The sequence below is a fragment of the Nostoc sp. genome, from assembly GCF_036917935.1.
Taxonomy (GTDB): domain Bacteria; phylum Cyanobacteriota; class Cyanobacteriia; order Cyanobacteriales; family Nostocaceae; genus Nostoc.
Window position 1 is genome coordinate 461,372 of the sequence record NZ_JBALEL010000002.1, and the last position, 115,343, is coordinate 576,714.

Annotated in this window: 103 protein-coding genes and 1 pseudogene (1 of these 104 cut by a window edge); 50 read left to right on the forward strand and 54 right to left on the reverse strand. The window is 42.5% G+C overall.

The genetic code is table 11. The features are described 5' to 3' along the window. The first annotated feature begins 66 nt into the window (after window positions 1-66). A complete protein-coding gene (locus V7K62_RS02275; protein ID WP_334861240.1) occupies window positions 67-1,767 on the forward strand; it encodes a putative bifunctional diguanylate cyclase/phosphodiesterase in 1,701 nt (566 codons plus the stop codon). 270 nt (window positions 1,768-2,037) lie between these two features. Further along, window positions 2,038-3,162, forward strand: a complete 1,125-nt coding sequence (locus tag V7K62_RS02280) for a site-2 protease family protein (protein WP_334861476.1) — start codon at window positions 2,038-2,040, stop codon at window positions 3,160-3,162. A 147-nt stretch (window positions 3,163-3,309) separates the two neighbouring features. Here V7K62_RS02280 and V7K62_RS02285 read toward each other — a convergent pair whose 3' ends face one another. The 6 genes and pseudogenes from V7K62_RS02285 to V7K62_RS02310 form a co-directional block, all read right to left on the reverse strand. After that, a complete protein-coding gene (locus V7K62_RS02285) occupies window positions 3,310-4,026 on the reverse strand; it encodes a choice-of-anchor K domain-containing protein (RefSeq protein ID WP_334861242.1) in 717 nt (238 codons plus the stop codon). Window positions 4,027-4,355: 329 nt separating this feature from the next. Next, a complete protein-coding gene (locus V7K62_RS02290) occupies window positions 4,356-6,572 on the reverse strand; it encodes a tetratricopeptide repeat protein (RefSeq protein WP_334861244.1) in 2,217 nt (738 codons plus the stop codon). A 266-nt stretch (window positions 6,573-6,838) separates the two neighbouring features. Then, a complete protein-coding gene (gene psb34 / locus V7K62_RS02295; RefSeq protein WP_334861246.1) occupies window positions 6,839-7,018 on the reverse strand; it encodes a photosystem II assembly protein Psb34 in 180 nt (59 codons plus the stop codon). Between the two features lie 153 nt (window positions 7,019-7,171). Next, complete coding sequence (gene thiO, locus V7K62_RS02300; protein WP_334861248.1) at window positions 7,172-9,160, reverse strand: glycine oxidase ThiO; 1,989 nt, start codon at window positions 9,158-9,160, stop codon at window positions 7,172-7,174. Between the two features lie 113 nt (window positions 9,161-9,273). Next, a complete protein-coding gene (locus V7K62_RS02305; protein ID WP_334861250.1) occupies window positions 9,274-9,678 on the reverse strand; it encodes a hypothetical protein in 405 nt (134 codons plus the stop codon). Between the two features lie 17 nt (window positions 9,679-9,695). Continuing rightward, a pseudogene (locus V7K62_RS02310) lies at window positions 9,696-10,035 on the reverse strand (2Fe-2S iron-sulfur cluster-binding protein). A 75-nt stretch (window positions 10,036-10,110) separates the two neighbouring features. Between V7K62_RS02310 and cimA the strand changes: the two are divergent. Continuing rightward, window positions 10,111-11,760 (forward strand): citramalate synthase, encoded by a 1,650-nt coding sequence (gene cimA / locus V7K62_RS02315; protein ID WP_334861252.1) that lies wholly within the window; start codon window positions 10,111-10,113, stop codon window positions 11,758-11,760. Between the two features lie 426 nt (window positions 11,761-12,186). On the opposite strand, the gene V7K62_RS02320 is transcribed toward cimA, so the two are convergent. Continuing rightward, complete coding sequence (locus tag V7K62_RS02320; protein ID WP_334861254.1) at window positions 12,187-13,065, reverse strand: M48 family metallopeptidase; 879 nt, start codon at window positions 13,063-13,065, stop codon at window positions 12,187-12,189. A 496-nt stretch (window positions 13,066-13,561) separates the two neighbouring features. Between V7K62_RS02320 and V7K62_RS02325 the strand changes: the two genes are divergently transcribed. Continuing rightward, on the forward strand, window positions 13,562-14,056 hold the full coding sequence (locus V7K62_RS02325) for a hypothetical protein (RefSeq protein ID WP_334861256.1): 495 nt from the start codon (window positions 13,562-13,564) through the stop codon (window positions 14,054-14,056). Here the strand turns inward: V7K62_RS02325 and V7K62_RS02330 are convergent. Continuing rightward, the gene (locus V7K62_RS02330; protein WP_334861258.1) at window positions 14,053-14,442 is read right to left on the reverse strand and encodes a hypothetical protein; all 390 of its coding nucleotides are present in this window, start codon (window positions 14,440-14,442) and stop codon (window positions 14,053-14,055) included. The genes V7K62_RS02325 and V7K62_RS02330 overlap by 4 nt on opposite strands. 53 nt (window positions 14,443-14,495) lie before the next feature. Here V7K62_RS02330 and V7K62_RS02335 point away from each other — a divergent pair, with 53 nt between their 5' ends. After that, the gene (locus V7K62_RS02335) at window positions 14,496-15,725 is read left to right on the forward strand and encodes an acetate kinase (RefSeq protein WP_334861260.1); all 1,230 of its coding nucleotides are present in this window, start codon (window positions 14,496-14,498) and stop codon (window positions 15,723-15,725) included. Between the two features lie 146 nt (window positions 15,726-15,871). Here V7K62_RS02335 and V7K62_RS02340 read toward each other — a convergent pair whose 3' ends face one another. The 3 genes from V7K62_RS02340 to V7K62_RS02350 form a co-directional block, all read right to left on the reverse strand. Continuing rightward, complete coding sequence (locus V7K62_RS02340) at window positions 15,872-16,831, reverse strand: hypothetical protein (RefSeq protein ID WP_334861262.1); 960 nt, start codon at window positions 16,829-16,831, stop codon at window positions 15,872-15,874. Then, complete coding sequence (locus tag V7K62_RS02345) at window positions 16,818-17,654, reverse strand: hypothetical protein (protein WP_334861264.1); 837 nt, start codon at window positions 17,652-17,654, stop codon at window positions 16,818-16,820. The genes V7K62_RS02340 and V7K62_RS02345 overlap by 14 nt, the downstream gene beginning before the upstream one ends. 106 nt (window positions 17,655-17,760) lie before the next feature. Continuing rightward, window positions 17,761-18,267 (reverse strand): hypothetical protein, encoded by a 507-nt coding sequence (locus tag V7K62_RS02350; protein ID WP_334861266.1) that lies wholly within the window; start codon window positions 18,265-18,267, stop codon window positions 17,761-17,763. A 318-nt stretch (window positions 18,268-18,585) separates the two neighbouring features. Here V7K62_RS02350 and V7K62_RS02355 point away from each other — a divergent pair, with 318 nt between their 5' ends. The 4 genes from V7K62_RS02355 to ftsH3 all read left to right on the forward strand — a co-directional run bounded on the left by V7K62_RS02355 (window position 18,586) and on the right by ftsH3 (window position 22,760). Next, on the forward strand, window positions 18,586-19,371 hold the full coding sequence (locus V7K62_RS02355; RefSeq protein ID WP_334861268.1) for a hypothetical protein: 786 nt from the start codon (window positions 18,586-18,588) through the stop codon (window positions 19,369-19,371). A gap of 203 nt (window positions 19,372-19,574) precedes the next feature. Next, window positions 19,575-19,994 (forward strand): GNAT family N-acetyltransferase, encoded by a 420-nt coding sequence (locus V7K62_RS02360; protein ID WP_334861270.1) that lies wholly within the window; start codon window positions 19,575-19,577, stop codon window positions 19,992-19,994. Window positions 19,995-20,011: 17 nt separating this feature from the next. Next, complete coding sequence (locus V7K62_RS02365; RefSeq protein ID WP_334861272.1) at window positions 20,012-20,806, forward strand: aminotransferase class IV; 795 nt, start codon at window positions 20,012-20,014, stop codon at window positions 20,804-20,806. A 112-nt stretch (window positions 20,807-20,918) separates the two neighbouring features. Then, window positions 20,919-22,760 carry an ATP-dependent zinc metalloprotease FtsH3 gene (gene ftsH3 / locus V7K62_RS02370; RefSeq protein WP_334861274.1) on the forward strand — a complete coding sequence of 614 codons (1,842 nt, stop codon included), beginning with the start codon at window positions 20,919-20,921 and terminating at the stop codon, window positions 22,758-22,760. Window positions 22,761-23,380: 620 nt separating this feature from the next. On the opposite strand, the gene V7K62_RS02375 is transcribed toward ftsH3, so the two are convergent. Then, on the reverse strand, window positions 23,381-23,599 hold the full coding sequence (locus V7K62_RS02375) for a hypothetical protein (protein WP_190729975.1): 219 nt from the start codon (window positions 23,597-23,599) through the stop codon (window positions 23,381-23,383). A gap of 921 nt (window positions 23,600-24,520) precedes the next feature. Beyond that, the gene (locus V7K62_RS02380; protein WP_334861276.1) at window positions 24,521-25,297 is read right to left on the reverse strand and encodes an ABC transporter permease; all 777 of its coding nucleotides are present in this window, start codon (window positions 25,295-25,297) and stop codon (window positions 24,521-24,523) included. A 327-nt stretch (window positions 25,298-25,624) separates the two neighbouring features. Between V7K62_RS02380 and V7K62_RS02385 the strand changes: the two genes are divergently transcribed. After that, window positions 25,625-26,773: a DegT/DnrJ/EryC1/StrS family aminotransferase gene (locus V7K62_RS02385; protein WP_334861278.1), complete on the forward strand. Its 1,149-nt coding sequence runs from the start codon at window positions 25,625-25,627 to the stop codon at window positions 26,771-26,773. 56 nt (window positions 26,774-26,829) lie between these two features. Here the strand turns inward: V7K62_RS02385 and V7K62_RS02390 are convergent, their stop codons facing one another. The 3 genes from V7K62_RS02390 to V7K62_RS02400 all read right to left on the reverse strand — a co-directional run bounded on the left by V7K62_RS02390 (window position 26,830) and on the right by V7K62_RS02400 (window position 28,319). Then, window positions 26,830-27,576, reverse strand: coding sequence for a DUF561 domain-containing protein (locus V7K62_RS02390; RefSeq protein ID WP_334861280.1), 747 nt, complete (start codon window positions 27,574-27,576; stop codon window positions 26,830-26,832). Window positions 27,577-27,645: 69 nt separating this feature from the next. Further along, entirely contained in the window at window positions 27,646-27,744 is a 99-nt protein-coding gene (locus V7K62_RS02395; RefSeq protein ID WP_334861282.1) for a WD40 repeat domain-containing protein, read from the reverse strand. Between the two features lie 32 nt (window positions 27,745-27,776). Further along, entirely contained in the window at window positions 27,777-28,319 is a 543-nt protein-coding gene (locus V7K62_RS02400) for a Uma2 family endonuclease (RefSeq protein ID WP_334861284.1), read from the reverse strand. A 181-nt stretch (window positions 28,320-28,500) separates the two neighbouring features. Here V7K62_RS02400 and V7K62_RS02405 point away from each other — a divergent pair, with 181 nt between their 5' ends. After that, window positions 28,501-28,971 (forward strand): GAF domain-containing protein, encoded by a 471-nt coding sequence (locus V7K62_RS02405; protein ID WP_334861286.1) that lies wholly within the window; start codon window positions 28,501-28,503, stop codon window positions 28,969-28,971. Window positions 28,972-29,101: 130 nt separating this feature from the next. Here the strand turns inward: V7K62_RS02405 and V7K62_RS02410 are convergent, their stop codons facing one another. Next, the gene (locus V7K62_RS02410) at window positions 29,102-31,480 is read right to left on the reverse strand and encodes an AAA family ATPase (RefSeq protein WP_334861288.1); all 2,379 of its coding nucleotides are present in this window, start codon (window positions 31,478-31,480) and stop codon (window positions 29,102-29,104) included. Between the two features lie 744 nt (window positions 31,481-32,224). Here V7K62_RS02410 and V7K62_RS02415 point away from each other — a divergent pair. Further along, window positions 32,225-32,452, forward strand: a complete 228-nt coding sequence (locus V7K62_RS02415; protein WP_322696896.1) for a hypothetical protein — start codon at window positions 32,225-32,227, stop codon at window positions 32,450-32,452. 53 nt (window positions 32,453-32,505) lie between these two features. On the opposite strand, the gene V7K62_RS02420 is transcribed toward V7K62_RS02415, so the two are convergent. Then, complete coding sequence (locus V7K62_RS02420; protein ID WP_334861293.1) at window positions 32,506-33,441, reverse strand: putative 2-dehydropantoate 2-reductase; 936 nt, start codon at window positions 33,439-33,441, stop codon at window positions 32,506-32,508. A 168-nt stretch (window positions 33,442-33,609) separates the two neighbouring features. Between V7K62_RS02420 and V7K62_RS02425 the strand changes: the two genes are divergently transcribed. Next, on the forward strand, window positions 33,610-34,011 hold the full coding sequence (locus V7K62_RS02425) for a fasciclin domain-containing protein (protein WP_069073559.1): 402 nt from the start codon (window positions 33,610-33,612) through the stop codon (window positions 34,009-34,011). Between the two features lie 201 nt (window positions 34,012-34,212). Continuing rightward, window positions 34,213-34,542, forward strand: a complete 330-nt coding sequence (locus V7K62_RS02430; protein WP_334861296.1) for a hypothetical protein — start codon at window positions 34,213-34,215, stop codon at window positions 34,540-34,542. Between the two features lie 160 nt (window positions 34,543-34,702). Here V7K62_RS02430 and V7K62_RS02435 read toward each other — a convergent pair whose 3' ends face one another. From V7K62_RS02435 to V7K62_RS02460, 6 genes are all read right to left on the reverse strand, one after another. Further along, entirely contained in the window at window positions 34,703-35,134 is a 432-nt protein-coding gene (locus V7K62_RS02435; RefSeq protein ID WP_334861298.1) for a GNAT family N-acetyltransferase, read from the reverse strand. Next, window positions 35,131-36,486, reverse strand: coding sequence for a UDP-N-acetylmuramoyl-tripeptide--D-alanyl-D-alanine ligase (locus V7K62_RS02440; RefSeq protein WP_334861300.1), 1,356 nt, complete (start codon window positions 36,484-36,486; stop codon window positions 35,131-35,133). Before V7K62_RS02440 ends, V7K62_RS02435 begins: the two co-directional genes overlap by 4 nt. Window positions 36,487-36,804: 318 nt before the next feature. Beyond that, window positions 36,805-37,251, reverse strand: coding sequence for a tellurite resistance TerB family protein (locus V7K62_RS02445; RefSeq protein ID WP_334861301.1), 447 nt, complete (start codon window positions 37,249-37,251; stop codon window positions 36,805-36,807). A 176-nt stretch (window positions 37,252-37,427) separates the two neighbouring features. Then, a complete protein-coding gene (locus V7K62_RS02450; RefSeq protein ID WP_334861303.1) occupies window positions 37,428-37,565 on the reverse strand; it encodes a hypothetical protein in 138 nt (45 codons plus the stop codon). Between the two features lie 272 nt (window positions 37,566-37,837). Further along, complete coding sequence (locus tag V7K62_RS02455; protein WP_334861305.1) at window positions 37,838-38,758, reverse strand: histone deacetylase family protein; 921 nt, start codon at window positions 38,756-38,758, stop codon at window positions 37,838-37,840. A gap of 112 nt (window positions 38,759-38,870) precedes the next feature. Then, window positions 38,871-41,507 (reverse strand): EAL domain-containing protein, encoded by a 2,637-nt coding sequence (locus tag V7K62_RS02460; protein ID WP_334861307.1) that lies wholly within the window; start codon window positions 41,505-41,507, stop codon window positions 38,871-38,873. Window positions 41,508-42,455: 948 nt separating this feature from the next. Between V7K62_RS02460 and V7K62_RS02465 the strand changes: the two genes are divergently transcribed. Next, complete coding sequence (locus V7K62_RS02465; RefSeq protein ID WP_334861309.1) at window positions 42,456-43,853, forward strand: GTP-binding protein; 1,398 nt, start codon at window positions 42,456-42,458, stop codon at window positions 43,851-43,853. 47 nt (window positions 43,854-43,900) lie between these two features. On the opposite strand, the gene V7K62_RS02470 is transcribed toward V7K62_RS02465, so the two are convergent. Then, window positions 43,901-44,032: a hypothetical protein gene (locus tag V7K62_RS02470; RefSeq protein ID WP_334861311.1), complete on the reverse strand. Its 132-nt coding sequence runs from the start codon at window positions 44,030-44,032 to the stop codon at window positions 43,901-43,903. A gap of 124 nt (window positions 44,033-44,156) precedes the next feature. Here V7K62_RS02470 and V7K62_RS02475 point away from each other — a divergent pair, with 124 nt between their 5' ends. After that, window positions 44,157-44,417: a Calvin cycle protein CP12 gene (locus V7K62_RS02475; protein WP_334861313.1), complete on the forward strand. Its 261-nt coding sequence runs from the start codon at window positions 44,157-44,159 to the stop codon at window positions 44,415-44,417. On the opposite strand, the gene V7K62_RS02480 is transcribed toward V7K62_RS02475, so the two are convergent. The 3 genes from V7K62_RS02480 to apcB all read right to left on the reverse strand — a co-directional run bounded on the left by V7K62_RS02480 (window position 44,414) and on the right by apcB (window position 46,333). Further along, complete coding sequence (locus V7K62_RS02480) at window positions 44,414-45,232, reverse strand: TlyA family RNA methyltransferase (protein ID WP_334861315.1); 819 nt, start codon at window positions 45,230-45,232, stop codon at window positions 44,414-44,416. The two genes, V7K62_RS02475 and V7K62_RS02480, sit on opposite strands and share 4 nt — an antisense overlap. Continuing rightward, on the reverse strand, window positions 45,233-45,667 hold the full coding sequence (locus V7K62_RS02485) for a DUF29 family protein (protein WP_334861317.1): 435 nt from the start codon (window positions 45,665-45,667) through the stop codon (window positions 45,233-45,235). It lies immediately after the preceding gene. Between the two features lie 156 nt (window positions 45,668-45,823). Further along, window positions 45,824-46,333 (reverse strand): allophycocyanin subunit beta, encoded by a 510-nt coding sequence (gene apcB, locus V7K62_RS02490; protein ID WP_292764195.1) that lies wholly within the window; start codon window positions 46,331-46,333, stop codon window positions 45,824-45,826. A gap of 358 nt (window positions 46,334-46,691) precedes the next feature. Between apcB and glnA the strand changes: the two genes are divergently transcribed. Beyond that, entirely contained in the window at window positions 46,692-48,113 is a 1,422-nt protein-coding gene (gene glnA, locus V7K62_RS02495; RefSeq protein WP_334861319.1) for a type I glutamate--ammonia ligase, read from the forward strand. A gap of 113 nt (window positions 48,114-48,226) precedes the next feature. Here the strand turns inward: glnA and V7K62_RS02500 are convergent, their stop codons facing one another. Further along, entirely contained in the window at window positions 48,227-48,427 is a 201-nt protein-coding gene (locus V7K62_RS02500) for a hypothetical protein (protein ID WP_094327996.1), read from the reverse strand. Between the two features lie 377 nt (window positions 48,428-48,804). On the opposite strand from V7K62_RS02500, the gene V7K62_RS02505 reads away from it, so the two are divergent. Beyond that, on the forward strand, window positions 48,805-49,704 hold the full coding sequence (locus tag V7K62_RS02505; RefSeq protein ID WP_334861321.1) for a ferritin-like domain-containing protein: 900 nt from the start codon (window positions 48,805-48,807) through the stop codon (window positions 49,702-49,704). A gap of 844 nt (window positions 49,705-50,548) precedes the next feature. Here V7K62_RS02505 and patX read toward each other — a convergent pair. Continuing rightward, window positions 50,549-50,779, reverse strand: coding sequence for a heterocyst-inhibiting protein PatX (gene patX / locus V7K62_RS02510; RefSeq protein ID WP_334861323.1), 231 nt, complete (start codon window positions 50,777-50,779; stop codon window positions 50,549-50,551). A gap of 107 nt (window positions 50,780-50,886) precedes the next feature. Further along, a complete protein-coding gene (locus V7K62_RS02515; RefSeq protein ID WP_334861325.1) occupies window positions 50,887-52,680 on the reverse strand; it encodes an FAD-dependent oxidoreductase in 1,794 nt (597 codons plus the stop codon). A gap of 202 nt (window positions 52,681-52,882) precedes the next feature. Here V7K62_RS02515 and V7K62_RS02520 point away from each other — a divergent pair, with 202 nt between their 5' ends. The 6 genes from V7K62_RS02520 to V7K62_RS02545 all read left to right on the forward strand — a co-directional run bounded on the left by V7K62_RS02520 (window position 52,883) and on the right by V7K62_RS02545 (window position 59,780). Beyond that, complete coding sequence (locus V7K62_RS02520) at window positions 52,883-53,311, forward strand: helix-turn-helix domain-containing protein (protein ID WP_334861327.1); 429 nt, start codon at window positions 52,883-52,885, stop codon at window positions 53,309-53,311. Between the two features lie 19 nt (window positions 53,312-53,330). Further along, complete coding sequence (locus V7K62_RS02525) at window positions 53,331-53,882, forward strand: PIN domain-containing protein (protein ID WP_334861328.1); 552 nt, start codon at window positions 53,331-53,333, stop codon at window positions 53,880-53,882. Window positions 53,883-53,915: 33 nt separating this feature from the next. Further along, complete coding sequence (locus V7K62_RS02530; RefSeq protein WP_334861330.1) at window positions 53,916-54,161, forward strand: hypothetical protein; 246 nt, start codon at window positions 53,916-53,918, stop codon at window positions 54,159-54,161. A 58-nt stretch (window positions 54,162-54,219) separates the two neighbouring features. After that, entirely contained in the window at window positions 54,220-55,266 is a 1,047-nt protein-coding gene (locus V7K62_RS02535; protein ID WP_334861478.1) for a zinc-dependent dehydrogenase, read from the forward strand. 200 nt (window positions 55,267-55,466) lie between these two features. Next, window positions 55,467-56,783 carry an inorganic phosphate transporter gene (locus tag V7K62_RS02540; protein WP_334861332.1) on the forward strand — a complete coding sequence of 439 codons (1,317 nt, stop codon included), beginning with the start codon at window positions 55,467-55,469 and terminating at the stop codon, window positions 56,781-56,783. A gap of 663 nt (window positions 56,784-57,446) precedes the next feature. Next, window positions 57,447-59,780 carry an EamA family transporter gene (locus tag V7K62_RS02545; RefSeq protein ID WP_334861334.1) on the forward strand — a complete coding sequence of 778 codons (2,334 nt, stop codon included), beginning with the start codon at window positions 57,447-57,449 and terminating at the stop codon, window positions 59,778-59,780. Here V7K62_RS02545 and V7K62_RS02550 read toward each other — a convergent pair. Together V7K62_RS02550 and V7K62_RS02555 are read right to left on the reverse strand one after the other, a co-directional pair. Then, window positions 59,777-59,899 carry a hypothetical protein gene (locus V7K62_RS02550; RefSeq protein ID WP_334861336.1) on the reverse strand — a complete coding sequence of 41 codons (123 nt, stop codon included), beginning with the start codon at window positions 59,897-59,899 and terminating at the stop codon, window positions 59,777-59,779. The two genes, V7K62_RS02545 and V7K62_RS02550, sit on opposite strands and share 4 nt — an antisense overlap. A gap of 1,300 nt (window positions 59,900-61,199) precedes the next feature. Next, window positions 61,200-61,409 (reverse strand): hypothetical protein, encoded by a 210-nt coding sequence (locus V7K62_RS02555; protein WP_334861338.1) that lies wholly within the window; start codon window positions 61,407-61,409, stop codon window positions 61,200-61,202. 180 nt (window positions 61,410-61,589) lie between these two features. Between V7K62_RS02555 and hetR the strand changes: the two genes are divergently transcribed. Continuing rightward, the gene (gene hetR / locus V7K62_RS02560) at window positions 61,590-62,489 is read left to right on the forward strand and encodes a heterocyst differentiation master regulator HetR (protein WP_334861340.1); all 900 of its coding nucleotides are present in this window, start codon (window positions 61,590-61,592) and stop codon (window positions 62,487-62,489) included. 766 nt (window positions 62,490-63,255) lie between these two features. Here the strand turns inward: hetR and V7K62_RS02565 are convergent. Then, on the reverse strand, window positions 63,256-63,909 hold the full coding sequence (locus tag V7K62_RS02565) for a hypothetical protein (RefSeq protein ID WP_442937211.1): 654 nt from the start codon (window positions 63,907-63,909) through the stop codon (window positions 63,256-63,258). A gap of 462 nt (window positions 63,910-64,371) precedes the next feature. On the opposite strand from V7K62_RS02565, the gene rpsD reads away from it, so the two are divergent. Further along, on the forward strand, window positions 64,372-64,980 hold the full coding sequence (gene rpsD, locus V7K62_RS02570; RefSeq protein ID WP_152589456.1) for a 30S ribosomal protein S4: 609 nt from the start codon (window positions 64,372-64,374) through the stop codon (window positions 64,978-64,980). Between the two features lie 66 nt (window positions 64,981-65,046). Here rpsD and moaA read toward each other — a convergent pair whose 3' ends face one another. Continuing rightward, window positions 65,047-66,033: a GTP 3',8-cyclase MoaA gene (gene moaA / locus V7K62_RS02575; RefSeq protein WP_334861345.1), complete on the reverse strand. Its 987-nt coding sequence runs from the start codon at window positions 66,031-66,033 to the stop codon at window positions 65,047-65,049. A gap of 180 nt (window positions 66,034-66,213) precedes the next feature. Here moaA and V7K62_RS02580 point away from each other — a divergent pair, with 180 nt between their 5' ends. Further along, window positions 66,214-67,227 carry a hypothetical protein gene (locus V7K62_RS02580; RefSeq protein WP_442937212.1) on the forward strand — a complete coding sequence of 338 codons (1,014 nt, stop codon included), beginning with the start codon at window positions 66,214-66,216 and terminating at the stop codon, window positions 67,225-67,227. Here the strand turns inward: V7K62_RS02580 and V7K62_RS02585 are convergent. The 6 genes from V7K62_RS02585 to V7K62_RS02610 all read right to left on the reverse strand — a co-directional run bounded on the left by V7K62_RS02585 (window position 67,196) and on the right by V7K62_RS02610 (window position 76,348). Further along, window positions 67,196-67,375, reverse strand: coding sequence for a hypothetical protein (locus V7K62_RS02585; RefSeq protein ID WP_334861349.1), 180 nt, complete (start codon window positions 67,373-67,375; stop codon window positions 67,196-67,198). The two genes, V7K62_RS02580 and V7K62_RS02585, sit on opposite strands and share 32 nt — an antisense overlap. Before the next feature lie 230 nt (window positions 67,376-67,605). Then, window positions 67,606-69,930: a filamentous hemagglutinin N-terminal domain-containing protein gene (locus tag V7K62_RS02590; protein ID WP_334861351.1), complete on the reverse strand. Its 2,325-nt coding sequence runs from the start codon at window positions 69,928-69,930 to the stop codon at window positions 67,606-67,608. 1,019 nt (window positions 69,931-70,949) lie between these two features. After that, window positions 70,950-73,400: a two-partner secretion domain-containing protein gene (locus V7K62_RS02595; protein WP_334861353.1), complete on the reverse strand. Its 2,451-nt coding sequence runs from the start codon at window positions 73,398-73,400 to the stop codon at window positions 70,950-70,952. 168 nt (window positions 73,401-73,568) lie between these two features. After that, window positions 73,569-73,895, reverse strand: a complete 327-nt coding sequence (locus V7K62_RS02600) for a hypothetical protein (protein ID WP_334861355.1) — start codon at window positions 73,893-73,895, stop codon at window positions 73,569-73,571. A gap of 196 nt (window positions 73,896-74,091) precedes the next feature. Beyond that, a complete protein-coding gene (locus V7K62_RS02605; protein WP_334861357.1) occupies window positions 74,092-75,282 on the reverse strand; it encodes an RNA-guided endonuclease InsQ/TnpB family protein in 1,191 nt (396 codons plus the stop codon). Between the two features lie 238 nt (window positions 75,283-75,520). Continuing rightward, complete coding sequence (locus V7K62_RS02610) at window positions 75,521-76,348, reverse strand: carbohydrate ABC transporter permease (protein WP_334861359.1); 828 nt, start codon at window positions 76,346-76,348, stop codon at window positions 75,521-75,523. 180 nt (window positions 76,349-76,528) lie between these two features. Here V7K62_RS02610 and V7K62_RS02615 point away from each other — a divergent pair, with 180 nt between their 5' ends. From V7K62_RS02615 to folE, 5 genes are all read left to right on the forward strand, one after another. Further along, on the forward strand, window positions 76,529-77,227 hold the full coding sequence (locus V7K62_RS02615; RefSeq protein ID WP_334861361.1) for an aldehyde oxygenase (deformylating): 699 nt from the start codon (window positions 76,529-76,531) through the stop codon (window positions 77,225-77,227). A gap of 141 nt (window positions 77,228-77,368) precedes the next feature. Further along, window positions 77,369-78,388 carry a long-chain acyl-[acyl-carrier-protein] reductase gene (locus V7K62_RS02620; protein ID WP_334861364.1) on the forward strand — a complete coding sequence of 340 codons (1,020 nt, stop codon included), beginning with the start codon at window positions 77,369-77,371 and terminating at the stop codon, window positions 78,386-78,388. Between the two features lie 106 nt (window positions 78,389-78,494). Continuing rightward, window positions 78,495-79,475, forward strand: a complete 981-nt coding sequence (locus V7K62_RS02625) for an acetyl-CoA carboxylase carboxyltransferase subunit alpha (protein ID WP_322727248.1) — start codon at window positions 78,495-78,497, stop codon at window positions 79,473-79,475. Window positions 79,476-79,830: 355 nt separating this feature from the next. Then, window positions 79,831-80,556 carry an SDR family oxidoreductase gene (locus tag V7K62_RS02630; protein WP_334861367.1) on the forward strand — a complete coding sequence of 242 codons (726 nt, stop codon included), beginning with the start codon at window positions 79,831-79,833 and terminating at the stop codon, window positions 80,554-80,556. 77 nt (window positions 80,557-80,633) lie between these two features. Beyond that, window positions 80,634-81,341: a GTP cyclohydrolase I FolE gene (folE, locus tag V7K62_RS02635; protein ID WP_334861369.1), complete on the forward strand. Its 708-nt coding sequence runs from the start codon at window positions 80,634-80,636 to the stop codon at window positions 81,339-81,341. Between the two features lie 40 nt (window positions 81,342-81,381). On the opposite strand, the gene V7K62_RS02640 is transcribed toward folE, so the two are convergent. Continuing rightward, a complete protein-coding gene (locus tag V7K62_RS02640) occupies window positions 81,382-82,038 on the reverse strand; it encodes a phosphoribosylanthranilate isomerase (protein WP_334861371.1) in 657 nt (218 codons plus the stop codon). A 121-nt stretch (window positions 82,039-82,159) separates the two neighbouring features. Between V7K62_RS02640 and psaK the strand changes: the two genes are divergently transcribed. The 6 genes from psaK (at window position 82,160) to V7K62_RS02670 (ending at window position 88,775) form a co-directional block, all read left to right on the forward strand. Further along, on the forward strand, window positions 82,160-82,414 hold the full coding sequence (psaK, locus tag V7K62_RS02645) for a photosystem I reaction center subunit PsaK (RefSeq protein ID WP_334861373.1): 255 nt from the start codon (window positions 82,160-82,162) through the stop codon (window positions 82,412-82,414). A 275-nt stretch (window positions 82,415-82,689) separates the two neighbouring features. Further along, window positions 82,690-83,886, forward strand: coding sequence for a site-2 protease family protein (locus V7K62_RS02650; protein WP_334861375.1), 1,197 nt, complete (start codon window positions 82,690-82,692; stop codon window positions 83,884-83,886). A 348-nt stretch (window positions 83,887-84,234) separates the two neighbouring features. Then, a complete protein-coding gene (der, locus tag V7K62_RS02655; RefSeq protein WP_334861377.1) occupies window positions 84,235-85,605 on the forward strand; it encodes a ribosome biogenesis GTPase Der in 1,371 nt (456 codons plus the stop codon). 144 nt (window positions 85,606-85,749) lie between these two features. Then, window positions 85,750-86,670 (forward strand): energy-coupling factor transporter transmembrane component T family protein, encoded by a 921-nt coding sequence (locus V7K62_RS02660; protein WP_334861379.1) that lies wholly within the window; start codon window positions 85,750-85,752, stop codon window positions 86,668-86,670. Window positions 86,671-87,831: 1,161 nt separating this feature from the next. Next, window positions 87,832-88,110 (forward strand): transcriptional coactivator PipX, encoded by a 279-nt coding sequence (pipX, locus tag V7K62_RS02665; protein WP_334861381.1) that lies wholly within the window; start codon window positions 87,832-87,834, stop codon window positions 88,108-88,110. Then, a complete protein-coding gene (locus V7K62_RS02670) occupies window positions 88,107-88,775 on the forward strand; it encodes a YggS family pyridoxal phosphate-dependent enzyme (RefSeq protein ID WP_334861383.1) in 669 nt (222 codons plus the stop codon). The genes pipX and V7K62_RS02670 overlap by 4 nt, the downstream gene beginning before the upstream one ends. Window positions 88,776-88,786: 11 nt before the next feature. On the opposite strand, the gene V7K62_RS02675 is transcribed toward V7K62_RS02670, so the two are convergent. Next, complete coding sequence (locus V7K62_RS02675) at window positions 88,787-89,092, reverse strand: hypothetical protein (RefSeq protein ID WP_334861385.1); 306 nt, start codon at window positions 89,090-89,092, stop codon at window positions 88,787-88,789. Window positions 89,093-89,160: 68 nt separating this feature from the next. Between V7K62_RS02675 and V7K62_RS02680 the strand changes: the two genes are divergently transcribed. Further along, a complete protein-coding gene (locus V7K62_RS02680; RefSeq protein ID WP_334861387.1) occupies window positions 89,161-89,760 on the forward strand; it encodes a cell division protein SepF in 600 nt (199 codons plus the stop codon). Between the two features lie 92 nt (window positions 89,761-89,852). Beyond that, window positions 89,853-90,671, forward strand: a complete 819-nt coding sequence (gene proC, locus V7K62_RS02685) for a pyrroline-5-carboxylate reductase (protein ID WP_334861389.1) — start codon at window positions 89,853-89,855, stop codon at window positions 90,669-90,671. A gap of 210 nt (window positions 90,672-90,881) precedes the next feature. Here the strand turns inward: proC and V7K62_RS02690 are convergent, their stop codons facing one another. Next, a complete protein-coding gene (locus V7K62_RS02690) occupies window positions 90,882-91,217 on the reverse strand; it encodes a hypothetical protein (RefSeq protein ID WP_334861391.1) in 336 nt (111 codons plus the stop codon). Between the two features lie 761 nt (window positions 91,218-91,978). On the opposite strand from V7K62_RS02690, the gene V7K62_RS02695 reads away from it, so the two are divergent. Then, window positions 91,979-94,654 (forward strand): DEAD/DEAH box helicase, encoded by a 2,676-nt coding sequence (locus tag V7K62_RS02695; RefSeq protein WP_334861393.1) that lies wholly within the window; start codon window positions 91,979-91,981, stop codon window positions 94,652-94,654. 256 nt (window positions 94,655-94,910) lie between these two features. Here the strand turns inward: V7K62_RS02695 and V7K62_RS02700 are convergent, their stop codons facing one another. Next, entirely contained in the window at window positions 94,911-95,291 is a 381-nt protein-coding gene (locus tag V7K62_RS02700; protein WP_334861395.1) for a hypothetical protein, read from the reverse strand. Between the two features lie 573 nt (window positions 95,292-95,864). On the opposite strand from V7K62_RS02700, the gene V7K62_RS02705 reads away from it, so the two are divergent. Further along, window positions 95,865-97,859 carry a heavy metal translocating P-type ATPase gene (locus V7K62_RS02705; RefSeq protein WP_334861397.1) on the forward strand — a complete coding sequence of 665 codons (1,995 nt, stop codon included), beginning with the start codon at window positions 95,865-95,867 and terminating at the stop codon, window positions 97,857-97,859. A gap of 94 nt (window positions 97,860-97,953) precedes the next feature. Beyond that, window positions 97,954-98,631, forward strand: a complete 678-nt coding sequence (locus V7K62_RS02710) for a hypothetical protein (protein ID WP_334861399.1) — start codon at window positions 97,954-97,956, stop codon at window positions 98,629-98,631. A gap of 970 nt (window positions 98,632-99,601) precedes the next feature. Here the strand turns inward: V7K62_RS02710 and V7K62_RS02715 are convergent. Next, window positions 99,602-100,690: an aromatic ring-hydroxylating dioxygenase subunit alpha gene (locus tag V7K62_RS02715; RefSeq protein WP_334861401.1), complete on the reverse strand. Its 1,089-nt coding sequence runs from the start codon at window positions 100,688-100,690 to the stop codon at window positions 99,602-99,604. A 348-nt stretch (window positions 100,691-101,038) separates the two neighbouring features. Between V7K62_RS02715 and V7K62_RS02720 the strand changes: the two genes are divergently transcribed. Beyond that, window positions 101,039-101,476 (forward strand): heavy metal-responsive transcriptional regulator, encoded by a 438-nt coding sequence (locus V7K62_RS02720; protein ID WP_334861403.1) that lies wholly within the window; start codon window positions 101,039-101,041, stop codon window positions 101,474-101,476. On the opposite strand, the gene V7K62_RS02725 is transcribed toward V7K62_RS02720, so the two are convergent. Genes V7K62_RS02725 through V7K62_RS02735 form a run of 3 tightly spaced genes read right to left on the reverse strand, consistent with a single transcriptional unit; the run spans window position 101,455 to window position 104,237 of the window. After that, window positions 101,455-101,682, reverse strand: a complete 228-nt coding sequence (locus tag V7K62_RS02725) for a hypothetical protein (protein ID WP_334861405.1) — start codon at window positions 101,680-101,682, stop codon at window positions 101,455-101,457. The two genes, V7K62_RS02720 and V7K62_RS02725, sit on opposite strands and share 22 nt — an antisense overlap. Before the next feature lie 19 nt (window positions 101,683-101,701). Next, the gene (locus tag V7K62_RS02730; RefSeq protein ID WP_334861407.1) at window positions 101,702-103,999 is read right to left on the reverse strand and encodes a heavy metal translocating P-type ATPase; all 2,298 of its coding nucleotides are present in this window, start codon (window positions 103,997-103,999) and stop codon (window positions 101,702-101,704) included. A 43-nt stretch (window positions 104,000-104,042) separates the two neighbouring features. After that, entirely contained in the window at window positions 104,043-104,237 is a 195-nt protein-coding gene (locus V7K62_RS02735) for a heavy-metal-associated domain-containing protein (RefSeq protein ID WP_334861482.1), read from the reverse strand. A gap of 420 nt (window positions 104,238-104,657) precedes the next feature. Between V7K62_RS02735 and V7K62_RS02740 the strand changes: the two genes are divergently transcribed. Together V7K62_RS02740 and V7K62_RS02745 are read left to right on the forward strand one after the other, a co-directional pair. After that, window positions 104,658-106,097 (forward strand): RtcB family protein, encoded by a 1,440-nt coding sequence (locus V7K62_RS02740; RefSeq protein WP_334861409.1) that lies wholly within the window; start codon window positions 104,658-104,660, stop codon window positions 106,095-106,097. A gap of 996 nt (window positions 106,098-107,093) precedes the next feature. Next, window positions 107,094-107,453 carry a DUF1016 N-terminal domain-containing protein gene (locus V7K62_RS02745; RefSeq protein WP_334861411.1) on the forward strand — a complete coding sequence of 120 codons (360 nt, stop codon included), beginning with the start codon at window positions 107,094-107,096 and terminating at the stop codon, window positions 107,451-107,453. Between the two features lie 514 nt (window positions 107,454-107,967). Here the strand turns inward: V7K62_RS02745 and V7K62_RS02750 are convergent. After that, complete coding sequence (locus V7K62_RS02750; protein ID WP_334861413.1) at window positions 107,968-108,300, reverse strand: hypothetical protein; 333 nt, start codon at window positions 108,298-108,300, stop codon at window positions 107,968-107,970. Window positions 108,301-108,854: 554 nt separating this feature from the next. Here V7K62_RS02750 and V7K62_RS02755 point away from each other — a divergent pair. From V7K62_RS02755 to V7K62_RS02770, 4 genes are all read left to right on the forward strand, one after another. Next, window positions 108,855-109,424, forward strand: coding sequence for a Rieske 2Fe-2S domain-containing protein (locus V7K62_RS02755; protein ID WP_334861415.1), 570 nt, complete (start codon window positions 108,855-108,857; stop codon window positions 109,422-109,424). Window positions 109,425-109,561: 137 nt separating this feature from the next. Next, complete coding sequence (locus tag V7K62_RS02760; protein ID WP_334861417.1) at window positions 109,562-110,347, forward strand: HAD family hydrolase; 786 nt, start codon at window positions 109,562-109,564, stop codon at window positions 110,345-110,347. A 530-nt stretch (window positions 110,348-110,877) separates the two neighbouring features. Next, a complete protein-coding gene (locus V7K62_RS02765; protein ID WP_334861419.1) occupies window positions 110,878-112,053 on the forward strand; it encodes a DNA double-strand break repair nuclease NurA in 1,176 nt (391 codons plus the stop codon). 85 nt (window positions 112,054-112,138) lie between these two features. Further along, window positions 112,139-112,711 carry a Uma2 family endonuclease gene (locus V7K62_RS02770; RefSeq protein ID WP_334861421.1) on the forward strand — a complete coding sequence of 191 codons (573 nt, stop codon included), beginning with the start codon at window positions 112,139-112,141 and terminating at the stop codon, window positions 112,709-112,711. A 154-nt stretch (window positions 112,712-112,865) separates the two neighbouring features. Here V7K62_RS02770 and V7K62_RS02775 read toward each other — a convergent pair whose 3' ends face one another. From V7K62_RS02775 to V7K62_RS02790, 4 genes are all read right to left on the reverse strand, one after another. Continuing rightward, window positions 112,866-112,979, reverse strand: a complete 114-nt coding sequence (locus V7K62_RS02775; protein WP_334861423.1) for a TerD family protein — start codon at window positions 112,977-112,979, stop codon at window positions 112,866-112,868. Between the two features lie 105 nt (window positions 112,980-113,084). Continuing rightward, window positions 113,085-113,657: a TerD family protein gene (locus tag V7K62_RS02780; RefSeq protein ID WP_334861424.1), complete on the reverse strand. Its 573-nt coding sequence runs from the start codon at window positions 113,655-113,657 to the stop codon at window positions 113,085-113,087. 70 nt (window positions 113,658-113,727) lie between these two features. Beyond that, window positions 113,728-114,330 carry a TerD family protein gene (locus V7K62_RS02785; protein ID WP_334861425.1) on the reverse strand — a complete coding sequence of 201 codons (603 nt, stop codon included), beginning with the start codon at window positions 114,328-114,330 and terminating at the stop codon, window positions 113,728-113,730. Window positions 114,331-114,516: 186 nt separating this feature from the next. Next, window positions 114,517-115,343: the final stretch of a DEAD/DEAH box helicase gene (locus V7K62_RS02790; RefSeq protein ID WP_334861427.1), read on the reverse strand. Its footprint extends 1,348 nt past the window's final position; 827 of the gene's 2,175 nt are visible here — the last part of the coding sequence; its start codon lies beyond the right edge, outside the window; its stop codon occupies window positions 114,517-114,519.

Genomic DNA, 115,343 nt, shown 5'->3' on the forward strand with positions numbered 1-115,343 from the left:
GTAAATCAGAAATACCCTTTTGCCAGAATAGCTCGGAACTAATTTACCAACTATCGAACAGAATTTATGAAGCTCAGTCTATACTCGTTCCTAGCTAGTTTTCCATTACTCAAAAAAAGTTACACCGCTAAAATCATGTTGGTGGCATTTTTGGGTACTCACATACCACTTCTAAGCTTACTCTTGAGTTTCGTTATCTCAAACTCCTATTCCTTAGAGATGACGATCCGAGTTATGCTTATTGCTCTGTTGGCTACTTTAGCGGGTACAGGCGTCACCCTCTACGCAATACACCACCTCCTCAAACCGGTTATTTTGACATCTGCGGCATTGCAAAATTATCTAAACACCAAAACCTTGCCTGAATTGCCCACAGAATTTACTGATGAAGTCGGTACATTGATGGCAGATACCTCACAAACTCTTCACAAATTAGATGAGTTAATTCACTACATCAGTAATTATGACGATCTAACTGGATTGCCCAATCGTGATTTATTCCGCGATCGCCTTTATCAGAATCTATCTCAACCTGAAAACAACCAGCGCCTTGTAGCTGTTTTTTTACTGGCTATTGATGATTTCACTGGTATGAGTCATGGATTTGAGCATCAGACTACAAATTTGTTGTTAAGAGCAGTTGCTCAGAGGTTATCAAGCTGCATATCGCAAACAGATATTCTTGCCCATTTGAGCGGAGATGAATTTGCTCTTGTACGCATAGAGATTGTTTCTTTTGAAAGTATGATTAAGCTATCTCAGTTGTTATTAAATACTCTGAGCAAACCCTTTTGTCTAGAGGGTAAATTGGTTCATATCACCGCCAGCATTGGCATCACAATTAATGATCTAAATGATAGTAATAGCGTAGATCAACTCTTGCAACAGGCTCATATAGCGCTTTACCAAGCGAAACAGCGAGGGCGTAGTCAATATCAATTCTATTCACCGGAAATTAATGCTCAGTTACAGGAACGACTGACATTAGAAAATGAATTACATGGGGCGCTTGACCGCAACGAACTGCTGGTTTATTATCAACCTCTGATTGATTTATACAGCGGACAAGTTATAGCTATGGAAGCGTTGCTTCGCTGGCAGCATCCTACTTTAGGTATGATTTCTCCAGTAAAGTTTATTCCCATTGCAGAGGCCAATGGTGCAATCATACCAATTGGCGAATGGGTCTTGCGAACTGCTTGCGCCCAAAACCGCGCTTGGCAGCTTGCTGGATTTACCCCAATTCGGATATCTGTGAATCTGTCAGCTCGACAGTTTGAACAACCATATCTGGTTGAGGTGATCAACCAAATTCTTGAGGAGACTGGACTCAAAGCATCTGATCTGGAACTGGAAGTAACGGAAAGCTTCTTGATGGCTGATATGGAGCGATCGGTTAAAATCTTAAAAAAATTACGAGAAGTGGGTATATGGTTGGCTCTAGACGACTTCGGCACCGGTTATTCCTCCCTGAATTACTTGAAGCGCTTTCCTGTAAATATACTGAAGATTGATCAGTCATTTGTGCAGGATGTCACATCGAATCCTGATAGCGCCGCCGTCACTAATGCCATTATTGCCCTTGCAAAGAGCCTCCGGTTGAGTATCACGGCAGAGGGTGTGGAAACCCAAGAACAGCTTGACTACCTGAAAATGCAGGGATGTGATGAAGGTCAAGGTTACTACTTCAGTTGTCCTGTCCCCGCTGATATAATTGCCCCGATGTTACAGAAAAGTTCTCAGCAGATGGAGAAAATTGCAGCATAAGTGGATGCCTAAGCCAGAAAATCCCCCCTGATAGCGTTTCACTTTAATTTTTATAAATGGTTATCAGGGGGAAATGAGGAGAGAAATTCGGGATTATTGAAAGGTAGTGAGAATTACTTGAGATGCCCTCAAATAATACCAATAACCACACCTTTAGAGGCGGACACCACTACTGCGATCAAGATTAAAATCTCTTAACCTTTCGTTACACTAAAGACATCGAGAAGGATGAAAGCAAACCTCTCGAAGCTGAAATCAAAGGTGAACGACATGAATGGCACAATTCGCGTTGGTAATCTCTTCGGAATTCCCTTCTATATCCATCCGTCATGGTTTTTAGTTCTGGGCTTGGTAACTTGGAGCTATAGCAGTGGACTGGCGGCGCAATTTCCCCAATTGTCTGCGGGATTAGCTTTGTTACTAGGACTGATGACTGCGCTGATGTTATTTGCCTCTGTCGTCGCCCATGAATTAGGCCACAGTTTTGTTGCGATTGGTCAGGGAATTGATGTCAAATCGATCACACTGTTTATATTTGGCGGTTTGGCTAGCTTAGAAAAAGAGTCGAAAACCCCAGGTGAAGCTTTCTGGGTTGCGATCGCCGGGCCAATAGTAAGCTTACTACTATGCGGTATCGTTACAGCTATTGGTGTTACTACTGCTGCATCAGGGCCGTTAGCTGCAATTCTTGGTGTTCTAGCTTCTGTTAACTTGGCATTAGCCCTGTTTAACCTGATTCCTGGCTTGCCCTTAGATGGCGGAAATATACTGAAAGCCATCGTTTGGAAAATTACAGGTAATCCTTATAAAGGTGTCACCTTTGCTAGTCGAGTTGGACAAATCTTTGGTTGGGTAGCAATTGTTTCAGGTGTACTTCCCCTACTATTATTTGGCGACTTCGGTAACTTCTGGAACTTATTAGTTGGCTTCTTCTTATTGCAAAATGCTGGGAATGCGGCTCAATTTGCCAGAGTACAAGAAAAACTCACAGGTTTGACAGCCCAGGATGCTGTAACTCATGATAGCCCGATTGTATCTGCTAATCTTAGCTTAAGAGAATTTGCTGATGAGCGAGTCATAAGTGGGCAAAACTGGCATCGGTTTTTAGTGACTGATGATGATGGACAATTAGTAGGTGCCATCGCAGTTGAGAATTTGCGAACCATCCCCACAGTAATGTGGTCAAATACTCAAGTCAAAGAAATCATGCGACCAATTACCGAATCTACCACAGTCCAATCAGATCAACCTCTGCTGGAAGTCATGCAGTTACTCGAACAACAAAAGCTGTCTGTGCTTCCCGTGATTCGTGAGAATGGCGTCCTAGTTGGAATCTTAGAAAAAGCTGCAATTATCCAGCTACTTCAAAGCCGAACCCAACCTAATCCTGCATAGTTGTCTCCAAAAACGGCAAACCCTTGTAGAGACACGATTTATCGCCCAAATTAAGGATTTCCAACAAATAAATTAGAGATAGGAGTCCAAAAGAATGTAGAGACGTAGCACTGCTACATCTCTACAAGGGTTGTGAATAAAGCATATTTAAAGGCTCTTAGTATTTTTTTTCCCAGAATTTTTACGAGATATCAGGTATATACCTAGCAAGGATAGACCTGCTACTGACGTAGGTTCAGGTATAGTTTTGATTTTGGCATAAATAGCTGTTGTAGTTATAGCTCCTTCAAGAGCCTTAATACTTATCTGGCGAACGTCTGGATTAAAGCCGGTTAGTTCAAGGGTGTATTTATTACTTCCAAAGGTGAAACTGCGATTACTCAAATTTGTGTCTATAAATACAAAATCTGCACTCTTTTCAGGATCTCTTGCATCGTTAAGTGTATTTATTAGATGCAAGCTGAAGTCAAAAACTTGGCTGATTCCCACCGGAGGGCTGAAGGATACATTGAGATTTAAAGGTACAAATTCAACGCTTGTATCGGGGAGTACCGTTCCATTAAAGTAAGTTAAATCAGCTATTTTGAATACAGAGTTAATATCTGCTGAAAATGAAGTTTGATTAAAAGTTAGTTTATTTGGAAGTCCTGCCGGCAAATTAGGTTGACCCCAAGTAAATGTGTTGCTTCCCACACCTGTATATATGGGAGTAGTATTGGCGCTTCCTGGAGTAGGTTCTCCCCATGTAGCACTAGAGATACCAGAAAAAGTTAGAGCATCTGCTTGACCAGAGAAACCAAATCCTGTGGTCGAACTCACAAAAAAACTAGATATAGCAGCAGCGAAAACAAAACTTAGTTTCATAATTCTAGGTTTTAATTATCATTATCGACGTTCTTTTAAGTAGGTCTTCAGTCTACCTTAGTAAATTTACGGAAAATACGCCAATATGTTATTGTATTTTTTATAAAAAATTTATACATATTTCCAAATAAATTAATAAAAAATTTATATTTTTGAAGCTAATTTTATGGATTATTAAAATATTTCACTACTTTGTCATTAGTAAAACAGTAGTTGCGTAGGCGTAGCCCGTCGTAGACATCGCTACCTTACTCGATTTCTAGACAAATTGTCAATCTGATATCAAGTTAGTTTTTTGGCATTTCCCGCACTATGGGCACAAATGTGATTCATAATTTTGACAAAATCTCTGGCAACAACTGGCTAGGAACTTTAGATAAAGCCAGATTTTGTCCCTGTATCCCTAATTCATTATGAAAAGCACGAATAGTTTTCACCAGATAAGCGAAGGTTGTTTGATAAGCCTCTGGTTGTTTACTCAATCCGTTCAAGGCCTGCAAATGGTTATCTAATGCTATTTCTAAGTGTTGAGAACGTGTCCCTTTGTCGCCATTAAAAGACTTATCTATTACTAGCTGATAATGGGCCAGTCCCAGATTATTATAAGAGGCAAGCAAATCAAAACTTAAAGAAGTACCGCTAAGTGAGTGAGCCAAAGCTATAGCTTCTTGGTAAGCACTGATACATAGTTGCAGATACTTTTGCCGTGCCTCTTTAGTAGTCTGAGATAGGTTTGCGAGATGCCAGTAGGCAGTACCCAGATTATTTTGTGTAGCGGCGCAAGCACTGGGAACATTAGCTGGAGTGCGATACTTGAGAGCTTCGCTATAAACATTTATAGCTAGCTGGAGATTTTGGGCAGGTTGTTCGTATTGTGCCAGATTCCAACACGCAGTACCGATATTGTTTTGAATCATGCCATACTTGAGCGGTTCTTCTTCAGGGTTGTAGTGTACAAGTGCTTCATTGTAAGCTGCGATCGCTTTCTTTAAATGCACAATCGGTTGGTTGTATTGCCCTAAATGCCAGTAAGCAGTACCCAAATTATTCTGACAAGCGGCATATTTTAATGAGTCCATATCGGCTGTACGGTAGCTGAGTGCTTCACTGTAAGCGAGAATTGCTTGCTGCCAATTTTCAGATGGGTGAGAAAAACGAGCTAAATCACCATAGGCTGTCCCCAAATTATTTTGTACACGAGCATAAGTTTCCAAATGTGTCTGGGGCGAAATCATCTTTAACGCCAACTGATAAAATTCTATTGCCTGCTCTATATAAGTTTGTCCCTCTTCAGAATTGGGTGGTGTGCGGTACAGCATCCAGTAGAGTGTACCCAAGTCATTCAAGATATCTGGGAGTTGCGGTGAGCTTTCGTCATAGCTAATTGCCTCCTGATAGGCAATAATTGCCACCATCAGGTTTTCTAGAGTTGACTCTCCTTCTTCAATGCGAAGGCGGTATAAAGTGCCTAACCGATGATAAGCTTCTGCCAGTATCTCCCCTGGAACTTGCTTTTGGTGTAATTCTTCAATCTCCAATAAAATCTGCTGCGGTTGTAAGTAATCCTCAGTATTTTGGACATCACTTGTGTTGATTGTTGCTATTACTAGCTCCGTTAACTCGCTGCTAACATGAGATAAAGACGACAGCGATTGATTATTACTCCTACTACCAGACCTATTCGTAGATTCATCCTGTTGTGGTGCAGCCTTCAATAAATCCGCTATTGACGGCGCAACTTCCTGGGTTTTATCTACGTCATTGCGTTGTATATCTTCTGGAAAATCGGAATTATTCTCAAACTTTAACTCGGAGGCTGCGGTTCTGAGTTCTGCTTGGTTAACTGCTTCATCTAGAATCGACTGCTCAATATTCCCTAAATCCAAGCTTCTAGAACGTGAAAAACGTTCTGGATAGCCCAAATTCTGAGTTGCTGGCGTGGGTTCTCCAGCAAACGCAAATACGCCAGTACGACAACGCCAAAACTGTGGTGCTGATTGCTTGATAGCAGATAACCAAGGACGCGGTATCCACAACAGCAAGTTAGATTCTAGGAATAGGCTAGATTCTTGTGTAGAAAAATATTGTTCGCTTAAGCGGAGATAGTGCAAAAATAAACGCTGTATCGCCACTGGTTGCTTAGTGAGATGCTCCACGCCGACAATCTGAAATGCTGGTAGTGGAAAAGGTCTTCCAGGGGTATCTTTTGATGCCCCAATAATTGGCGGTGGATAATTAGTCAACCATTGATTAATCTGGATTATGGGATTAGGATCGTTTAAATTTAAACGCAACGTGACTAATCGCGGATAAGCTGGAGTGCTGCTATTTTCCTGAGTATTTGATGACTGATATAGCACCTGTCCCACAGGATAAGCCAATGTAGAATGCAAACGGGCTGCTACCTGATTTCTTAAGTATAAATCATCACATATCGCTAAAAGAATTTGTCGTCGTAAGCCAAGACTTAGGGCAAGTTTCAGACGGTGGTATACTTGCCGATTCCAAGTAGAATTATTGTTGTGTGCAGTATCATTCACGCTCATAGCGGCTAAAGAGCCAAAACACAGTACATATCACCTTTCTGGGTGCATCCAAGTGGTCTAAACTCATAATAAAAATTATTTTTAACAAGTAGATGTTTTGCTGCTCAGGATATATTGAGCCTTCAATTCTAATAGGAATAATAAAGTATAATTATATACTTTCATTCCTAGTTCAATTTTAACAAAAAATAAAAAAGCAGGCCCCTCTTAAAATCGGAACCTGAAAAACTATAAAGAAGATGAAATTTTCTTAAAATCTTTTATGATCAACTGCTCTTAGAAACAAAGAAGGCGACTAAGATCAAGCCGACAACCAAAGCTGTAGCGGCGATTCCTAGTAAGAGATAAGTTCGCTTTTGCCCTTCCGTGGGAGGTTCTGCTTGATAAATCTTTGGTTCCCGGGCAAAATTGTTCAGAAGACCGCCTTCTTCATTGGTATAGGGCATGAATTAATTCCTTTATCTTTATCGTTCATTTAATGTTACATAAATGCTAAATCCGCTCTCAAACTGCTAGATAAATCGTTACATTGGGCATTGGGCATTGGTTATTCCCCTTGTCTGTCTATTCTCCATGCCCCATGCCCCATGCCCTATTCCCTAACTAGTAATCGTCCCAGTTAGAGGTGAACTAGGACTGGCGTAATCTTTAATAGGCATCCTGCCAGCAAGGTATGCTAGACGACCGGCGACTGTTGCTAAATTCATCGCCTGAGCCATTGCTGCTGGGTTTGGAGAAAGTGCGATCGCACTATTAATTAATAAGGCATCTGCTCCCAATTCCATTGCCTGCGCGGCTTCTGAGGGTGAACCAATACCAGCATCTACCACCACTGGTACACCTGCATTTTCGATGATGATTTGGATGTTGGCGGTTGTTTTCAGTCCTTGTCCAGAACCAATCGGCGATGCCAAAGGCATTACTGTAGCACAGCCTACTTCTTCTAAACGCTTGGCTAACATGGGGTCAGCATTAATATAAGGCAATACTGCAAAACCTTCTTTTACTAGTTGTTCTGCTGCTTGCAGCGTCCCAATCGGGTCTGGGAGTAAATACTTAAGGTCGGGTATTACTTCTAACTTTATAAAGTTATTATCTTCCTGCCCCAACAATTTCGCCATTTCTCGCCCCAAACGCGCCACCCGAATCGCCTCTTCAGCAGTTTGGCAACCTGCGGTATTGGGCAACATCCAAATTTTCGTCCAATCTAAGGCTTCAGCTAAACCTTCATGTCCCGGAGCCTTGGTTTGTACCCGTCGTACTGCCACAGTGACAATCTGGCAATCACTGGCGGCGACGCTTTGCTGCATTTCCTCAATGCTGCGATACTTACCGGTTCCAGTCATCAAGCGGGATTGGAAGGTTTTGCCAGCAATAATTAGTGGGGAGTCTTGAGTGAGGAGTGGGGATATAGCAGGGCGATGCCCGTTAGAGAAATTGGCAGAGTGAGTCAGCATTGGGGTGGAGGTAGATAGCTTGGACTGGAAGCGCGAATAGTGAAAATTAGCAAGTAGGGGGTCAGACTTTTGTGACAAGATTAAATCGGCAATCAATGCGGCGGTTACGGGCGCAAGTAGAATTCCGTTGCGGTAATGACCAGTAGCAAGGGTTAAATTTTGACAGTGGCTAGTGCCAAGGATGGGCAACTCATCAGGGGTAGCTGGGCGAAATCCCCACCAAAATTCCTGGATGGGATAATGCTTTAGTTGAGGATACAGGCGGATGGCAGCCTGTAGTAATGTTTGAATCCCTTCTGGGGTGTTGTTGGGGATAAAGCCAACGTCTTCGCTTGTTGCCCCAATAACGAGGCGATCGCGCCTTGGTACGATGTAAATATCTTGCCCAAACAAAACCCGCTTCAAAGGCAATTCCGGCGCAAATTCTGGTATCCGCACACTCAGCATTTGCCCTTTTCTGGGACGCACGGGTAGCGGTAACAATTCATTTGACCAAGCACCTGAAGCTAGAACATAGTGCGCGGCGCGAATTATTCCAGCATTGGTTTGCACGCCAACTACTTGTCCTTGCTGCTGTAAAAATCCTTCTACTGTAATCCCATCTTTGAGTTCAACACCAACAGACTCAGCCGCCGTCCACAATACTTGAGCTAGAGCCTTATTATCAACTTGTGCGTCTTCAGGATACCACCAGCCACCAACTACCTCTGCTCCCAATCCTGGCTGATATTGATGAATTGCCTCTTTGTTTAACCAGTAAGCCGGGGATGAGGGGGATGAGGAGGAATTTACTTCCCCTGCTCCCCTGCTCCCCTGCTCCCCTGCTCCCCTGCTTTCTTCAAACACGGGTGCGAGGATACCGCAGGATCGGTAGCCAGTATTTAAGCCGGTCAGTTCTTCTAATTTGCGCGTCCAGTCGGGATATAAGGCACGCGATCGCCAACACAGAGAACGCATTGCCCCCGCCGGGATGTTTTCCGCATCTGGTGCCAACATCCCGGCGGCGGCGTGGCTAGCGGCAGCCTGGAAGTCACGACAAAGCACGGTGACGTTTGTCCCGCGCAGTTTTAGTTCAATGGCGATCGCCAAACCAATAACGCCGCCACCAATAATTACAGTCTCACTAGTCATTAGTCATTAGTGATTAGTCATCTATCATTAGCCATTTATCATTAGTACATAACTAATAACTCATAACTTATAACTTATAACTTATAACTCGTAACTAAAGACGGATCTGCTCGTTACCACAAGGCGCGAATTGGTTCATTGCCTTGATTTGGATCGCTGGATGGTGTGCTTGTGTTTGTTTCTGAAGAATCTGTACTGCCGTCTGTTGTACTGTCAGAGGGTGATGTTGAGTCATCGGCAGAATTCTGAGCAACGTTACTCCTGTTGTCAGGTCTTGGGGCTACAATAGTGCGCCTGTTTGCGTTTGTTTGAGTTGTTTCATTTCCTTCAGTTGGAGTTTCTTCATTCTTGCTGCCAGCACTGCTATTAACATTGATATTAGCTGGCAAGACTTCTGATTTCTTGTCACTGGGAGCGTTAGCACTTTGTACGCCCATAGGAAAGTTGATGCCTAGTAATGTACCAAGCAGAATGGCTAAACCTCCAGCCATTAAAATTAAGGGTGTCCATCTACCCATCTTGTCTTAACTCCTTTTTAACCTTTTGGTGTCCACACTATTCGAGAACCTTGTCCCCAAAATCCATCAAACTTTGTCACTTTCAGATCGCCTAAAACCTGAGTTTGACTGTTCCTTACGCAAGTCTGTTGTAAGAGAATGGGGAGGAAGCGAACGCCTTGCTCGATCGCGCCAGTTCGCTGCTGATACTTTGCCCTCTACCTTAACCGTACAGGTACCGCAACTGCCAATGCCCCGACAGTTTATTACCTTAGCACCGTCATTGTAGAGGTCAATACTATTGTGCAGCAAAATCTTGCGGAGATTGCTTCCCTGCTCGCAATCAATTGTTTTACCTTCAGCTTGTACTTTAGGCATTTTTAAATTGCCAAACTGGCTTTTTGTTGTATATTGACACATTGCCTCGAAAGTTGTCTCGTCGGTCCCAGTTTTATGACCACAAATTCTTCACCTCAACTTTGGCTCTATGACACTACACTACGGGATGGCACTCAGCGCGAGGGGCTATCTGTATCGATAGAAGATAAGTTACGCATTGCCCGTAGACTCGATCAACTGGGAATTCCCTTCATTGAAGGCGGTTGGCCTGGTGCCAATCCCAAGGATGTACAATTTTTCTGGCAACTCCAAGAAAATCCGCTCAAACAGGCTGAAATTGTTGCTTTTTGCTCAACTCGACGCCCCAACTCCACTGCCGCAACCGAACCGATGCTACAGGATATTTTGGCTGCGGGAACTCGCTGGGTAACGATTTTTGGCAAGTCTTGGGATTTACACGTGACAACAGGACTCAAGACGACATTAGAAGAAAATTTGGCGATGATTCGCGACACCATTGAGTACCTCCGTTCTCAAGGACGTCGCATTATCTACGATGCCGAACATTGGTTTGATGGCTATAAGCACAATCGAGATTATGCTTTACAGACATTAGAGGCGGCGATCGCATCTGGTGCGGAATGGCTAGTTCTCTGTGATACCAATGGTGGCACTTTACCCCACGAAATTAGCCAAATTGTTCAAGATGTGGTAAGGGTGACTGGGGAATGGGAAGCTGGGAAAGAATCTACCCAATCACTAATCCCCCAAATTGGAATTCACACTCATAACGATTCGGAAATGGCGGTTGCTAACGCCATAGCCGCCGTTATGGCAGGGGCAAAGATGGTACAGGGCACAATTAATGGTTATGGTGAACGTTGCGGTAATGCTAACCTTTGTTCGTTAATTCCCAATTTACAACTGAAGGCGGGTTACAGTTGTATCACAGAAGACCAGCTCACACAACTTACAGAAGCTAGTCGTTTTGTGAGTGAGGTGGTCAACCTTGCGCCAGATGAACACGCTCCCTTTGTAGGACGTTCGGCTTTTGCCCACAAGGGCGGTATTCATGTATCAGCTGTGGAACGTAATCCCCTGACTTACGAACACATTCAACCGGAACAAGTCGGGAATCGTCGCCGCATCGTGATTTCTGAACAATCTGGACTCAGCAATGTTTTAGCCAAAGCCCGCAGTTTTGGCATTGAATTGGATCAGCAAAAGGCAGAAGCTAGAGAAATTCTCCAGCGCCTCAAAGATTTGGAGAGCGAAGGATTTCAATTTGAAGCCGCAGAAGCCAGTTTTGTGCTGTTGATGCACGAAGCTTTGGGAGGTCGCCAGAAGTTTTTTGAAGTCAAAGGTTTTCAAGTCCACTGTGATTTGATTGAGGGGAAAGAAACTAGCAATGCCTTAGCTACAGTCAAAGTCGCTGTGGACGGGAAAAATATTTTGGAGGCGGCAGAAGGTAACGGCCCCGTGGCAGCTTTGGATGCAGCTTTACGCAAGGCTTTGGTGAACTTTTATCCCCAAATTGCAACTTTTGATTTGACAGATTACAAAGTGCGGATTCTCAACGGACATACGGGCACTGCGGCGAAAACCCGTGTGTTGGTAGAATCAGGTAATGGTCGTCAACGCTGGACGACGGTAGGGGTTTCCACCAATATTTTGGCGGCTTCCTATCAAGCAGTGGTAGAGGGCTTGGAATACGGTTTGTTATTACATTCCCAAGCAGAAGCGGTGGTGAAAGCTTCTAGTTGACAAAAGGGATATGTAGGGTGAGGAAAGTTTGCGTTTTTCGATCAGAAGGGGAGGCGATCGCCTCCCCTTCTATTAACACTTTTGTACTTACAGCAGATTGCAACAGGCCTGAGGTACAGATAATCGTAGGGGGACAACATGTTGCATTGGTGTCAACTTAAGCTGAAACTCCTTTAAAACCTCGTTTCTAGCCAGAGGCTAGAAATGCTGCTCCTGGCGGCTCTGCCGCCAGTAAGAGAGGCGGAGCCTCAAGGACGAGCATTCCCAGTCTGAGACTGGGAACGAGGCACAAGGCAATCTAAAAGCTAGTTCTAGACTTGCTTTGACGTTAAGTTGACACCAATGAACATGTTGTGCCCCTACCCGTGTACTTCATTTACCTGAAATACGCTGTATGTAGCGAAAAAACAGTTGTAAATAATAGCTCTACCAATTGCGCCATCCACCTTTAGGTGCAACTTCATTATTAGTAGACTTCATTCCGTGACTTTGCAACAGAGTTTGATATTCTGTGCTGCTTGCCCAGCGGTCAATTTCTCGCGCCCGCAGGACTGGGACTGGGTGGGTTAATTGGGCTGTACGGGCAGCTTTGACCATTTCACCCAGTTCTGTCTTGCTAATATCATCGTAAGCGCGGGCTTGGGCAACAAAGGCATCGAGATTCAGTTGGGGCGCTAAGGTGGGAGAACCACCTGCCAACTTCATCAACACGGACATGACAACTTTCGGGTCTTGGGTTGCTAGTAAGGCGGCGCGATCGCAGGTAAACTCAGCACAACGTACCCATTCCAAAAGTTGCGCTTGTATGGCTTGGGCAACGAAGGTGCCGACATTGGGCACAATCGCCGCAGCTAATATTAATAAATTTACAGGAGTCAAGTAAACGCTATGGTCACACTTGAGATGCCCCAACTCATGGGCGATTACTGCCTGTATTTCCTCTGGTGTGAGCATATCAATCAGGGAAGTGTGTAGCACAACAAAAGGCTGCTTACCCCGCACAGCAAAAGTATAGGCGTTGGGAGCCGGATGTTGGCGGACGTACAATTGAGGAGGATCTATGTCCAGGATTTTACAGGCATCTAACAACAATTTGTATAAATCAGGCAGTTGGTTTTCACCCACCAGAATGCTGGAGGCAATATTTTCCACATAGAAAACCTGCTCTGCCATTGGCCCTAGCCAATTTCGCACCAACATATCTATGCCTGGTATCTGCTTGAGCGCTCTGGTAGCTTCCAGGTCTAATGGATGACGAAATGAGTCAGCTTTTAAACCAATCAGCGGGGTTTTGAAGAAGGACATAGTGCAGCAAGCTATAAAAAAACACAACTATGGAATCTGGCTGGATAGATAAACAGCCTCCTACAGTTAGTATAACGATTTCAGTAGGGCGTTTCCTTTCTTGCATATTCGGGGGTAAATGAGCAATCGTACAGATAGTTACGCTAAAGCTGTAACCGCTACTGGATAAGGATTCTGCACATCGATATTTTTCGCAATTCTGGATGTACCAATTAAGCTATAGGCTATTTGGTGCAGAATTTAATCCGACACACCAAGGGTTTGAAGCTCTTAATTTTCAGAGACTTCAATTGGTACAGCTTTATCCGTGGCGATGCCTGCGGTGGCAAGATACGCTTGGGTTGAAAGCGGCTCATCACAGTCAAAGCGCGTAACTTTCGGTATCACTGCTCATTTCATGCCTTTGCTGCATACGCCTACCGCGCAAACCCTGTCCTTTAGTGTCCGTTGCAGTTAATCTTGATTGGACACACTGATTCACGCTCGGAGAATTAGAATGCGCTTTGGTTTTTTTACTTTATGTGTTCTCGCACTAGCGACAACTTCTGGGCACGCCGCTCAGTCTCCCAAGATCCCAACACTGGTAATGACCAGCCCGGATTCAGCTGACGCCAACTACGAAGATAAATGCAGCAACGGCAACAATCTTGACAAGATAAATCGCGATAAGTTTCTTAAACTTATGCTTGCTGATAAAAAATCAAAGCTTTCTCTTCTGAAAGTAGCTCTCCTCAATGAAATTAAACAAAGTGGTGATGAGCCACGAGGCGAGGGTGTCCATATTGGTGAATGGAATCAAACCTTCCATGACCGAAGTGGTTGTGGCACAAACACTAACAGTTACTCAGCATTTGTTGTCACCGTGACTGGTGGAAATGCAAACCATACGGTAGTGAAATACCTGGTCACGATTGATGACGACGATAACGCAGGCAAAAGAACCCTCAAGATCCGCGACATCCGCCCAATCAACTTACGAAATGATAACTAACCAAGCCATTTCTCCTCGCTTCCTAGTTCCTGCCTTTGTAAAGATAAAACCTGCATCTTCAAACTGTGTACCGTACCCCGAACAGTAGAAGCAGGGGTGAAATGAGCAGCTGTGCAGAAAGTTACGCGCTTTGACTTGATGAGCCACTTTGGCCGCCTTGTTAATGTGTCAGCCTGCATTGTTAATGCGTCAGCCTGCATTGTTAATGCGTCAGCTTGCATTGTTAATGCGTCAGCTTGCATTGTTAATGCGTCAGCCTGCATTGTTAATGCATCAGCTTGCATTGTTAATGCGTCAGCCTGCATTGTTAATGCATCAGCTTGCATTGTTAATGCGTCAGCCTGCATTAAAAACGCTACGCTTTTACGCAAAACTGTACTAAGCATGAAGCTAGAATTAGTGACACGATCAAAGGAGATCGTTTTTTTCTGTTGTCACTATGAAAATATTGGTACTGAATGCCGGATCGAGCAGCCAAAAGAGTTGTCTGTATGAAATTGCAGATGAAACTCTACCCACCCAAGCACCCCAACCCCTTTGGGAAGGGAAAATCAACTGGACTCAAGATCGGCGTGTGGCAGAAATTGAGGTGAAAACTGCTACGGGTGGAACGCTGCAAAAATCAATCTCTGGTGATTCGCCACAGGCGCACCTCACCTATATGCTCAATACACTTGATCGTGATGCCACCAAGGTAATCGAGCGGTTGTCAGAAATCGATGTGGTGGGGCATCGGATAGTACATGGTGGAGAAGATTATCGAGATAGTGTGGTAATTACGGAGGATGTCAAAAAGGCGATCGCTCATCTGTCTAACCTTGCTCCAGAACATAATCCAGTGGGTTTGGAAGGTATAAAAGCAATTGAACAAATCTTAGGAGATGTCACCCAAGTAGCAGCCTTTGATACCGGATTTCATGGTACTTTACCCGATGCAGCAGCAATCTATCCCGGCCCATATCAGTGGGTAGAGCAAGGTATTCGTCGCTATGGGTTTCATGGTATTAGTCACCAATACTGTTCTCAACGTGCAGTCCAAATTCTCGGTCAAGATGTTTTATCTGAGCGGTTAATTATCTGTCATCTGGGCAATGGTTGCTCTTTAGCGGCGATTAAAAACGGTCGCAGTATTGATACCACTATGGGATTCACGCCCGTAGAAGGATTAATGATGGGTAGTCGTTCTGGTTCAGTTGATCCAGGGATTCTGATTTATCTGTTACGGCACTGCAATTACTCCGTCGAAAAGCTGGATGATGTATTAAATAAAGCTTCTGGGTTAAAGGGAATTTCGGGTGTATCTAGCGATATGCGTGAAGTCAGAGAAGCTATCGCTCAAGGTAATTCCCGCGCTCAACTGGCGTGGGATATCTACGTGCATCGCTTGCGTTCTGCTATCGGCGCAATGCTTGCTAGTTTGGGGGGATTAGATGCTTTAGTGTTCACAGCAGGTGTGGGTGAACACTCTTGGCAAATTCGCCAAGCCGCCTGTGAAGCTTTTGGATTTATCGGACTGAAAATAGACCTTGAGAAAAATCAACAGCAGCCTGTAGATGAGGATATTGCTACACCCGATTCAGCAGTGCGGGTATTAGTTATTCATACTCAAGAAGATTGGGCGATCGCTCAACAGTGTTGGCAGCTGTGGAAAAAAGTTCGTAATATCTAATTCGTAATTATAAAGTCTGATTTCATCTGGGTAACATTGTTTGAATATGCAGTTATCCAATACCCTGACATCTCTACATCCCTAATCTTTTTCTTAAAACAGTCTTTCACAAGAAAATATCTTTTTCAATGCTTCATACCCGATTTTCAAGCTAGTAGCCAACGCATAAAACTTTTACCAATTTGCCCCACTAGAAAACTAAAAACCCTTTGTAATAGCGGCCCAAGTAGTGACAAAAACAGTAAAAATAAGAAATTGGTGGGAGTAAAAATAAAAATACTAGAAGTGACACAAGTTAGTCCCCACGCCAGCCAATTTCGATATTGAGAACTGATAGAAGCCCATCTCGGAAGTTGATTAACAAGCCAATAGCGAATAGTAGGAAATACAAAAGATGTTATTAGCCCAGCAAGTATTGATAATGAAAGTGTAAGTGATTGTAATGAATGTAATTCCCAAGCCAAAAAACCAGCAGGGAACAGTGAAGCTAGCTCCCAAGCTAATAGATTTAATTTAGTCCGAAGATAGCTTAGTATTTGTTCAATAAGCCAATAATGCACATAAACAATATTTAAACACTCAGGATTTTGGATAAAATCACTCTTGATTTTGTGAATTATGTCGCCATAAAAGAAGACATTACTTTGTAAAACAATATCTTGTTCTTTCCAAAAATATAAAGCTGATGTATCTTCTTTATAATAAGAATTAAAAGTAAGTCCATACTGGAGCGTCGATTTATTTTGTAATGATTTACTCCACAATAAATTCATAAAATTTACTATAAAAGTATTGTCAAATATTTTAAAGTTTTTTTTAGTAATTACTAATTTATTGTATGGCATAGTGTTCTTACTAAAGCAAATCTTATCGCTAAAGCAGTTGTAGTACCAAAGATAAGCTAGTAATTTTGGCGGAATGTACAGAGAGCAGCCTATTTCTCGTGCTTGCTCAATTTGTTTTAAAACTGCATGATTTAGATAAAAAGTATACTGTGCTGGCTCAACCTTAATTTCAAGTTCAATAGGAGTGCCTTGAGGGATTTGCACAAAGAAAGATAGTTGAACATCAGCTTGGTGATCTGTGTGGATTTTATAAGCGTTCATTTCGGGATAATTTGGCGATACCTTGTACAATACCAATCAGAAAATCTAGTGTTCCACGCCACTGTTTTTCTCCAGCAACTACCCCTTCATGATGTATTTTTAGGATTAAATCTCTATCACCTTCAGGTAATTGAAATAGGTTTTTATGGTAACGGCTGATAATATCTCCATCTAACTGCATAATAGTTTGAGCATAAATAATATCAATATCTACACTGGTAATGTTACCACTGTTAAGTGCAGCTTTAAGTTCAGACATTTTTCGCAGGGTACGAATAAATTTATCATTATTCAAAAGTTCTTCAATCTCTTGCCACCTTTTCCGCAAGTTTTTTTGATTATCTTGTTCACCTGCAACAGGAGTTGGAGCAGGCAATATTGGTTGAGCTAACTTTATATATACCTCATCAGTTGGAACAATATTTGCTTTATGTTCCACCTGATATTTAAGACGCTCCTGATATTGTATTATCCTGGAGTCTGGCTCACTAGTATCATTACTTTGTTCAAGTAGAATGTAAAAATATTCTCTTTCAAGTTGCGAAAATAGACTTGTATAACGCTTGCGTAGCTCTTGAGCTTGAGTTTTTTCTGGTTCTGGTAAATCGTTTGGATTTGGAATTCCTTTGTCATTAAAGTAGTCTTTGTCATTTATTGAATAAATCTCTTCATACGCTTGCCAAGCATTAAACTTTGCACCAGTAATTTGTTCCACAACCATCGTATTTACTTCTAAAGCTGTAATATCATCGACTAATCCATGTACAGATGAGACTAGTTTCTCTAGCAAATCTTTGGCTTGCTCTTGAATTTTGTTAGTCATAGTAATAATTTCCTTGGTTTCTCTAAAGCAAATTAACCTACAGGTTTGGACAAGTTGATATCCTGTAGGTATTTTCGGGTTACTATTAATTAATAAGCGTCAACTACTATGGACGCGATGGCGATTGTTGTGAAGTTTTACGAGATTTCATAATTTCTATAAAAAATCCATATAACTTATGCAAACTTTCTATGTTTTTTTGCATAATCTCCCGACTTTCTTTGATTTGACTTAGATGAAATTCGCGAAGTTCTGTATATGGCCCACTACCAACAAATTGACTACCAACTTCATTGTTTATATCACCATCAATTAGATTGATTCTAGTATAAATCCGATTACCTGGTTGAGCAATTTGTTGCCCTTGTGGTTGTTCTAACTGAGTAGATGAGTCTGGAACCCAAGTGGTAATTTCTAACTCGACAACTTCAACTATTGCTGTTTGGATAGCATCAATAATGTCATCAATATTAAATCCTTCTCCCTTAGCATTTAGCTTCTTAACTTTTCTTTTAAATTCACTACTTGGTTTGCTAAATTGACTATTGTTTTCCACATTTTCGATGGCTTGACCATTACTTTCTGTGTTTTCGTTAAGAGTATTATTCACCATGACATTTTAGAGGTTAAAGATTTTAATATAAACAAGATACAATTTTAGATTATGTCAAAAAGTTTTAAGGCTTTTACTAAAAAAAAGTAACTAAAGTCAAAACAACTTAATAATTTAAGAAATTTTTACTAAAAAAAGTTATGATTTATGATCACTTAGGTTTTTTAGTATAAAAGAATGCTAATAGTCTAACAAATTTATTTTAGTCAACCTGTTTCTTATTTGACCTAGCAAAGCCTAGACGCGCAAGTGGGGCTGACTTTTCTTATACCACTATGTATACAATAATATGACTATGATGATAGAGACAAGAAAAATATGTTGTTATCTCGTCAAGCTTTTGCTACACCTTTTGTAATTTGTATGTGTATTTTAGGAGTTGGCTTGATTCAATTTCCCCAATTGCAAAAACTAATAAATAGAAAACAATCTGCCTCTTTAGAAACTCTAGAAAAAGAAATAAAATCTGAAAATCTCCGTCTGAATTTTCTCCAAAAAATGCCTAGTTTTGGTTATGATAACTTCATTGCAGATTTGGTATATCTCAATTTTCTACAATATTTCGGAGATGATGAAGTTCGAGACAAAACAGGTTACAGTTTAAGTCCAGAATATTTTGAAGTCATTCTAGAACGTGACCCGCGATTTTTAGCAGCGTATCGTAGTCTTTCGATTAGTACTTCATTGTATGCTGGTATGCCAGAACGTGCGATCGCACTATCAGAGAAAGGCTTAAAATCAATATCTCCCTCAGTTCCCGAAAAGTCTTATTATATATGGCGTTATAAAGGAGTTGATGAGTTATTATTTTTAGGCAACGCTCAAGCTGCCCAACAGTCTTTTGCAACGGCGGCAAACTGGGCTAGTAAATTTTCAGATGCAGAGAGTCAGATGATCGCTAATAGTTCCCAAAAAACTGCTGAATTTCTGAGTCGAAATCCTAACAGTAAATATGCTCAAATTTCTACATGGTCAATGGTTTTAAATAATCATGCTGATGAGAGAACTCAGAAACGCGCTATTAGGGAAATCGAAGCTTTGGGGGGAAAAATAATTACAACTCCTGAAGGTATTAATAAAATTATATTTCCCCCTAAAGATTAAATTATTATTTATAACGGGTTGTTGCAAGTGTAGTAGAGAATTATATTCGCCCAATTTTTTAAAATTTCTCACGCATGATTATATCTCTTGCACAAATACAAAGTTTGCCCTCATCCCCCAACCCATTCTGCCAATTTTGGGAGAGGGATTTAGGGTGAGGGCTTTTAATTCATCTAAGAAGTCGATTGAGTAAGGTAATAGCGATGTCAATAAAATTGGCAGAATCTGACTTTCAAATATTAGGGTGTTTTCCTGTGATTTCCCAGTTGCGCCCTAACCTTGAGCAGACTAAGTTTATAGAACAAGTTCGATCTCAAATGAAAGAAGGATATCAACTTGCATTCTTGGAGGTAGAAAAGCAAGCTGTAGCGGTCGCTGGATTTCGCATTTCTAATTGTTTAGCATCGGGAAAGTTTTTATATATTGATGATTTGGTTGTTGATGAGTTGAAGCGGTCACATAGCTATGGTCAACAGTTATTTCAGTGGCTAATTGAATATGCCAGAAATCATCAGTGTAAACACCTGAGTCTAGATTCTGGTGTTCAGCGATTTGCAGCCCACAGGTTTTATTTCATGCAGCGTATGAGCATTACAAGTCATCACTTTTCAATGGAGTTGTAGCAACAAGCAATTTGATTGTGACAAATAATATTTTTTGGTATGACGGCAAATTAATTCACTCTCAAACCCTAGAATTAAATATTAACGATCCGGGTTTACTTTATGGGGCAACTGTTTTTACAACATTGCGGGTTTATGAGAACTCTCTAGATAGTAATTTAACTAATTGGCAAGCACATTGCGATCGCTTACTCTTCTCACTACAAACTTTTAGGTGGCAGCAACCCGATTGGAACCGTCTGCGTCAAGGTGCCCAAATTATCCTCGCACACTTCCCCGTTCTCAGAATTACCCTCTTTGCCGATGGACGGGAATGGATAACTGGTAGATTATTACCACAAAATTTGACAGAAAAACAAAAATTTGGTGTTGTGTGTGCCGTTGCGAGTCCTGAATTTTATCGCTCTCTCCCCTCTCATAAAACTGGAAACTATTTGAGTGCTTGGTTGGCAAAAACTAGCTTAGATGCTCAAGAAGTAATATTAGTCGATCCTCAAGGAAATTGGCTAGAAACCAGTACAGGCAACCTTTGGGGATGGTGCGATCGCAGTTGGTGGACACCACCAATAAAGGCCGGAATTTTGCCGGGAATTGTGCGATCGCAACTTGTAAACTGGTTGCAAAACCATCAGCAGCCAGTACGAGAAGAAACTTGGAGCGTCGAGTTAGTCCAGAGATTTGAAGCGATCGCCTACACTAATAGTGTGGTAGAAATTATTCCTATTCATACAGTTCATCTGCCTTCAGGGTCGCTACAATGTAATCCCTACCATCAAAGTTTTCAGCTAATAAGGGAGCTTTTTTTAGCATGACACCCACGCCAAATTTGTTATATCTTAAGATAAGTTAACATAAATCTTAATAATCACCTTTCCGAGCAGAGAGCTAGGCGATTGCGCGAAAAATACCGGAGGATAGACCTTAGTGAATAAAAGATGGAGAAATGCAGGGCTGTACGCGCTGCTGTTTATTGTCGTAATTGCGCTGGGAACAGCATTTTTTGACAAACAACCCCAAAGCAGAGAGACATGGCGATACAGTCGCTTTATTCAAGAAGTTGAGCAAGGCAGAGTAGAAAAAGTCAGTTTGAGTGCAGACCGCTCTACAGCACTGGTTACACCCAAATATGACCCGGCTAAACGGATTGTTACCTTAGTCAACGATCCAGACTTGATCAATACTCTGACTTCTAAAGGCGTTGATATTTCTGTTTTGCCCCAAACCGACGAAGGATTTTGGTTTAAGGCACTAAGCAGCTTATTTTTCCCTGTATTGCTTTTGGTTGGCTTATTCTTCTTGCTACGTCGCGCTCAAAGTGGCCCAGGCAGCCAAGCGATGAACTTTGGCAAATCCAAAGCCAGAGTGCAAATGGAACCACAAACTCAGGTGACATTTGGCGATGTCGCTGGTATTGACCAAGCCAAGTTGGAATTAAACGAAGTCGTAGACTTTCTGAAAAACGCCGATCGCTTTACTGCTGTTGGTGCAAAAATTCCTAAAGGTGTGTTGTTAGTTGGCCCTCCTGGTACAGGTAAAACCCTCCTAGCTCGTGCCGTAGCTGGTGAAGCAGGTGTACCCTTCTTCTCAATCTCCGGTTCGGAATTTGTGGAAATGTTCGTAGGTGTGGGTGCATCCCGCGTCCGCGATTTGTTTGAACAAGCTAAGACCAACGCTCCTTGTATCGTCTTCATCGATGAAATTGACGCCGTAGGTCGTCAACGGGGTGCAGGTTTAGGTGGTGGTAACGATGAGCGGGAACAAACCCTCAACCAGTTGCTCACAGAAATGGACGGCTTTGAAGGCAACACTGGCATCATCATTATTGCTGCTACCAACCGTCCTGATGTCCTAGATGCAGCCTTGTTGCGTCCTGGTCGCTTTGACCGTCAAGTTGTGGTAGACCGTCCCGATTATGCCGGACGCAGCGAAATCCTCAAGGTACACGCCCGTGGCAAGACCTTGGCGAAAGATGTGGATTTGGATAAAATTGCCCGTCGGACTCCTGGATTTACTGGCGCTGATTTATCCAACCTGTTGAATGAAGCCGCAATTCTGGCAGCACGCCGGAATTTGACTGAAATTTCGATGGATGAAATCAACGACGCGATCGATCGCGTATTAGCTGGCCCAGAGAAGAAAGACCGAGTAATGAGCGAAAAGCGCAAAACCTTGGTGGCTTATCACGAAGCTGGTCACGCCTTAGTTGGTGCTTTAATGCCAGACTACGATCCTGTGCAGAAGATTAGCATCATTCCTCGCGGTCGCGCAGGTGGTTTAACTTGGTTTACCCCCAGCGAAGACCGGATGGACACTGGTTTGTACAGCCGCGCTTATCTGGAAAATCAGATGGCTGTAGCTTTGGGCGGTCGCATCTCTGAAGAATTAGTCTTTGGTGAAGAAGAAGTGACCACTGGTGCTTCTAATGACTTGCAACAGGTAGCACGGGTTGCGCGTCAGATGATTACCAGATTTGGGATGAGCGATCGCTTAGGCCCTGTTGCCCTTGGTCGTCAACAAGGTAATATGTTCCTCGGACGGGATATCATGTCAGAGCGCGATTTCTCTGAAGAAACCGCCGCTGCCATTGACGAAGAAGTTCGTAAACTTGTAGATGTAGCCTATACACGCGCTAAAGAAGTGTTGGTGCGTAACCGCCACATTTTAGATCAGATAGCGCAAATGTTGGTTGATAAAGAAACAGTAGACGCTGAAGAGTTGCAAGAAATTCTGTCGAACAACGATGTGACAACTGCTGCATTTGCCTAATTTAATCAGAAGTGATGAGTTAAAAACAATTTCTAACTTGTAACTTTTAAAAATTGGGGTAACTCTGGGATTTTCCCGAATTACCCCAATTTTTTTTAATTTATTGGCAAAAGCCCGGTCATGAAGACCGGGCTTTTAATCCGAAATGGGGTTATATTCCCCGAAGGTTCGTTATAGAGTTTCAGTATAAATCGGTAATCTGATAGAGACTACCACCTGAGCATCATCAATTCCGGAAAATTAGAAAAATTTTTGTCGATATAGCGTTTCCTAATCATATTAGGTACATCTTAGCCCCCTCTCGAAGAGCGGGGGTGGGGTTCTTGTACATCACTTGGGCGGAGATACCGCTATATACCAAAATCACATTACTAACGCCGGAACAACGAGCCCAAATGCTGGCACAGAGGTTGCGCGGACTCGGTATAGATCCTGATTCTCTCCGGTAAGAATTAGAAATCAGGGTAATTCGGAAATTTTACAAATTACCCTGATTGCGATCAATGCAAAAGAATCTATCCATTCTGTGGCGCACCCCTTATGGCGATCAAATAGATAACTTTTTAAATCTTGATAAGACTAGCGTAAACAGTGACTGGATACTCAACTAGTTGCTTAACTTAAACTCTGGATGTCGGTTTCAAAAATAGCCATGCCACAAAGAACGTAGCTGCTGTGAATAGTTGCGTCAAATCCAAAGCCGAGAGATAGCCATCTGCAAATGAAGCAATACTGCGATCGGTAATGCCAAATACCCAGGATGACAGTCCAAATAGCCAAATCCCATTCTTGAGATTTCCGACGAATTCCTTAGAGTCTGATGGTTCTTGGTCTTTCATGATCTTCTGTTCCGTTGGTGAAGAATCTGGTGATTGATGCGAAATACCTGCCATTAGGAATTTTTTCGGATTCCTGACGCTGAATTTACACTTGCTATCTATTAATAATATTAATAAATATTTCACCTACTTGACTTCCCTACCCAAAGGTACATCTCCTAATCATGACATTCCTGCTTTGGTTCTGTTACCTCCAATAGACCGCAATGCATTGAGTTCTCAGGTTTACAGCGTCAGGCTTGAATACTGAAATTACATTATTCTTAAATAACTATATAAATATTTATTCATGCTTTGTATAAAATACTCCATAGGATAGATGCGTTTGCAAAATATTTTTATGCTTCAATTTTGTAGATACTTCGTAGGGGCGCATAGCTAGCTATCATTGGTGTCAACTTAAGCTTAAACTCCTTTAAAATCTCGTTTCTAGCCTCTGGCTGGAAATGCTGCTCCTGGCGGCTCTGCCGCCAGCAACAGAGGCGGAGCCTCAAGGACGAGCATTCCCAGTCGGAGACTGGGAACGAGGCAATCTAAAAGTTAGTTCTAGACTTGCTTTCACGTTAAGTTGACACCAATGGCTAGGTATGCACCCCTACAAGGAAATAAAATACTGATTTTGGAGTAGATTAATCCCTTCACCCTAATCACTGCTGGGTGGTGAATTCCGTTAGCGGTAGCCAGGCGTTTAGCCCGTCCTGAGTTCTTAGTAAATTAAGAAGTACTCAGTACTTATGTGCGTAGGTAAGCTGTTTCACATTTAATTTGCATAACTAGGGCGGGCAAGATGCCCACCCCACAAGAATTTGATTTAATCTGATTATGCAATTTAGATGTTTTTTAGCTTATTAGCCTTGCCGCTTGCGATGCCCTGATCTAGCAAAAAGGTGGGCGGTCTTTCAACTCAGCACTCAGCACTCTTCATCTCACCAGCTGCGCGGCGGAATTAAAAAATTGACGGCACAACCCCTTGGTGACTAAAACTGTTGTCAACAAGTTAGCAAAAGCAACCATGAACATAATCAAAATTTCGTAGGAGACAGCATCTAGAGGTTTGACACCAGCTAATAACTGTCCGGTGGTAATTCCTGGTATTGCGACCATACCTATGAGTATCATTTGATTGAGAGTAGGAATCAATCCGGCTTTGATGGCGTCTTTGCGATACTGGCTAACTGCTTGCTCTGGAGTTGCACCTAAGCTTAAATGGGTTTCTATTTCGAGATGGCTGGAATTAATGGTGCTGACAAGGCGATCGCCTGCGATCGCAGCTGCATTGGTAGCATTACCTAAGACTATCCCTGCTAGGGGAATTATATACTGTGGTTCGTACCATCTCTCTGGTTGAACGATCAAGAAGTTGATGTAAAACACTGTTACGGCGGTACTAATTAAAATTGCGCCCCACACCAAAGGCAACAGATGAGGAATTTTTTGGCTGATGCGATTTCGTGCGACAATCGCCGTAATTGTCAGCATTATTGCTAATAGCGCCAAAACTGCCCAAGCATTGTCTAAAGCTAAGATGAAATCTAAAATGTATCCCAATACAAGAAGTTGTAAGATGGTTCTCCCAGTAGCAAGGGCTAGGCTCAACTCTAATCCTAATTTTTCCCAGGCAGATAAACCAATGGCGATCGCCATCAATCCCACAGCAATAGCTAAATCCCCGAAATCCAACTTGATCAGATCCTGCATGTGTTCTCTATCTCCTAGTATTTTCTTTTCAAAGCAGCCCACACAAGAGGAACTTTGATCGGATGTGTTGGATCTTGGTTGATATATATCACTTTCATCAATTCAAAATTCCCAATGGTACGACCAAAACATGGCAAACACCTAGTATATCTAGTATCTGTAAATTAAATGTGCGGTGGTTTACCGCACCACAATTTAAGTAAAAACCCTAATAGATGCGTATCTTGGGCGATAGTCTTTTAGTAGCTCCTCTTTGATTAACTATTCAATCAGCAAAAATTGACTGTCGAAGTGCATCCTTTGTATCTCCCGATAAAATGAGAACTCATGATCCAAAGTGTAAATCCCATCCCTGCCTTTGATATCAAGCAGCAATACACCACCATCGAAGCAGAAGTAAGTGCAGCTGTCTTAGAGGTTTTAGCTTCTGGCCGCTATATTGGCGGCCCCTTAGTCGAAGGCTTTGAACAACAGTTTGCCGCTTATAATACTGTTACTGAATGTGTGGCTTGTAATTCTGGTACTGATGCGCTCTACTTAGCGTTACGAGTCTTGGACATTGGTGCAGGCGATGAAGTGATTACAACGCCTTTTACCTTTATTGCGACATCTGAAGTGATTAGCGCCGTGGGTGCAAAGCCTGTTTTCGTTGATATTGACGCGACTACGTTTAATTTAGATGTGGAGCAAGTCGCAGCGGCGATTACATCTAAAACTAAAGCGATTATCCCGGTTCATCTATTTGGACAACCCGTGGATATGACATCATTAATGGCTCTCGCTCTGTCTCACAATTTGTCAATAGTTGAAGATTGCGCTCAGTCTACAGGGGCAATTTGGGCTGATGAAAAAGTAGGAAGCATTGGACATATTGGTTGCTTTAGTTTCTACCCTACCAAAAATCTTGGTGGTTGCGGCGATGGTGGAGCAATAACGACTAATGACCCAGCGATCGCCACTAAACTGCGAATACTACGAGATCATGGTAGTAAAGTTCGATATTTACATGAAGAAATCGGTGTAAATAGCCGCTTGGATGCTCTCCAAGCAGCCATTTTGCAGATTAAGCTACGTTATTTAGATATTTGGAACGATCGCCGCCGAGATATTGCTAACTATTACTACCAGTACCTTAGTCAAGTTCCGGGGATTGTCCCGCCCCAAGAATTACCTGGGGGTATTGGGGTATGGAATCAATACACTATTCGCATATCCGGCGAAGGGCGCAATGGTTCTAGCGCCAAATATCGAGATTGGGTGCGTAGTCAATTGCAAGAACAGGGCGTGAGTTCAATGATTTACTACCCCCACCCTTTACATTTGCAGCCAGTTTATCAAAGTCTGGGCTATCAAATTGGGGACTTGCCAATAGCAGAGCAAGCTTGCCATGAGGTTATATCCTTGCCTATGTTCCCAGAACTGACACAACAGCAGCAAGATCAGGTGATTTATGCCTTGAAGGATTGTTTGGGGTGAGGGGAATAGGGAATAGGGAATTTTAATATTCACCACTCCCCACTCCCCATTAAAAACTAAGCGATCGCGCGGTTGTTTGCAGTCGCCAAGGCTTCTACTAAGCCACGCACAGCGGCAATCATTGCGATTTCGCTATTGAGTTGGTTGATGGCGGAACCAACACCAACACCAGCAGCACCAGCTGCGATCGCTAATGGTGCGGTAACGCTAGAAATCCCTGAAGCACACAATACTGGCACTGACACTACACGAGAAATCTCAAAAGCTGCTGCCAAGGTGGGGGCAGCTTTTTCAATTAATCCTAGAGTTCCGGGGTGAACTGGGTTACTGCTAGTACCGCCTTCGGTTTGGATAATATCTGCTCCAGCTTTCACCAGTTCTTCTGCTAACTGTACCTGTTGATCTAGTTCCAGGATGTGGGGAACGGTGACAGATAGGGTGATTTCCGGGAAGAGAGCGCGGGTTTGCTTAGTCAGCGCTAGTACTTCCAGAGCTTCAAAGCGGCGTCCTTGAGCATAGAAAGAATCGAAATTACCGATTTCAATTAAATCAGCACCAGCTGCCACTGCTTGCACAAATTTATCTGGCTCTACTGCCGATACACAAATTTGTAAACTTGTCAAACTTTTAGCTAGTTGGACTAAAGCTGGATCGGCGGCAATATCGACAAAAGTAGCACCGCCAAATTCAGCAGCTTTGACAGTAGCAGCGACGCTAGCGGCGTCAAAGTTATTTAAACCGCTGATCACTTTTAGAACGCGGCGGTTAGTAAATGCACGTTGGAGTGTGGAATGCATCGTCATAGTTTGGCTTTTGAAGCTACGAAAATTAGGTATATTCTACCGTCCCTCTGTTGATCAGAGACTAAATCACTATAGTAGTTGCCAAATATTGATAATTTTATCCTTACCGCTACTGATCAAAGTTTTGCCATCTACACTGAAAGCGATCGCATAAACTTCTAGTTCCATCCATCTACGTCTGTAGGGTCTTTTACCACTATCTAGTCAAACTCTGGAGGCCACAAATCTGCAATTGGTACTTCCCATCCTGGGAGCAGTTCGGGAACTGTTAAAATATCGCCATCACGAAGTATTATCGCCTCTTGCCCAAAGTTGTAAACTTCAACAATCCGCTCATCTGGATTGAGCAAAATTCCTACCTTAGTTCCCAAACTCAGAAATTCTTGAATTTTGGCTCTCAGATCCTGTAAGTTATCGCTAGGGGACTTCACCTCTACAGTTAAATCGGGAGCCAATTGAGCAAAGGACTTCGGGCTGCGACGCAAGCGTTCGGCTAAAACAAATGAGGCGTTTGGTGCGCGCAAATCGGAATTAGGCAACCTGAAACCGGCGCTAGAAGCTGCTGTTCGCCCCAGTTTGCGCGGTCTAACCCAGTTATGTAACTGGGCAATCATCGCAGCTGCGACTTCATCTGATTCGTATCCTGATGGACTCATAACAATAATATTACCCTTGACTAGTTCCATACGAAAGTCAGGATGCTGTTGCTGCATTTGTTCCAAGTCTTCAAGCGTTAGGGACATAAAACCTCTAATTATCACACGCCTTGTATTTATATTATGGAGACAACAGACCTCTCCAGGTGCGATCGCCCCATAAATTACTCTGACTTTTCAGGGGATGTAAAAAGGGGAGATTGGTTTTTCTAAGTGAATTTTTCTAATTACTTTCCGCGTTTATGATCAAACTTTATTTCCTACCACTATGACTTCAGATACCAAACCCATTTTTGATACCCTAGCTGATGAAGCGTCTACCATCGACTGGAACCGACTGCTGACCGAAATCCTGGCCGCTTTCGACTGCTCTACAGGTACCATCCATACCCTAAATCAGGACAGCCAGTTATTGCACCTAAAGGCTTATCAGGGCATTCCAGAATTCCTCTTGCCTAAAATGACGGTAATTTCTATTGGCAAAGGGATGGCCGGTGTCGCCGCCGAACGCAAGCAACCCGTACAGATTTGCAACCTGCAAACCGACGAATCGGGGGTGGCCAGACCCTCAGCAAAAGAAACCAAGGTAGAAGGCTCCATCACAGTGCCGCTAATGCTGAATGGCCGATTGCATGGTACCTTGGGCATTGCCAAGCCGGTTCCCTACGAATTTACTCCCGAAGAGGAAGAGACACTGATGGAGATTGGAGAGGCTATTAGCCGGAAAATCGTTAGTTAAAATCAAATATAGGACTCCTATTTGATTTTTGAACAAGACTCAGTACGGATCTATCCCTTCATTTCCTGTTAAGAGTTCCCTGCCCACGCAAGTAAATTCTCCGAATCAAACCGGATTCCGATAGTATTACTTATTTTTCAAAATACTCCATTGCTGTTTGTACTTTCTCAACTTGTCTGGGTGCTTGCATTTCGTTAAAGAGTGCGTAGGCGTAGCCCGTCGCAGACATCGCTTGCACAAAACTTTCCCTACTCTGATCAATTTCACCCATTTTTTTATGAGTCAATGCCAACTGATAATAAGCCTCAGCTAAGTCTGATTTTGCACCGATTCTATCAAGAATTTCTATTGCTTCTGAATGACGAAAAATTGCTCTGGTAAATTCTCCCTGTTCTCGAAAAATTTCAGCCAGAGAACTTATAGCTTTAGCTTTAATCTGGGTAAAGTTGTTTTCTTCAGCATGAGATATAGCTTGTTGGCACAACTCAAAGGATTTTTTAAGATTACCTAAATTCTTATAAGTTAAGCAGAGACTTACTAAACTATGCCCTATTCCCCATAAAGTTACTCTAGTTGATGATGACATGGCAGAAAAGGCAACTTCAGCAAGATGAAAGGCATCTTCTCGGCTACCAGAGTGTGATTTTATCAAAGCTAGACAGCATTGACCATAAGTCATATAATCATCAAGGTTGCTATTCTGTTCAGCAAGGCTACAAACAGAATTGAAACAATCTTCAGCTGCTTCTATTTCCCATAATTCAAGTTTACAAAGCCCAGTATTGAACAAAATAGATATTTTTGTTTGCTTGACATCTAATTTGCCTAATACTTCTTCTGATTTATCATAGCATTCTATAGCTTCTCTAATACACCCGATAATTCGATATGTATACCCAAGTATATTGTAAAGTTTAATTAGTCTTTCTTGTGATTTTATATCGTCTATTATCCGTTTAATGACAGAGAAATTTTTCTGGAGTAGTCCCAGTTGGTAAAACGAGCAACCCAAAGGCAAACCTATACTCCACTGTTTACCTCGCCCTTGTAAAATTACATCACCAGCTTGCTCAAAATCACTAATTTCTACATAGTGATAATAAGCTTCTAAAGCTGTTAATGCATCTGTGATATTTTTGATGGCTGTAACTCTTTGCGTCCAACATTCGGCGGCTTTTCGATTTACTAATTCCCATTCTTCAGCGACTAATCTTAATCTACTAATCGCTTCATCTCGAATTACTGGATGCAGCCAGTATTGTCCTTTTTTTGCTTCTATTAAAGACAAATCTTGCAGAGCTTTAATTACACCTCTACGTTTTTGTTCTGGTACATCCCAAAGCAAACATAAAACTCCCTCGATAGGTAATGAAGGAATATCTTGATAACGATAGCATCCTAAACGACACAAGAGGCGATAGGCTTCTAAGTCATTTTCTTGAAGACGGGTAAATTGACTGGCGACTAAATCTTTTAACTCTCTTTCTATTAATAAATCTGTACAATTTTCCTGCCAATAGGCGTGTATGTCACCAGAAAAATCTGTTAATATTGCTCCTCGGAGAATTTGCATTGCTTTGGCGTTACCTCCATAAGCCCTGCACATTTCACTGAGAATAGTACAATCACAATTGATGTGGCAACTGCTGAAAAACTCTCGCCATGCTTCATCATCTAAACCTTCAAGTTGATAAAGATAAACCTGTACACTAGACTCCCGTAAACGCTCACGACTTGTTACTAAAGTAACTGAATGCACATCCGAATCTGCTAATACTCTCAATAGCTCAACATAAGGGCGACGATATTCTAGGAACTTGCCATTTTTATCGAGAGCAGTTTCTAGATTATCGATAAATACGCCAATTTTAGAAGTTTGCTCTCGGAGTTTGCGCCGTAATCGTTCTAAGCTAATACCAAAGTCACCTCCCGGTTCTTCGTTAAAGTCTCGCCGCAGCCATTCTTCAACTACACTCTCTACAGGAGTAAGGTTTTGGATTTCTGTGGCCATCCACAGTTCTAGTACAAAATTAAATTTTTGACTTTTAAAATATTTGCGTGCTAATCTTGTTTTGCCAACACCACCTTCACCCTGGATGAGGATAACTTTTTCTCCTCGACTGACGAGGGTGTGGAGTTCGGCTATTTGGCGATCGCGCCCGACAAAGTTAGAATCTAAATCTTGGGGTTTAGCGTCATTGCCCGCTAAATTGGCAATAGGACTGATTTTTGCCGACTGTTGGGTTGTTCTAAATCCCTGAACCACACCTTGGAAGGTAGATTTTGAGACTTTCACTCCTAGCACTTTTGATAGTAAATGCCAAAGTTCTGCGCCAACTGATTTTAAATGCGCTTCTGTATAACCAAGCCTGTTGGCAATATCCTGATAAGTCCGCCTTTCATCCTCCCACAAATGACGCAAGATAATCCTTTGAGTTTTATCTAAGTGTTCTCCCGTCTTGAGAAAAACCAAGTTATCTACAAACTCTAAGGCTTCTTCTGTACCCATTTGCGAACTTGATGTATCATTTGTAATTCATTATAACCATATTTTTACTACTTCTTCCTACCCGCCATACTACAAAATACTTTTTCCTACTCGGTAGGAAACTTACTTTATCCAACTGCAAAGCCTTTGGGGTTGTATTACTCTTGTAAGTAATACAGGCGAAGTTAAGTTAAGCCCCAAAAAAAGGTGGTTGAGGAGAGATTTAGCGAGCGCTACTACTGCAAGCTTAGTAAATCACAGCTGTTACTTCCCATATTAATTACTCATGAAAGTGGTGTCTACTAAACAGGCAGTGGGTATTAACTAACTAGATTCTGTAGAGCGTATTTACAACTAAGTATGTAAGTCTTAACCCTACAGGAGGTTCAATGATGTTAGACAAAGATTGTCATCATGATTGCAATCAGAATCAGTGCCCTTTTGCCCAAGATACACGTAATTCCAATAGATATGTCTGCCTTAAATGTGGTGTTGAGCGGGAAATAAATAAGTATTCCTCTGGGTTTGGCTCGTTTTTGCTTCTGTTGTTGGGATTGTTTATTTCGTTCCAACTATTAGTTAATTATGAAAAGCAAAACAATCCACAAAGGCAGCAACAGTCTTTGAATAATTCACCCAGCAAGGCAACTATTGACTTTTCAAACTAATACTGTTGATTCCCCACAGCCTCATTTTTAAGGAGAAGTGGAGTAATCAAAAAGAATATTCACTGCTAAAACTTTAGCTACTTTCGTGAGTAAAACTATGGACACAAATCAGGATACGCTTTTATTTCGCTTTGCCTCTAAATCCTTAAAATATTTTTTGTTGGTGCTATTTGGCATTGCGATCGCTTACGTTTTATCCAGTGGTTTGGGTATCTTACAAATCATACCCATACTGCTGTACCTTTTACAACAGTTTTTGCTTCCACTGGGAATTATCCTGTTGTGTTTAATGACAATAGCAGTAATTTTTGAATCCCTGCGTTAAAAATCGGGGGAGTGGGGAGTAAAGAATTGTTTCCCTTGTCTCCCTCATTTCCCTCACTTTTCCCTGGCATCTAAAAACTTCAACTGGTGGTATAAACAGCTAATCTGCACTAAATTCACACCCTTTAATTGGGCTTTCCGTAATGGGTTGCCGAAAATTGCTTCTATCTCCAAGGGACGATGTTCGTCGTAGTCAATTTTCATGCTGGGGCGGTAAGGCGTCATTTTGACAGTATAATCGAGCATTGTTTGAATAAAGCGATCGCTAATAATCCGCCCATAGCTTTTTGCCCCCATAGCTACTTCATACATCAACTGTTCAACTAACTCGCGGGTGTACTCATCCGCCATTAATTCATCTGTTCTAGCGTTGAGAATCACAGAAAGCCCATTGTAGGGGATATTCCACACCAGCTTTTTCCAACGTGCTAGTAGTAAATCTTCGGCTAATTCAATTGAGATATCAGCGCTTTCAAAGTCATCAGCAATTTGCTGCATTCTTTCAGTTGTCCCACGAGGCTGATAATTACAAGTATATTCACTGAAGACAATTTGCCCATAGTCTAGGTGGTGTATATGCCCTGGCCCCACTTTGTTAGAACATAAAAAGCACAATCCACCGATAACAGTTACATTACCAACAATTTCAGCAACCTCCTCTTCTACACCAAGTCCATTCTGTAATACCAACACCACCCCATCATCTTTAACCACAGGTGGCAACATCTTTGGTAGTAAATGGTTTTGCGTACTTTTCAGTGCCACCACCACCACATCGCATTGTGGCATCTTTTCTACGTCGTTGTAGGCGTGGACTTTAGCAAGGGTGAAGTCGCCGTTTTTGGACTCTACCACTAAACCATATTTGTTTACCTGTTCGTAATCACTCTTGAGCAAAAAGTGGACATCCAACCCAGCTTTTTGCAGCCTGCCGCCATAGAATCCACCTAATGCTCCAGTTCCCAGAATGGCATACGTGCGATCGGACATTTCTTTTATAACGGAATTTTCCTAGAAACATCATAAGGTGATGTCTGACAGGATTACGCCTCTAGGTGTACTTTATTCAACGCCTGATCTGAAATTTATTTTCTTTAATAAAACTTAAAATAGGTTTATTATCCTTTAAAATCTTTTGCAGAGATTTAGGTAAGATATATGGCTGATATTGTTGATATTGCAGTTACGGCTGAGTCTTTTAAAACACTAGTAGCGGCTGTACAAGCTGCTGGTTTAGTAGAAACATTAAAAAGTCCTGGCCCATTCACTGTCTTTGCACCAAATGACGATGCTTTTGCCAAGTTACCAGCGGGAACTATCCAAACTCTGTTACAAAATATTCCCCAGCTAACGCGGATTTTAAAGTATCATGTCGTTCCCGGAAAGCTGCTAAAGGCTGATTTAGCACAACTCGGCACGGTTAATTCTGTGGAAGGTTCACCCATTAAAATTGATTCTTCTGATGGTTTTGAAGTTAAAAATGCCACAGTTTTAGCAGCAGATATCGAAGCTGATAATGGTGTAGTACACGTTATCGATACGGTAATTTTACCGGGTTAATTCAGCTAGGGTGGATGTTTTCCACCCTACTTATCCAAAATCTTTATAATTAACTAACTATTGGTAGTATCAAAACGCAACTAAATAGTTTAATTTATGTTATATTTGCAATGTGATTACTCACTCATACGTTAATATATATTTCGTTATTTTAAAATAAATTAAATTATTAAAAAGCTAACATCCTATCCCAAGAAATTAATGCTCGATTTTAACACCTTAGCTGAGTTCTCTCGTGGCAACTGCGTAAGTATTTGTACATTTCTCGTACCAGCGAACTTGCTTGTCACCATTTTAACGATAAGCCTGGTAGCGTTACGCCGTCCATCGCATCAAGTATGGCAATCTGCTAGAATTGCTAGCTTTTTCGCTTCTGTAATGATACTGCACGTATATACTTGGTTCATGATTGGCGTGGTGATGGCTCCTACTTATATCTTACTGTGGCTAGCAATCACCTGCTTGGTGACTAATTTGGCAGCAATTCTTTTTCAAAGACGCTACAATAACACTCCTAGTCTTTCCAACTGAAGTCTATCGGGCGTCTATAGGTAGATATTTTCAGAAAATCATCATTTGACACCTCTCCCTTCATGCTCAAGGATGGCATAGAGCCAAGAGTCTCGCCATTCTCCCTTAATCTCAATGGTGTTCTCGCAAATCTCCTTCCTGCTGCATTCCAATTTTTTGCCTAATTCGTGCTGAGGTAATGTTTTATGGGTGACAAGTCGTAAATATGCGATGTAAGTCTGTCTAACTCCTGAAAACCAAATGATACAAGTGCTTTTACAGCTTCAGTCGCATATCCTTGTCCCCAAAATTCCTTACTAAAAGAGTATCCAATGGAGCCTATTTTGTTGTCAGTATCTTTAACGGATATGCGACAGATACCAATTAATTGCTTTTGGGGTTTTAAAGTTACTGCCAAAGCAAAATGCTGACGGGGTTCTTCCCCTTGTAATGAAATCTCTCTTTGCAAAAAATTTTTGGTATCTTCTTCGCTATTTGGGCCAAATGTTAAATAACGCACAACTTTAGGATCGCTAGCGTATTGATGAACTGCTGGCCAATCTGATTCTACAAAGTCTCGCAGTATGAGACGTTGGGTTTCTAGTGGTATCATTGGGGAAATTCTGCACGTAACTGATTGACTACCCGATCTAGTCCTACAGAATGGGCGGCTTTGAATAATAAACGATCGCCTGCTTGCACAAATGTCTTCAACCTAGCCACTAACTCGGCATGAGTTGCAAAACACTCCGATGGAATACCCTCGGCACTCAGGGCGATCGCTTCGGCATCTTGTCCATCTACCAAAACCAACAAACCATCTAAATTCAACTTTCGGACTGTTTCTCCCACTCGCTGGTGCAACTGCTGCGATCGCTCTCCCAATTCTTTCATTGCACCCAATACGGCAATCTTCCGCTTTCCGGGTGTGTCTGCCAATAATTGCAATGCTGCGATCATCGCTTCTGGTGCAGCATTATAAGTTTCATCTAAGATTACCACATCATTGGGTAAGTTAAATCGCTGCGATCGTCCTGTAGGCATATCCACCATTACACCTGCTTTGAGAGATGCCCAATCAATCCCCAACACCTTTGCCACCGCTAAAGCTGCCAAGAAATTAGTGGCATTATGACGACCGGGTAAAGGTAAAGGTAGTTGGATTCCTGCGACTTCCACAGTCTCGTGATCAATTAACTGCCCTTGAATATCCCCACCAGAAAAGCCGAAAGTTACAACTTGTCCGTGCCAAACTTTCGCAGCAGTGGCGATTAATAGGGGATTATCGTGGTTGAGAATTGCCACGCTATCAACAGACATTTCGGCTAACAACTCACATTTTGCCTGAGCGATCGCTTCTTCGGAACCCAGTAACTCAATATGCGCCGTTCCCACATTGGTAATCACTCCAATTGTTGGACGCGCTATTTGCGTCAGTTCGGCAATTTGTCCTCTACCCCGCATCGCCATTTCAATCACGGCATAGTCATTTTCTGCGCCAAGTTCTAGGAGAGTTTTCGGAACACCAATTTCGTTGTTGTAATTTCCATAAGTTTTGTGAACTCGTCCCTTTGTTCCTAAAACTGCGGCGATCAATTCTTTGGTTGTCGTTTTACCTACAGAACCGGTTACTCCAATTACAGGAATATTAAAGCGATCGCGCCACCATCTGCCAATTCTCTGATATGCCTTGAGAGTGTCTTTTACCTGTAATACCGGAAATCCCGGATTTTCGTATTCAAAATCTACGATTGCAGCTATTGCACCCTTTGCGATCGCAGTTAGCACAAATTCATGTCCATCAAACTTATCGCCTCGTAAAGCTAGAAATACTTCACCCGACTTTAGGGTACGGCTATCTGTTTGGATACCGCTACTTACTTGTGTTAGAGCAATTTCAGATAAGTTTACAGCCTGGGCCAAAAGAACTTCAACCAGTTGGGTTAGAGTGGCAGAACAACGCATAAGTAATTTACAATTTAAAGTTCAAAATTATAAAATCGAATTATGACACAACACTGGATTAAACAACAAGATTTGCGACTTCAAGGGAAAAGTTGCGAATCTAAACCTAGTCAGAATAACACCAAAAATAGTGCCAAAGAAGCTTAACTCCTTTGGCACACTTTGTTTATAAGCTATATATAGTTTAATTAGGCATATATTTTCTCGTAAAATAAAGGGTTTAACACCCCCACGTCTACAGATAGCCTCAATTTCAGTCAGCTTTGAAATCTTCGTCTGAAATATATCTTTAATTTTGAATTTTGAATTGTTAACACCCTATCCCCGATTTTTAATCAAGATTACTTGTACGATTTGTATTGCCATCTCACTAGAAACCCCTAAAGCCTGATATAAATCATTTAAGAAGTTTTTTTCTTCTTCAGCTATAATACCTTCAGCTAAGACTAAATCGGTGGCTACTGCAAAGGCTACTTCCCGTAAGTCTTGCGATAGAGAATCTTTTGCTGCATTAAATAAAGCATTAAAACCGTCACCCTGAAGAATGCCCAAGATTTTGTCAAATAGCCTGTTCATCATCTCATGGGGATAACTTTTAAAAAGTTTCAGCCGGGAGAGCGCAGAAGTGATAGAATTTGCTTGCTCAATAGAAAGATAACCGTCTGAAGCTGTTGCCACCAAGATAATGACAGCAAAAGCTTCTGCTGGATTGAGTGCTGCTTGGGTTTGGCTTTCTGTGCCCAATACAGCGTCGAATAGACCCATTGTAGTAACTCCTTGGTTAGAGTCTCGATAGCGCGACAGTTACCTGTGTGTTTGGTAATTACCAGGTAAAACTGCAACGCTGTGAGACTTTCATGCTTTAGTGTTCCCAGGATTGATTCATGACGAACACTTGCACCCAATGGTTTTTGGCAAGAACTACAATACCAGATGTGAACTTAGGGTTCCCCGATCTTTTCTATTGTCTCAATTACCGCCAAACCGATACTAGAAGCTGCTATTAACAGTACTGCTGATATCAAATAGGCGTTTGTCAGCATCCGTAGGGCTTCATCGAAAAAAATATAGGTGGTCATTGCTTCACCTTTTGAACTTTGTGCTGCTAGTACTTTTTATTTCTCCACACCCCGATAGGTGAATTTCGCTGAGAAACTGCTAGCAATTGCATCTTAACAAAACTTTAGCTCTTTCAGAACCCCACTGAAACTTTTTCTTTCTGAAGATTCGATGAAGTTTAACGTGACGTGAGTTTGAGGAACCTCTCCCAATCCGAAGGAGCGTCTCGTAAACAAGGGGAGACGGGCGATGGGTGAGAAGGAATTCAGCACTGAGGTTAAATGAGGAAAGCCTAGACCAAACAACGTGCAATCGTCGCTACAACTGATTGAGAAAGAGTATCAAAGTCGTAACCACCTTCTAAGCCAAACAGAATTTTACGAGTTAGCCCCAAACAATAATCAGTGAACAAACCATAATCTTCTGATTGCAAATTGATACTTGCCAAAGGATCTGCCGCATTCGCATCATAACCAGCACTGACAATGAGTAAATCCGGTTGAAAGTTTGCTAAAAACGGTACTACCTTGTTTTCAAACAGCGGCTGATATACCGTAATATCGCTACCTGGTGGTACAGGCAAGTTGAGGACATTATTGTGAAAACCGCGTTCTGTAGCTCTCCCAGTACCGGGATAACAAGGGTACTGATGTAACGAACAATAAGCAATTTGTGGGTAAGTTTCGACAATGGACTGAGTACCATTACCGTGATGCACATCCCAATCTAAGATGGCGACACGGTTAACTCCGGGTTGTTCGAGGGCAAATAAAGCGGCGATCGCAGCATTAGAAAATAGGCAAAAGCCCATCCCTGCATCACTTTCTGCATGATGTCCTGGGGGACGCGCTAGTACAAAAGCTGGATTAGCCGCCTTTAACACAACCTCAACTCCATCTAACCATGCACTGACTGCCAACAATGCCACATCATAACTGCGCGGTGAAACGGACGTATCTCCATCCAAAGGGCCACCGCCACTAGAAGCGATTTGCCAAAGTTTTTTGATGTAGGCTGGGCTATGGGCTTTAACCAACGAAAACATCAGTGAAGGCTGTTCTGATGCTGGTGTAGGCGATCGCCAGGTGATTTGGTCTGCGAATGTAGCTGCTTTTAGGGCATTTGCGATCGCAATCAAGCGTTCTGGTTTTTCAGGATGGTATTTTCCAGTCTTGTGATCTAAAAATTCGTCAGAATAGATGACTGGCAGCATAGAACGAAAAAGGTTGGCAGCAGGGACACTGAATGTTATTGTATCCTCACTGGTAAAAAAGTTTTTCCTTGTACTAGAACACCAATGCCATCAATTTAAACTTGACAGACTACTAGAGCGTTGGGCGTTTACTTTCGAGAATTTCTGTTGCAATCTTTGCAGTCAGCGGGCGGTAGAATAGAAAGCCCTGGACATCCTCACAGTCAATAGATTTTAAGAACTCTAATTCCTCTTCTTTTTCTACCCCTTCAGCCGTCAACTTCAATCCCAAGCTGTGTCCCAAGGTAACTATGGCCTTGATAATATGAGCTACTTTCACATCCTGTGTCAAATTTTGAATGAAAGATTTATCTATTTTCAGATTGTGGAGTGGCAAAAGCTGTAGACGCGAGAGTGAGGAATGACCCGTACCAAAGTCATCAATGGAGATGTAAATACCCATCTGCTGTAGATTTTGTAACACCGTTCTAGTAAAATTTAAGTCCTCAATGGCTGTGGTTTCCATAATTTCTAATTCTAAAAAGCGCGGCTCCAGACCCGTTTGTTCTAAAATTGTGGCTATAGTCTCCACCAATTTGGGTTGGCGGAACTGCTTAAGAGAAAGATTCACAGCCATCATTATGGGTGGAAATCCTGCATCTTGCCAGATTTTATTTTGAATACAGGCTGTCCGCAGCACCCATTCGCCGATGGGGACAATTAATCCACTTTCTTCCACCAGGGGAATGAAAACACTGGGTGCGACTAATCCCATCTCTGGGTGCTGCCAACGCAATAGAGCCTCCATACCAGTAATTTCTTCTGTAGCAATGTTCACACGAGGCTGATAGTACAGCGTAAATTCATTGCGTTCTAGGGCATAGCGCAAGCTCTTTTCTAAAGTCAGGAGTTCAGGATTTTTAGCGCTCAGGGAAACACTGTAGAATTGGTAGTTATTCCGTCCTTTGTCCTTGGCGTAGTATAAAGCGGCATCTGCGTGCTGGATTAGTGTTTCGGCATCAGGACTGTTGTTATCAAGCAACGCAATACCGAGGCTGGCAGTCACATAAAGTTCATGCCCTTGGAGATGGAAAGCATCCTCTAAAGCTTGTAAGATTCTGCACGCCACCAGAGTTACCTCTTCAATATCATTCACTCGCGGGAGTAATATAGTGAATTCATCACCTCCCCAACGGGCTATAGTGTCTCCGCCTCTAAGTGAGTCATTTAATCTTTGAGCGACACTTTGTAACAATTGATCTCCCAGAGTGTGCCCCAGAGTGTCATTAATGACTTTGAAGCGATCTAGGTCGAGGAAGATCACAGCTAAACTTTCACCATTACGAGTGGCGTTGGGCAGAATCTTACAGAGCAGCTCATTAAATAGTAGACGATTGGGCAACCCTGTCAGCAGGTCATGGAGGGCTTGATAGCGAATCTTTTCTTCTACTTGCTGACGCTGCCGCGTACTAATGATACTGGCGGCCATTGTCAAAAGGGTAGATTCTTCGTGCTTTGACCAATGACGCTCAAAGGTGCAGTCTGCCAAGCCAATATACCCCCAGAAATCATTTTCCAACCGAAGAGGCACCAGGAGAAGGGATTGAATGCCATCTCGAATCAGAAATTCTTGTTCGGCGACAGGAAATTTTTCGGTGATTCCGCTAATTGACTGGCCACTAGAGAGAACAGTGTACCAACGGGCTAATCCAGAAGCTTCATAAGTCTGATTCTGCCAATGCTGGTGGGTAGATTTAATAAAAGAGTGCGTCCATTCAAACCGTAGGCTGACTGCTATTTCCTGTGTAACAGGATGCGGATGGTTCTGAAAGAGATAGGCACGATCTGCTTTGGCAGCTTCGCCCAGTACAGCTAGAGCTCGATCAATACCAGTTTCGTAATTCATTTCTCCGAGCAAATAATTGGCAGCTTCTGCAACTGCCTGTAGCAAGCGATCGCGCTGGCGCAGTTCGGCTGAAGCTTGCTTTTGCTCTGTAATATCCCTAATAATAAAAGTTCTAATTAAATCACTTTCAGGAAGATAGAGAACGGATTGTTCAAAAACTTCTGTGCCTACTTCTACCTCCCGCACAAAAGAATTATTTTCTAGATTGTTAACTCTACTCAAAAGTCCTATTAAAATTGGGTGTTCTGTCCCAACTTTCCTAAGATTGGGAAACTTAATAGCTGCGGCTGGATTGAGATAAGTAATTCTTCCCTCGAAATCCATCTCAATAATTGGATTGGGGATAAGTTCAGGGAAGGATGCTAGGCGAGCTAGAGCAGACTCACTAGCTGCTTCAAAGCTGGGATCGACAGCTAAGGTTTGAAAAGGATTGGCAGGACTGGCTTCCTCTGATAGGAAACCAGATAAGTCTTCAACATCACAAGATTCAGAAAATGCTTGTTCTGAGAGGTTGGAAATAGCATAATATTTAGCCTGAGCTTGATTACTGCCAAAGGCAATTATATCTCCGTGCCTGAGATTATGAGAAAAGCTTTTAGTGCCATTCACAAATAAGCCATTAGTACTTCCTTTTCCCTTGTAGTTGCCATCAATAATCTGGAAGCCGTATTGGTCAGTTTCTGGAACAGTTACTCGCAATAAAATTGCATGTTGCATTGATACTGACCGGGAAGCCAAGACAATAGTGTTTGCGGGATGTCGCCCCAGAGAATAAGTAGTCTCTTGCAAGGGGACAGTTCGCCGCCCTTCCAGGTCTTGAATAACCAACAGATGGCGTATTTTTTCCCGCTCATTTCCTAACATCGCTGTTCCTCAAATTCTCATATCTTTATGTCTTAGTCTGAAAAAGACTGCTCCCATAAATTCAGACTTTCAGGCTGAACTTATGGGAAAATTTGCTCAATCAAAGTTCTCACCATCTGCGATCCCAAAATTGGTATGAGGGTGTAGACTAGCCTTTATCTTGATGATTGACCGCACTCAGCGCTGTTAGCGGATAGCTAGGGTTTAGCCCGTTCTGAGTAAATTAAAAATTACTCAGTCTTTATGTACTTGGTACATGCCCGCTGTTCTGTTGCTCCACTTGGAAAGACCACAGACGCTCTTGCTAGCTTGCTTAAGAGTAGGTGAAGGGTACGCAGACTCAACGCCCCGCTACCGCTAACGGAACTCAGTACTCTTCATCTTCAGGACTTACGCAAACAATAGCTGAAAAGAGTGATTTTTAGGTAGGGGCAATTCATGAATTGCCCATACATCGTGTAGTTTTGCTTTGTTCCTTCGTGTATATCATCCAACCTTGTCTTTCTTAGGATACCCAGATTGACAATTCAAAATTAAAATTTCAAAATTGTTTGCACAGCGTCACGTTGGCGCAGCCTAAGAAGAAAAGTCAGTTACACCAGGGATTTCAACCCCGACTAAAACTGAACAAAGTCGCAGCCAATCCGCCTCCGAGCTAAATGTAGACGTTGGCGTTAGCCTCTCCCTTTGGGAGCGATCCATTAGTCAGATATTTCTTAAGATTTATACAACACTTAATCTCTGACCTCATAAAGTTGGGGGCTTTTTTATGTCCTATATAGTCAAAGTTGTTAGAGTATTAGTCCAACAACTTAGGGATATAAGATAGAGAGGTATGTTTACCCTTTCCTTCCCCTGAAAGTGAGCATTAGTTAAGTATGGATAATGAGGACAGATTTATACTTATTACTTAGGCTCAAATGCTGAAAGTAGGTGTTTGAGCATTAAATGAGCATTTTAAAGAGAGTGAAGGCTGAAAGTATTGATATTATGTCGGTTTATCGTAATCTGCAAGAAACTCACTTAAATCGTGCCCGCGCTAGTCTCAGACAAGCGCTTGCTTGGTATGGATATCTTCGCAAGTCAGGACAGTTATCATCTAACCCAGAATTGGTAGGTTTGGTGAAACCAGAATTGGAAGCTTTGAACGCCACACTCAACAAACTGGATTCAAATGTCATTAGAATTGCCGTCTTTGGTTTGGTGAGTCGGGGAAAGTCAGCAGTTTTAAATGCCTTACTGGGAGAGAAGATTCTGCAAACTGGCCCTCTGAATGGTGTCACCCAATGGCCCCGTTCCGTGCGGTGGCAGCCCGGTGGTAAGGTGCTAGTAGAATTAATTGATACCCCCGGATTAGATGAAATTGAGGGTGAGTCACGGGCGGATATGGCACGAGAAGTAGTACATCAGGCGGATTTGATTTTGTTTGTCGTGTCTGGTGATATCACCCGCACTGAGTATCAAGCACTGCTGGAATTGCGACAATCACAAAAACCCCTGATTTTAGTGTTTAACAAGATAGATTTATATCCAGATACCGATCGGGGAGTGATTTACCAAAATTTGCAACAACTGGGTGCTGGGAATCCCCAAGCGAAACCTCTACTACCTGATGAGATTGTGATGGTGGCGGCGGAACCAGCAGCAATGGAAGTGCGGGTTGAGTGGCCTGATGGGCGTGTCAGTTATGAATGGGAGACACCACCACCGCAAGTAGACGAACTTAAAGAGACAATTCTGAATATTCTGAATCGGGAAGGGCGATCGCTTCTGGCTTTAAATGCACTCATCCAAGCACGGGATGCAGAAGCCGCGATCGCTCAAAAAACTATCGACTTACGCGAACAAGAAGCCGAAAATATCATTTGGCAATTTACCAAATACAAAGCTTTGGCAGTAATGCTCAATCCCATTGCTTTTTTAGATATCCTTGGCGGAACTGTTGCTGATTTGGCGTTAATTCGCGCTCTAGCTAGATTGTATGGTTTGCCGATGACTAGCTATGAAGCTGGGAAAATTTTAAAAACGATTTTATTTAGTTCTGGTGGTTTGCTCCTAGGAGAACTAGGTAGCAGTTTGCTTTTAGGTTTAGGTAAAAGTACGGCAGCAATAACCAGTGGTGACAATCCCAGCAATATTACTGCCTTGGCTAGCAGTGCGATCGCTCAAGCTGGTATCGCCGGTTATGGCGCATATTCCGTTGGCAAAGCCGCCCAAGTCTATCTCGAAAAAGGCTGCACTTGGGGACAGTTGGGCGCTAGCAGCGTCATTCAAGAAATTCTTTCTCAAGTTGACCAGAACACAATTCTGTATCGTCTGCGACAAGAGTTAGGCATAAAATATTGAGAATAAATAAAATTTGTTAAGCATTTGTAACCGTTTATAAGTGTTTATCAAGTTCTATCAAGCTCTTCTGACAATTGACTGACATTCCCAATTTGGGATGCAAGATTGAGAATATCACCACCTCTGCTAGCGATCGCAACTAGTGGAATTCCCGTACCTTTTTGAATCAAAGATGACAAGAGAGTAATTCCCACTCAATTTTGCTAATAAAGATGGCGGTGTTTACCACTACCTCTTCTGGGAAGCCTATCTAAACTGGAAATGTAGTTAAAATCTATCTCTGTAAATAAAGGTGAAAGTATCATGACAAATACCCTAAACTCATTTGAAACTGCTGGAGCGGCAAATATTGAAGAAGCCATTACCAATGCTATTACTGAAGCCCGTACAACTTGTGATTTAGATGGCGGTGATTCTGCTGGTTGTGCCGTAGCCTGGGACATTGTGGAAGAATTGCAAGCTGAGAAAGCTCACCAACACCAAGCAAAATCAAAGAAAACCTCTTTGGAAAATTACTGCGATCGCCATCCAGATTCAGTAGAATGTCTAATCTACGACGTTTAACTCTTCCGTAAATCAGTTGTTGCTGATTGGGTTATTTGCTTAATTGCTTCTAAATCAGGTGGTGGTGTTTCACTTTGCATTCCCAACCACAAAAGATATTCGATATTCCCAGCAGGGCCAGTGATCGGCGACCAAGTTAAGCCTTTGTATTTCCATCCTAATTCGTGGGCGGCTTGCAACACTTGGAAAATGGCATCAGCTTGGTCGTTTGGATCGCGCACAACACCTTTTTTACCCACACGGGATCTACCGACTTCAAACTGTGGCTTGATTAACAACACAGCTTCTCGGTTAGCTTGAGTTAGTTGCCACAAAGCAGGCAGAATTTTGGTTAAAGAAATAAACGATACATCAACCACCGCCAAATCAGGAACCAAGTCATTGTCGCCATATAACTCATCTGGTCGTAGTTGCCGTAAATTGGTGCGTTCCCGCAAAATCACTCGCGAATCATTTCGCAACCGCCAGTCAACTTGTCCGTAACCAACATCAATACCGTAAACTTTTGTTGCTCCAGCTTGCAAGAGACAATCAGTAAAACCACCAGTAGAAATCCCACCATCTAAACAAATGCGCTCTACTACGGGAATGGCAAATACTGATAAAGCTTTGGAGAGTTTTTCACCACCTCTAGAAACAAAAGGCGATCGCACCTTAATATTTATTTGAGCCGAAATATCAACTTCTGTACCAGCTTTATCAACTAGCTGCTGATTAACAGTAACTTCCCCCGCCTGAATTAACCGTTGTGCCAAGGCGCGAGAAGAACATAAATTTAACTCTACTAATAGTGTGTCGAGTCGCTGTTTAGCCAATTAACTAGACTCTCCTGGTAAAATTAAAGCCAAAGCACGATTGATAATTTCTTCGCGGTTAACCAGCTTTTCTAATTCTTCAGGCTGATAACGACCTTCTTCTACTTCTAAGGAAGCCTCATCAATGGCATTTAAATAGGCTTCTGCTAAGATTTCTAACAATTCTTCTGGCGTGAGATAATAGCCTCCAGCTTGACGCCGCTGATTTTCGCGCTGAATTTCCCGAACCGAATTCCGAATTGATACTTCCCAAGAGCGAGTCGTGCGATTTTCAGCTTGTTGTTTAATCAGATGCAACAATAGAATCACTGCATAGCTACGAATCGTTTTGATTATGTCATTTCGGCTCATTTCTGTTAATTCTTCAACTATAATCAATGCTCCTTGAACATCGCCCTTAACAAGCAAGTCTTTCAGAGTTAATAATTCTTCCATAATCAGCGCCTCAAACATCGGCAACTTCTATTGTGGCTTATGACGGTTCTAGTTTATATAAGATAGGCTAATGCGTTTGGTTCATAAAAAAGCGATCGCTCTTTCCCAATACAGACAAAAGTGCGATCGCTATATTTTATACTTGTTCTTGAATCACTAAATATCCTGTTCGCTCAACTCGCGTGTAATGTGATCAAACGGTTCATCCACAAAAGCAGTATTAACCACACCGGCGGCTGCTACTTGTTCTTTAATCAGATCCTTGAGAATTTGGATACCGCGAACCGTAGGCCCAATAGGCACTCCTAGAGAATTGTAAGTTTCTCGTAGCCCTTGCAGCACGCGCTCATCTAATACATTTGTGTTCCCAGCAACCAGCGCATAGGTGGCGTAGCGCAGGTAGTAGTCCATATCCCGCAGACAAGCCGCATAACGACGAGTTGTATAGGAATTTCCACCAGGGCGAATCAATTCTGGTAGTTCTTCATATAACTTTAAACCAGCTTGCTTGACAAGTGCAGCCGCATTAGAATTGATTGCCGCCGCCGCTTGTACTCTTGCTGTGCCACTATCAAAGTAAGACTTCAGGCTATCGATCGCATTCCGGTCAAAATACCGACCAGCTAAGTCATAATTCTTAATTAAACTTGTTACCGCATCGCGCATTCCTTCTTCTCCCAATCATTGCTATTTATGGTTTGATATTTATTTGGCTGCACTTATGCACCAGTAAACTTTTGTGCTATTAAAAATAGATTCGGCACAAAAACAATTTATCCACTATCTATGGATTCTATGCCAAAGTTGTCCCCTATATGATGAACTTTCCAGTTTTGTAGAGATGATCGCTGAAAGGTTAATATAACCTGATAATCCAGATAGCTGTAACATAGGCTACAAAATCCGCTAATGTTTAGTATTTAAGATATTTCAGGTGTGTCACGGCTTGATTGAGATCAGCAGGGTTAGGATGCTTTGGAAGATTCTGGTATTACTTTAGGAAATTGGTAGAGAAGGAGTAACAATGACAACACCGCAAGAAGTCTTGAAGAGAATTCAAGATGACAAAATTCAGCTGATTGATCTCAAATTCATCGATACAGTAGGGACTTGGCAGCACCTCACACTGTACCAAAACCAAATCGATGAGACTGCATTCACTGATGGCGTACCTTTTGACGGTTCCAGCATCCGAGGTTGGAAAGCAATCAACGAATCGGACATGACGATGGTACTCGACCCCAACACTGCTTGGATCGACCCATTCATGGAAGTGCCAACGCTCAGTATAATTTGTAGCATCAAAGAACCCCGCACAGGCGAATGGTACAACCGTTGCCCACGCGTTATTGCCCAAAAAGCAGTAGACTACTTAGTTTCCACTGGACTTGGTGATACAGCCTTCTTTGGCCCGGAAGCTGAGTTCTTTATCTTTGACAGTGCTAGGTTTGCCCAAACCGCCAACGAAGGCTACTACTTCTTAGACTCAGAAGAAGGTGCTTGGAATTCCGGTAAATTTGAAAAAGGAAAACCCAACTTAGCTTACAAACCACGCTTCAAAGAAGGTTACTTCCCAGTTTCGCCAACGGATTCTTTTCAAGATATCCGTACAGAAATGCTGTTGACGATGGCACAATTAGGTGTGCCTATTGAAAAGCATCACCACGAAGTTGCTACTGGTGGTCAGTGCGAACTAGGTTTCCAGTTTGGAAAGTTGATCGAAGCGGCTGACTGGTTGATGATTTACAAATATGTCATCAAAAACGTTGCCAAGAAACACGGCAAAACCGTTACCTTCATGCCAAAACCGATTTTTGGCGATAACGGTTCGGGAATGCACTGTCACCAGTCTATCTGGAAAGATGGCAAACCTCTGTTCGCAGGTGATAAGTATGCTGGTTTGAGCGAAATGGCGTTGTACTACATTGGTGGTCTTCTCAAGCACGCACCAGCGCTGTTAGCAATTACCAACCCCAGTACCAACTCATACAAGCGCCTAGTGCCTGGTTATGAAGCACCTGTTAACTTGGCTTACTCCCAAGGAAACCGTTCTGCTTCTATCCGTATTCCTCTATCTGGGACTAACCCCAAAGCCAAGCGTTTAGAATTCCGTTGTCCAGATGCTACATCTAACCCCTACTTGGCATTTGCTGCAATGCTTTGTGCTGGTATCGATGGCATCAAGAACAAAATCCATCCTGGTGAACCCTTAGATAAGAATATCTATGAACTCTCTCCAGAAGAACTGGCAAAGGTTCCTTCAACTCCAGGTTCTTTAGAACTGGCGCTGCAAGCACTAGAAAAAGATCACGCCTTCTTGACAGAATCAGGCGTCTTCACGGAAGACTTTATCGGAAATTGGATTGATTATAAGCTAGGCAACGAAGTCAAGCAGTTGCAGCTACGTCCTCATCCTTACGAGTTTTACCTCTACTACGATGCTTAATTAAGAGTCGTATTTAACCTAAGTTTATAAGTTTTGCCACCCTAGAGTAGAGGGTGGCTTTTTTTTCCAGAGTTGTCAGTTGAGACATTCACTCAAAAAATCAACCTTAAAACTTAGCTCATGGAAGCGTGACTTGGCCCATAAATCATCCGAGTGTTAGCATCTACCTTGCCTTGAATCGGGTTCCAGTAGTGAGATGCTTCTTCAGGAAGACCTAGTTCTTGTGCAGCCCGCATCAGTATTGATTGTTGGCGATTCTTGACTTGCTGATGTTCACGCACCATTAACGCACGAGATTTATCTGCGATAGACATAACCATAGTCCTCTCTATTTTGTGAGTATACAATTCTTGGTTTCTCACTAGACTAATATAACAAAAATTCTGTAGCATAAGCTACTTTTTACAAAAATTTATATTTTTTTGCCCACAATATCAGGTATTTTTTCCCAAAAGCCGGAAATATCTCCCCAATCCACCTTTCATAACTAAAATCATCTAGCTTCAGATTGGTCTGACCTTAAAAGACACACCTTTCCCAAGACTGAACATTTTTTCGTTACTTTTATTTACACTTAAGTTCAACTCAAGTGATTAATTTTTGTAACTTTTACTCATTTTTTCGGTGAAGTGGCACAAATACAGCAGTTGCAAAAAACTAAGTTACCATCAAATAAAAATTTACATAATTTATGACAGTTACCTACCCACGTAAATTTCAGAATGTTTTGAGTGCGAGAGATATATTGAAACGGGTGGTATGCGATCGCGAAATCCATCTAATTACCCTCAACCGCTACCGTTACAGTGAACAACACAGTTGCAAAGACCTCACAGAGCTAATTGAACAACTGAATGGACAGCCACAGGAACTAGTGCGGGATTTGTCTCATCACATCTCAGATGAAGCTCGTCATGCTATGTGGCTAACTGACTTGTTGGCAGAACTGGGAGCAGATATTGGTAAGCCGCCCGGTTCCTCCTATATCAATGAATTTGAACGCCTACTCGATCGCGAACAACAAGATCCAGTCCAAGACCTCGAAGACTTTGTGATTTCTTCTCTTGCCGCAATTAACGTCACTGAAAAACGGGGCTGTGAGTATTTCTCTGCCCACATTTATGCACTCAAGCAAGCAGCGCAAACGGCAGAAAACATCAAAATCCGAGAAACTATTGAAAAAATTCTCCCGGAGGAAGTGGGACATGTGCGGTGGGGTAATCGTTGGCTAGGAGAACTCGCGCGTAAGAGTCCAGAACATCAGCAAAAAGTAGAGCAAGCCAAGCGAAAATATACCGCAATTGAACAAGCGGCATTTGAATCGGGAATGGATATCACCTTGGGTGCAGAACTACGGCGAGTTGCCAACCTGGTAGAAGTGGCAAATACCATGCCACTTTGGCAACGTCCTCAATACCTCATAGAACGCTTACCCCAGACTTTGCTAGCGCCTGAATTACAATTTACCAGGATTCAGGCTGCACAAAAGGCTTGGCAGCGAGATCCACAGACGTTTATCGAGAAGTTTGTGCCCATGTTCCTCAACGGCATCCAGGGAACAGAAAGTAGCCGCAAGAAAACAACTGTTTAAAAGGCATTGGGCATTGGGGATTGGGGATTTAAACAATTAATAGTTCTTCTCCCTCCTGCTCCCTCATACCCACTCCCCACTTCCTTTTCTTTAAGTAAAATTCATTTAAAAAGACCAAATGCAAAATTCTGCATCTGGCCTTGGGTGTAGAATAATTAAAATGACTAAGATGATCTGGTAGATCCTTCTTAATGTTTATTTTGTCGGGAGCCATCTACGAGGAGAACAAACCAGGGGGCAAGAGTAGGTCAAGAATAGTAGATTTGTTAGCAAGTGCAAAAACCTATACTACTTGTGCAAATCCATGCGCTAGATAAGCATAGAGATGAGACGAAAGGGATTTTATGTTTCGGCAAAGGATGCTAAACAGATGTCGCAGCGAAGATCAGTTACTTGCTGATGTAGATAACCAGCTACTGAATGTCTGAGAAGAAAATCTATTGGGGAATAAAGTGAAGTTGCCTTAAGACTGTTTCCTCAACAAGCATAATGTCTGAATTAGATGTGGTTTAGATTAACTGATAGCCTAAGTAACATCTATTTCTAGAGCCGTTGAGGATTGAGACGCAGAGCTTCCCAAGAATATGAGCAACAGTTGTGTAGCTTTTGAGGAGTTGGTAATGCTGTTGATCAAGGCACTGAATTTGATTTGCGTTTTGATCGGCAGGATTGACGCCAACTATATATACAAAGCTTGCAGTTGAAATACTAAGCGATCGCTGAAGACTTTCGTGTGTCAACTGTATATATCTCTGCCAGAAAAGCTGTGTAAAAGATGTTAGCACAGCATCCTGTTTTCTGGTAATTCTGTTCCTTTGGGAAAAGAGGTATTACCCTACGGTAGTTAAACCACAGCATGGATATTTCGGAGTTTTTGTGTCACTTCTCTGCGCCCACTACCGCGATGACGTGGCGCATCATCTGGATTTTGTTCAGATGCCGCCGAGAGCCACTGTTCCGAAGTAGGCGTCGAAGACAACAGCCCTGTTGATAAGTGATTGACCATTGCTTGGCAGTTAGAAGCTAAGGGGCCGAACACCAGACTCGAGACTAAAAGTGAAATGGCAGCACGCATAGCAGATGTCTATTTTGGAACTCTCCACTTCACTGATACTTAGCTTTTTGATTAATATCCGGACAATTCATCAAAAAGTATTCTGTTTTACTGAAAATAAACTCTTTTTATCCTCCGTTTAAATGTTCGACTAATAACCAATTACCAAAGTGATTCTGACGACCCCACAATGTAACTAATTGTTCGTGGGGATAAGCGCGTAATTGCTCGTCGATATGCGATCGCAAAGTCACAAGCTGCCAATTTTGCCCTTGATATGCGGTTGGTGCTGTGACAGTGAATCTGTATTCCTGCTGTGACAAGCGGTAAAAAATGCCTTTGAAACAGTTACTTTCCTGAATTAATGCCTTGTCAAAAGCAGAGTCAGGGTAATCATTCCCCAATAGGCAAGGGCAATCGCCACTAACTGGATAGGCTTGTGGGTTATCTAAGTAATACAGTTGCCAGTGCCGCCAATCCGAATGATTGGGTGGAAGATTAAAGAAAGGAATAATTAGCGCTTTTGAGCGATTATCTTCTAATAAAGCCGTTTGCAGCGTCTTAATGGGTAAATCTCTCGGCTGGCAGTTTAACTCAACACATATCGCCGCTGCCATCCCCGCCGCTTGACCAATGCCCATAACCACAGGTTGTAATCTGGTGGCGCCATTGGCAATGTGAGATACAGAAATATTCTTTTCACAGACTAAAAAACCATCTGTTGTGACTGGAATTAGGGAACTGTAGGGAATTGTAAAGGGAGTCCCAGTCCAACGTCCCCCCCAGCGAATAGATTTAGGTTGCAGTGGGAATTGAACACCAGGATAATGATGGTCATTGGCGTAGTTACCAACTGCGATTGCTTCGCAAACGCCAAGGGCGAACGCATCATTAAATATAGATGCAACTCTACCTTTAGCGATCGGCAAAATATCCTGTTCTCGGACAGTAGTTAGCCCCACTAAGCGGCGGCTTTCCCGGTAATAGGGATGCAGTGCAAAAGCTGTAGGGGCGTGAGGAAATACTTTTTCTGCTAAACCATAGCGACGACCAAGCTGTTTTTGAATAAAATGGGCAAAATTTTGGCTGTGCCAGCGAGATTCTTGGATGAATTCACCTCTGGATACATCTGACTCTATCAATCGCCCTAGCCCTTCGCCGTAGTCATTGCCACAGATTGGCCAATTCATCATAAACAGACCACCAGGCAAGCGTCCGTAATTCAAAAATGTCTCTGCTCCATAGCCATCCCAAGCACCTATAAACTGGGATGGATTATAGTTAGGGGCAGCCGGAATTTCTGGGGCAACGGCTTCACCAAAGTCTTGCATAATCACTACATAAGTGGGCGCTTGCACAGGATATCTCTGGGTTAAAGAGTTAAAAGTCACTGGGGCGCTGGGTTCTCCCCACTCAGATTGCAATTCCCAGCCCCATCGGTAAGGTATGTCAGCTAAAGCCAATAAATCTCCTAATTCTGTAGCGTCGAGAATAATTTTGGCTGTGACAGCAAAATCAGCAAAGCGCACACCAGTAATCGAATCACCTTGCCGATAAACTTCTATTGGCACTTGTCCAGAAATCCAATGCAGATTAGGTAATTCCTGTACCCAATCTGCAAAAATCTCTGCCCCAATGCGAGGATCGTAACTAAAAAAGCTTACCCAGCTGTTATCTAATCCTCCGGGCTGTCGTTGTCGCAATTCCTGCAAAAACGCACCCCATAACCCCGTTTGAAAGGCTTCTAATTCATTGCCATCGGGTGCGGATACTCCAGCCGAAGTTAGCATTCCTCCCAACCAAGAAAATTCACTCACTAGAATCGTTTTGGCTCCCCGTCGCGCCGCTTGGATAGCAGCTGCGGTGCCTCCGGTTCCCCCACCGACAACTAAAACATCAGCTGTATATGTCTGATTAACCATCACTTAACCTCACTGGAGTTCCGACATATTCTCTCCAGATAGCTTGGCATCAGACAAGATAATTTATTTTATGTTTCGGATATTTCGTTTATGTAGTGTATACTCTTAATTAAGATAGTAAATAAGATTGCCAGTGTAAATTGCACTGCTAACTACAAAGCTTACAACATAGTTGCAGACAAATATGATGTTAAGACAGAATATGTCTTTAGATTCTGTAATCTCTCCACAGCTAGAGGCTGAATCTATCAAAGAACTGGAGCGCATACTGAGCGTTAAAGATTTTCAGGCGAAACTGGTAGGAGCTAACGGAGAAAAAATTAACATTCCTGAGCCGATTTATCGAGTGCTGCTTCAAGTTGTCCACGCAATGGCATCAGGTAAGGCTATATCTATAATTCCTCAACAACAGGAATTGACGACACAACAAGCGGCCGAATATCTTAACGTATCACGTCCTTACTTGATCAAGTTATTAGAACAGGGTGAAATTCCTCACATTAAGGTGGGTTCACATCGACGGGTTCGTTTCGATGATTTAATGAATTACAAACAGCAGCGGGATGTGAAGCGTGATCAACTCTTAACTGAGCTAACTCAGATCAGCCAAGAAGCAGGATTCTACGAATAGGAGTAATTCAACCAACAAAATGCCTGAGCAGCTTGTTCTCTTAGACTCTTGTGTTATGTTCCCCATCTACCTGCGTGACATTCTACTTCGTTGTGCTAGGGCTGGTTGTTATTTACCTTATTGGTCGCAGGAAATTCTTGATGGTGCTACTCGCAACCTTGTAAAGACAGGGAAGATGTCCGTTGAGATAGCAATGAAGTTGGAGGGGACAATTACAGCAGCCTTTCCAGAAGCAATGGTGGAAGTGCCAAATGGATTAGCTGAAATTATGACAAATCACCCTGGCGATCGCCATGTTCTGGCTGCTGCTGTCACAGCTAAGGCTGATATAATTGTCACATCAAATCTCAAGCATTTTCAAGCCAAGGATCTGGCTCATTGGGAAATAGAAGCGCAACACCCGGATACCTTTCTTACTCACCTTTACGATCTTGACCCAGACTCCATACTTCAAGTAATACAGGGATGGTATCCAGATTTAAAAAAGCCACCGCTGACTTTTGTCGAGCTACTTGATCGGCTCAACAAAGAAGTACCAATATTCGCCAGCAAGGTTTTATCGCATGAATAGAGCCAGAGTGTTTTCCAAACTGCTAAAAAAGCCTTGGATAAGCTAGGCAAGGCAGCACCAGATGGTGGTAGATACTTTGAAGGAGAGCGCTATCGACTCTGGCAGAATCGCGGAGTTTTAACAATTACTGCCAAGGACAACCGAGGGGAGATTCTGCGGCTTCAGAATGGCACAATTCAAGGAAAGCTCTCATCAGAGGATATCAAGGCATTCCAAATCTTTGAACAAAGTTTAGAGCAACAATTAGAACAAGCTAAAACACAGAAATCCCAAACCTGATAGCCTAACGTTGACTGCTAATGTTACATCTAGTATCGTTGAGCGGGGAAAAACCAACGTGAAAGCACAGGTATTTAGAGGCGTTAATCAACTTTCTTACGAAGATATCCCAGTTCCAACCCTGGAACCAGATGAAGTACTGGTACAGGTGCGGGTTGTGGGGTTATGTCAGTCAGATATTAAAAAAATTCGTTATCCGCTGTATGAACCGCCGCGCATTTTTGGCCATGAAACCGCCGGCACGATCGCAGCACTAGGCAATAATGTCAAAGGTTGGCAAGTTGGACAACGGGTAGCTGTGATGCACCACATCCCCTGTATGCGTTGCGCCTACTGCCTAAATGATAATTTCTCCATGTGTGATGTCTACAAAAATATTTCCACTACCGCAGGTTTTAACGCCAGTGGCGGCGGTTTTGCCGATTATGTCAAGGTTCCTGGACATATTGTGGAAAACGGCGGGTTAATTCCCATCCCGGAAAATATCAGTTTTGAAGAAGCGAGTTTTGTAGAACCGACTAACTGCTGCTTGAAAGCTGTGAAAAAAGCCCAAATTGCTCCAGGACAAACTGTGTTAGTTACTGGTGCTGGGCCAATTGGGTTAATGTTTATCATGTTAGTGAAGTATTTTGGAGCAAAAGCGATCGCTACCGATTTACTACCCTCTAGAATTGAAAAAGCCTTGAGTGTTGGTGCAGAGGCGGCTTTCGATGCCCGTGATGCTGATTTAACCGCCAAAATCCATGCCCTAACTGGTGGACTAGGTGTTGATGTTACCCTGCTGGCTGTTCCTAGTGAGAAAGCCTTCTTTCAAGCACTTGATAGTACCCGCAAAGGCGGTAAAATATTGTTTTTCGCGGAATTCCCTGATGAGGTGGAAATTCCCATCAACCCCAATATCCTCTACCGTCGGGAAATTGACTTGATAGGCAGTTATAGCTCATCTTATCGACTTCAGAATCTATCAGCTGATATTGTATTTAATCAGCGGATTGATGTAAAAGCATTGATTAGCGATCGCTATCCATTAAAAGATTTATCAGCAGCTGTGGAGCAAGCGATCGCACCCACACCGGATACTTATAAAATCTTAATTTATCCGTAAAATAACGGAGGCATAGGGACGCAGGTAAATCATTCTTTGCGTCCGTCTTCTTCCCTAGTACTTACGCACAAGAGATCCCCCAACCCCCTTAAAAAGGGGGCTTTTGGTTCCCCCCCTTAAAAAGGGGGTTAGGGGGGATCGAGGTTTTAGGTTTTCACTGCGTAAGTCCTGCTTCTCTTATCCCCATCAGCCTTAAAAAAATGCTTATTACCCAAGTTGCAGTCGCTCTATTAGCTTTCTACGTCGCCTGGAATCTCGGAGCAAACGATGTTGCTAATGCAATGGGAACCTCTGTAGGTTCCAAAGCTGTCACCCTCAAACAGGCACTAATAATTGCTGGGGTATTAGAGTTTACGGGTGCTGTGTTATTTGGACATGAGGTAACGGAAACTCTAGCGACGAAAATTGCGAATCCCGCCTTATTCGCAGCTACACCCCAAATATTCGTAGTTGGGATGGTAACGGTACTAATATCGTGTGGTGTGTGGTTGCAAATTGCCACATCACGCGGTTTACCTGTATCCTCTTCTCATGCGGTTGTTGGTGCGATCGCTGGATTTAGTTGGGTAGCTTTGGGAGTAGATGCAATTGATTGGTCATCAATTGGCTTAATTACCATTGGCTGGATTTTGACGCCGTTAATTAGTGGTGCGATCGCAGCTTTATTTTACAGTCAAATCAAGCACTGGATTTTGGATCAACCCAATCAACTAGTCCAGTTACAAGAATGGATTCCCTGGTTGAGTACTTTGCTACTGGGAATATTCGGCGTGATTGTACTACCATCGCTTACAGAACCGCTAACCAATTTTGTAATTGAGCAAGTCGGTTTTACAATCCCTGCTTACGACATTTCACTGTTAATCGGTGCAATAGCAGCAGTTGGACTCACAATCATTAGTTGGCGACAATTAGGGGAGACGGGGGGACGGGAATTGGAAGAAAAATTTTTACCCCCGACTCAGGAATTACCATCAATCCAAAATCCAAAATCTAAAATCCAAAATCCCGTTGAGGGCATATTCGCCCGATTCCAACTGTTAAGTGCTTGCTTTGTAGCCTTTGCTCATGGTTCTAATGATGTGGGAAATGCGATCGCTCCTTTAGCTGCGATCGTTTACATCAATCGCACTGGTAGCGTACCTACCGATGGTATAACTATCCCCCTTTGGATTTTAATCCTTGGTGGTGCTGGTATTGTTGGTGGTTTAGCCGTCTGGGGAAAAAAAGTCATCGCCACCATTGGCGAAAACATTATTGCCTTGCAACCCAGTAGTGGATTTTGTGCCGAACTTGCTACTGCTACCACCATCCTCATCGCTTCCCGGCTAGGTTTACCAGTCTCCACCTCCCACGCTCTCGTCGGTGGTGTAGTTGGTATTGGACTAGTGCAAAATTTCAAGTCGATTAAGTTTCAAACACTAAAAGGCATTGCCGCCGCATGGCTAATTACAATCCCCCTGAGTGCTGCCCTTAGCGCCACCATCTTCAGCATCGCCCGGATTTTATTCTTCTAAGAATTATTAATATTTTTCAAACTTTTTTCTCTACTGTATCTACTCAAAGCAAAAGCCAGACTGCAACAACGCCAAAAAAGCGTACTTTTGCAGAATTGCTGCTCATTCTATTAGAATGTAGTGCAGGGGATAGCGTAACTTTGAATTTCCACAGAAAGATACTTTAATCTCCATTTGGAGATATAAACTGTCACACAAGTTACATTCCACACAAATTTACAGCTAGTTTCGCAAGTCAGACAATTTGGTGACGATAGCACACGCATCTGCAAGTCTTTGACAAGTATTATTGGCAGCAAAACAATAAATATTTATTTGGAGTGAGATTTATTTAAAAGTAAAAATCTCATTGGCAAATAATTTCTGAAAATTAAACTGGCCAAAAACAAAAAAAGTCTCAGTTCAAGGGACTTACAGGCGTGGCGATAAATCCCAAATCGAATGGTTAAATACTTATCAATGGTGAAGATAACACGGTGTAGTAAGCTGTGAGGCAGACTTGATGCTTTGCCAACCTGTGTCTAGTATGACAGAATTACGTTGAAATGCGGAAGTGCTGTTAAAATTTTTAATTTATCTGACAAAATACAGGAAATTAGGATGACCGCCAATAAAGTGTACCGGAAGCAGCTTTATCGTCAAAGTGTTAGAGGTTAGAAGCTAATGGGGCGATTCGAGAAGCAACCAGAAAACCCAAGAGTTAGAGGCGAGCTATCCAGAGCAGCAGAAAATGCTCTTTGGGCTGTAGTTGAAGACTTAGAAAATCTTCAGCAGAATGTCCTCAGAGCCTTGCAGGAAGACGTAAAGCGGCTTCAGTCAGAAAAAAATCGGTTATCTGATGAGATTCAAAGCTTGGTAGAGGAAAAAGAGCATTTACAACAAGTGCGCCAAATCACTGAGCAGCAAGTGTTAATTCGGCAACTGGCAGAAGTTCTGGCAAAGCATATATCTTCACAACTGCAATCCTCTCTGACAACTTTAGCTAACCAAAGCATAGAGGGCAAATCTTACGAACAAGCTGCGCTGAAGTCTGCTGAAGTGAGCAGCAATGTAGTAGGTGAAATCAATGAAAAAGTCGAACACATGTTTGACAGTCTGGATGACACCGTTACTGTTACCTTTAATTCGCTACAACAGGAACTGAAGAACTATCAAAGTAATCTTTCCCAACAGTTGTCGCGGATGTATAGCCAGCAGCAGCAAGGGGAAACGATTTTAGCGGAGTTTGTTAATCGCTTGCATGGAGAACTAGAAAAAACTATAGAAGAAACTTCACGCAAACCAGCAACAGCAGGTACACTAACTGTTTTGCAGTTTACGGAACCAGAAAAAACCAGTTCTTTTGAGACATCCCCACCACGGTTTGACGAAGTAGTAAGAAATTCCCCTGAGCCAATTTCCCCGATCCCTAATAATTTTTCACCAAGGGAAACGACATCAGAGCCGACTGTTGTTAGAGAAAACGCCGCGAACCCAGTTTCTCTTCCCAGCAAGGATTTGTCGGAAAGGGAAACGCCATCAGAGCCAACCGTTGTTAAAGAAAACGCCGCGAACCCAATTTCTGTCCCCAGCAAGGATTTGTCGGAAAGGGAAACGCCATCAGAACCAACCGTTGTTAGAGAAAACGCCGCGAACCCAATTTCTGTCCCCAGCAAGGATTTGTCGGAAAAGGAAACGCCATCAGAACCGACTGCGGCTGTAGTTCCGCCACCAAAGGACAATGCCCCCGAACCAATTTCTGTCCTCAATCAGGAATTGCCGAAAAACGAAACGAAATCAGATCCTCCGATTGCATCTTTGCTACAGCCGAGAACAATCCGACCTTCTCCAAAAAATGCTAATGAACCAATTTCTGTCCGCCGCAAGAACGTGTCACAGAGCAAAGCTCAATCCTCATTGACCGCTGCGCTAGAACCACAGGCGGAAGCAAAACCCTCACAATCGCGATCGCCTAATTCCTCTGGCTTCTCGACACTCCAAATCGGTTTCTTGTTGATTGTCTCATCGGCAGTGGTATCGTCACTTTACAACGTAGCCATCAAGGTGATTTTTCACGAAGGTTCCCAGATTTTTGGCGTATTAGAGGTAGAGCAGTTACTACCGCCGACTTTGGGGAATACTCTGTTAATTTTGACGCTACGGTTTATGGTAGTAGTACCACTGATGCTACTTTTGTCTCCTATATTGCATCCAACACTGTGGCAAGACTTGGAAAACTTGGCCGCTTCACTCCGAGGAAATCCCACATCTAGCAATGCATCTACCAAGCAGATTTTGGTGTTGTCGATTGTGAGTGGGTGCTTTTTGTTTTTATCTCAGGTACTAATCTACATTGCGATCGCTCAAGTCCCGACTGGAATAGCGATCGCATTGTTCTTTATCTATCCAATGGTTAGTGGTCTATTGTCGTGGTTTCTGTTTCGCGATCGCCCCACTCTATTCCGCATTGCGGCGATCGCCGCGATTTGTTGCGGCGAATTGTTGGTTTTAGGCGGTTCTCCCAACATCGGTATCGGTAATAGTTCAATGGGAAGCAGCACCGCTATTCTTTCGGGTGTGGCTTTTGCTGCCTACATAATTCTGACGCGGGTTTGTGCTAGCAAACTGCATCCCGTGACTTTTACTTTAATTAACTTCACTACCATGTTGTTGTTGAGCTTTATCTGCTTGATGCTACCTTTGCCAAGCAGTTGGAACTTGGTAGTAGTTGACCCCTCGAAAATGCTGGAACTGGTTTTAAGCGCGTTTATTTTGGGTGTGCTGACTCTTGCTGGCTATTTGCTCAACAATGTTGGTATTAGTAAACTAGGTGCCTCGCGATCGGCGCTCATCGGTGGTAGCATCCCAGTTTTAACCGTGATTTTCGCTGGGTTAATCATTCAAGAAAATTTAGATATTGTGCAAATTCTGGGAGTGTTATTTGTAACCTTTGGCGCGGCTGCTTTCAGCTTTGAAACAATGCGAAATCAGGTTAAACCCTCTAATCCCACGAATTAAATGGCGAGTTCAATCAGTTTAGGTGTGATGGGAGCTACTTTACCTCCCATTACTCCCAGCATGAATCCTGACGCTAATGCACCCACTTGTAACTTCTCTAAATCATCTCTGACAAACAAGATCCCCGACTTCGTAAAAGTTGTCGGGGATTTAAGTTTTCACGAATGATTTAGGAATGCTGTATAGGTGCAGATAACACTTAATAGATCAGTGAGCAGTAATCAGAATAAATCGACTTGTAATCTATTTTTAAGGATTTAGCCTGATACAGGTAGGGAAAACACGTATATGTAAGCAGTATGAGTAGTACTGACTCCAGCAACTGAGTACGAGTACTTGCAAAAGAGAAGATTCGCAAGGAGTTAAGACCATTGCAGCACATTTTGGAACTAGTAGAAATGTTTAGAGTAACCCGTTTTCTAAGCGTCACAGACTATTGTCGCTACATGAATATATGGAGCGATCGCCCGTAAAACAGCTAGTAGCTTTATTCTACAAAAACTCCTGCGGGTAACGATAAATTCAAAATTCTTCATTTCTCTGCTCTTGTGCTTGGTGAGATGGTATCTTGATTTGTGTCGTTCTTTACTAGTCAATGTGGTCTGCGATCGCCCAGACACCCAGAGAAATAAGCTTATATCATAGCCTCCTGCGGATTATCCTGCTTTTATAGCAACAAACTATCTACGTAATTCAAGTCTCTCAAATATAAAAAACAGCGAGGTAAAAACATACTTGAAAGTAGCCAATGAATTAGTTAAATCATGAAATTTTAAAATTCTTTCATGAAAAAAATATAAATTCATTGAAAAAAAATCTCTAAATAATCATCTTAGGGAATCCAAAATGTTTTATTATATGTATGGCTATTAACTAATCTTTCGGTTATTAGCACGAGCAACAAAGCCTTATAGCGACGCGATTCAGTCATAATTAATCGTGGCTTTCTGTGTCCAATTATCGATATCAAAGAATAAATAAAACTTGGATTTAGGAGTGAAACTAAAAATATCATCAAACCTTGATTTAACCAGAATAAAAACTATTTAAATAGTCATCATTTATAAACTTTAAAACAGATAATTTTATTTCAAAACTAAAAAAAAGTGATATGATAAGGAACAATATTTGAAAAAACAACAGGTATTTTGAAATTGGAATTATTTGCTCTACTTGATGTCTACTATCTTCCCTCAAGCCAACGGCTGATACTGGCGAGACATCACTGGAGGTTGTGAACAGGATGATAGTTCACAACGAGCCGTATCGCTCAACCTCTAAATATGGCTACACCTGGTAAGCGATTTGTTTTGAGACTATTCCCAATTATTTCTAGTCACTTGTGTACTACAAATAATTCGCCAAAGCTGAAAAAAACATCTTTTTCTAGTAACAGATATCCCAGATGAACCGCGCAAACTAGTTTTTACTCCGAGTCGGCATAGTGCCATAATTAGGTGTAACCAGCTTGACGTTGTTGCTCTTGAAAGATGAAAAAAAACTCAGAAAACTGAAAGGCTTTAGTGGGTTAATTGCAACATAGTTGACTTTTGGGAGATAAACCGCCGTTAAGCTGAACTTGGTGATATCTGTAATTTTCCGGTTAGATGCAGAGACAGTTATAGTCACACTCACCGACTCTGCTTTTGTACCAGAAAATATGCGAAAATGGTAGTTTGCGCTACCACCGATCTCATCGTTATCGCATACTAATATAGTTTGAAGTAAAGACAGCTTTCAGCCAGGTGTATACTACCTATTTTCACTCGATTAAAAATTTTGTAAACGTGCTATTCAATTGTCTGTAATATGAGTAACGACATAGATCTGATCAAACGTCTTGACCCCAGTGCGATGGATCAGATCATGCTTTATCTGGCTTTTAGTGCCATGCGGACGAGTGGGCACAGGCATGGGGCATTTTTAGACGCAGCCGCAACAGCAGCAAAGTGTGCAATTTACATGACCTATCTTGAGCAGGGACAAAACCTGCGAATGACAGGGCATTTGCACCACTTAGAGCCGAAACGGGTAAAAATTATTGTAGAAGAAGTCAGACAGGCATTAACAGAAGGCAAACTATTAAAAATGCTGGGTTCTCAGGAACCGCGCTATTTAATTCAATTGCCTTATGTCTGGCTAGAAAAGTATCCTTGGCAACCGGGGCGATCGCGCGTTCCTGGTAGCAATCTGACAAGTGAAGAAAAAAGACAAATTGAGCAGAAACTGCCCAGTAATTTACCAGATGCTCAGTTAGTTAGCTCCTTTGAGTTTCTGGATTTGATCGAGTTTTTACACAGGCGATCGCAAGAAGATTTGCCACCCGAACACCAAATGCCTTTGAGTGAAGCTTTGGGTGAGCATATCAAGCGCCGTTTACTCTACTCAGGAACAGTAACACGCATCGATTCTCCTTGGGGAATGCCCTTCTACGCTCTTACTCGTCCTTTTTATGCTCCAGCAGACGATCAAGAACGTACCTACATCATGGTAGAAGATACCGCTCGGTATTTCCGCATGATGAAAAATTGGGCAGAACGGCGACGAAACGCCATGCGCTTGCTGGAAGAACTTGATATCCTCCCAGAAAAAATGGAGCAGGCTATGGAAGAATTAGATGAAGTTATCCGTGCCTGGGCAGATAAATATCACCAAGATGGTGGTATTGCAGTGGTTTTACAGACGGTTTTTGGCGAAAGAGAAGACTAGTACACTGTAGCGGAACTTTGTCTACCTTTAACCAGTTGCTTAGAGCAAATTGTCTAGCATCGCTCTAATAATAGTAGGGTGTGCATTGTAATGCAAACCCTACTAGACATCTCCAGAAATTAATTATGCTTTACCTGAAATTATTGTAGAGATACCTTAGAGGATGTCTGAAAAGTTTTTTCTATACAGCGAATGCTTACAGATCCCCCTAAATCCCCCAATTGATCGGGCGACTTTGAGACTCTTATTCCCCCTTTTTTAAGGGGAGCCAGCGCGGTCTTCTCCCAAGGGGAGACGCTAAAAGCGATAGCGCAGCGTTAGCGACTCCGCGAGCGTCTGGGGGTTTCCCCCATGAGCGACTGGCGTGGGTTAGGGGGGATCAGCAAATATCTGATACTTCTCAGACATCCTCTGAGCGCAGCGGGACGTTAGCGTAGCGAAGCCCAGTCGAATTTCGCGTCTCTACATTCTTTTTCACTACTATGTCTACTAATTAACTGGTATTTTCAGTCAATTACAAAGTATTGTCATGTAATTTAACTACACAGAATTCAGGAGTCAGAATAAAAGAAGGGTATTCTGTACTACTGGCAGACTTTGGCGTGAGCGCCCAGTCGAACGCTAAATAGAGGGGTTTAAGTCTCCCACCAAATTCAAAATTTGGTGGGAGACTTTCGTAGTGGTGGGTCTAAATCGCCCACTAATTGATTCTGACGCCTTGGCGGAGCTTTCCTCCGCTCCGGAATTCTGACTACTGAATTCTTGTTTAATTAGTGCCCGGCTGCGTTGGAACAACTGGTTGTGTTGGAACAACTGGTTGCGTTGGAAATGGGGTAGTCTCAATACTTGGACTTGATCCCGCAGGAATTATAGTTGCCGGTGTAGACGAAGATGAAGCGCCAACAACACTATCATCAGCACTGATACAAGTATCTAGCGCTTGAGTGGCGGGAAAGTCGATTTGACTACGCAAGCCAACCACACACTGGCCAAAGCGCACGGGTAACAAACTGCGTCCACAGTAATCTAAAACTGCCGGATTAGCTTCTTCCTTAGTACTTAAGCTGACGCCAACTACACAGGTAGCTAACTCTTCAGGACGCCGGGCCTTCCCACAAGAAGAAAGCGCGTCTGTCGCGGCAATTTGGGTTTCCTTATCAATTTTAACCACGCAAGCAGCCAAATCCCTTGGACGCAGTGCTGCTGCACAACCTTCTGAAGCCGCTTCTGCCGTTACACCCACCTTCAAAAGGCGACCCGCACAGACACTATAATCATTACTGTAGGAGGCAGCAACAGCCACATTAGGCAAGATTATTAACCATCCAGCTATAGCCAAAACTGGTAATGTTAAAATCTTGGAGGTGGAAGTGCCTTGTTTGTTCTTACCTGTGCTAACCACTTTTTTGCTCATTGACATTGCCATTCTCCAAACACCCAAAGTTATGCTAACTCAAATATTTTAAAAATCCTCTGTAATCAAAGAATTTCGGCGGTAGTAAAGTATAGACATAATTAATTATGTCGAAAATTGTGTTAATATAACTGTTTGAAAGATAAGTAGGCAACGTAAAAAGTATTTCAGAGTAAGAATACTGCGTAAATCAATCTGATGATTGAGTAGCCTACGAAACTAAATAAACACAAAAAAGTTATGGGCAGGAGTACGGCGTGACAGGTCGGAATTCAGGCTTGGAGGCTAGTTTGTCGGGTTTACCGATTAAAAGCAACTGGCGCAAAAATCGATGCGTCTACCTTGGTGAGATACGTCTTACCTCGGTAAGCAGCTTCAAAAAACCAAGAATCCCCTGATTAAAAATTAGGGGAGTGTCAAGATTGAATGTTTCGGTAAAGTTTAAACAGGATTAGATTAAGGAAACTCATGTCCCGATATAGAGGGCCCCGCCTCAGAATTGTCCGTCGCTTAGGCGACCTACCAGGATTGACTCGTAAAAGTGCTAGACGCGCTTACCCACCTGGTATGCATGGTCAGAACCGTAAAAAACGTTCTGAGTATGCCATCCGTTTAGAAGAAAAGCAAAAGCTCCGCTTCAACTACGGTTTGACTGAAAAGCAATTGCTGCGTTATGTGCGGAAAGCTAGACGTGTTACTGGTTCTACCGGACAAGTGCTGCTGCAATTGCTAGAAATGCGCTTGGATAATACGGTTTTCCGCTTGGGTATAGCTCCGACTATCCCAGCGGCTCGCCAACTGGTGAATCACGGTCACGTAACTGTTAACGGTCGTGTGGTGAATATTGCCAGCTACCAATGCCGTCCTGGTGAAGTAATTGCAGTCAGGGATCGGGCACAATCACGGAAGTTGGTGGAAGCTAACTTGCAATATCCCGGTTTGGCCAACCTCCCCAGTCATTTGGAGTTTGACAAAAATAAGTTGGTTGGTAGAGTCAACAGCGTTATTGAGCGAGAATGGGTGGCACTACAAGTTAATGAACTACTTGTGGTTGAATACTACTCACGACAAGCGTAATCGTCATTTCTCCTTAGTCATTTGTCCTGAGTCCTTGGCAAAGGACAAATGACAAATGACCAATCACTATCCGCCAATTTGCGACATGGTGCGAGTATATGTACCTAAAATGCCAGAATCGCGTTGTTTAAAGTTAATTTCTGGCTTTATTTCGAGTAAATGTCTGACCTGCTCTTGTAATTGAGCGGTGCTGATACCAGAACGCAGAGCAGTTTTTAAATCTATTTGACCAGTTTCATTCAATAAACAGGGACGCAGCCAGCCATCAGCACTCAGGCGCATCCGGTTACAACGATCGCAAAAACATTCTGACATTTGACTAATAAATCCTAGTGTCCCCTTCGCACCAGGAATTTGAAAGACATCGGCGGGCCCAGCACCACGAACTTGGGATTCTGTCAAGCCCCAGCGATCGCGAATACGTTCTCGTAAATCAGCTGAAGATACCCAACCGCGATCGCCAAATAAATGCACATTACCAATAGGCATAAATTCAATAAATCGAACATGCCACTGTTTCTCAATTGTCAGGGCGGCTAAATCGAGAACTTCGTGGTCATTAACGCCAGGAATCACCACCACATTCAGCTTCAGGGGGTCGAATCCGACTTCATGGGCTGCTTGAATCCCCTGCCAAACTTGTTGCCAACGAGAACGCCCCTGATTACCGATAATTTGGTCAAAAATGTCGGTATCAAGAGAGTCCAGACTAATATTAATACGTCGCAGACCAGCATTGTAGAGGTTTTGTGCCATCGGAGCCAGCAAAAACCCGTTAGTGGTCATTGAGAGGTCTTGAGTTTGGGGGAGAGTTGCGATCGCACTTACCAAATCCACTACCCGCGGACGCAATAAGGGTTCCCCTCCAGTCAAACGAAACCGATTAAAGCCTACTGGAATAAATACTTCTTGAATTAAGGTGAGTAGTTCCTCATCAGTTAATAGCTGTTGCTTGAGAATATAGTCCAGTTCTACTCCCTCTGGCATACAGTACTGACAACGAAAATTGCAGCGATCGATTAAGCTAATCCGGAGGTAGTCTACCTGGTTCATCGTTTTATTTTTATTGTCTGTGATTAATTAAAGACTTTACAAAGGTGGTTTACCCCTTCTTACTATCTTTGTTGTAACTCAAAATACCGTACTCCCCCTTAAGTGAGAGTCCACAGATTGTGGCATAATAAGCCGATCGCATCCACTCGTTAGTCATCAATCGTGCAAGACACCGACTCCATGAACGACCTTGCTGCTGCTTTACTACAGCCAGCCGATATCAGCTTTGAACTGCCCGATCCAGAAGATGAACAGATTCTAGAGTCAGATTTTCAACAGCAGCTAGAAATAGCTTGGCAGGTATGCGATCGCTTTGATTTGCAAACTGAAATCTGGCGGGGGCGAATTTTACGGGCGATCCGCGACAGAGAAAAAGTGGGTGGTGACGGGCGCGGTACTGGCTTTCTGCGATGGCTAAAAGAGCGGGAAATCAGCAAAAGTCAAGCATACTCCTGGATTCAACTGGCGAATAGTGCTGATACTCTCATCGAAGATGGTAAACTTGACCCCGGATCTGTGAACAACTTCAGCAAACGGGCATTTGTCGAAACCTCCAAAGCATCCCCCCAAGTGCAACAGATGGTGAGTGAAGCCGCCCAAAAAGGCGATCGCATCACTAGGCGGGAAGTGCGTCAACTCAGCGATGAATGGACAGCCATGTCCTCAGATTTATTACCCGAAGCAGTTAAGGAAAAGGCAGCAGATAATACTCTTCCTCCACGCTACATCGCCCCACTGGTGAAGGAAATGGAAAAACTGCCAGAATCGCATCAAAAGTTTATCCAAAAGGAAATAGCTGCCAATCCTGATGTGGATACCCTGAAACAGGTAACTACCGAAGCGCGTAACTTGGCGAAATATCTCAAAGGGGCGGCTCAAGTTCAGGCGCTGACAAAGGAAGATGTTGATATTGAAACAGCTTTAGAAGAAGCGCAAAGAGTCGGCTGTTTGAGCATTGCTGCTGATTTGGTAAATCAAGCATCGCAGATGGAACAAACGATCGCTAAACTTTACATGACTTGGAAACGGATCAGTAATTTAGCAGATCGATTATATGTGGATACTGGCGCAAGTACACCCAACTTGCGATCGCTCCTCACTTGTTTGGAACCTCTGGGTGGTGAAATCATGGAATTGCAACTTAGTGGTGCGACTGAACACACTATTCGTTTGCAAATTCAGGAGACGAGTTAGGAATAAGCAATAGCGATGGCGTTCGCAAAGCGTCTCGTAGAGAAGGCTGGCTACGCTTACGCATCGCATTTGCTGCTTCGGCGATCGCATTTGCTGCTTCGGCGATCGCATTTGCTGCTTCGGCGAACTCATTTGTTACTTTAGCCAACTCATTTGTTATTTCGGCGATCGCATTTGCTATTTCAGTGATGCCGTTCGCGGAGCGTCTCGTAAAGAAGGCTGGCTACACCTACACAATTGCTGATTGCGTTCATCCTAAAACAACTTAAGACAAGACCTCTTAGAGGTTTTACTACGCAAAACCTGTCTCTCTCAAGCTCAAAGAGGGACAGGCTTGAACTTTAGTTCAAGGTATGGAGAGGTTTGTCGAACTCACGTCTAATGAGCAGCGCAAGATGTAGCGGTAAGCGAGGAGTTATGGGGAGATGCAGTGGGTATTTGAGCAACCAGAACCACGTTCCCATTGGCATCTATAACCCATCCTAGGGCTTCCACAATTTGAGTAGGCTCATTGGCAGAATTAACTTTCTGTGATTTTTCTTCTGTGTTTCGCTGCGCCTGAACAACGGCTCTTTTCTGAATACCGCCAGCACGATTCTTAGTCTCTGGAGAGAGTGTGATCCAATCTGCTAGCACGGCATCATCAGCTATCAATGGCTGCGTGGGATCGGTTACTAGTCCTCCACGCCCAGTCTGAATAAATGAACTCCTTCCTATTTTTCCACCAGTACTACAACTAGCAACAATTTGCCGCGAAGCATCAACCAAATTTACGGGTAGTTCCACTAATCCTTTACTGGGGTCAGCATCTGGTGAGTTGATTTGTACAGTGCCATTTAATCCAAACTCGGAACTGGCAGTAATGTCACTATAAGGAGTCGGTTTTTCTCTATATTGTGTGCCTATGACACCAAAAGCCTTGATTTTGACATTACCACCATTGCCGCCGACAGCATTAGCACTGATGTCGCTATCTTCACTGGGGACAGCGACAATAAAGCTATTACTATTAGGTACGATGAAGCTATTACTACTATTAGGTTCATTGATGAAGATATTACCACCATTTCCTTTACCCCTTGCATTAGTGGTTATTTGACTGTTGCGGCGCATCAGTAGTAAGTCCCGCACCTGTAGCGAAATATCACCACCCCGACCTGACTCACTATTAGATGTGATTTGTCCCTCGTCGAGCAGGATAGAGCGAGCGGTTATATTTAGTTCACCTGCTTTTCCGAAAAAGGGTACATAGTATTTTGGTGCATCTTTTAGAACTTCACTGCTCACAGTTATGTTCCCATCGCGGACAATCAATTGCCCCGTTTTGATATCCAAATTTCCAGCAGATCCGGAACCGCCAGTCGAAGCTAGCAATTGGCTTACCAAAGAGCGATTTGCTGAAGTTCCTGTTATCTCTAGTGACTCAGTAGCCCTGACAGTTATGTTTCCTCCGTTTCCTGTGGCTGGTTTATATAGGATATATTCAGGATCAACCAATATTCCAGTTGACTCTGCTGATATTTGGCCCCCATCTTGGATACGCAACCTCCTAGTTGTGATCGTAAGGTCACCTGCATTTCCTTCGCCAAAAGTTGCACTTGCCAATGAACTAGCTAGAGGACGAGGAGTCAGTGGAGTAATGGAACTACCAATCAAGTCCACAGACTCGGAGGCATTTACGTTTAAATTTCCCCCTTTGCCCGTGCCACTAGTAGAAGTCAGCACTTGTGCGCCATCCGAAACAATAAACTTGCTGGCGGTAATGTTTAAGTCTTCACCTTTTGTGTTACCTGTAGTCTGACTTATCAAGCGCACAAGAGAACCAACTAGTTCCACGGAATTTCCCCATAGCTGGATACTACCACCACTCTCACCGCTAGCATCTACTTGAGATGGAATCTGAGAATTTCGCAGGATGAATCGAATGTTCTGGAAATTCTGGACACCTTCATATCCCAATATCCAACTTTGATCCTTTGGCTTCAAGCTGACCAGACTATTGCCAGCAACACTTCCTAGCTCTATTCGTCCTGAAGTTGCAGTTAAATTTCCGCCCTCTAACGTGATATCACCGCCCACTAATGCCAAGGTTTTACCTGGCTTCACTTGTAGACCAACTGGTTGGGTGAAGATATTAGTTGTTTTGCCATCTGGATTCTTTGCTTGGGATTGATTACGGATGGGAGACGCAGTTGCTCCGAATTGTAAACCAATGGGAACACTTACTGTCAGTAGGGGTGTAGTTTGAGGATCTGTGGCACTAAACTTGATCCCATCAGCAAAGTTCAGGCTACTCGCCGTACTTGTTACAAATGAACCACCGATTTGTAAAGAAGCATTGGGCCCAAAAACAATGCCATTAGGATTAATCAGAAACAGGTTAGCTTTGTACTGAGCTTTAATGATACCTTCAATCTTAGAAGGAGAGGGCCCCGTTACGCGGCTAATAATGTTCTGAACACTATCAGTATTATTAAACTCAGCCGTAGCTCCATCACGTACAGAAAACTCTTTAAAACTGTGGAACAAATTGCTTCCTGCTTGGATTCCACCTTCAATAATTGTGGTACTACCTTGTGTTTTCACATTAGTAGGTAGAGTACCATCCGGGCTGACTTGAGCAATAGCACAATTTGCCGAGAAACTAATTGCACCAATTATTGCAAATCTTAGCCATTGAAACCAGAACGAAATATTAATCATACTTGATATTGCATTTCTCTAAAGAACTATCGGTTACTCAATAACGATGCTCCTGTACTTAATATTAAATAGAACACATTGATACAGGTAATCTGCGTTTTGTTCTTTAACCAATACTGAGAAATTTTCTATCCTAAAACAATACATAATAGGAACACAAAATCATTGTGTTCCTAGAAATCTCTGTTCCAATGTAATTGAAAACAGAATATACAATGAGTACAATATTTTCACCAAATATTTAGTGGGCTAGATCGAACTTAGAAACAAGTGTTTTATTCTTTACCAAAATTCATATCAATTTAAGGCTTCTCAACAACAACCACAACAAGCACACCAGATGCAACTTAATTTCACAATATGATTACCTGAAATTAATGAATTTGTATTACTAGAGTTTTCCGTATCCTTTATTTGTATTTGACTTAGGTCGATACTGCACTCAAGGTTCAGAACTTTTTCTCCTGATATACCATACTTTTCAAGCACTGTCTCGAAGTTAGCATTCTTCAGGCTCTGACTTAATTCATTCTTAATTTCGTCTTGTAACTGCTGTAATGTTTGAGAATTCATGACTTTTGCTCTCCTTGGAGATTGGTAAATGTGTGAACTTATTTTGTAATGTACTAAATTAACGTGAGTTTGGTTAGTACAGTTTGGCAACTAAAAAATCAATAATACAAAGTCTAGAGTGGTACAAAAGCATTAAGTTTCTAACGCTCTTGTGAACTCTGATAATTATGACTTCAACTTAGTTAGTAATAATTACGCACTGTGTAACAAAACTTCATATATTTATGCCGGATTTCTTTAAAGGATTGATGAATTTGGCTACTGACTATTGATCGCTCAAGAGAATTGAGTAATTGATACTCCTCAAGTCTCACACTCTGCTTACGGTTTGGATAAGCTCACAGGCTTTATTAAGGCGATCGCTCATATAAAGTTCATTGCAAAGATAGCGATGTCTACGACGATCTACGCCGATGCACCAAGAAAAGTTATGAGAATCTCAATTTTTAATTAGCACCGCAAGATGTAGCGACAAGCGAGGAGTTATGGGGCGACGCAATGGGTACTTGAGCAACTAGAACCACGTTCCCATTGGCATCCATTACCCATCCTTGGGCTTCTACAATTTGAGTAGGCTCATTGACAGAATTAACCTTCTGTGATTTTTCTTCTGTGTTTCTCTGCGCCTGTCTTTTTTGAATCCCGTCAGCAAGATTCTGACTCTCTGGAGGGAGTGTAATCCAACCTGCTAGCACCGCATCATCAGCTATCAATGGCTCTGTGGGATCGGCTTGTATTCCTCCACGCCCAGTAGCAACAAATGAACTTCTTCCTATTTTTCCACCAGAATTACAACCAGCAGCAATTTGCTGCGAAGCATCAACCAGATTTACAGGCAATTCCACTAATCCTTTACTGGGATCAGCATCTGGTGAGTTGATGTGTACAGTGCCACTTAATGAAGGGTTTTGCAGAGAAAATGCAGTGATGTCACTTGTTGGCAGGTTATTCGGGTTTATGTCTTTCGAATCGAGCCTCTCTACCTCTGCACGGGTGCGTGGCACAAACCCAAAGATGTTTTTAGCGGTGATTGTGATTTTCCCACCAGAACCAAAGTTGGCGTTGGCGGTGATATCGCTATTTCCGAAGGGAGTACCGACGAGGAAGCCATTAGGTGCATTGATGGTAATATTACCGCCAGTTTTATCACCTCCGGCATTCGTAGAGATTTGACTGTTGCGACGCATCAGTAATAAGTCCCGCACCTGTAGCCCAATGTCACCACCCTTACCTGACTCACTATTAGAAGTGAGTTTTCCCTTATCCAGCAGGATGGAACGAGCAGTTATATTGAGTTCGCCTGCTAGACCTAAATTGGGTACGCCCCCTTCATAGTTGACATCCTTTCGAGCTTCACTGCTTACAGTTATTGCCGCCCCATCTTTGATAATCAATTGCCCTGTACTTAGGGTTAAGTTGCCGCCATTTCCAGCCCCTTGAGTCCCAGAAAACAAGCTACTGAGCTTAGAACCATTTGCTGAGGTTCCAATTAGTTCTACAGACTCAGAAGCATTCACCGTCAAGTCTCCTCCATTTCCTGTAGCTGGTGTAAATTGGTTAGAAAAACGCCCAAGTATACCCTCAGAACTTGCTGATATTGTTGCCCCTCCCTCGATACGTAACTTTGCAGTGTTAATTATTATGCTGCCAGCATTTTGAGCGCCATAAGTTGCACTAAATAATCCACTGGATATTAAATCAGTACCATCTGGTAAGGGAGAAATGGGGATGCCTGCGATTAGTTCTACGGAATCTGAGGCGTTTATGGTTAATTGCCCCGCCAGTCCCGAACCGATATTGAACATTAAGACTTGCGCTCCATCTCTGACAATCAACTTCCTGGTAGTGATATTTATATTTCCAGAGTTTCCAGTCTTGAAAGTTCCAGTAGACAATACCGAATTTAGTCCAAGTTCTACAGACTCGGAAGCGTTCACTGTCAAATTTCCTCCTGGTTGCGTTCCCAAGGTAACAGCCAATATATATCCGCCAGTTACCAGCACACGCTGTCCTTCCAGGTGGATATTACCGCCACCTTTGCCACTGGTATCTACAGTAGATGGAATCCCAGTTTGCTGGGTTAGTTTGATGTTCTGGAAATTTTTAACGCCTTCATATCCTAATGTCCAACTTTGATTCGTTGAACTGAGACTAACCAAACTATTGCCAGCGACGCTTCCTAACTCAATTCTTCCCCCCTTTGCCGTTAAATTTCCGCCCTCTAGTGTTATATCACCGCCTATAAGTGCTAAGGTTTTGCCTTGCTGCACCTGTAGACCAACCCCTTGTTCTAAGACATTAATTGCATTATTTGGACTTGCTTGGGATTGATTGCGGATGGGTCGAGCAATTGTTCCGAATTGTAAGCCAATAGGAACACTTTCTTTGAGTAGAGGTGCAGTTTGAGGAGATGTTGCACTAAAGTTTGTACCATCAGCAAAGTTCAAACTACTCGCCGTAGTAGCCACAAATGAACCACTGATATTTAAAGAAGCATTCGGCCCAAAAACAATGCCGTTAGGATTAATCAGAAATACATTGGCTGTGCCGTTAGCTTTTAGAATGCCATCTATATTAGAAACAGAATTGCCTGTCACCCGACTGATGATGTTCTGAATATCTATTGCATTGTTAAAGTGGGCTGTCCTTCCCGCAGAGACAGAAAACTGTTCAAAGCTGTGCAACAAGTTTGTACCACGAACTGCTCCACCATCAATCTGGTCTATAGGCTGACCATCGATTAGCTTTGGTGTAATGATTGAACTTTCAGATCCAAGCGTGGCATCTGTTTTAATTTGAGCTAAGGCAAAACTCTCAGCGAAAGTGAGTACTCTAGCAATTACTAAAGTACTCACTATTGCTAACTTCCAGTGGCAACTGCTTCGATTTTGAAACATTAAAAACTGGCGCTCAAAAAATAAGAGTTTATTAAAATACTACTTTTTGCTAATTAGTTATGTTAGTACGCTGATGTTATCTTTGTAGTCTAACTACTACATCAAAGCAAAGTTTAGTATTTTTACATTCACTAGAATAAACTCTTTGCAGTCCGAAGATTAAATTATTTAGCAGTTACAGCCTAAAGGACTGCCAGTTGATGGGCAAGGAATACACAATGCTTTTTTCACTAATACAATTTCTGGTATTGAAACTCTTGGAGTTCCTGGCAATAATGCATTGGGTTGCTGTTCATCAACTGCATCATCAGATTTGAGTTGATTCGGGTCAAGATTACATTGCCAATGAATTCTCAGGACTCTATCTTCTAATAAGCCGTACTTTTCAAGCACTGAGTGTAAGTCAGCGTTTTCTAGGCTTTCACCCATTTTCTGCTGAATCTCTTCTTGTAACTGCTGTAATATTTGAGGGTCTATGACTTGTTGAGAACTCATGATTGTTTTCGTTCCTGACGGAATGTGTATAATTATTGCTTCAGTTTAGTTAGCAATGATTACGCTGAGTGTTATAAAAGTTCATATTTTCCTGCGGGATTTCCTTTACAGCTATTTTTAGGTAAATAAATCACGCAGTAGAGGTACAGCATTGCTCTTGACACTCCCCGGCGTAAACGCACGGGGATTCTTTGATCTACGAGACAACTTGCTCATGCAGGATTTCTCCAACAAGAGTAGAGGTCGTTTCTCCTAAAGCGTTGCTTGCATCTAGTGCAAAGGTTCCGGTATGCCCTACCGTACCCAATCCTGAGTTAAGGATGTTTATTCCGGCGTTGTGATCTCTATCCAGATTGCAACCACACTGACAAACGTGGGTACGAGTAGATAGGGACTTTCTCACAATGGAGCCACAGTTAGAACATTCCTGACTTGTATATGAAGGATTTACCGCAATAGTAATCCTTTTAAATACCTTCCCGAAATACTCTAACCAAACTCTAAATTGATACCAGCCAGCATCATTGATTGATTTTGCCAAGCAATGATTTTTCACCATGTTCTTAATCCTCAAATCTTCGTAGACTACTACATCGTTTGATGTGATTACGCACCTTGCCAATTTCACGGCATGGTCTTTACGCTGCCTACTTATTTTGAGGTGAACTCTACTTAATATATTTCGAGATGCGCGCCTATTGCCAGAACCTTTAACTTTGCGAGAAACAAGTCTTTGTGACCGTTTCATCTTGCGTTCCCCAGTTCTATAGAACCGAGGATTTTCAACCTTGTTACCCAGCGAATCAGTATAAAAGCTTTCCAAACCTACGTCTAACCCAACTGTCTGATGAGTTGGTTGTATAAACTCAAGGCGTTCTACATCAACACAGAATTGGGCATACACACCATCTGCACGTTTTACCAGTCTCACCCGTTTTATCTGGTTAATTTGGTAGAAATGCAGGTCACGAGTGCCTTTGAGCTTAAGAGTACCAATGCCGTTTTTGTCTGTGAAGGTTATAGATTTACGATTATCTGCAAGCTTCCATCCTGATGTTTTATACTCAACAGAATGGCAATTTTTCTGGAATTGGGGAAATCCCTTTTTACCAGATATCTTTTTCTTGCAGTTGTCATAAAAACGTGAGATAGCAGCCCATGCCCGTTCTGCTGCGGCTTGTCTAGCCATTGAGTTTAACCTATTTGCAAAGGGGAACTCTTTAGCTAATAATGCACAATGCCGTGATAGTTCAACCCAAGACTGAGCAACGCCGTCCATCCACAATCTAATAGCTTTATTCCGAATGAACTGAGTCGTTCGGATCGCTTGATCAATTGATTGGAATTGCAATGCTTTGCCGTAGGTTTTGAACTCAAAAACTAGCATGAATATCTCTCATTTCACTTATCTTATGATAGCATATTCATCATAAGATTACTAAAGTATTCTTTTGGAAGTGCAATATAAAGCCGTCCTGGAAGGACGGGGCTTTTACCCAATTTTTTGGTAACAATGCAAGTCACAAATAAAAAATATCCAATTATTTATTGTCGGGTGGGCGTATCGCCATTGGTGTCTCACCCAGTAACCAAAGGCGGGCTTCCACTCCCCGCCTGTTTTCCCACTAATTCTTAATTCCCGTTGCCGCAATACCCTGAATAAATTGACGCTGACCAATGAGAAATAATACCATCACTGGAAGTGTCGCGATTGTCACCGCTGCCATCATCAAGGGCCAATTATTCGTAAATTGCTCTTGAAACTCAGCCAAAGCTAGTTGCACCGTCCTTAATTCTGGTCGTGTCGTAAATACCAGAGGCTTAAACAAATCATTCCACTCACCGATGAAGGTGAACAAAAACAGCGTCACCAAGGCCGGACGGGCTAAAGGTAACATCACCCGCCACAAAATTTGCAGTCGGTTCGCCCCATCTATAGCTGCGGCTTCCTCTAACTCTACGGGAATTGTCTGGAAATACTGACGTAATAAGAAAATTCCAAATCCGTTCACCGCAGTGGGTAAAATGAGCGCCCAGTATGTATTTATCAGATGTCCCCACTTCAACACCAAAAAGATGGGAATCACCAATAACTGAAAGGGAATCACTAAAGTTGCTAAAACGACTAATAGCAGGGCTTGGCGTCCCCGAAACTTCAACCGTGCGAGGGCGTAACCAGCCAAAGCAGAAGTGACAATCTGAAACGCCGTCACAGCGATCGCTACCAAGGTAGAATTAGCAAACGCCAGCAAAAATTTTCCCTGTTGCCACGCAACGCGGTAATTTGCTAAAGACCAGTTATTTTTGGACAAATTTTCTGGGCTGGCGGCAGTTGGTGCAAAGGAGGTGAGAAACACCACAAACAGCGGTAGTAAAACAATAAATGCCCCTAGCAGTAAGACTACTAGGCTCAAAAAATCACCAGATTTCAGATTCAGGTTTGGTTTGGACATAACTTGAGATGCAAAGCATTTATTTCGCTAGTACTAGAGCATTGCCCCCAGCAACAATTAATCTATAAAGATAGTCTACTTGTTAAGTTAAATTAAACCACAGTGATTGTTACTCTCAGTTCATAGGGTAAATTCAATCCTGGTGTCAAATAATTCAGATTTACAGGAGTAAACATAACCATGCAGCAGCTTGCAGACCAATTTAAAGAATTAGATTTCAAGAGCGAAACATACAAAGATGCTTATAGCCGGATTAATGCGATCGTGATTGAAGGGGAACAAGAAGCCCATGAAAATTACATCACACTAGCCGAACTACTGTCGGAATCTCATGATGAATTGATTCGCCTCTCCAAGATGGAAAGCCGACACAAGAAAGGATTTGAAGCTTGTGGGCGCAATTTGGGTGTCACCCCAGATTTGCAATTTGCCAAGGAATTTTTCTCTGGACTACACCAAAATTTCCAAACAGCGGCGGCCGAAGGGAAGGTTGTCACTTGTCTATTGATTCAGTCTTTGATTATCGAATGTTTTGCGATCGCAGCATATAACATTTACATCCCCGTCGCCGACGCTTTTGCCCGTAAAATAACGGAGGGAGTAGTAAAAGAAGAATATAGCCACCTCAACTTTGGAGAAGTTTGGTTGAAAGAACATTTCACCGAATCCAAAGCTGAACTTGAACTTGCAAATCGCCAGAACCTACCCATTGTCTGGAAAATGCTCAACAAAGTAGAGGGTGATGCCCACACAATGGCAATGGAAAAAGATGCTTTAGTAGAAGACTTTATGATTCAATACGGTGAAGCATTGAGTAACATAGGTTTTACGACCCGCGATATCATGCGCTTGTCAGCCTACGGACTCATTGCCGCTTAAAAGAGTGCTGAGTAACGAGTGCTGAGTGCTGAGGAGTTCAAATTAAAATTCAGAACTTCAGAACTCAGGACTTAGGACTCAGGACTGCTAAACCACTTATTATTCCACGCCTCAAGACAGCATAAGCCTAATAATCACTACATGTTTGGTCTAATTGGACATCTGACTAGCTTAGAACACGCTCAAGCGGTAGCTAAAGAATTGGGATACCCAGAATATGCCGATCAAGGGCTAGACTTTTGGTGCAGCGCCCCACCGCAAATTGTCGATACCATTATTGTCACCAGTATCACTGGGCAAAAAATTGAAGGACGGTATGTAGAATCTTGCTTTTTGCCGGAGATGCTGGCTACCCGTCGCATCAAAGCCGCAACGCGCAAAGTCCTCAATGCCATGGCCCATGCACAGAAGCACGGCATTAACATCACAGCTTTAGGCGGATTTTCCTCAATTATTTTTGAAAACTTTAAGTTAGAGCAGTTTAGCCAAGTCCGCAACATTAAACTAGAGTTTGAACGCTTCACCACAGGAAACACACATACTGCCTACATTATTTGTAAGCAGGTGGAAGAAGCCTCGAAACAACTGGGAATTGATCTCTCAAACGCGACTGTTGCTATATGTGGGGCAACTGGGGATATTGGCAGTGCAGTTACACGCTGGCTAGATGCGAAAACAGATGTTCAAGAACTTCTGCTAATCGCCCGCGATCAAGAACGTCTCAAAGAGTTGCAAGGCGAACTGGGGCGCGGGAAAATCATGGGTTTGACAGAAGCACTACCTCTAGCTGATGTTGTCGTTTGGGTTGCCAGTATGCCCAAAGGCGTGGAAATTGACGCTACCAGTTTAAAACAACCCTGCTTGTTGATAGATGGTGGCTATCCTAAAAACTTAGCGACGAAAATTCAGCATCCTGGTGTACACGTGTTAAATGGTGGAATTGTAGAGCATTCGCTGGATATTGACTGGAAAATTATGAAAATCGTCAATATGGACGTGCCAGCCCGCCAGTTGTTTGCTTGTTTTGCCGAATCAATGTTGCTGGAATTTGAGAAGTTATACACGAACTTTTCGTGGGGACGGAATCAGATTACCGTAGACAAAATGGAGCAGATTGGTCGGGTATCAGTGAAACATGGATTTAGACCGCTGCTGGTTTAGTCATTGGTCATTTGTCATTAGTCATTTGTTATTTGCAAAGGACAAAGGACAAGTGACAAAAGACAAAGGATAGATAACTTATAACTCGTAATTCATAACCCCTACGATGGCAACTACCGAGCGTAAACCGCTACTGTTAGATTTTGAAAAACCCCTAGCAGAACTCGCAACCCGAATCGATCAAATTCGGCAACTTGCAGAAGAAAATGGCGTTGATGTTTCTGGTCAAATTCGTCAACTAGAAGCACGCGCCATGCAACTGCGTGAGGAAATTTTCACTAGTCTATCCCCGTCCCAGCGATTGCAAGTCGCTCGTCATCCGCGTCGCCCCAGTACTCTCGATTACATTCAGGCAATTAGTGATGAATGGATGGAATTGCATGGCGATCGCACTGGTGGTGACGATCCGGCTTTAGTTGGTGGTGTCGGTCGTCTGAGTGGGCAACCTGTGGTGATGTTGGGTCATCAAAAAGGTCGCGATACTAAAGACAATATTGCCCGTAACTTTGGAATGCCTTACCCTGGCGGCTACCGCAAAGCCATGCGGTTGATGGAACACGCTAACAAGTTTAGTATGCCGATACTAACTTTTATCGACACACCAGGAGCTTGGTCTGGGGTAGAAGCAGAACACCAAGGTCAAGGAGAAGCGATCGCCTACAACTTGCGGGAAATGTTCTGCTTAGATGTGCCAATTATCTGCACAGTTATCGGTGAAGGTGGTTCCGGTGGCGCACTCGGTATTGGCGTAGGCGATCGCCTACTGATGTTTGAACACTCCGTTTATACCGTCGCCACCCCCGAAGCCTGTGCCGCCATTTTATGGAAAGATGCTGGTAAAGCTCCCCAAGCCGCCGTAGCTCTAAAAATTATTTCCCACGACTTGAAAAAGTTGGGAATTATCGACCAAATACTGCCTGAACCGACTGGTGGCGCTCATTCCGATCCTTTAAAAGCCGCTACTACTCTTAAGCAAGTGCTGATGGAAAATTTGGACGAACTCAATCGTTTAACCGCTCCAGAACGCCGCCAAATGCGCTATGAAAAATTCCGCAAAATTGGTGTTTTTACAGAAGTTGCCCACTAACGGCACTGCCTAATAATTGATTAGCAAAGCAGCAATGCTATAATTGCCTATGTGCTTAAAGATTTTTAACAATCTAGCCATAGGCATTTGCATATTTGGTAAATCTACTCAATTTGATTGAGTGGGTTTTGTATTATGTAAATAATCTAATTGGAATGTACGACGTGGTTTTCTAAGCAATGATTTGTTGTCTTGACTAGTAAAACCCACAAAATGCGGACTATTGTGCTGCATCATAGCATTTGCTTAATGGAAATCATCAGATTTTTAGATTCCTTTAATCTATCCAAACCGAGAAGTGTGAATAATTGGATGGTAATAGGCTTTGGGAACTGCCAAAAAATTGGGAGACACCATGAGTGTTGAGCAAAAACGACGCGCCCTGATTACTGGGGCAAGTAGTGGAATTGGAAAAGCAACGGCTTTAGCCTTTGCGAAAGCGGGAATAGATGTCGCCTTAGTCAGCCGTTCTTTGGATAAGTTGGAGGCGGTAAGAGAAGCTGTAGAGCATACTGGGGTGGAAGCGAAAGCTTACGCTGTAGATTTAGCGCGGCTCTCCGAAGTCAAAGAAAAGATCGAAGCGATCGCCCTTGACTTTGGTGATCTAGACATTCTGGTAAACAGTGCTGGCATCGCCTATACAGGCACTTTGAGCGAAACTCCCCTAGAGGACTGGCAGGAGGTAATTAACTTGAATCTCACCAGCGTATTTCAGTGCATTGTGGGGATTTTACCTTCAATGCGCGATCGGGGCACAGGCACAATTATCAACGTCGCCTCAATTGCCGCCAAGCAACCTTTTCCCGGTTGGGGAGCATACAGCGTCAGCAAAGCCGGTTTGATAGCCCTCTCTCAAACCCTGGCACAAGAAGAACGCACCCACGGCATTCGGGTCACGGCTATCTGTCCCGGCGCAGTCAATACCGAACTTTGGGATACAGAAACAGTCCATGTCGACTTAGACCGTTCCAAAATGTTAACCCCGGAAATTGTGGCTCAGTCAATTCTCTACACAGTTTTGTTACCACAACAGGCAGTTATTGATGAATTGACCCTGATGCCCAGCGCTGGCGCACTCTAATTAGTCCTGCGTCCTTTGTCTTTTGCAAATGACCAATGACTAATGACTAATGACTAAACCATAACCAAGACTGAATCATGACTATTGCTAGTTCTAACGGTTCTAATTGCTCTCAATCGCCTCTGATTCCCGACTTGGCAGAAGCCATAACTCCTAGACCCGATCGCAATACTCATAACGGGCGACAACCAGATGTGTTCCCGCCAAAAGAGGAACATTTGGAGGAAATGAAGGACGCCGTGCGAACACTAATATTGGGAGTCGGCGAAGACCCTGAACGCGAAGGACTCCTGAAAACACCCAAACGAGTGGCCGAAGCAATGCGGTTTCTTACCAGTGGCTACAGCCAATCCCTTGAAGAAATCGTTAACGATGCGATCTTTGATGAAGGGCATAGCGAGATGGTATTAGTTAGAGATATTAATTTCTTTAGTTTATGCGAACACCACATGCTGCCATTTATGGGTAGAGCGCATGTTGCTTATATCCCCAATCAAAAAGTTGTGGGACTAAGTAAGCTGGCCCGGATTGTTGAGATGTATTCCCGTCGCTTGCAAGTACAAGAGAGGTTAACCCGCCAAATTGCCGAAGCAATTCAGACCATTCTGGAACCTCAAGGCGTTGCCGTAGTGATGGAAGCTAGCCACATGTGCATGGTGATGCGGGGTGTCCAAAAACCAGGTTCTTGGACTGTCACTAGCGCAATGGTTGGTGTGTTCCAAGAAGACCACAAAACCCGCGAAGAATTTTTTAACTTGATTCGCCACCAACCAGCGTTCTTTTAAGGAGTGGGGAATGGGGAATGGGTTATTATCCTTGTCTGCCTTATCTCCTCCTACTTCCCACTCCCCACTCCCGACTCCCCAATTTCTCAAACAACTTGGCTACTTTATCTAAATCCTTATCTCCCGGTGTCCGTTCCACACCACTAGATAAATCAACGCCGCTAGGATTAACTTGATTTAGGGCTTCCACAATATTATCGGCTGTTAGTCCCCCTGCTAAAAACCAAGGACAACTAGGGCTGAATTGTTCTAGCATCGTCCAATCTAAAGTTTTTCCTGTACCACCCAGTTGTTGCGGATGGTAGGCATCAAGTAGCAAAGTATCGACATATTTGGTGTAATCAACCGCTGTGTCAAGATGCTCAAGACTACGAATTCTCAGTGCTTTAATAATTTCGACATTGGGTAAAGCTTGACGTAATTGGTCGCAAAAATTTGGTAACTCATCTCCGTGTAACTGCACACCAGTCAACCCAGAATCAGCAACTATCTGACTGATTTCAGGGATACTAGCGTTGGCAAAAACCCCAATTGTGTCAATATTTGCCGGGAGTTCTGCCACTGCTGCCCGAATTTGGGATGTAGTCACGTAGCGAGGTGAGTTTGGCACACAAATAAATCCTAGTGCCGTTGCGCCTAGAGAGGCGATCGCTATAGACTGCTGTGGTTGAGTAATGCCGCAAATCTTAACGCGCATGAATATTTAACAAATTTAAACTAATCATCAGAAAAGTCTAAACTATCTAAAAAATTTTTGGCCCTTGTAATTTTATAATCTTGTAGGTCTACGTTAACTTTTCTATTCAGGAGACAAAAGCTTGATTTCCTCTATTTTACTAGCAGTAGCGGCATCTGTTCCCGCAACACCTGCGTGGAATCCCACAGTAGGAATCATCATCAGCATCAGTAGCTTAGTAATGGTTTTACTAAGTACTAAAATTGAACAACCCCTAGTTGGCCCCAAGTTCCCTATCCTGCCAATTAGTATTCCCACATTCGCTGCTGCTATGGCTTTTGGTCATATTATTGGCGTTGGCATCGTTTTAGGATTGACTAACATCGGTCGTCTATAGTTTTGTGATCACAGAGGTGTTACTTGTAACCCCGCTATCAATGCAAAACTCCTAAAAATGATTTTGGGCAGGGGAGTAGGAAAGAAATAACTTATGACCCATGCCCAATTCCCAATTCCAGAGTTTTGCTCACAGGCATTAATTGTCTATTCTAGAAATAAGAGCATTTAGTCACTTGTTACTACCGAATTGATGCTCGACATAAATGTGTATACGAATATGCATAGTATCTCAGTATAAAAAGTACTAGCGATATCTAGTTTTAGGGCAGTGTAATGCAAACAAATTGGAGAATTGGGTCATTATTTGGAATTCCCCTGTTTTTAGACCCGTTATGGTTTGTGATTTTAGGGTTGGCAACCCTGAATTTTGGGGTAGCTTATCAGGAATGGGGGAGTGTTATAGCTTGGAGTGCTGGAATAGTTATGGCACTGCTGCTATTTGGTTCGGTGTTGTTACATGAATTGGGTCATAGCTTGGTAGCCCGATCGCAAGGCATTAGAGTTAATTCAATTACCCTATTTATGTTTGGCGGGATTGCTGCCATTGAAGAAGAATCTAAAACTCCTTTCAAAGCCTTTCAAGTAGCGATCGCTGGCCCTTTGGTGAGTATCATCCTATTTTTTCTGCTCCGTCTGGCAGTTTTTGTAATCCCTGATACTAATCCTCTCAGTATCATGGTCGGAGATTTGGCGAGAATTAACTTAGTGGTGGCACTATTTAACCTGATTCCTGGCTTACCTCTAGATGGGGGGCAAGTGTTAAAAGCAGCACTATGGCAAATCACAGGTAATCGTTTTCAAGCCGTACACTGGGCTGCAAAGGCTGGGCAAATATTGGGTTATAGTGCGATCGCTTTCGGATTTGTTGTCGATTTCGTGACAAGGGAATTAGTAGTTGGTTTGTGGATTGCGCTGTTAGGTTGGTTTGCTGTCCGCAACGCCAGCAACTATGACAACATGACTACATTGCAAGAAAGCCTACTCAAGGTGGCGGCGGTCGATGCGATGACTCGTGATTTTCGTGTCATTGATGCTGACCAGACATTGCGTTCCTTTGCCGATTTATACCTCTTAGAAACCTCTCCCTCACAGGTTTATTTTGCTGCTTCTGATGGACGTTACCGGGGTCTAGTTTCCATTGACGATTTCCGTTTAACCCAAAGGGGTGAATGGGAAACCGAAACTTTACACAGCATAGTGCATCCGCTGACAGAAATACCTACCGTTGGGGAATCAACATCGATCGCTGAGGTCATTAACAAGCTAGAAAATGAGCAGTTACCTAGAATTACCGTCCTTTCTCCCGCTGGTGCCGTAGCTGGTGTCATTGACCGGGGAGATATTGTGCGATCGCTAGCACAGAAGTTAAATTTGCAGATAACCGATGCTGAAATTAAGCGCATCAAGGAAGAAGGTAACTATCCACCTGGGTTGCAACTGGGAGTAATCGCAAAATCAACTACAAATTAAACGTCATACACTCGTCATAGGTTTGCAATAGATACGTCAAAAGCGTGTGTGATATTGAATTTGGTATTTGGTTACAAAATGCTTTTTTTGGGTAAAAGGTAGGATTTTTTCCTACCTTTTTTATTTTTCAAAGTAACTGAGTTGGATAAACCTCTCCCTGCCTTGAACTAAAGTTAGTTCAAGTCTTTCCCTCTCCGACTCCGAGAGGGACGGTTTTACGTAGTAAAAGCAGGGAGAGGTTTCTTTGACATCGCCTCAGATGATGGGAAAATTAAATTAAAACTTCCAGTTTAAAGTGAGTAAAATGTAAGGACGTGATATACTACACCTCTCACTTACCCTGGTTTTATGGCACTGCCAATTGTTGCAATTATCGGACGCCCAAATGTGGGCAAATCCACCCTGGTTAATCGACTCGCCGGGGAACAAACGGCGATTGTCCATGATGAACCGGGAGTGACACGCGATCGCACCTATTTACCAGCTTTCTGGAATGGTCGCGAATTTTTAGTGGTAGACACTGGTGGTTTAGTTTTTAATGATGATACCGAATTTTTACCACTGATTCGTCAACAGGCAATGACAGCCCTTGCAGAAGCATGTGGCGCTATTTTTGTAGTCGATGGTCAAACAGGCCCCACATCGGCAGATTTAGAAATCGCCGAATGGATGCGCCAACAACGCGTACCTGTGCTACTAGCTGTAAATAAATGTGAATCCCCAGAACAAGGCTTAATGCAAGCTGCCGAATTTTGGGAATTGGGATTGGGCGAACCTTACCCCATCTCCGCGATTCATGGCAGTGGCACAGGAGAGCTACTCGACGAGTTAATTAATCACATCCCTGCGATTGAAGACATTCCAGACACGAATGAAATCAAAGTAGCAATTGTGGGACGCCCGAATGTCGGCAAATCGAGCTTACTCAATTCTTTTGTCGGGGAAGAAAGGGCAATTGTCAGCCCCATTTCCGGTACCACTCGCGATGCTATTGATACCGTCATTGAACGGGAAGGACAAACTTACCGCTTGATTGACACTGCCGGCATTCGTAAAAAGAAACATATCGAATACGGCACAGAATTCTTTAGTATTAACCGCGCTTTCAAAGCGATTCGCCGCGCTGACGTGGTTTTATTAGTAATAGATGCCGTGGATGGAGTCACCGAGCAAGACCAAAAATTAGCTGGGCGGATTATCGAAGAAGGTCGAGCTTGCATCATCGTCGTTAATAAGTGGGATGCCGTCGAAAAAGACTCTTATACAATCTACGACTACGAAAAAACTCTGCAATCACGGTTACATTTTACCGAATGGGCAGAAACAATATTTGTGAGTGCCTTGTCAGGACAACGAGTAGAAAAGATTCTCGAATTGGTGAAAACGGCGGCTGAATCACACAAACGCCGTGTCAGCACATCAGTAATTAACGAAGTTTTAACAGATGCCGTCAGTTGGCATTCACCGCCAGCATCTCGTGGTGGGCGTCAGGGCAAGATTTATTATGGTACACAAGTCAGTAGCCAACCACCAACGATCGCCCTATTTGTCAACGACTCCAAACGCTTCAACGACAACTACCGTCGCTACATTGAACGCCAATTTCGTCAACAGCTAGGATTTAAAGGCACACCAATTATATTGTTGTGGCGAAGCAAAAAAGTCCGTGATGCCGAAAGTGGTAATGTTAATAGAGCAACTCGCGTCAAAATAAGTTAGGAATTATGAGTTAGGAGTTATGAGTTAAAGCCAAAATTGCTAATTAGAGAACCCTATCGACTTAAGTTTGATCGCGGCACAAGGTAAAAGTTATGAGTTAAAGTCAAAACTCCTAACTCTTCATTCGTCACTCCTAACTCTAAAATGGATTTATTGCGATCGCTGCCACTTGGACTTTATTTAGAACAACCCCAAACTTGGCTGCATAAAATCGATCCGCGAGTCAAGTTCGCCTGGTTGATGAGCTTTTTAACAAGCTATGTTTTAGCCAACAACTTTTGGCGAGTACTGTTAGTGGTAGCATTGATTTTTCTCACCTTGATTGCCAGAATTCCGCGACGAGTATGGCAGCAGCAAATGGGTTGGCTATTAATACTATCGTTTTTTGTCTTAGCGATCGCAGCCATCAGTCCTGATGGACTGGGTGTAGATTATCAGTCACGCCTGCCAGCTAATGAACAAATATTAACCCAGCCAGCAAACTCTAATAATCTTGTTCAAGAGCCAGCATCTGAGAAAAAAGCATACAGCTACGTACTATTTCACAAAGGCCCGGTGAAAGTGACTCGCTACTCCTTGAGTTTGGCAGTACGCCTGAGTACACTTATATTTACCGTCATTTACAGCACCAATCTATATCTGCTGACAACTGCACCAGAAGAAATCACATCTGGCATAGAAAGCTTAATGCAACCCTTGCGCCGCTTCAAGTTGCCTGTCACAGAAATTGCTTTGACTTTAACGTTATCCTTGCGCTTTATTCCCTTGGTTTTGGAAGAAGTGCAAAACTTATTTCGCTCCGTGATGACAAGGGCAATTAATTGGAAAAAGCTGGGATTAAAAGGAGCATTCAAGGTTTGGATGACAGTCGCAGAGAGACTTTTAGAAAATTTGCTCTTACGAGCCGATCAAATGGCGAATGCAATGATGGTAAGGGGTTTTACCAGTCCCAATGAGCATCGAGTCCAGTGGCACGACTTACGATTAAAAGGGCGTGACTGGCTTGCGATCGCAACTTTAATCTTATTCTGGGGAATACGGCTAGCTATAGGAACTCAGGTCTAATTTTGCACCGAGATAAATGGTATAGCGTTTCCTAAATGAGGTACGTCATAGCCCCCTCCTCGCTTGCGGGGAGGGGGTTGGGGGGTGGGGTTCTTGTATCTAACTCAACTGAGAACCGCTATAAGAGGTAATACAGTAGAATTCAGAAATAAAAAAAACATCCTTCTTCTCTCAGTGTTCTCTGCGGCTCTGTGGTAGCCTGCGGCAAGCCGCTCCGCGTCTATGTTAAAAAATTGACTTTGACAAAGAGTTAAGCCTTAATTGAACCGTATTGAGCTATAGGTAACGATGTGGCATAGAAAATTGAACAGCTACCCAGCCATAAAATTGATCCCCTACCATTTACCGTAGATTTTTGGTATGAAGCAGCGTTATGCGAACACTAAAAACTAATCTCAATATTTTTTACCCAGTACCATTATGAATCTCTGCACAACGCTCAGGCACAAATTGCACCACTGAAAATCCTAGATAATCGATAGACCTTTTGTCTGTTTTTTGTCTCGTTCCCAGTATTTGACTGGGAATGCCTATGAGAGGCTGCGGCTCTTGACTTGCGGCAGAGCCGCAATGAGGTGCATTTCCAGCCAGAGGCTGTAAACGAGGTTTTAAAGGAGTTTTAGCTTAGGTTGACACCAATGAGTAATGCTAAATCCCTACTGCATATCCGGTTTTTTCTGTCAATGCGTAAGTCCTATAATCAATAAAAAGATAGTTTTCTTTCCTATTCCACTCCCCAATTACAATTTTGTGCCATTCAGCGACAGTTGTGGCAGTATGGAAAGAAGTTGAAAAATTCGCCGTTGCCGTTGGAACTTCAAAGGGTGTTTTTCCTTCCCACGTCGAACTTTCAATAAGAGGATCAGGAATGGTTTGTGCCTTGTCTCTACAGCTTAGTAAATTGAAGTCACCAAAGCAGATGGTGATACTTATCGATCAGCCTCTACTCTTTGAATCTACGCTTCGCGGCTTCTGTTGTACCATAACGCTTCACTACCACTAGCTTCATCTGCCCATTAGGAACTAGATCAAGGTCTTCGTAACCGCAGTTTCGCATTTTAACCAAATATTCTGGCGAATGTTGGTATTATCGTCTGAATGTTTGGAATTCACTGCGAAAAGATATACATACTTCCACCTTGACTACACCTTGACTCTTAAATGAATCCAGAAAACCCAGAAACTTACATAAACCATCCAACTTGGGGTTTACTCTACAAAATCTGTATGGTTGATGAGAACCAGGATTTGTTCACCACACTTTATGCCCAGCGCTTATTCTTTTTGGTGGCAAATGACGTTAAAGGTGTTAAATTCCAGTCTCTAGGACGTACTGAGGCGAGAATGATGCTGGAAAATCGCTTACGTACCCTGCGGCGCAGTGGGCAATCTCAGGAGTACGATCAGCTTCAGAGTGTTTTCCAGCGCACCTTCCAATGAACAGTTCGATTTCCGAACGTATTGTTTCTATTCGCTCCTCACTGCCAACTTCAGTCAAATTGATTGCTGTTAGCAAGCAAGTTTCTGCCCAGGCCATTCGGTCTGCATACAACGCCGGAATTCGTGATTTTGCGGAGAGTCGTATCCAAGAAGCTGCCAGCAAACAAGCCGAGTTGCAAGACTTACCGGATATTACCTGGCACTTTATTGGACATTTGCAAAGCAATAAAGCCAAAAAAGCCATCGAGCATTTCCCTTGGATTCACTCCGTGGATAATTTGAAGCTGGCACAGCGCTTAGACCAATTGGCGCAACAGCTAGGAGTGAGTCCCCAGGTTTGCCTGCAAGTGAAAATTCTCCCCGATCCCAACAAGTCTGGTTGGAGTGTGCCAGAACTTTTGGCTGATTTACCCACACTCAATCAATACAAAAGTTTACAAATTCAAGGTTTGATGACAATTCCGCCTTCAGGATTAAATAATTCCGAAATTCTTAGTGTGTTTAATCTCAATCGTGAGCTAGCGAAACAAATCCAGGAGCAAAACTGGCCGCACATTAAAATGCAGCACCTATCTATGGGTATGTCAGGCGACTACGAACTGGCAGTGCAAGCAGGCGCAACGATGGTACGATTAGGAACAATATTGTTTGGCGATCGCTCTTAGCCGATTAATCATCAGCCTTGCTCTTCAGTATTAATAGAAGCCTTGGCTTTGATGACAAGAATTTTGTAACAGACTGGTGCAATCGGAAACAAAGGATATAGTATTGACAAGAGCAATCGCCAAGGGAAAATGGGGTATAAAGAAGTTTCCTTCGGATAAACCTTAGGATATAATTTGGACTCATTATTATGTTTAGGCGATGCACAGGCCTTTTCAATAAGTGTCAGTTCATCGCCAAAACCCGTAGTATGGGCTACAAATAGCAATACACTTGCCGAAGTATCCACCGATGTAGCGTAGTTTACCGCCGCAGGCATCGCTCCTAACTCAATCAATCCTCAGCCAAGTCAATGCAGGCTATTCGCATCAGGAGAGTACACACACAATGAACAATATATTTTCTAAACTCAGAGACTTTGTGGGTCTAAATGAGCAAGTGGAATACGAGTATTACGAAGAAGAACCAGAAACAGATAAGAATTACCAAAATCTGTATCAGCAAGAAAATCCCCAACCAGCAGCACAAGAGAGTACAGGCGCTCAAAATCGACGCTGGCGGGAACCAGTGCCTACAATGGGAGATGATATGACAGCAGGTCAAAAGCCAATGGGGAATGTGATTGGTATGCCAGGAGCAATTAACGGAATTTCAGAAGTTTTAGTACTCGAACCACGCACCTTTGAAGAAATGCCCCAGGCAATTCAAGCGCTGCGAGAACGCAAGTCGGTGGTATTAAATCTGACAATCATGGACCCCGATCAAGCTCAACGAGCAGTAGATTTTGTTGCAGGTGGTACTTACGCACTAGATGGACATCAAGAGCGCATCGGTGAGAGCATCTTTTTGTTTACACCAAGCTGTGTCCAAGTTAGCACCCAAGGTGGCGTTCTTCATGAAGTACCACAACCACCAGCGCGTCCATCTCGTCCTACAGGTACTCCAAATCAAACCTGGGGCAACGAAACTAACCGGATGGCACAATAAAGTTAAATTAGTAGTTAGTCCTTTGTCATTTGTGCTGGGTTTTGCTCATAGTGATAAATGACAAACGACTAATGACTAATGATTAACAATCAATGACTATAAAATTTGGCCTAATTGGTGGTGGGGTAATGGGAGAAGCGCTCTTATCCCGCCTAATCACGCGTGGAATTTATCAATCATCAGAAGTCATCGTTAGCGAACCGCTATCTTCACGCCTAGATTTTTTAAAACAGCAATACGGTGTTGCTGTGACGATAGATAATAGCCAGGTTTTCACCGAAGCCAAAGAAGTTCTATTTTTGGCAGTGAAACCGCAGGTATTTAGTGCGATCGCTCAAGAATTAGCACATATTGATATTCTTAATAGAGAACACTCACCCTTGATCATTTCCATTTTGGCGGGTGTCCCTTTAAGTCAGCTAGAAGCTGCATTTGTGCAATTGCCAGTGATTAGAGCAATGCCCAACACCCCGGCCACTGTGGGAGCAGGAGTTACCGCGATTTGTTTAGGTGCATATACCAGCCCCAAGCATCACCAAATAGCACAGCAAGTTTTTTCTGCTGTGGGTGAAGTCGTGGAAGTGTCAGAAGGTCTGATGGATGCAGTTACAGGCCTATCTGGTAGCGGCCCCGCTTACGTGGCGCTGTTAGTAGAAGCACTTGCTGATGGCGGAGTAGCCGCAGGTTTACCTAGAGTAATTGCCAATCAACTAGCCTTGCAAACCGTACTGGGAACAGCGAAACTGTTGCAGGAAACCAAAATGCACCCAGCAGAACTCAAAGATCGTGTTACCAGCCCTGGCGGTACAACCATTGCGGGGATTGCCAAGCTAGAACAGGCAGGATTTCGTTCAGCTTTGATTGAAGCAGTCAAAGCTGCCACAGAGCGATCGCAAGAGCTAGGAAAATGAGAGACTAGGGCATGGGGAATGGGGAATGAAGACATAAGTAACAGTTCTCCAGTACCTCACCCCAGTATCGAGAAGCATCTAGAGCGATGGATCGGTTTATCGCTGAAATACAGGGAGATGCAAAAGCGACACCAAAAGACTAATCCCTCTTCCAGATTGATTGAGGGATTTTTGGTGAATTATTCTCAATTTGGGAAAAATGTTTTTGGTTTACTTAGTGGTAACGCGCTGTGCGGTAAATGTAAACGTAAGCGGTACCCCTTTGCAACCATTAGCTTCTTGCACAGTTGCATTTAAATCAAAGAAACGAACCTGGATTCTTCCTTGCAGCGTTTGAGTACTTTGATTGAACCTCATGCTATAATTTTGCCCACCAATGCCAAGAGGATTGCTTGCTAGAGGTAGAGTACCTGATAAATTGAAGTTTAATGTCGTGGCGGTAATGTCCCCATTATTATTACACTTCCAAGAACCCTGAGAGGTACTGAAAGGATTGAACTGATTTTTACCTTGGTAAACACCACCCTGATTAGAGTCTGTAACCAAGATATTACCGTCAGTGGTCAGTGTGATAAGTGCGCGAGATGCTCCCCTTACCTGTTGAATCAGATATTGTCTGAATACATGTACCAGAAACAAACTTTCTGCAAACGGCCCGTTCTGAGTTGGTATAATTGACAGATTCAGCCTTTACCTTGTGAATATTCCAGATATCAGAAATGGTTATTGCAGAAAGCACACCAATTGTCAATCCAATCAAAGTTCTACGAATTTTCATGGTACAACTATAGATAATTTACGAAACTTTACTAGAAACATACTTATAAAAAAGAAACATTCTTGATAAATTTTGGTTAAGTCTCGATTAAAAAGGTTTTACCCAAATGGTGGATTGAGCCGAGATATGTGAGAAATAGGCTTATTATCTTTTAACTGTTGATGCCATCCTACAAGACTATCTGCTGTTGGCTTTTTGACGAAGAAACCGTAACTTAGAAAGTTAAGTTTTTCCGATTTCAGGATTTGAGCAGCAATTTTTGCTAATGGAGATTCAAAATCTAAAGTACGGAAATAAGCATCTCTAAGCCAAAGTCCAAAATCATGTACTATTAATTGCTTGCAGTTGTGATTTGGCTTCGACTTAAGCTTGCAGTCTCACTTGTTGCTGATAGATAGCTAATTCCTGGGGGTAAGAGTTTTACAATATCTAATGCCCAACCAATATCCAATGCCCAATGCCCAATCTCTAACGAAGTTGACAAAAGACTCGTTAGTATAGTAAACAATCTGGTTGCAAATGTGATTGAGTGAATTATCCTGCACCGTCTCCAGAACTTGACTTAGGGTCTATATTTCCCTTTGATCTGGATCAGTTTCAAAAAGAAGCGATCGCGTCCCTAAACGCCGGACGCTCGGTAGTCGTATGTGCCCCCACAGGTTCGGGCAAAACATTAGTAGGAGAATACGCCATTTATCGCGCCCTAGCGCGAGGAAAACGTGTATTTTATACTACTCCTCTGAAGGCGCTGTCGAATCAAAAATTACGTGACTTTCGAGAAAAATTCGGGTTTGATCAAGTCGGACTGTTAACTGGAGATGCTTCCATTCACAGGGATGCACCGATTTTGGTGATGACCACAGAAATTTTCCGAAACATGCTCTATGGCACACCGATTGGCCAAATCGGCATCTCGTTAGTAGACGTTGAAGCGGTGATCCTTGATGAATGCCACTACATGAACGATCGCCAGCGCGGTACAGTTTGGGAAGAATCGATCATCTATTGTCCCCGTGAAGTGCAACTAGCAGCCCTCTCAGCAACGGTTGCCAATAGCGATCAACTCACTGATTGGCTAAATCGCGTTCACGGCCCAACTGACCTGATTTACTCCGATTTTCGCCCAGTCCCCTTGGAATTTCACTTTTGCAATCCTAAAGGGTTATTTCCCCTACTGAATGATAGCAAAACTAAAATCAACCCCCGCCTTCAGAAGAAGAAGGGGAAAGGGGGAGAAAGGGACAGAGGCAGAAGTGGTAGACCGGAAGCTCCTGGCATAATTTATACCCTCAGCCAATTAGAGCAACGGGATATGCTACCAGCGATTTACTTTATTTTCAGCCGCCGAGGATGTGATAAAGCAGTGGCGGAAGTGGGTGATTTATGGCTGGTAAATAGTGAAGAGTCCCAAATTTTACGAGAACAGATTGATGACTTTTTAGCCCGTAATCCCGAAGCAGGGCGTTCTGGACAAATTGCACCCCTGTATCGGGGAATTGCTGCCCACCACGCTGGGATTTTGCCTGCTTGGAAAGCACTGGTAGAAGAACTATTTCAGCAAGGGTTGATTAAAGTAGTATTCGCCACTGAGACACTAGCAGCGGGAATTAATATGCCCGCCCGAACAACGGTAATTTCTACCCTTTCTAAGCGTACCGACACTGGACATCGCCTGTTGAACGCTTCGGAATTTTTGCAAATGGCGGGACGAGCCGGCCGCCGGGGGATGGATAAACAAGGTTATGTGGTGACAGTCCAAACTCCCTTTGAAGGAGCCAAAGAAGCCGCGTATTTGGGAACATCCAAGCCAGACCCTCTTGTTAGCCAGTTTACGCCTAGTTACGGCATGGTACTCAACTTGCTGCAAACCCACACCCTAGAGCAAACCAGGGAACTAATAGAGCGCAGTTTTGGGCAGTACATGGCCACCTTGCATTTAAGGCCTGAATACGATGAGATTGCCGAATTGCAAACCCAATTAGCTCAACTTCATGAGCAAATCGCCGCAGTTAATGAAAATGAACTGGCTATTTATGAAAAATTGCGGCAACGCCTGAAAGTGGAACGCCAGATATTGAAAACCTTGCAAGAGCAAGCACAAGAAAACCGACAAGAAGAATTGGTGATGATGTTGGGCTTTGCAGTGTCAGGAACTCTGTTAAGTCTCAAGGGCAAAAATATCACAGTGTCTTCACCGATAACGGCAGTTTTAGTGGGAAAATCGTCTGGTTCTGGTCAAGCTCCTTACTTGGTATGCTTGGGGCACGATAACCGCTGGTATGTGGCAACTACAGGGGATGTAGTCGATTTGTATGCCGAACTACCGCGAGTTGAAGTACCACCTGATGTACTACCACCGCCAGAGATGCCTTTGAAGCCAGGACAGTCGCGCCGTGGTAACGAAGAAAGCTTTGCGATCGCTGTGCGTATTCCCGATCCAATAGAATCTTTACATTTGGCACCAGAAGTAGCGGAACAACTCAGTCACGTTACCGCCGTCCAAGAGCAATTAGAAGCTCATCCCCTGCATCAATCAGGCAATGCTGCAACGCTTTTCAAACGCCGGGCCCGCTATGTCGAACTAGAAGCCGAACTCGAACAGTTGCAAGGGCAAGTAGAACAACAGTCACAACGTCATTGGGAAGAGTTTCTCAATTTAATCGCCATTCTGCAACATTTTGACGCTTTGGATAACTTAGTCCCCACAGTATTAGGGCGAATCGCTGCCGCCATTCGAGGGGAAAATGAATTGTGGCTGGGTTTAGTATTCGCTAGTGGTGAATTAGACAACTTAGATCCGCACCATTTAGCAGCAGCAGCAGCGGCTTTGGTGATGGAAACACCCCGTCCAGATAGCAAGGTTAACTTTGAACTTAGTAATGAAGTGGCAGAAGCCTTGAAAAAATTGCGGGGAATTCGTCACCAAATGTTCCAACGACAACGGCGGTATAACGTAGCGCTGCCTATATGGTTGGAATTTGAGTTAATTGCCATAGTGGAACAATGGGCGCTGGGAGTGGAGTGGACAGAACTCTGCGAGAACACTACTTTGGATGAAGGCGATGTGGTGAGAATTTTACGCCGGACGTTGGATTTATTGTCGCAGATACCCCACATTCCCCATTTGCCAGACTCTTTCCAGCGTAATGCCTATCGAGCGATGCAGTTGATTGATAGATTCCCTGTGAATGAGGTGGTTGAATAAACAGGATACTCTGACGCACACAGACTATTCGATTATTTCTGTGCGTCTTTTTCTCTCAGGACTTACGCCAAAATAGATGCTGTAGGGGCAATTCATGAATTGCCCCTACAAACCGCCCTTATAATCAATCTACACTTGACCAAATAATAGTAGTGGTACGTAGTTAAAAATGCTTTTTTGGTTTCGTATATCTTCTCTACGTGATTAATCACGTGTATCTAACAAAAGTGATAGTCGCTATCAGCGCTATTCAATCTTAGTAGACCAAGTTTCCAGTACCCTGCAACTGACGCAAAGAATTTACACATAATGGACAGTCGCAACCAAATACTCTAATTGCAGCATCGCTTTCCTCTTCAGTAAAGTTCAACATGGCAACATTCTGATTTGATACTGATGTGACAATGGTTGAGGAACGTGTAGAGGTATACGGATGTTTTCTCTCTGAATCTCGAATGCACACAAAATCTTTTCCACCATGTGGGTTAGTGATACAGGTGCGACCGTCTTGTGTGTGCAGTAATCGCTGTGTAATGCTAGTACTAGCATGGGCAGGATTAAATACCGCCAGCGTAGACATCATCGACACAAAAATTGAGGAAGTGGAAAGCAAATTCAGAAGAATTTTTTTGTTCATAGATTTCCTTGAGAAAATAGTCTACTAGCTTAGGGTATTCGATTAACTTTCAAACTTCAAGTGAATTTTACCTGAGAATAGCTAGATAGACACTTGTTAACTAAGAAAGTTCCATCTCTACCCAGTTTGATCACAAATTATTTGCTACAGCATAATTCAGCAATCAAACAGGGTTGATGTCTGGTATTGAGACTTAAGTTGTGTACTTCAGCAAATTTCAATTCGCGGTATATTCGCAAGATGGTGATTGTTTGCTTGATGTAAGTATAAGAGCTTAATTAAATTAAAGCTTGTAATTAGCGGCTCTAACCCTTTAAATTCTTATGCAGAGCGATAAATCGCTCACTACGAACAAAAGTTATATCTTAGGTTGTTCCATAGAATTGCCAACCGCTATCGCTATCTTGACAAGATTATCAATCATAATTTTAACCAAAAGATAGTATATATATTTAGCAATAAATTTGATATAGATTCTCGTTCTTAAAATATAAACTTGTAAAAACTTCTTTTTTTCATTACATTTGTAAAAAGGTTCATATCTCAATTAATTTACTAGCCTACACCAAAAAAATGAAGCGGAAAGTACATTCAGAATCTTCAGATTGTTGCAACGGTGAACATGACGATCGCGAGAATCATAACCATGCTCATAATCACCATCATGATGAGAATCATAACCATGACCACGATCATGACCACGGTGGAGAATTCAATCTTAAAAATGAGGTATTGCCTTTAGTTGTGATTTTAAGTTTATATGCGCCTGGTGTAATTTTTGAAAATCAATTACACAATACACTTTATTCAATCGGTGAATATCTGCTTTTCATCCCTGCCTATCTATTAAGTGGATGGAGTGTTTTAAAAACTGCTGGGCGCAATATACTCAGAGGCAGAGTATTTGATGAAACCTTTTTAATGACAGTAGCGACACTAGGGGCGATCGCAATTCATAAATTACCCGAAGCTGTCGGAGTAATGTTATTTTATAAAATTGGAGAATTGTTTCAAGATATTGCCATTAGTCGTTCACGTAATTCCATCAAAGCATTATTGGAAGTCCGCCCAGACTATGCCAATATCCAAATAGAGGGAGAACTCAAGAAAGTATCGCCAGAAACAGTAAATATTGGCGATATTATCGTTGTAAAGCCTGGAGAAAAGATTCCCTTAGATGGAGAAATTATAGATGGTAATTCACAAGTTGATACATCTGCATTAACTGGAGAATCTGTACCGCGAACGGTGAGACTGGGAGAGACAGTTTTGGCTGGGATGATCAATAAAATGGGTGTTCTCAGCATTAAAGTAACAAAACTATTTAATGAATCTTCCATTGCCAAAATTTTAGACTTGGTGCAAAATGCCAAAAGTAAAAAAGCAGAAACAGAAAAGTTTATTACTAAATTTGCCCGATATTATACGCCAATAGTAGTTTTTACATCTCTAGCAGTTGCAATATTACCTCCTTTATTCATTTCGGGTGCAACTTCTTCCGAATGGGTTTATCGTGCCCTAATTTTACTAGTTATTTCCTGCCCATGTGGACTCGTTATCAGTATTCCATTAGGTTATTTTGGAGGTGTGGGAGGTGCAGCTAGACGTGGTATTTTAGTTAAAGGCTCTACTTTTTTAGATACTTTAAATGCAGTCAATACAGTTGTTTTTGATAAAACGGGAACGTTAACAAAAGGGGTATTCAAGGTAGAAAAAATAGTACCATTAAATGGCTGGAATGAACAAGAATTGCTGCAATTAGCTGCCAAAGTAGAATCGCACTCAAATCATCCCATCGCTCAATCTATCCGCAAGGCTTATGCTGGAAAAATCGATGAATTTGAGGTGAGAGATTATGAAGAGATCGCAGGTTATGGAATTAGAGCCAAGGTTGAAAATAGGGTAGTGATAGCAGGAAGCGATCGCCTATTACATCGAGAGAAGATTGCTCACGATAATTGCCAGTTAGAAGGAACAGTTATTCATCTAGCAGTGGATGATATTTACGCGGGATATATTATCATTGCTGATGAACTGAAAGAAGATGCAAGACTTGCTATTCAAGCACTCAAGCGAATGGGTGTAGAGAGAACAGTAATGTTGACAGGAGATAATCAAGCGATCGCTTCCCGAATTGCTCAACAGCTTGGCATAGATAGCTACGAAGCAGAGTTATTACCTGAAGAAAAAGTTGATGCCATTGAGAAGTTACTCAGCACCGCCGGCAAGCATGGTAAAGTTGCCTTTGTTGGAGATGGAATTAATGATGCGCCAGTGATTGCTAGAGCAGATGTTGGTATGGCAATGGGTGGATTAGGGTCAGATGCAGCGATAGAAACTGCCGATATTGTGATTATGACAGATGCACCATTAAAAGTAGCAGAAGCAATACAAATCGCCAGAAAAACCCGCACAATTGTTTGGCAAAATATTGGGTTTGCTTTAGCAATTAAAGGTGTATTTATTGGGTTGGGTATTTTAGGTATAGCGACAATGTGGGAAGCTGTATTTGCTGATGTCGGAGTAGCTTTACTGGCAATTTTAAACGCAACTAGAGCGATGAAATAAAATTTTTGGGAAATCGGGAATCTGTAATTGGGAAATTGTAGTAGCACAATATGAGTACTGCTCACTCATATTGTGCTACCCAATAATAAAAACCATGAATTTATCAATCAAAGGCATTGCTATAGCTACTTTAGCTTTACTGCTAAACTATTCAGCAAACCCAGCCTTTGCACTACCCCAGAAAATCAATCATCCAATTACTATTGCTAAATCGCAACCCTTAAAAGATACCTTAATTGTTCCTGGGGAACGAGTGGGGCCGATAACACGCAAAACCACCAAGCAAGATTTAGTCAAACTGTTTGGCGGGTCTCATCTCGTTGATAAAACTATCTCTGGTGCTGAAGGAATAGGTAGTTTTGCAGCTACTCAGGTAAACCTAAATCAGGGACGTTCTCTGCTAGTAGTTTGGAGTGATAATACTCGTACTAAACCTTTAGATGTGCGTAACCTGGGTTCAGCTTGGAAAACCCGCGAAGGTATTGGAGTGGGAACACCCTTAAACGAGTTACGTAAGAAATTAGGTGATTTTAAACTTTATGGATTGGCGTGGGATTACGGTGGCACGATTTTGTTAGATGGTAGTAAATTATCCCGTTATCAAGGCAAACTCATTTTACGAGTAGATGCTGCTGCCAATGCTTCTGAAAAGTTTCCCAATGACTACCAATCAGTGTCTGGGGATGGTACTTTTTCCTCCACCAATCCCCACTGGAAACCTCTAGGAATTAGGCTTGCAGAAATTATCCTTGTACTGAATCCAAGTGAATAGTGGTATGCTAAACATCAGTTTGCTTGCTAGGGCGTAGAGGAACTATGGAGACAACATTCTTATACTAAGTCTAGAACTGGTAAATTACTGACAGAAGAAATTACATAAGTGACATCTTGTGTCGCAATGATGTTTCAGCTATTGAAACCAAACACAGTAAACCAGATTGCTAGATCGATAATCTGGCTAGTCGTCTTGAGTAAAGATTATTGACTCAAAAAGTACCTGCATGTCCTCTGAGAAGCATCTACAACACGAAATCGATGCATTGCCTATTGGGACTTAGACAAAAGCGATGAACTGGATAATATTGAGTCTGCATTGCAATCATGAGACTTATGTAAATATACAGTTATTTGGCGCAGGAAAATCAGGATTTCCTCACCCAGACAACAAGGAAAACAGAGATATCCAGTTAATTGGTATTTGTTTATACTATTTCAAATTTTTGTAGTGGTTATACTCATAACTTAGGTTCTACCTGGGAATTAGGAAGTGGCTTTGCCACTTCTTTTTATTGATCTGGTAGCCCAGTAAAAAATGGATTAAAAGTTAAAAGTAACTTTGTTGAATTTTTAACCTTTATTAATTGTTATACCATTTCACAAAATACCTGCTACGCATAGATTTGTAGGGGCGTACAGATGTACCATTGGTGTCAACTTAAGCTGAAACTCCTTTAAAACCTCGTTTCTAGCCTCTGGCTAGAAATGCTGCTCCTGGCGGCTCTGCCGCCAGCAAGAGAGGCGGAGCCTCAAGGACGAGCATTCCCAGTCGGAGACTGGGAACGAGGAACGAGGCAATCTAAAAGCTAGTCTAGAAGTAGCTTTCACGTTAAGTTGACACCAATGACAGATGTACGCCCCTACAAACGATTAATTTGTTGCAAAGATTATTGACAATGGTATGAGATCGTGTACGTTTAATTGGCCAAGCAGTCTGACGGAATTGTGGTTATATAGAGATGATATTAGTCATTACTCATTGTATCTTGCCATCTCTCCCGCTTCGGTTTGCTCTCCACATCGCGCGATCGCGCTTCTTTCCAAGTCCCCCACATTAGGGATTGCTGTTTTTCAAGATGGTTAATAAACTGCATAATTGAGTGATCTGCTTTGATGGGAGTTTTCAAATCAAACTGAATTGTTTGGAGAATCTTGATGTCACCCATGAGAAAGTACTTAGCTGCAATCTTAGTCAGCCATAGCACAACTCGATTGCATAACCAACCAAAAATTCCTTTACGTTTTTTAGTCATCAACAGAACTTGACCTTCCGTTTTTCCCCCTTCGTGGAGGCGAAGTACAACCATCATGTGGACATGGAAGAAATCGGGGCCAAGTGTCACAATGCCAATGCTACCGTACCAATAGCAAATACTGTAAGTTATGGCATTTTTGTAGAAAAGACGGATGAGCTTAATCAAAAACAAATTGTCTTTGATGGGTGTAGTATTACTGAAGATAATTGCATTCTCGTTCAGTTCGTGTCTTTCAAAAATAATTTCTAGTGGCAATTTGTGAACTGTATTGAGGTGTTGAGCATCAATCGCATTAATCATCACCACATTGGGGTGACAGTTCATCAAGAAGTGGGAATGGATGGCGACATCACACTCTTTTTGTTCTAACTCTGGAACAAAAGGTAGAGGTTGTTGTGGTATTTCTCCAGTCCAAACCCAAATCATCCCGTATTTTTCAGCAGTGGGCCAAGTTTGTAACTTCAAGGAAGGCGGCGCATCTAAACATGGGATATCAATACACATCCCTTCAGGATCAAACTTCCAGTGGTGGAAAAAACAACGTAGTGCATTACCCTCAACTTTGCCTTCAGCAAGGTGAGCGCCCATGTGTGGACAGTAGGCATCAAAGGTAACTACTCTTTTGTCTTTACCACGGTAAATTACTAATTTTCTACCCAAAATCGTGACAGGTTTTACTTCACCCACCCGCAGATTTTGAGAGGGTATTACCCAATACCATCCCTCAATAAAACGCTCTGAACTATTAAAAATTTTAGGTTTAGGGATTGAGCTATAAGTCTGCGAGTTGAGATTCATTTTTATGGTTTCACTTGAAGTGAAGCAGTTGATCTAGAAGTAACATGAGAACTAAAACAAAACAGTTACTTTCAGTACCATGACAAATAGTTGCCCAATAAATAGATAAAACTCAGAAGTTAAATTTTTGAGTAAATATTATTATAATTGTCAAAAACGTGCCAATTAGATATCGACTTAACTAAGGTGATATCCATTCATGATAGATATTTGAAAAATTAAAACTTAGTAAAATCTCTAATTAGATAAAAATTTCAACTACTGATGCCAATATTTCGCTAAACTTGCAAACGACTTAAGAATTAGCAAAATATGTAATAATAATTACAAGAGTTGGGAAAAGCTACCGTGTTAACTCAAGATAAAAAACTGCTTTTAATTGGTCAGGTAACAGATTTAAGCGGAATCCCCATTAGGACAATTCGTTATTATGAAAGTTTAGGCTTAATCAATTCATCAAGACGAACAGAGGGAGGTTTTCGCCAGTTTTCATTGGATGTGCTAACTCGTCTAGCATTCATTAAAAGAGCGCAAAATCTTGGTCTTAGCCTAGAAGAGATTGGAAATATTCTTCTGGTTTACGATCAAGGACAAACTCCCTGTGGGGAAATTAAAGAAAAGCTTGAAGAAAAGGTCTTGCAGATTGATCGCCAAATTGATCAATTGTTAACTTTACGCTCTGAAATCAAGGGATTACTTTTAGGCTGGAAAAATATCAGCGACCATCATGAGAAGACAATTTGTCCGATTATTCAAAACACCAATCAGGACTCAGGACTTTTATAAACAAGAAACCACCACAACTCTAGTCCAATTAAGGCTAAACCTGCGATCGCAACACCGACTTTTAAGCTCAAAGGTTGCTCAATGCTTTGAAATTGGCTAGTTTGCTCTGATGAATGGGCTGGCATTTGTGCTAATGTTACAGCTGATGTTCCAGTGAGAAGCACTAAAGCTATCAGGCTTCCCCAAAGTATTTTTTTACTGAACATTTCCTAAATTACCCTGCAATTATGAGCTAATTTTTGGTTGAAAGTTACGCAATCTGAGGGCATTGCTAACAACAGAAAGTGAAGAAAGAGCCATCGCAGCGCCGGCAATAATTGGATTGAGTAACCAACCAAAGATGGGGAACAGAATTCCCGCCGCAATCGGAATACCAATGACGTTGTAAATAAAGGCAAAGAAGAGATTTTGCCTGATATTGTTGATGGTAGCGCGGCTAAGTTGAATTGCTGTAACAATTCCTTGCAAATCTCCAGAAATTAGGGTGATATCGCTAGCTGCGATCGCTACATCTGTTCCCGTCCCAATGGCAATTCCTACATCAGCTTGTGCTAAGGCTGGCGCATCATTTATGCCATCACCTACCATCGCCACAATTTTAGATTTTAGATTTTGGATTTTGGATTTGGGAAATCTCTGTATCTCTCTTTGCAGGGATTGGATAATCGCCGCTTTTTGATCTGGACGCACTTCAGCAAAGATTCGCTCAATGCCAACTTGTAGAGCGATCGCATCAGCAGTTTTACGATTATCTCCAGTAAGCATTACTACTTCTAAACCTAACTTCTGTAAGGCTTTCACCACTCCTGCTGACGAGGGTTTGAGGGCATCAGCAATACCCATTATTCCTTGTAGTTCGCCATCTACAGCAATCAAAATAACTGTTTTACCAGCCGCTTCCCACGCATCTTTATACTGCTGGAGACTGATGGTGTTAATTCCAAGTTCTGTTAGCCAGCGTTGTGTACCAATTTGCACAAGCTGATTTGAAACAACTGCTTGGACACCACTACCTGCGTTAGCCACGAAGTTCTTTACCTCTGTTAAACTTACTTCTTGAGACTGAGCATATTTCACCACTGCTGACGCTAAAGGATGCTCAGAATTATGTTCCACCGTTGCTGCTAACTGTAAAAGCTTGATTTCATTACCGTTAGCTGTGCCGTTGACAGTTACAAAGTCTATAACAGTAGGTTTCCCCTCAGTCAAAGTGCCGGTTTTATCTAAAACGATGGTTTGAATTTTGTGTGCTAGTTCTAAGCTGTCTGCACCCTTAATCAAAATGCCATTTTCTGCACCTTTGCCCGTTCCCACCATTACAGAAGTGGGGGTAGCTAAACCCAAAGCACAAGGACAAGCGATAATCAGTACACCCACCGTTGTCATTGTTGCTAAGGTGAGGTTGCCAGTGAAATTAAACCAAATGACAAAAGTGGCGATCGCAACGGCAATCACAGCTGGTACAAACCATCCTGTCACTTGATCTGCCAAGCGCTGAATTGGTGCTTTAGAACCTTGTGCTTGTTGCACTAGTTTGACAATTTGAGCCAAAAATGTATCATTTCCGACTCGTGTCACCCGAAACTGAAATGCACCCGCACCGTTAATCGTCGCCCCAATTACCTCATCTCCTGGCTGCTTTTTGACTGGCAAACTTTCACCAGTCACCATCGCTTCATCTACTGTCGAAGCGCCTGAAATCACTTCGCCATCTACCGGAATTTTTTCACCAGGACGCACTAAAATCACATCATTGATTCTGACTTCGGCGATCGGAACATCAATTTCCTTACCATCACGGATGATTCTGGCATCTCTAGCTTGCAATCCAATGAGTTTGCGGATAGCTTCAGAAGTTTGTCCCCTAGCGCGATTTTCCAACAACCGCCCCAGCAAAATTAAGGTAATGACAATGGCGGCAACTTCATAATAAAGATGAGGTATCAAGCCCTGAGCAATAAAAAATTTCGGAAAAACAGTGACAAACAAAGAATATAGATACGCTGCACTTGTGCCCAAAGCAATCAGCGTGTCCATCGTTGCCGTATGGCGCTTGAGAGATTTCCAGCCATTCCGGTAAAAAGATCCACCACACCAGAACACGACGGGGGTTGTCAACACTAACTGCATCCAAGAATTTTGCAGGAAGCTGGGAATTAAGGGTAAGTTCAGCCCAGTCATCATCGGTAACGACCCCAAAAGTAGGAAAATGCTGATTACACCTCCAACAACTACCTTGAGAGAGAGTTGGCGTTGTAATGCTTGCCGACTCGCTTTCTCGACATCATCTTCTTCAGAGAGCAGTTCTTCCTGGAGTGAGTCAGAAGAGTATCCCGCAGATGCGATCGCAGCTTGGATTTTCTCTAAATTCGCTAGAGAGCGATCGTACTTGATGGTAGCTTGTTCTGCTCCAAAGTTAACGTTGCAGTCAATTACCCCAGAAACAGAGCGAATCGCCTTTTCGATGTTGTTGGCGCAAGCGGCGCAACTCATGCCTCGAAGTTTGAGTGTGAGAGTATCCATAACTAGATGAACCCCTGTGATTGGTGTGGCAGGATCTTAAAGATTAAGCAACTGGATAACCAGCAGCAGCCAACGCTTCCTTAATTGCTGTTTCTGATGCTTGAGTTTCTACACTGACAAGCTTGGTTGTTGGATCAGCCTGAACGCTAGCATTGGCATCGACTGCCTGAAGTGCTTTGGTGATGGTACCTGCACAAACAGAACAAGCCATGTTGGGAACTGTGAGTTGGAGAGTCATAGATTTACGGGATAAAATGAACAACCTAGCCAGAGCAAGCTGGATGACTGAGACGTATCTCTCAAGCGTCAGAAATAACTGGAAAGAGAGTCGCCATGAATTCATCCTAGACTCTCTAGCCGGCTGGAGAGTCTAGAGATTTTTAAAAGTTTTTCGCTAAACTTCAAATTTCTTTACAACTTTGGTTTGACTGAGTAACCATTGCCGATCAAAAATACAACGTACTACAAAAAACTTGTCATTCGATGAAAGTGTATGTTATTAAGGCTATATAACCACATTAGTCAGAATTAACCTGTTGTTTTCCCCACAATTCTGGGAAAATGACCTTCTGCACTAATTGAGACGCGGCTGCTGAACCCAAGTCTCCTACTCTCTTCACAACAAAGGGTCTTTTTTAAGGCTCTATTTGGAGTTTTCATGCAGCCAAAAAATCTCAAACGTCTCCTGCGTGCTTTAGAGCGGCAAGGTTTAGATGTAACTTATAGCAATTGCACTTATTCAGTTCGTTTAGTTAATTCTCCTGATACCCCTGTAGCAGAAGTACTACTACCAGAAGATTTTCCCGTAGAAGCTAAAGCATTGAAGCAGTTAGCAAATTTAGCAAGCGTCCGCCACCCATCAGGTGGATGTGTGTGTCGTGCCTGTGCTACGCCTGACTTTCACCCAGGTGATGCGGGTGTTGCCATTGGTTCAGTCGTAGAAACTGTGGGTCAGGTTATCCCTGGTGCCGTCGGTTCTGACATCAATTGTGGAATGCGCCTGCATGTTGTTGATTTGACAATCGACGAATTCCTAGCAAAGCGCGACCAATTCGTAGAAAAGATGAAGGGGGATTACTTCTTCGGTACGCGTGATGTGACGATGACTGCTCAAGCAATGCGATCGCTATTTCAGTACGGTATTCCTGGTTGGCTGGATGTCATGCTAGATCAGCCTACGGGCAGTGTAGTCAAATCTGATTTGCAACAACTTGCCCAAGAGAGCGAACGCATCTTCTTAGGTGGTTCAATGGATGGTGACTGGAAACTTGCGCCTGAAGAATTGGTTCCCGATGCTGGACTGGTACGCGATGGCGGACTGGCAACCATTGGCGGCGGTAATCATTTTGTCGAAGTGCAACGGGTTGATAAAGTTGAAAATCGTACACTTGCCCACGCCTGGGGAGTGCGCGAGGGACAGCTAGCTTTTATGATTCACTCTGGTTCTCGAAACGTAGGTAAGTATATTGGGGGAATGTGGCGAGATAAAGCTAAGGCAGCTTGGCAAAAAGGTCTGAAGTACCCTGATTCTCAGATTTTTCCTCTTTCTACTTATTCTCACCCCGAACTAGTTGCGAGTTACCTGCAAGCTGAGGCCACTGCTGCTAACTATGCCTTTGTCAATCGCCTGTTGTTAGCAGAATTGCTACGTCTGCGTTTGCGGGAAGTATACAAAGATGTGGAAGCACCTCTAGTTTATGACTTGCCGCATAACATCACCTTGCCAGAAGGTGAAGGATGGGTGACACGCAAGGGCGCTTGTCCTGCCCATCTAGGGCAACCAGTAATTATCCCTGGTTCAATGGGTGCTTATTCTTATCTGATGGTGGGTAGAGGGAATGCAGCATTTTGTAATTCGGCCTCACATGGGGCGGGAAGAATTCGTTCTCGCTTCGACCTCAACCGCAGAGGTGCATCTCAAAGTGAGGCGGAACTAGGATTAACTGGGGTAGACTGCATCACTCTGCGTGAAGAACGCCGAATTGAGGAAGCACCTGCTGCCTACAAACCGATTCAGTCTGTGATTGATGTACAGGTTGAAGCAGAAATGGTGGACGTTGTGGCGCGATTGAGTCCGGTGTTGACGTTTAAGGCGTAGCTGCCAAATAAAAAGCCCCTGGTGTTTACCAGGGGTATCCATCTTTATTCCCTCATTTAGAATCGCATCTGTGAAGCTATTGTAAATCCGTACTAATGCGATAACTGCATATTAATGATGATTATTTTGCAATCAGCTAGTTAGATAGGAATTTACTCAGTCTCATGGATGAGAGCGATGTCTACGACGGGCTATTCGGTGTCGCTGTTTTGTCAAATTAAGCAATTGTTCTAATTGTTTGTATGTATACCTTCTGAGTTAAATCTCCATTCAAAACATGGGATTGTGTTCATTATCCCAACACTTGCGCTCGCTCCAGTTTCTGCCAGTATGTTCACATTCAGATGCATCATCTATCCAAGGAATCGATGTAGAGTGGTACGAGTTTCCAATGGAAGTGAATAAGGGTAATAATAAGGATAAAGTTATCAATGTACAAATCGGTAGAGTAATTAAATATCCAGTGAGCAGTACAATGTTTCTATGATTCAAAAGAAATGTACCTATTCTATTGTTTTTTTGACGAGTTTTTAAGCTGGTTCTTGAATTCGATAAATGCATAATGCAACCCTATTAACACGACTTTATATAACAATCCCATTTAATTTTTAAAAGCCAAACTGAGTGTGAGCAAGCCGGATCGGGTTTTGCTCTAATTCTATTTAGCAAAAATCAAATACGAGTCTTATATAAGTATGGATTTTTACGTAAGAACATTATTCAGGCTATACACTCTGATGTCAAAGTTATAAGTAACGACTTCTTAGAACCTTTAATTTTTGGTCACTAAAAAACATTTTTCATGAAAATATGTTGAAGTTTTGGCACTCGCCCTTGCGTAAATACTGGCAAATTTAACTCACAGTCTTCCGCCGCCGATGCAGCAAAAATACTGATATAACGCTGGATTGTTGCATATCTCTATCTGATATCAAAATTTGGTTAGCAAAATTTTGCGTAATGCTGGCAGTATAGAAGTAGCGTTAATATTTTCTTATGCCTAGAGACGATAAATCCAAAGCTCTACAAAGGGCTGCATCTGATGTTATCGGTTATGAAAATTTTTTAACTGAACTAAAAACACGAATTTCTAGCGCTCAGTTACGTGCCGCAATAGCAGTCAATAAAGAATTAGTATTACTATACTGGCAAATTGGGGGAGATATTCTGAATCGCCAACAGCAGCAGAGTTGGGGCGCAAAAGTTATCAATCGTCTGGCGGCTGACTTGCAGAAGGCTTTTCCAGAAATGAAAGGCTTTTCGCTTCGCAACCTCAAGTATATGCGGGCATTTGCCGAAGCCTATGGGCGACTAGGAGTCGCTACTACACAATCAAATTCCACCTGCGTGGACTAACTGAAAAAGTAAAGTTTTGTCTGTTTAGCCAGGACTTATAAGTAGGTAGGCACGAATAAACCTAGCTATGTAACAAAATGTAAAAGTCCGAAACCCTTGCGATTGCTTGTCTGCGACACGCACTTGCGTTCGTTGTGCCTCCTCTCTACGAGACGCTACGCGATCGCAATGACAGAAATATAGTTATGTTTATTTACACCGACCTACTTAGTAGCCAGGGCTAGTAATAAATTAGACTTTACAAACATCCTCTAAATAATTTTCACAACTCAGATAGGATTTCTCTATTCTAATTACGTGAATTAATATAGCGGTTCTCAGTTGAGTGAGATACAAGAACCCCACCCCCAAGCCCCTCCCCGCTCTTCGAAAGGGGGCTATGACGTACCTTGTATGATTAGGAAACGCTATAGACTAACTTGACCAAAGAAAACGTGGTCAGCGGGAGACGCAAAAAAAACGGAGAGAGTATTTGATAATTTCTCCGTGTCTCTGCGTCTTCCATAAACAACTACTACCAAATTCGATTTCCATTTTCGTCAAGTCGTGCCTGCCGAATTACGTCGGAGATTTCTTCAGCGTCTTTAACGTGGTGGAGTGCCTTTTTTTCGCCGTTGGGTTCATCCACAACGAAGTAAGTCGGGACTGTGATTCTGTCACCTGTAATGTCTGGTACATCATCAACAGCTGCCTGTTTAGCCTTCTCTTCAATTGATTGAGGCTCATCAGCAATTCTATCTCCTGGATTCGCGGTTAAGTTTCTTTCGTTCACATCTGGCTTTTCACGAGAATCCCGGTCTTCGCTTACTGGTTGATTAATTTGATTTTCTTGATTTTTATTACTCATGGCGCTTTCAGGTATTAAAATATATGACTTGACTAACAACAGCTTAAAAAATCAAAGGCATAAAGAGGTCTTTCTCTGGAGAGAGTTTGAGAATATATTTTGAAGAGATTTTGTGAAGAAGATATCTTAGGTTATAGCCTAGCTTTGAGGGTTATAAATCACCTGATATAGGATTACTATTTTATTTTTGAACAAAATTAGATACTGTAGTGGCGTGTCAAGGCTAAAATGTTGCAAAAAAATTGCTTTGTTGGGTAGAGGCTTTGCGTAACCCAACATCCTGATGTATGTTGGGTTGCGCTCCGCTCCACCCAACCTACGTCTAATGTACTATTTTAAGCTTGCCACCCCACTACATATACTTAGATTTTTTCAGGAATCAAATCGGATTCCTATACTTCAGAAATAAATAATAATTAAGAATTAAAGTTCAGGAACAACTCTTAAAAAAAGCAAATTTTATGAAGATGAACCCACAGCAAACACAAATCTAGATTAATCCTGATGCGATCGCACCGTAGTATAGTAGTAGACCTTTGTTGGTAAATCGAATCATGAAAGAACATTCTTCTACTAATGACAAAATTCCAGCTAGTATAAAAACGCGCCGGGATTTCTTAACCTATATGCTAGGTACTACAGTTGCATCAGTAGCTATCGGATATCTATTTCCCAAAGTCAGCCAGAGTCGTGAGATAGACCTAGAAACCCTTTGCTCACTTTATCCAAAGAATTCACGCTGTCAAAATTATCTTCCAGGATCGGCGGCACTGGCTCAAGACGGCAAAGAAATTGAGGCTAATGCACTATTAGCAACTGCAAAGCCCGGAATTCCGATTTTCGTCAAAGGCTTGCCAGATCGTAGCGTTGATTATCTGATTATTCAAGACGGGCCACAGATTGCTGAATACGCTATCAGTCCAATCTGCACCCATTTAGGATGTACAGTCGAGTGGGATCTTGAGAAGAATCACTTTATTTGTCCTTGTCATGGATCTCAATACGATTCTCAGGGTCGAGTTGTTCATGGCCCAGCTAAACGTCCTTTACCACTAATCACTGTAGTAGTCAAGCAAAACCAAATTCGTTTAGTCGATCACAAACCTGCTGTAGATCCTCGTTAACCTACCAGTAACAAATCAAATTTAACAATGCCACCATACTTTTTAAGCAAGTTATGAATTATAAAAGACTAACAAAAATTACTGCATGATTTAAATTTGTCAGGTAAGCTGACAACAGCAGTTTCATTCTCAAACCAATGACCGCAAGTAGTCCCCAAATTTTAGCCCTGGACTTTGATGGAGTGATTTGCGACGGATTAATTGAATATTTTGAGGTGGCATGGCGTACTTACTGTGAAATTTGGTCTTCTGCTAACGACACACCGCCAGATGATTTAGCTTTGAGATTCTATCGCCTAAGACCTGTTATTGAAACGGGTTGGGAAATGCCCGTTTTAATTAAAGCCTTGGTAGATGGAATTCCTGACGAAAAGATTCTTCATGAATGGGTAAGCATTGCCCCACAAATTTTGTTAAATGACAAACTACAAGCAAGAGAAATAGGTGCGAAACTAGATAACCAGCGAGATGAATGGATTACCACAGATTTAGGTGGTTGGCTAAGTCTGCATAAATTTTATCCTGGTGTAGTAGAAAAAATCAAATTAACTGTTGACAGTGGAGTCAAGCTATACATTGTCACAACTAAAGAAGGGCGTTTTGTGCAGCAGTTGTTACAACAAGAAGGGGTAAATTTACCACCAGAAGCAATTATTGGTAAAGAAGTCAAGCGTCCCAAATATGATATTTTGCGAGAATTAATCCAGTCAGCAGGAGACAAGCCAGTTAGTCTCTGGTTTGTAGAAGATAGACTCAAGGCATTACAGTTAGTCCAACAGCAAGCAGACCTTGAGGATGTGAAACTTTTCCTTGCAGACTGGGGCTATAATACCCAAGCAGAAAGGGAAACTGCCCAAAATGACCCGCGAATTCAGTTGTTATCACTTTCTCAGTTTGCCAAAGATTTCTCAGCTTGGCTTTAACTAATTCGTAATTATTAGTGAAATACTTGCACGTAATTGTCTATCTTGGTGGTATTTCCCTGTTGGGGTCTAAGAGGATGTTTGAAAAGTCCTCTTGTCGGTAGCAAAACGTTCTAGATCCCCCTAAATCCCCCGATAAATTGGGGGACTTTGATTCCGGTTCCCCCCTTTTTAAGGGGGGTTAGGGGGATCTGAAAGTGCCTAAAGTCACAGTGAAACACTTTTCAAACAACCTCTAAATCCCCAACTTTATTATATTAGGAATTATTTTATAGCGGTTCTCGCTTAAGTGAGGTACAAGAACCCCACCCCCAACCCCCTCCCCGCAAGCGAGGAGGGGACTATGATGTACCTTATATGATTAGGAAACGCTATAGCGAGGATGAGAGCGTCATTATCAATTACGAATTATTTTAATTTACTGGCAGAATGGTAACGAAGCAAGATATTAAAAAGATGTAGGTAAATAATCAGGAATTAGGAAAACTCCTAACTTATAACTATTCACTCCTCACTTAACACTTACTTTTATGCTTGACCTGACAAAACTAGCGCGACAAATGCAAGGTTTAAGTCAGCATCTTACTTTAGAAGCTGCTGCCAGTCGCCAGCGTTTAGAATTGGCGCAACAACATCTAAAAAATGCTTACGAATGTCAAGAAGATTTAATTGATCGCCAGGAAAAATGGCGCGATCGCATTTCCTTTGCTAATGCTACCCCAATTGAGCCACTAGAAACCTGCATTGATATCCCAGTTCCGCCAAAAATTCATACTGTCATCGCTACCGATGGTTCCCAAATTGCCCCCAACCATCACGAAATTGCTTACTGTTATCTCCTAAATATCGGCAGAGTCGTCTTGCACTACGGACAAAATCGCCATCCGCTACTCGATAGTTTGCCAGAGGTATTTTACCGCCCAGAAGATTTATATATGTCTCGGCAGTGGGGAATTAGAACCGAAGAATGGATGAGTTTTCGCCGCACTGCTTCAGAAACAACGGTGTTAGCAGAACTGGCGTGTGCAGCGCAAGGGGAAGCGCCAACATTAGCGATGGTAGATGGTTCGCTAATTTACTGGTTTTTAGAACAGTTACCAATGGATGCACGCGATCGCATTTTACCCCCCATCCTGGAAGCATGGCAGCAGATGCGTGATGCTCAAATTCCGTTGATGGGCTATCTTAGCGCCTCTCGCAGCATCGAAACAATGAACTTTTTACGGTTATTGGCTTGTCCTCATCCAGCGCCAGATTGTAAAACTCATTGCCCAAATCAGCTAGAAAAAGTACCTTGTAAAATTTTTGAACAGTTGCGAGATACTTCTGTTTGGGCAACCCGACTCAAACCAGGACAACGCAGTACCTTGTGGCGCAGTAATTCCCCCATTCTCGAACTCTACGGCGATCAAACAATTTACTTTTGCTACGTCCACGTTGGCACCGAAATCGCCCGAATCGAAGTTCCGGCATGGGTTGCGGAGAATGCAACCATGTTAGATCAAGCACTGGGACTGATGTTAGCACAAGTGCAGAAAGGATATGGCTACCCTGTAGCGATCGCAGAGGCGCATAATCAAGCAGTAGTAAAAGGTGGCGATCGAGCGCGTTTCTTTGCCCTTCTCGAACAACAAATGATTAAAGCTGGTTTAAAAAATGTGGGAACTTCCTACAAAGAAGCCAGAAAGCGCGGGAGTATTGCTTAAATCAGAGTCTGAAACGAGACGCTGCGCGTAGCTTGCTTCCCTGTAAGGGTACAATTTTGAATTTGGAATTGTTAAGCAGGTTTTTATGCAAACACAGACAGAAAAACGCTACTACACCCGTGAAGAATATTTAGCACTGGAAGAAGCAGCCGAATACAAAAGCGAATATTTAGATGGAGAAATAGTGGCAATCGCAGGGGGTACAACTAATCATAACCATATCATCGTTAATTTAGTTGCTCATTTAAAATTTGCTTTAAGAGGGCAAAATTATAATTTATTTACTAGCGATGTGCGCTTGTGGATACCAAGTTATATAAGATACACATATCCAGATATGATGGCGATCGCGGGAAAACCAGAGTATGAAAGTGACAGCAATACCAAAGTTACAAATCCCTTAATAATTATTGAAGTTTTGTCAAAATCAACCACAAGTTATGACGAATCAGATAAGTTTCGTTGTTATCGTTCGATTCCTGAATTTAAAGAATATATCCTGATTGACCAATATAAATTTTACGTTGAGCAATTTGCTAAAAACTCAGATGCAAAATGGGTATTAACTGAATATGAATCTCCCGATGCATTATTAACACTGGCTTCGATCAATTTCCAAATTTCATCCAGTGATATTTATGAAATGGTAAACTTTTAGATGAGCTAAGACTGAATCATTAAGTGTATACTTCAGGGAACACAAAAGCCTTAATAATTGTTACATTTATAGCGTTTCCTAATCATATAAGTTACATCATAGCCCCCTCCTCGCTTGCGGGGAGGGGGTTGGGGGTGGGGTTCTTGTACCTCACTCAACTGAGAACCGCTTTATTTATTTGCCAACCTAAGCCAATAGCTACTTTCTTTAAATTGGGAGCTTCTTTAGAAAGATTAAACCTGCCACCTTTGCTTAATTCAATTTCCATTTCAGATACATCCTAAGAAATTAAGTTTTTGTTAACTAATTTATGCAAAAAAAAAAGGGGTAATAGTAATGAATACCCCCTTTTTATTAACTTCTAAGATAGCTACTAAGCAGCGTACCGGTCTACAAAACTTTGCAGTCCTGATTTATAACCAGCCCCAACAGCTTGGAATCTCCATTCTCCATCTTTTCGATAAAGTTTACCAAACTCAATTGCAGTTTCTGTGGAGGCATCTTCATCTAATTCATACTTAGCAATTTGCTTTTCTGTGGCGTTGTCATAAATTCTGATAAACGAGTTTCTGACTTGCCCAAAGTTTTGCTTTCTTTGCTCTGCTTCATGGATAGTGACGACAAAAACTATTTCTTGAACTGAAGAATCCACCTTACTCAAATCAACTTTAATTGTCTCGTCGTCTCCTATACCCTCTCCAGTTTTGCTATCTCCCTCATGTTTCACAGAACTATCTGGTGATTGTGGATTATTATAAAAAACAAAGTTTTTCTCATTAGCAAGTTTCCCGTTAGCATTTAACATAAATACAGAAGCGTCTAGGTCAAAACCTGAACCTGTATCTGTAACATTGATATCCCATCCTAAACCAATTCCAGCATTTTTCAAACTTGGTGCTTCTTTTGAAAGATTTATCCTTTCGCCTTTACTGAGATTAATTGACATGATTAGTACCTATTTTTACAAAATGAATTTGATTCCGAGTTGCTATTGAGTTACTCAACTCAATATGTAGTTAAGCATAGACTTTTATAAGTCCTTCTAAACCATTAACATTAATGCCGTTGCCAATCGCTGCCATTTTCCAATCGTTATTCTGATTGGAAATTTCAGCCATAATCATCCCGGTCATTCCTTTGTATTCAGACCCCGACAAATGATATTTGGCGAGTTCTTGATTGTTAGATATATTGACCAGACGCACAAAGGCATTTTTAACTTGTACAAATTCTTGTTTACGAGCAATACAATCGTAAATATTAACCGTAAAAACCAATTTGACAATTTCTTTCGGTAGTCGAGCTAAATCTATAATTATTTGCTCGTCATCACCTTCTCCTGCACCCGTGAGATTATCGCCCAAATGGGTAATAGCTCCTGATTTGTGGGATAGATTCCCAAAGTAAACAACGTTGCCTGCATCTGTCATTTTGCCATTTTGATTCAAACAGATTACAGAAGCATCTAAGTCGCAGTCTTGAGTGCTTTTGAAAGCCCCAAAAAAACCGCCACCGGTGGATTTTGGTACATCCCAGCCCAATCCACACATCAGCTTTGTTAGCCCAGGAGCTTCTTTAGAAAGTGAGATGCTTTGCCCTTTTTGTAGATTGATTGCCATCTAAGTTATTTTAGATATATTGGATTGATAAAGTTCTTTGTTATGCGCTCTATCCTATTCACCTTCAAGAAGCGCTGAAATCAGTAAAAATACGTAAACTCAAAAACTCCGTTTTAGGGTTCTCAACAAATCACGGAGACGCTGCGCGAAGCAAACGAGTACTGAGGATACAAAGATACGGAGAGCTTATTCTCTCCACAATGCCACTTGCTGTTTAAGTTCCCTCATATCCAAATAATCGTGAGCAAAAGCTTTCCGTAAAAGTGGATGAGGAATAAATTCATCATATTTTTGAATTTCCGGTGCTTCCGAAGTACTAACTAAATGTTCTGCGGTAATTGTTTGTTCACACAAGGAAGCAATTTCACGATAAAGATATTTAAATTTATCCTTACCTAATTTAATTGTTAAATAATAGGGATTTACTCCGCCAATACTTGTAATTTCCAATGATTCCCGACAGTAGGAGTTGAGCAATCTTTCTAAGGTGCGATAAGCAACCGTACCCATCCAAGGAAAAATACAGCATTTACCTTTTTCTAATTGCAAAATATTCTGCTTATCTAATCGAACCTGCTGCACCAATTGGCGAACTTGACGTAAACGTTGCAAAGCATTTTTTTGTAAGTAACTATACTCGACACTCTCAAATAAAACTTGCTGCATTCGTTGCAAAACTTTGGTATGAATAGTACCACCACCACCACGCCAATAAATACTAGCTTTACCCTCAGCTTGCTTAACAAAAATAGCCTTCTTTTTAAAGTCAACTTCTACGACTTCCCAAGTTCTCCCAGCTAAAGCAAATTGATTGCCAACAGGAATTGGCGTGACGATACTGCCAATTTCTGTTACACCTTGCTTAACAATATATTCTTGCTGTTCAGCAAAGACAGCATAAAACTGAAATTTTCTCACGACCTTTTCTCCTGCCAAACCCAGGATTAATTTACCTTGTTCAGTATGCTGAATATGACCAATATCAATTAAATAGCGTAGCAATAATTGGAAGT

What these genes read in the sequence shown, in the direction of transcription:
- V7K62_RS02360 (WP_334861270.1), top strand. Translation starts at nt 19,575, where the DNA reads ATGTCAATAAAATTGGCAGAATCTGACTTTCAAATATTAGGGTGTTTT.
- V7K62_RS02750 (WP_334861413.1), bottom strand. Translation starts at nt 108,300, where the DNA reads ATGAGTAATAAAAATCAAGAAAATCAAATTAATCAACCAGTAAGCGAA.
- V7K62_RS02440 (WP_334861300.1), bottom strand. Translation starts at nt 36,486, where the DNA reads ATGCGTTGTTCTGCCACTCTAACCCAACTGGTTGAAGTTCTTTTGGCC.
- V7K62_RS02615 (WP_334861361.1), top strand. Translation starts at nt 76,529, where the DNA reads ATGCAGCAGCTTGCAGACCAATTTAAAGAATTAGATTTCAAGAGCGAA.
- V7K62_RS02710 (WP_334861399.1), top strand. Translation starts at nt 97,954, where the DNA reads ATGAATTTATCAATCAAAGGCATTGCTATAGCTACTTTAGCTTTACTG.
- V7K62_RS02445 (WP_334861301.1), bottom strand. Translation starts at nt 37,251, where the DNA reads ATGGGTCTATTCGACGCTGTATTGGGCACAGAAAGCCAAACCCAAGCA.
- V7K62_RS02765 (WP_334861419.1), top strand. Translation starts at nt 110,878, where the DNA reads ATGCTTGACCTGACAAAACTAGCGCGACAAATGCAAGGTTTAAGTCAG.
- V7K62_RS02725 (WP_334861405.1), bottom strand. Translation starts at nt 101,682, where the DNA reads ATGTTCAGTAAAAAAATACTTTGGGGAAGCCTGATAGCTTTAGTGCTT.
- V7K62_RS02340 (WP_334861262.1), bottom strand. Translation starts at nt 16,831, where the DNA reads ATGAACGCTTATAAAATCCACACAGATCACCAAGCTGATGTTCAACTA.
- V7K62_RS02700 (WP_334861395.1), bottom strand. Translation starts at nt 95,291, where the DNA reads ATGAACAAAAAAATTCTTCTGAATTTGCTTTCCACTTCCTCAATTTTT.
- V7K62_RS02415 (WP_322696896.1), top strand. Translation starts at nt 32,225, where the DNA reads ATGGACACAAATCAGGATACGCTTTTATTTCGCTTTGCCTCTAAATCC.
- V7K62_RS02380 (WP_334861276.1), bottom strand. Translation starts at nt 25,297, where the DNA reads ATGCAGGATCTGATCAAGTTGGATTTCGGGGATTTAGCTATTGCTGTG.
- proC (WP_334861389.1), top strand. Translation starts at nt 89,853, where the DNA reads ATGACTATAAAATTTGGCCTAATTGGTGGTGGGGTAATGGGAGAAGCG.
- V7K62_RS02780 (WP_334861424.1), bottom strand. Translation starts at nt 113,657, where the DNA reads ATGTCAATTAATCTCAGTAAAGGCGAAAGGATAAATCTTTCAAAAGAA.
- der (WP_334861377.1), top strand. Translation starts at nt 84,235, where the DNA reads ATGGCACTGCCAATTGTTGCAATTATCGGACGCCCAAATGTGGGCAAA.
- V7K62_RS02545 (WP_334861334.1), top strand. Translation starts at nt 57,447, where the DNA reads ATGGGGCGATTCGAGAAGCAACCAGAAAACCCAAGAGTTAGAGGCGAG.
- V7K62_RS02400 (WP_334861284.1), bottom strand. Translation starts at nt 28,319, where the DNA reads ATGTCCCTAACGCTTGAAGACTTGGAACAAATGCAGCAACAGCATCCT.
- V7K62_RS02775 (WP_334861423.1), bottom strand. Translation starts at nt 112,979, where the DNA reads ATGGAAATTGAATTAAGCAAAGGTGGCAGGTTTAATCTTTCTAAAGAA.
- V7K62_RS02285 (WP_334861242.1), bottom strand. Translation starts at nt 4,026, where the DNA reads ATGAAACTAAGTTTTGTTTTCGCTGCTGCTATATCTAGTTTTTTTGTG.
- V7K62_RS02395 (WP_334861282.1), bottom strand. Translation starts at nt 27,744, where the DNA reads ATGGAACTAGAAGTTTATGCGATCGCTTTCAGTGTAGATGGCAAAACT.
- patX (WP_334861323.1), bottom strand. Translation starts at nt 50,779, where the DNA reads ATGCGTGCTGCCATTTCACTTTTAGTCTCGAGTCTGGTGTTCGGCCCC.
- V7K62_RS02525 (WP_334861328.1), top strand. Translation starts at nt 53,331, where the DNA reads ATGCCTGAGCAGCTTGTTCTCTTAGACTCTTGTGTTATGTTCCCCATC.
- V7K62_RS02375 (WP_190729975.1), bottom strand. Translation starts at nt 23,599, where the DNA reads ATGAAAGACCAAGAACCATCAGACTCTAAGGAATTCGTCGGAAATCTC.
- V7K62_RS02520 (WP_334861327.1), top strand. Translation starts at nt 52,883, where the DNA reads ATGTCTTTAGATTCTGTAATCTCTCCACAGCTAGAGGCTGAATCTATC.
- V7K62_RS02715 (WP_334861401.1), bottom strand. Translation starts at nt 100,690, where the DNA reads ATGAATCTCAACTCGCAGACTTATAGCTCAATCCCTAAACCTAAAATT.
- V7K62_RS02600 (WP_334861355.1), bottom strand. Translation starts at nt 73,895, where the DNA reads ATGAGTTCTCAACAAGTCATAGACCCTCAAATATTACAGCAGTTACAA.
- V7K62_RS02280 (WP_334861476.1), top strand. Translation starts at nt 2,038, where the DNA reads ATGAATGGCACAATTCGCGTTGGTAATCTCTTCGGAATTCCCTTCTAT.
- V7K62_RS02290 (WP_334861244.1), bottom strand. Translation starts at nt 6,572, where the DNA reads ATGAGCGTGAATGATACTGCACACAACAATAATTCTACTTGGAATCGG.
- V7K62_RS02275 (WP_334861240.1), top strand. Translation starts at nt 67, where the DNA reads ATGAAGCTCAGTCTATACTCGTTCCTAGCTAGTTTTCCATTACTCAAA.
- V7K62_RS02500 (WP_094327996.1), bottom strand. Translation starts at nt 48,427, where the DNA reads ATGTCTATCGCAGATAAATCTCGTGCGTTAATGGTGCGTGAACATCAG.
- V7K62_RS02770 (WP_334861421.1), top strand. Translation starts at nt 112,139, where the DNA reads ATGCAAACACAGACAGAAAAACGCTACTACACCCGTGAAGAATATTTA.
- V7K62_RS02335 (WP_334861260.1), top strand. Translation starts at nt 14,496, where the DNA reads ATGAAAATATTGGTACTGAATGCCGGATCGAGCAGCCAAAAGAGTTGT.
- V7K62_RS02760 (WP_334861417.1), top strand. Translation starts at nt 109,562, where the DNA reads ATGACCGCAAGTAGTCCCCAAATTTTAGCCCTGGACTTTGATGGAGTG.
- apcB (WP_292764195.1), bottom strand. Translation starts at nt 46,333, where the DNA reads ATGCGCGATGCGGTAACAAGTTTAATTAAGAATTATGACTTAGCTGGT.
- V7K62_RS02320 (WP_334861254.1), bottom strand. Translation starts at nt 13,065, where the DNA reads ATGTCCTTCTTCAAAACCCCGCTGATTGGTTTAAAAGCTGACTCATTT.
- psb34 (WP_334861246.1), bottom strand. Translation starts at nt 7,018, where the DNA reads ATGCCCTATACCAATGAAGAAGGCGGTCTTCTGAACAATTTTGCCCGG.
- V7K62_RS02650 (WP_334861375.1), top strand. Translation starts at nt 82,690, where the DNA reads ATGCAAACAAATTGGAGAATTGGGTCATTATTTGGAATTCCCCTGTTT.
- V7K62_RS02580 (WP_442937212.1), top strand. Translation starts at nt 66,214, where the DNA reads ATGAACGACCTTGCTGCTGCTTTACTACAGCCAGCCGATATCAGCTTT.
- hetR (WP_334861340.1), top strand. Translation starts at nt 61,590, where the DNA reads ATGAGTAACGACATAGATCTGATCAAACGTCTTGACCCCAGTGCGATG.
- glnA (WP_334861319.1), top strand. Translation starts at nt 46,692, where the DNA reads ATGACAACACCGCAAGAAGTCTTGAAGAGAATTCAAGATGACAAAATT.
- V7K62_RS02385 (WP_334861278.1), top strand. Translation starts at nt 25,625, where the DNA reads ATGATCCAAAGTGTAAATCCCATCCCTGCCTTTGATATCAAGCAGCAA.
- V7K62_RS02430 (WP_334861296.1), top strand. Translation starts at nt 34,213, where the DNA reads ATGCTCGATTTTAACACCTTAGCTGAGTTCTCTCGTGGCAACTGCGTA.
- V7K62_RS02745 (WP_334861411.1), top strand. Translation starts at nt 107,094, where the DNA reads ATGCCTAGAGACGATAAATCCAAAGCTCTACAAAGGGCTGCATCTGAT.
- V7K62_RS02755 (WP_334861415.1), top strand. Translation starts at nt 108,855, where the DNA reads ATGAAAGAACATTCTTCTACTAATGACAAAATTCCAGCTAGTATAAAA.
- V7K62_RS02730 (WP_334861407.1), bottom strand. Translation starts at nt 103,999, where the DNA reads ATGGATACTCTCACACTCAAACTTCGAGGCATGAGTTGCGCCGCTTGC.
- folE (WP_334861369.1), top strand. Translation starts at nt 80,634, where the DNA reads ATGACTATTGCTAGTTCTAACGGTTCTAATTGCTCTCAATCGCCTCTG.
- moaA (WP_334861345.1), bottom strand. Translation starts at nt 66,033, where the DNA reads ATGAACCAGGTAGACTACCTCCGGATTAGCTTAATCGATCGCTGCAAT.
- V7K62_RS02390 (WP_334861280.1), bottom strand. Translation starts at nt 27,576, where the DNA reads ATGACGATGCATTCCACACTCCAACGTGCATTTACTAACCGCCGCGTT.
- V7K62_RS02595 (WP_334861353.1), bottom strand. Translation starts at nt 73,400, where the DNA reads ATGTTTCAAAATCGAAGCAGTTGCCACTGGAAGTTAGCAATAGTGAGT.
- V7K62_RS02640 (WP_334861371.1), bottom strand. Translation starts at nt 82,038, where the DNA reads ATGCGCGTTAAGATTTGCGGCATTACTCAACCACAGCAGTCTATAGCG.
- V7K62_RS02610 (WP_334861359.1), bottom strand. Translation starts at nt 76,348, where the DNA reads ATGTCCAAACCAAACCTGAATCTGAAATCTGGTGATTTTTTGAGCCTA.
- V7K62_RS02305 (WP_334861250.1), bottom strand. Translation starts at nt 9,678, where the DNA reads ATGGGTAGATGGACACCCTTAATTTTAATGGCTGGAGGTTTAGCCATT.
- V7K62_RS02735 (WP_334861482.1), bottom strand. Translation starts at nt 104,237, where the DNA reads ATGACTCTCCAACTCACAGTTCCCAACATGGCTTGTTCTGTTTGTGCA.
- V7K62_RS02660 (WP_334861379.1), top strand. Translation starts at nt 85,750, where the DNA reads ATGGATTTATTGCGATCGCTGCCACTTGGACTTTATTTAGAACAACCC.
- V7K62_RS02675 (WP_334861385.1), bottom strand. Translation starts at nt 89,092, where the DNA reads ATGCCTGCGGCGGTAAACTACGCTACATCGGTGGATACTTCGGCAAGT.
- V7K62_RS02680 (WP_334861387.1), top strand. Translation starts at nt 89,161, where the DNA reads ATGAACAATATATTTTCTAAACTCAGAGACTTTGTGGGTCTAAATGAG.
- V7K62_RS02435 (WP_334861298.1), bottom strand. Translation starts at nt 35,134, where the DNA reads ATGATACCACTAGAAACCCAACGTCTCATACTGCGAGACTTTGTAGAA.
- V7K62_RS02670 (WP_334861383.1), top strand. Translation starts at nt 88,107, where the DNA reads ATGAACAGTTCGATTTCCGAACGTATTGTTTCTATTCGCTCCTCACTG.
- V7K62_RS02625 (WP_322727248.1), top strand. Translation starts at nt 78,495, where the DNA reads ATGGCAACTACCGAGCGTAAACCGCTACTGTTAGATTTTGAAAAACCC.
- pipX (WP_334861381.1), top strand. Translation starts at nt 87,832, where the DNA reads ATGAATCCAGAAAACCCAGAAACTTACATAAACCATCCAACTTGGGGT.
- V7K62_RS02345 (WP_334861264.1), bottom strand. Translation starts at nt 17,654, where the DNA reads ATGACTAACAAAATTCAAGAGCAAGCCAAAGATTTGCTAGAGAAACTA.
- V7K62_RS02355 (WP_334861268.1), top strand. Translation starts at nt 18,586, where the DNA reads ATGTTGTTATCTCGTCAAGCTTTTGCTACACCTTTTGTAATTTGTATG.
- rpsD (WP_152589456.1), top strand. Translation starts at nt 64,372, where the DNA reads ATGTCCCGATATAGAGGGCCCCGCCTCAGAATTGTCCGTCGCTTAGGC.
- V7K62_RS02325 (WP_334861256.1), top strand. Translation starts at nt 13,562, where the DNA reads ATGCGCTTTGGTTTTTTTACTTTATGTGTTCTCGCACTAGCGACAACT.
- V7K62_RS02620 (WP_334861364.1), top strand. Translation starts at nt 77,369, where the DNA reads ATGTTTGGTCTAATTGGACATCTGACTAGCTTAGAACACGCTCAAGCG.
- V7K62_RS02505 (WP_334861321.1), top strand. Translation starts at nt 48,805, where the DNA reads ATGACAGTTACCTACCCACGTAAATTTCAGAATGTTTTGAGTGCGAGA.
- V7K62_RS02705 (WP_334861397.1), top strand. Translation starts at nt 95,865, where the DNA reads ATGAAGCGGAAAGTACATTCAGAATCTTCAGATTGTTGCAACGGTGAA.
- V7K62_RS02350 (WP_334861266.1), bottom strand. Translation starts at nt 18,267, where the DNA reads ATGGTGAATAATACTCTTAACGAAAACACAGAAAGTAATGGTCAAGCC.
- V7K62_RS02460 (WP_334861307.1), bottom strand. Translation starts at nt 41,507, where the DNA reads ATGTTAGGAAATGAGCGGGAAAAAATACGCCATCTGTTGGTTATTCAA.
- V7K62_RS02590 (WP_334861351.1), bottom strand. Translation starts at nt 69,930, where the DNA reads ATGATTAATATTTCGTTCTGGTTTCAATGGCTAAGATTTGCAATAATT.
- V7K62_RS02330 (WP_334861258.1), bottom strand. Translation starts at nt 14,442, where the DNA reads ATGCTTAGTACAGTTTTGCGTAAAAGCGTAGCGTTTTTAATGCAGGCT.
- V7K62_RS02465 (WP_334861309.1), top strand. Translation starts at nt 42,456, where the DNA reads ATGAGCATTTTAAAGAGAGTGAAGGCTGAAAGTATTGATATTATGTCG.
- V7K62_RS02515 (WP_334861325.1), bottom strand. Translation starts at nt 52,680, where the DNA reads ATGGTTAATCAGACATATACAGCTGATGTTTTAGTTGTCGGTGGGGGA.
- V7K62_RS02740 (WP_334861409.1), top strand. Translation starts at nt 104,658, where the DNA reads ATGCAGCCAAAAAATCTCAAACGTCTCCTGCGTGCTTTAGAGCGGCAA.
- thiO (WP_334861248.1), bottom strand. Translation starts at nt 9,160, where the DNA reads ATGACTAGTGAGACTGTAATTATTGGTGGCGGCGTTATTGGTTTGGCG.
- V7K62_RS02540 (WP_334861332.1), top strand. Translation starts at nt 55,467, where the DNA reads ATGCTTATTACCCAAGTTGCAGTCGCTCTATTAGCTTTCTACGTCGCC.
- V7K62_RS02630 (WP_334861367.1), top strand. Translation starts at nt 79,831, where the DNA reads ATGAGTGTTGAGCAAAAACGACGCGCCCTGATTACTGGGGCAAGTAGT.
- V7K62_RS02450 (WP_334861303.1), bottom strand. Translation starts at nt 37,565, where the DNA reads ATGACCACCTATATTTTTTTCGATGAAGCCCTACGGATGCTGACAAAC.
- V7K62_RS02425 (WP_069073559.1), top strand. Translation starts at nt 33,610, where the DNA reads ATGGCTGATATTGTTGATATTGCAGTTACGGCTGAGTCTTTTAAAACA.
- V7K62_RS02605 (WP_334861357.1), bottom strand. Translation starts at nt 75,282, where the DNA reads ATGCTAGTTTTTGAGTTCAAAACCTACGGCAAAGCATTGCAATTCCAA.
- cimA (WP_334861252.1), top strand. Translation starts at nt 10,111, where the DNA reads ATGACCACAAATTCTTCACCTCAACTTTGGCTCTATGACACTACACTA.
- V7K62_RS02785 (WP_334861425.1), bottom strand. Translation starts at nt 114,330, where the DNA reads ATGGCAATCAATCTACAAAAAGGGCAAAGCATCTCACTTTCTAAAGAA.
- V7K62_RS02565 (WP_442937211.1), bottom strand. Translation starts at nt 63,909, where the DNA reads ATGTCAATGAGCAAAAAAGTGGTTAGCACAGGTAAGAACAAACAAGGC.
- V7K62_RS02405 (WP_334861286.1), top strand. Translation starts at nt 28,501, where the DNA reads ATGACTTCAGATACCAAACCCATTTTTGATACCCTAGCTGATGAAGCG.
- V7K62_RS02485 (WP_334861317.1), bottom strand. Translation starts at nt 45,667, where the DNA reads ATGGAAGAATTATTAACTCTGAAAGACTTGCTTGTTAAGGGCGATGTT.
- V7K62_RS02455 (WP_334861305.1), bottom strand. Translation starts at nt 38,758, where the DNA reads ATGCTGCCAGTCATCTATTCTGACGAATTTTTAGATCACAAGACTGGA.
- V7K62_RS02420 (WP_334861293.1), bottom strand. Translation starts at nt 33,441, where the DNA reads ATGTCCGATCGCACGTATGCCATTCTGGGAACTGGAGCATTAGGTGGA.
- V7K62_RS02475 (WP_334861313.1), top strand. Translation starts at nt 44,157, where the DNA reads ATGACAAATACCCTAAACTCATTTGAAACTGCTGGAGCGGCAAATATT.
- V7K62_RS02410 (WP_334861288.1), bottom strand. Translation starts at nt 31,480, where the DNA reads ATGGGTACAGAAGAAGCCTTAGAGTTTGTAGATAACTTGGTTTTTCTC.